A 115,343-nucleotide genomic window follows, 5' to 3' on the forward strand; every position below is an offset into this window, starting at 1 on the left:
GAAGGACATGAGCAACGGCGAGACCGCCGCCGGCGACGGGAAGCCGATCACGATCCGCGGCGCCGTCTTCGCCAAGGGCCTCGGCGTCAACGCCACCAGTGACATCGTCTAGTACCTCGGCGGTGCCTGCTCGTCCCTCACCACCACGGTCGGGATCGACGACGAGGTGGCCGCCTCCGGTGGCAACGTGATCTTCCAGGTCTTCGCCGGGGACACCACGGTGGCGGACAGCGGCGCGGTGACCAACACCTCGCCGACCATGACCCTGACGGCCGACCTCACCGGCGCCGCGTGGCTGCGGCTGCACGTCGACCCCAACGGGCCCACGACCTTCGACCACGCCGACTGGGCGGGGCCGGTGCTGACCTCCGCGGCCCCCTGACGCTCCCGCGGTGACACCGGATTGGCGTCCAGACGCGTCATTGAGAGCGCGGTTTCACCCCAATCCGGGGGTCGGGGTCGGGGATCCAGGTCGGGGCGGCTGGTCAGCGCTGGTCAGTGCTGCTTCAGCCCGTAGGCCCGTTCCACCACGACGCTGAGCACGAGACGTCCGTCGCGGACCATCGCGCGACGGTAGTCGTCCCAGTCGGGGTGCTCCTTGCCGGCGATCGCCCGGTAGAGCTCGACGAGCTGATCCACCGTGGGGTCGTCGGGGGCCTCGGCGACCGGTGAGATCTCGGCGTGACCCTCGAGCACGGCATACGACCAGCCGTCGGCGGAGGTGAGCATGAGCGAGACCCGGGGGTCGCGGCGGAGGTTGGCGATCTTGGCCAGGCTGGTGCGGGTCGAGGTGCGCGCGACGCACTGCTTCGCCGACCACGCGAAGTTGACGACGGACAGCTGCGGGCGGCCGTCCCGGCGGATCGTCGCCAGCGAGCCGATGGTGCGCGACTCGGCGAGCTCGCGGACGTCCGCGGAGAGGTCGATGCGCGCGATGGTGGCCATGCGCCCATCCCACCGGGAAGGAATGGGCTGCGTCAACCGTTGACCAGCCCGGGTCCGATCGCCTCCGCCCACCCCAGCATCCCGAGGAGCAGCGCATGTCCGTCCAGACGCCCGACGCCGGCACGGTGACGATGTACAGCACGAGCTGGTGCGGCTACTGCGCCCGGCTCAAGACCCAGCTCGACCGCGAAGGCATCCCCTTCACGGTCATCGACATCGAGCGGGACCCCTCGAGCGCCACCTTCGTCGAGGAGGTCAACCACGGCAACCAGACCGTGCCGACAATCCTCTTCCCAGACGGGTCCGCCGCGACCAACCCCAGCGTCATCGAGGTCAAGAAGCGCCTCGGGCTCTGAGCCCATTGGTCGTTGACCCGATAGCCGGTATGCCGCCCGTCACCAGTGGACCGCGGCCGCCGATCCCCCGCCCGACTCGATCGCCTCGGTGACCGTCTGCCCCAGCCAGTGCTCGATGATCCGCTGGGCGATGGAGATCCCGCTCGGGGTCTTGAGCTCGCCCGAACGCAGCTGCGCGACGTAGTCCTCGCGGCTCACCCACCGCGCCTCGGCGATCTCAACGGGATCGACGGTGATCTCGGTGCCGAGCGCCCGCGCGCGGAAGCCGATCATGCCCGAGGCGGGGAACGGCCACGGCTGGTTGCCGAGGTAGGTCACGTCGGTGACGGCGATGCCGACCTCCTCGCCGACCTCGCGGGTGACCGCCGCCTCGAACGACTCCCCCGGCTCGACGAAGCCCGCCAGCACCGAGAACCGGCCCTCCGGCCAGGCCGGCGACCGTCCGAGCAGGAGCCGGTCGTCGGCGTCGATGACCGCCATGATGACGGCCGGGTCGGTCCGCGGGTAGTGCTCGCTGCCGTCGCGCTCGCACCGGCGCGTCCACCCGGAGAGCGCCGGCGCCGTCGGAGACCCGCAGCGGGGACAGAACGGGTGGGCCGCGTGCCAGAACATCAGGGCCTGCGCCGTGGTGAAGATCCCGGCGTCGCGGGCGCCGAGGTCGAGACCGGCCGCCCGCAGGTTCTGCCAGCGCCCGGCCGCCGGGTCGTCGTCGTCAGGGGCGTCGCCGACCACCGCGACGTGTGCCGTGGGGTCGCCCCCCGCCGCGCCGTCCTCCGGTGTCTCCTCGCCGAGGAAGAAGGCCATGAGATCGCGGTCGGCCTCCGTCGGGGACCGTTGCACGAGAACGGTGCCCGTGGCCTCCGAGGCGGCGGCCGACTGCTCGCTCTCGTGGCTGAGGACCTCCATCCGCGCGTCCCGCGTCACCGTCACGACGCGCGTCGCGGGATCGGCCAGCAACCGGCTGATCAGCTCGGGGTCCGCGCGGCGGTGAGCAGCGCGGTCGAGGGTCCCCCGGGAGAGGGCGAGGTGGGTTAGCGCGTCGTGGGCCACGTCGTCAGCCTAGGCGCATCCCCGGACTCGCCGAGGTCGCGCATCCCCGGCGAGGTTGCGGGGCCCGCGCGGGCCCACGGCATACCGTGGGGGAGTGACTCGCACGCCCCTGCAGCTCGCCGCCCTCGCCAGCTCGGCGGTGCCCGGTCTGGATCCGGCGGCGGTGCAGGCGGCGACGGCTGCGGCCGACCACTACTACGAGGTCGCGTTCGTGACCGACTCGCAGCAGCGGATGTGGGTCGTCCGCGCACCGGTGACCGCGGCGGCCGGGGCCCAGATGGACACGACGGTGGTGCTGCTCGGCCTCATCGCCCGACGGCTGCCGTTCGCGGTGCCGGCGCCCCGGGGCTTCGTCGGCGTCCCCGAGGGGCGGGTCGTCGTCTATCCCCACATCTCGGGCCGACCGATCAACTTCGCCGCCCTCCCGCCCGGTCCAGGCCTCGCGGCCGAGCTCGGCCGCACCCTCGCCGCGATCCACAACCTCGACCGCGCGCTCTTCGACGAGGCGTCGCTGCCGGTCTACGACTCCGAGACCTACCGCACCCGCCGGCTCGCCGACCTCGACCGGGCCGCGGCGACGGGTCACGTGCCGACGGCCCTGCTGTCGCGGTGGGAGCGGGCGCTCGAGGACGTCTCGATGTGGCGCTTCGCCCCGACGCCCGTCCACGGAGACATCAACGGCGACCAGGTCCTCGTGGGGTTCGAGGACCCGGACGACGTCATGACCGGCCGGGTGCGCGGCATCACCGGATGGGACGACGCGCAGGTGGCCGACCCCGCCGAGGACTTCGCGGCGATCGTCACCCAGTGTGAGGAGGAGACCATCGAGACGGTGCTCGAGGCCTACGCCAACTCGCGCGTCGAGCGCCCCGACGCGCACCTGCGGCGACGCGCCCGGCTCGCCGCCGAGCTGCGGCTGCTGACCTCGCTCCTCACCGCCGTGAGCGCCGGGCGTCGCGACCTCATCCGCGCGTATGCCGTGGACCTGCGCGACCTCGACGAGCGCACCATCGACGAGCCCGACGAGCCCGAACAGCCGGCCGGGCTCGGTCGCCACGGTGCCGGCGTCCTGCCGTTGCGGGAGTCGGCCTTCGACCGGGAGCAGCTCGACGACGAGGGGTTCGACGAGGAGCATCTCGACGAGGAGGGGTTCGACGAGGAGGGTTTCGACGAGGACGAGGAGCAGCTCGACGATCTCGATGTCGGCGAGGACACCCAACCGATCTCCGCCGAGCACCTGGGCGAGCTGACCGCCGTCATCCCCCAGGACGAGCTCGACCGGATCCGCCGGGATACGGCCTCCGACGACGCGTACTCCGACGACGGCCCGGCCGCGCCCACCGAAACCGAGCCCCCCGAAACCGAGCCCCCCGAAACCGAGCCCACCGGGTCCGAGCCCACCGGGCCCGAGCCCACCGGGCCCGAGCCCACCGAGCCCAGTGGCACCACTACCGGACCGGTGACGAAGAAACCGCCATCCGACTCCGGGATCGACTCCGACACCTGGCGCTGAGGGTTCGCGGCGACGTCAGGACTCGGGATCGGCTGCAGGTTCGTCGGCGATCGACCCGAGCAGGGCGAGCAGCTCCTTCTCGCGCGGGAGCCTCGGCCGGACGGTCGTGCCGGTGGCGGCGTAGTAGAAGGCGCCGTCCACGCGGGAGGTCGGCAGTCCGCGCAGCCGGGCGTAGGCGAGCGCGTAGGTCGCGAGCTGCAGGGCCCGCGGGCGGGCGTCCCGGCCCTGCGGCTCGGCGCCGGTCTTCCAGTCGACGATCGTGCAGCCCCCGTCGTCGCGGGGGAACACCGCGTCGATCCGGCCGCGCAGGGCGAAGCCGTCGAGCATCGTCTCGACCGAGATCTCGATCTCCTCCGGCACCCGCTGCGACCACTCGCTGGCGAGGAACAGCTCCTTCATCCGCGGCAGGTCGGCGTCGTCGCCGGCGTTGTCGTCGGCGCTACCCGGCAGGTCGAGGAGGTCGACCATCGCGGCGCGGGCGAAGTGCTCCTCCACCCAGGCGTGGAACGCGGTGCCGCGACGGGCTGCGATCGCTGGCTCGCTGGGCATCGGTCGCCGCAGCTGCAGGGCATAGCGGTCGCGATCAGTGGCCAGCTGGACGACGGCCGAGGCCGACAGATGGCGGGGGACCTCGACGACGACGCCGGCGCGGTGGCGGGAGGCCTCACGCTCGCGCAGCAACAGCTCGAGATCCCGTTCGAGCTCGGGGTCCGACGGCACCTCGAGCGGGTCGAGGCCGGCGGACGACCCGTCGACGTCCGCGTCCTGGACCGCTGACCCGCGGACCCCAGCGGCACCGCCACCCTCCCGAAGCCGCCGCATGGCCACGGTCACGCGGTCGACCGCCTCGGCGAGCTCGGCCCGTCGGAGCGCCAGGGGGTCGGAGGGCCAGGCCGCCCGGGTCGGCTCCACGAGCCGGGGGTTGGGCGGCTTCGGCGGGTCGACGGGCGGCATCGGGGCCCAGTGCGACACCGAGACACCGAGACCCGCGGCCGGGTCAAGGGCCTCGGTGAGGAAGGTCGAGGTGACCCGCGGGGTGGACGCGTCCGACCAGACCGGTGCGGTGAGCAGCAGCGCGGACCGGGCCCGCGTGAAAGCGACGTAGGCCAGCCGACGCTCCTCGGCGAGGGCGTGCCGGCCGCCCTCGAGGACGAACTGCTCGAACGCCCCCTTGATGTCGTCCCAGTCCGTGGTGGTGCGCCACCCGAAGACCGGCAGACCGTCACGGTCGCCGCGCAGGTCGTAGGGGACGCCATCCGCCCCCACGCACCAGCCTTTGTCGTGGTCCACACCGACGCTCCACTCGTCGTCGGCGACCGAGCTGCTGACCCCGTTTGACCGGGCCGGGAAGGACCCCTCGACGAGGCCGGGGATCGCGACACAGTCCCACTCCAGACCCTTGGCCGCGTGCACGGTGAGCACCTGGACGGCGTCCGTCGACGACTCGATGGTCGGGGTGTCGAGACCGCGCTCCTGCTCGATGGCGGCGTCGATCCAGGCGAGGAAGCCGCTGAGCGTCGGGCGGTCGGCGGAGACGGAGAACCCGGCGGCCACGTCGGCGAACGCGTCGAGGTGGGCCCGTGCGGTCGTCGGGGTGTGCTCCGGTCGGGCGAGCACCTCGATGTCGAGACCGAGAGCGCGCTCGGCCTCGCCGACGAGGTCGGCGAGAGGCAGCCCGGTGAGCTTGCGCAGCCCGCGGACGACGGCACTGAGGCCGGCCAGCCGCTCGAGACCCGCGGCCGAGACGTACTGCCCCTCGGGTCCCCGCCAGCCCTCCCGGGGCAGGTCGTCGATCGCCTCGACGATGCTCGCCCGCTCCGAGCTCTCCGGTGCTTGGTCGCGGGCCGTCTCGGGCGGCGGCAGGACGGCCATGCCGGACTCGTCGGAGTCGCGGCCGTCGGTGGACGCGTCGGCGAAGTCGTCGAACTCCGGGGGCCGGTCGTCCTCGAGCCCGGGCAACGTCACGACCGCGGCACCCTTCGGGCGGGCCTGCTGGCTGCGGGCCCACGTCGCGAGACCGTCGAGGTCGGCCGCGCCCAGTCGGCAGAGCGGCCCGGTGAGCAGCCGCATCAGCCGGTCGCCCCGCGAGGGGTCCTGGACGACCCAGAGCAGGCTCACGAGGTCACCGACCTCCGGGGTCTGAAGGAGGCCTCCCAGCCCGACGACCTCGACCGGGAGCTCCTGTGCCCTCAGCGCCTCCACGATCATCGGGAACTGGGCGCGCTTGCGACACAACACCGCTGCCGACAGCCCGGTGCGTCGTCCGCTCGCACGACGCCACCGCTGGGCGATCCAGTGCGCGACGTGTGCGGCCTCCTCCTCGGTGGTCTCGAAACGTCCGGCGTGGACCTCGCCGGGCCCCGCGCCCGGACGGGTCGTGAGCGGCACGACGTGCTCGGTGCGCAACGGCGCCGAGGTGCGGTTGGCGACGTCGAGGATCAGGTCGTCGTTCCGCCAGCTGGTGCTGAGCTGGAGCACCCGCGCCGGACCCCGCACGTCCGCGAACTCCGCCGGAAAGCGCCGCAGCGTCGTGGCGCTCGCGCCCCGCCAGCCGTAGATCGACTGGTTCGGGTCGCCGACCGCGGTCACCGCGGACGGCCTGTCCGTCCCGGCGAACAGCGCCCGCAGCAGCACGAGCTGGGCCTCCGAGGTGTCCTGGAACTCGTCGAGCAGCACCGCCCGGAACCGCTGGCGCTCGATGCCGCCGATGGCCGGGAAGCGGGTGGCGAGCTGGGCGGCCAGCGCCATCTGGTCGGAGAAGTCCATGGCGTCGCGGCTGCGCTTGAGCTCGAGGTAGGACCGCACCATGGGCAGCAGGGCGCGGCGGTTGCGCAGGGCCTCCAGCACGTCACGCACCGGGAACTTCTGGGCGCGGGACCCTCCCTTGGGCAGCACCTCGAGGTAGGCCTCCATGTCGTCGATGTAGTCGACGACCTGCTCGGGCGTGCGCAGGTGCTCGGCGAGCTCGCCGGCGAGCGAGACGACGGCCCCGATGATCGACGACTCCACCGAGGTCACGTCGTCCATCGGCCCGTCGTAGCACGCCACCGCCTCGGCGGCATACTGCCAGGCGGCCGCCTCGGAGAGCAGTCGCGACTCGGGCTCGTAGCCCAGCCGGAGGGCGTGCTCGCGCACCAGCCGCCCGGCATACGAGTGATAGGTCGAGACGACGGGTATGCCGCCGAGCGCCTCGGCGCCGTCGTCGTCGAGCGCGCGCGGGGTCCACAGCTGCGTCTCGGCGAGCCGGTGCAGCCGCCGCCCGATGCGCTCGGCGAGCTCGGTCGCCGCCTTGCGGGTGAAGGTCAGGCCGAGGACCTGGTCGGGCTCGACGTGGCCGTTGGCGACGAGCCAGACGACCCGCGAGGCCATCGTCTCGGTCTTGCCGGACCCGGCGCCGGCGACCACCAGCAGCGGGTGGTCGGGGGCGGACTCGATGATGACCCGCTGCTCGTCGGTCGGCGGGGGGTTGCCGAGGGCCTCGGCGATGTGGCCCGCGGAGAGGGTCGCCCGGGTGGCCGAGCCCGCCGAGCCCGCCGAGCCCGCCATGGCGACAGGGGTGCTCGTGTCATTGATGGTCGTCACGTGAGGACGTCCCCCTCGGGCTGCACCGGGCACGACGACTTCACCGGGCAGTAGAGGCACTGCGTGCCCTGGGTGGCGACGACCACGGCCCCGCTCATCCCCTCGGCGGTGAGCGCGATGAGCTCCTCGGCCCAGTGCGGGTCCTCCTGGTCGGCCAACGGTGGCTGCTCCATCAGGGCGTTGTCCTTCGGCGCCTTCTTGCCGAGGCGCAGGATCGCCGCCCCGGCCGACTCGCGCCCCTCGTCGAAGCCGCCGTGCTCGGTGGCGACCTGGTAGGTCGCCAGCTGGGGATGGACCAGGACGGCGGCCCTCGTGGGCGCCGACGACCCGGTCTTGTAGTCGAGGACCCGCAACCGCCCTGCAGCGTCGCGCTCGAGGCGGTCGACCCTCCCGGAGATCGTCGCCCGCCCGACCTCCACACATAGGCCCACCTCGCTGCCCACCTTCTCCCACCCCTCGCGCGCCGCCCGCGCGTAGTAGTCGACGAGCCGCCCCACCATGTCGTGGGCGTCGTCGCGCAGCCGGTCGTTGACCCACCCCGGGGGGAGTCCGAGCCGACCCCACCGGCGGTCGACCTCGGCGACGAGGGTCTCGCGGTCGACGTCGTCGCCGAGGTCGTGGGCGATGTCGTGGACCAGGGTGCCGAGGTTGGCCTTGCCCTGGCTCGGCGAGTCACCTCCGGCGGAGGTGAGCAGCCAGCGCAACCCGCAGGTGGCGAAGGCCTCGACCTTGGACGGGGAGATCCGGACCTGCTGCTCCGGGCGACGCAGCGGCCGGTCGTCGGTGAGCAGCCGCTGCGCCCACCACTGGTCGGGGTCCGCCCCCGAGACCTCCGCGTCGGCCAACCGGGCCAGCGCCCCGGCTGCCGTCGCGGCCTGGGCGACGTCGCCGACGACCAGGGTGCGGCGCAGCCGCGCGACGAGCGCCGGAAGGGTCAGGGGTGCGGCCACGTCGACGAGTGGCCGCAGGCCGTCGCCGGCTTTGGTGCCGGTCGCGCCGGAACCCTCCTCGTCAGGGCCTGCTGAGACCTCGGGTCCCTGGGTGCCGGTCAAGGGGTCGACGAGGTCGAGGTAGACCGACGGCTGCTCGTCCTCGCTGCGCACCGCCGTCACCAGCAGCCGTTCCTGAGCGCGGGACACCGCCACGTGGAAGAGCCGCGTCTCGTCGTAGCGCACCGCCGCCTGTGCCGCCCGCATCGAGGTCCCCCGGCCGGTGACGACGGCGACGAGGTCCTCGGACCCGAGCAGCGATCCCCGCAGCCGCAGGTCGGGCCAGACCCCTTCCTGGACCCCGGCGACCACAACGAACGGCCACTCCCGACCTGCCGCCGACGCCGGGGTGAGGACCGCGACGGACTGTCCCTCGGGCGCTCGGGGGACGAGGGTGTCACCGGGCACGTCCTGGCTGCGGACGTGCTCGAGGAAACGGTCGGGACCGGCACCGGGCAGCCGGTCGACGAAGGCGGCGACGGCGCCGAAGAGGGCGACCACCGCGTCGAGATCGCGGTCCGCGCGGGCCCCACGAGCCCCTCCGGACAGGGCGATCCGCCGCCAGCGACCAGCGATGTCGAGCCCCTCCCAGATCGCCCACAGCACGCCCTCCGCGGTGACGCCGGGAGCCCAGCTGCGTTCTGTGTCAACGCTGTCGGAGCCGTCGGGCACGTCGACCACCCGGGCGGCGTCCAGCCCGCGGGAGATGGCGGAGGCGAGGCGCCGCACCGGTCGGCCCTCGAAGCCGAGGGCCGTCGCCTCCGGAAGGTCCAGGAGCACGGCCCCCAGCAGCTCGTCACTGGTGCGGTGCCCACCGGCGTCGAGCTCGGCCCGGCGCAGCAACCGGCGCAGGCGGCGCAGGTCGACGGCGTGGCAATCGGCCGCTGGCGAGAGCAGCAGGTCCACCGCCTCCTCCGGCTCGATGACGGCCTGGGGGTCCTTGGCGAGCCGCAGGACGAGGTCGAGGAGGGCGAGCAGCGGGCGGACCGCGACCTCGTCGCGCACGGGGATCTCCCCGCTCGCGGCGGCGACGGGGACCCCCTGCGACACCAGGGTCCGACGCAGGGTCGCGTCGCGCCCCTTGCCCCGGACGATGACCGCCATGTCGCCCCACGGCATCCCGTCCAGGAGATGGGCCCGTCGCAGCCGCGCGGCGATGTGGGCAGCCTCCTGCGAGGCGGCGCGCAGCAGGGCGACCTCGACCGTCTCGGCGTGCGGGAGCCCGACGCGGCCGGCCACGACCTCGCGCTGGGTGCTGCCGCCGAGGGCGCCGATGCGGCGAGCGAGACGGTCGGTGACCGAGCGCAGCGCCTCCGGCTGGCGGTATGCCGTGGGCAGCACGATCGTCGGCGGCTCACCCTCGCGGCCGGGCGCCAGCGCGGTCCAGCCGGTGGCGAGGATGCGGGGGTCGGCTCCGCGGAAGGTCTGCACGGCGCTGTCGGGGTCGCCGAGCAGGACGAGGTCGATGCCGGCGGCTCCGAGCACCCCGAGCAGCCGTGCCGCCGCCGAGGTGAGCTCCTGCGCGTCGTCGACCACGACGAGGCGGACCTGCTCCCGGAGCCGGTCGAGGGCGGCGAGGTCGTCCTCGAGGAGGTCGGCGGCTGCGGTGAGGATCCAGGCCGGGTCGTAGGCGCCCGGACGAGAGAGGGCTGTCACCTCGTCGTACTCCGCGAGCACCTGCGCGGCCGCTTCCCACTCGGGGCGGTGGTGCTCGCGTCCGAGCGCCGCCAGGTCATCGGCCTCGAGACCGTGCTCGACCGTGCGCATGAGCAGGTCACGCAGCTCGGAGCGGAAGCCGCGCTTGTCGAGGGCCACGTCGAGGTGGTCGGGCCACGCGGGTCCTCGGACCTGGCCGGACGCGTGCCCGGCGAGGAGGTCGCGCAGGATCACGTCCTGCTCCGGCCCGCTGAGCAGACGCGGCGCGGGCTCGCCGCGCAGGGCCGCCTCGCGCCGCAGGATGCCGAACCCCAGAGCCTGGTGGGTGCGCGCCAGGGGCTCGGTCGAGGTGCGGTCGAGCCTCGCGGTCACGCGCTCGCGGAGCCGGGCCGCTGCAGTCCGGGTGGAGGTGAGCAGAAGGCACTCGTCAGGCTGCAGGAGCCCGGCGGCCACCCGGTCGACGACGACCTCGACCGCGGTCGTCGTCTTGCCCGTGCCCGGGGCGCCGAGCACCCGCAGGAGGGGACCGCGGTGCGCGAGGACGCGACGCTGCGCCTCGTCGAGCGGGGGCGCCGCCACGACGAGCGCTGGAGCACGGCGCAGGTCGACCACGGGAGCCATCCCATCACGCAGGACCGACAGCGGGCTCGGTGGCGCGGCGGCGATGGCGCGTCAGAGCCGGATCACGTGGCCCGGGTTGACGGAGCCCGGCCTCCGAGTGGTCAGCTCTGGTCGATCCCAGGCTCCCGGAAGGACCTCTCCTGACCTCTCGACGACGCGCCCCGCCCAGGCGTCGCCAGTGGTCACCTTTGGCGAGGCCCCGGCATCGCCATCAGCGAGCGACGAGCTCCACCTCGAAGCCCGCCTCGTCCTCGAGGTATGCCGCGTAGTGACCCGGCCCCCCGGCATACGGGTAGCGGTCGGTGAACATCAACGACCAGCCGTGACGCGGCCCGGCGCTGACGAGTCGGTCGACCTCGGCACGGGCGCCGGCATGGAAGGCGAGGTGGTTGACGCCTGCGCGCGTGCGGTCGTGGCCGCCGCGGACGTCGCGGCCGGCCTCGAGCACGAGGTAGGTGGCGCCCAGCTGCCACGACTCCCCCGTCGGCCAGGTGTCTTCTCGCGCGTAGCCGAGCTCGCTCAGCAGCCACCCCCAGCTCGTCTGTGCCGCAACGAGATCCGTGACCCACACCTCGACGTGGTGAAGCGTGCCCCGTGGAGCAGCAGGGAGCGACGGCGTCGCGTCGGCCCCCGTGCCCCCAGAGAGGTCGGGCTCCCACCGGGCCCGGGCCAGATCGACCCGCAGCCCCTCGAGCGTCCCGCGGACCAGCGGCGTCCCCTCCTCGCGGTAGTGCTCGAGAGCCCGTTCCTCGAGCCCCTGCGGCGGGTGGCCCCCCGCACGCAGCACCCGCCACCACGGCAGGTCGGCTCCGTAGCGGCTCAGCACGTTGCCGACGAAGCGGGGCCCGCGACCGCCGACCATCTCCGCGATGTCGCCATAGGTCGCGACCTTCCCCTCGGGGATGCGCGCGACGACCTCCAGGACGTCCTCGACCTTCTCCGGCAACGTGGCCGGCGAGGGCGGCTCGCGCTCCCCGTCGACGGTGCTTCGCGTCATCGCGCCATCCTGTCAGGACCCCTGCCACATCCCCCGTGGCGCACCGGTCTGTGCAACCCTGCGGGGCATGACGATTCGTGGCCGCGACCGACAGGGCTGGCTCGGCGTCGTCCTCAACGCCCCGGACGCGCGGGCCCTCGCGACGTTCTACCGCGACCTCCTCGGCTGGCCGCTGGCCGACGACGAGCCGGACTGGTGCACGATGCAGATGCCCGACCTCCCGGTCAACCTCGCCTTCCAGACCGAGACCGACTACGTGCCGCCGGTCTGGCCCGCCACGTCCGGCCACCCGCAGATGCAGCTGCACCTCGATCTCGGGGTCACCGACCTCGAGGGCGCCACCGCGGATGCCGTCGCCCTCGAAGCGACGCTGCCGGAGCACCAGCCGCAGCCGGACGTTCGCGTCCTCCTCGACCCGGCCGGGCACCCGTTCTGCCTCTATCTGGACCGCTGACCGCCCCTGCCGGGGAGCGGTAGGACCCCTCAGCCGAGGAACCCCACCACGATGAGCAGGATCGGCAGCCCGAGCAGGGCGATGTCGGTGAGCTCCCAGGTGCGGGTGACCTGACCCTCCGGAGACACCTCGGGACGCCCGTCGGCGACCATCTCCGACCACTCGTCGCGAGCGAGCTCCACGGACTGGGCGGCACTGCGGACGGTAGCCCCGTCGGAGGGCGGGGCCTGGCTCGTGCTGCCGGTCATCGCCTGCCGACCCACGCCGTTGAAGCCGAGTATGCCGGCTCCGCGCGGCCGCTGGATGTGCGAGGAGATCGCCCACGCGGCATACGACGCGCCGGTGTCGGTGTAGACCTCGAGGTTCCACCGGGTCGCGACGTCGTCGACCCGCGCCCACGGCACCACGGTGCGCCGGATGGGGTTGTTGACGTGCACCCCGGCGAGACTGACGGCGAGCGACGGGCGGGTGAACAGCACCCAGCCGCAGGCCGCCCCGAGGAGCATGAAGCCGTCGAACACCAGGGAGAACGACCTCGTCACCACCGAGGTCACGACGATCCCGACACACAGCACGGTGGCGATGATGCCGAGCGCGACAGATCCGCGCTGTCGCAGCGTGCGCAGAGCCGCGGTGGACGGTGACGTCTCGGCCATGCGGGCGGACTCCAGGTTCGGGTGGTCAGGGTCAGGCGGCGGGCGATCCAGCGGCCAGCCGAGTCTCTCACGCAGGTCCCGACGACACCTCCCTCCGGGTGCTCCCCCACCGCCCCGCGCCCTAGACTCCCCCGGTGACCTCCACTGCCGACAAGGGCGACGCCGCCTCGAGGGCTCGCGACCTGCTCGGGGTCGGGCGCCTCACGAACGCGGCTCTGACGACGTGGCTGCACGGGCTCCCGGGGGTCGACCAGGTGGGCTGCGAGGCGCGAGCCGCGGCACTGGGCACCCGCTCGATCAAGACGACGGCGAAGGCCTGGGCGATCGACGCCGCGATCTCGATGATCGACCTCACGACCCTCGAGGGTTCCGACACCCACGACAAGGTCCGGTCGCTCTGCGGCAAGGCCCTCGTGCCCGACCCCACCGACGCCACCACGCCACGGCCGGCCGCGATCTGCGTCTACGGCGACATGGTCGCGACAGCCAAGAAAGCGTTGGGAGACAGCGGGATCCGTGTTGCCTCGGTCGCGACAGCCTTCCCCTCGGGCCGAGCCAGTATGCGGGTGCGCCTCGCCGACACGCGGGACGGCGTGCAGGCCGGCGCCGACGAGATCGACATGGTCATCGACCGGGGGGCGTTCCTCTCGGGCCGCTACCTCGAGGTCTTCGACCAGATCGCCGCGGTCCGGGAGGCGTGCCTGCGTGCCGACGGGAGCAGCGCCCACCTCAAGGTGATCATGGAGACCGGCGAGCTGGCGACCTACGACAACGTCCGGCGCGCTTCCTACCTGTCGATGCTCGCCGGTGGGCATTTCATCAAGACCTCGACGGGCAAGGTGTCCCCCGCGGCGACCCTGCCCGTCACCCTCGTCATGCTCGAGGCGGTCCGCGACTGGCGCGAGCTCACCGGCACCCAGGTCGGGGTCAAGCCGGCCGGCGGCATCCGGACGAGCAAGGACGCACTGAAGTACCTCGTCATGGTCAGCGAGGTCGCCGGCGACGACTGGCTCGACCCCGACTGGTTCCGCTTCGGTGCCTCGAGCCTGCTCAACGACCTGCTGCTGCAACGGCAGAAGCTCCGGACCGGTGCCTACTCCGGCGCCGACTACGTGACGATCGACTGAGGACCTGGCCCATGGCGAAGCTCGAGTACGCACCGGCGCCGGAGTCGCGCGCCGTCGTCGAGATCAGGTCCTCCTACGGCCTGTTCATCGGCGGCGAGTTCGTCGACTCCCAGGGTGGCGGCGCCTTCCCGAGCATCAACCCGGCCACGGAGGAGGTGCTCGCCGATGTCACCGACGCCAGCGCCGCCGACGTCGACCGGGCCGTGCGAGCCGCGCGCGCGGCATACCGCGGGGTGTGGGGACGGATGGCGGGGGCCGACCGCGGCAAGTACCTCTTCCGCATCGCCCGGATCCTGCAGGAGCGGGCCCGCGAGTTCGCCGTCCTGGAGACGCTGGACAACGGCAAGCCGATTAAGGAGTCGCGCGACGTCGACATCCCCCTCGCTGCGGCGCACTTCTTCTACCACGCGGGGTGGGCCGACAAGCTCGCGTATGCCGGGCTGGGTGTGGCCCCGCAGCCCGTGGGTGTCGTCGGCCAGGTCATCCCCTGGAACTTCCCCCTGCTCATGCTGTCGTGGAAGATCGCGCCGGCGCTGGCCTGTGGCAACACGGTCGTCCTCAAGCCGGCCGAGACGACGTCGCTGACCGCGCTGCTCTTCGCCGAGGTGTGCCAGCAGGCCGACCTGCCACCGGGGGTCGTCAACATCGTCACCGGCGCCGGGGCCACCGGACAGGCGCTCGTCGAGCACCCGGGCGTCGACAAGGTCGCCTTCACCGGCTCGACAGAGGTGGGCAAGGCCATCGCGCGCTCGATCGCCGGCACCCGCAAGCGGGCCACCCTCGAGCTCGGCGGCAAGGCGGCCAACATCGTCTTCGACGACGCCGCCATCGACGAGGCCGTGACGGGCATCGTCAACGGCATCTTCTTCAACCAGGGTCACGTCTGCTGCGCCGGATCGCGTCTGCTGGTGCAGGAACCCGTCGCCGACGAGCTCATCCGCAAGCTCAAGCGACGGCTCGCCACCATCCGGGTCGGCGACCCGCTCGACAAGAACACCGACCTCGGCGCCATCAACTCCGCGGTCCAGCTGGCGCGCGTCCGCGAGCTGTCCGACATCGGCGAGGCCGAGGGTGCCCAACGCTGGAGCCTGCCGTGCGACCTTCCCCCCCAAGGGTTCTGGTTCCCCCCGACCATCTTCACCGACGTCGCGCAGAGCAGCCGGATCGCCCAGGAGGAGGTCTTCGGACCAGTCCTGTCGGTGCTCACCTTCCGCACCCCGCAGGAGGCCGTGGCCAAGGCCAACAACACCCCCTACGGTCTCTCGGCCGGGATCTGGACCGAGAAGGGCTCACGCATCCTCTGGATGGCCGACCAGCTCCGGGCCGGCGTGGTCTGGGCCAACACCTTCAACAAGTTCGACCCGACCTCGCCGTTCGGCGGCTACAAGCAGTCGGGCTACGGCCGCGAGGGCGGCCGGCACGGCCTCGAGGCCTATGTCACGGCAGGAGACCTCGGATGAGCCCGACTGCCACGAGAGGCCCGACGCCGGGCACCAGCGCATCACAGGCCAATTCGCGCGTCGACGTGCGCAAGACCTACAAGCTCTATATCGGCGGCGCCTTCCCGCGCAGCGAGTCCGGCCGGTCGTATGCCGTCCACGGCGCCGGTGGCCGTGGGACACCGCGGTTCCTCGCCAACGCTGCGCAGGGGTCGCGCAAGGACGCCCGCGACGCCGTCGTGGCCGCCCGCGGTGCGGTGACCGGCTGGGCCGGCGCCACGGCCTACAACCGGGGGCAGGTGCTCTATCGCGTCGCCGAGGTGATGGAGGGTCGCGCCGACCAGTTCGCCGGCGAGGTCGCCGCCGCGGAGGGGCTCACCACGGCCCGGGCCCGCGTCGTCGTCAGCGCCGCGATCGACCGCTGGGTCTGGTATGCCGGGTGGACCGACAAGGTGGCCCAGGTCCTCGGCGCGGTCAACCCGGTCGCCGGCCCCTTCTTCGACATCAGTGCTCCCGAGCCGACCGGGGTCGTGGCCGTCCTTGCGCCGCAGGCCTCCTCGCTCCTCGGCCTCGTCTCCGTCGTCGCCCCCGCGATCGCGACCGGCAACACCGTCGTCGTCGTCGCGAGCGAGCTGCGGCCTCTTCCCGCCGTGGCGCTCGCCGAGGCGCTCGCGACGAGCGACGTGCCGGGAGGGGTCGTCAACATCCTCACCGGCGTCACCGCCGAGATGGCCCCGTGGCTCGCCTCGCACCGCGACGTCAACGCCATCGACCTCGCCGGGGCCGCCAACGCCACCGGCGTCAGCTGGGGCGACCTCGAAGCCGCCGGCGCCGAGAACCTCAAGCGGGTCCTGCGACCAGCGGGCACGGGCACTGTTGCGGTGGAACCCGATTGGACGCTGACCCCGGACCTGTCGCGGATACGGGCGTTCCTCGAGACCAAGACGGTCTGGCACCCCAAGGGCCGATGAGTCCCCGTCTCGATGTCGTGTTATGAACAGCACCACGCGCGCCCGGGTCGTCGTGCTGGCGGGGCCGTCCGGGTCGGGCAAGTCGCGGCTGGCCGCCCGGCTGCACGGCGCCCACGGGTGGCCCGTCGTGCGCCTCGACGACTTCTACCGTGACGGCACCGACCCCCGCCTCCCGATGAGGGAGCTCGGCGGCACCCGTCTCGTCGACTGGGACGACCCCGGGTCGTGGGACGCGGATGCCGCGGTCGGCGCGCTGCGTCGGCTCGTCGTCGAGGGGACCACCGAGGTGCCGCGCTACGACATCGCCCGGTCGGCGGCCGTCGGCACCGACCGGGTATCGATCGCGGCCGGGGCGCTCGTCCTCGCCGAGGGGATCTTCGCGGCCGAGATCATCGGACGGCTCGGCGACGAGGGGCTGCTCCACTCGGCGTGGTGCGTGCGTCACCATCGCTGGCTGACCTTCGTGCTCCGTCTCGTCCGTGACCTCTCAGAGCGCCGCAAGGCGCCCCACATCCTCCTGCGCCGGGGTCTGGCCCTCTGTCGGGACGAACCGCGGGTCATCGCCCGGATGGGGCGCCTCGGCGCCCGCTGCGCGACGCCGCGCGAGGCCACCAGTGCGCTGGCCGGCGCGAGCGCCGATGCGGGTGGACCGCGATGAGGCCGTTGCTCGTCACCACCCGCAACGCGACCTTCCAGCAGTGGGAAGCGTTGCTCACCAACCGGACTCGTCGCCGCAAGTCGGGGGAGTTCGTGGTCCAGGGCGTCAGGCCGATCAGTCTCGCGGTCGAGCACGGCTGGACGGTGCGGGCCGTCATCCGCGGAGAGGACCGACGCTTGTCGCAGTGGGCGGCCGAGATGGTGGACCGGACCAGCGCGGCCGGGGCACAGGAGGTCGCGATGAGCGAGGAGCTGCTGCGCGAGCTCGGCGAGAAGGACGAGCAGGCTCCGGAGCTCGTGGCGATCGTCGGCCTCCGCGAGGACGGGATCGAGCGCGCGCTGCCCGACCACCTCGACCTCGCTGTCGTCCTCGACCGGCCCACGAGCCCCGGCAACATCGGCACGGTCCTGCGGTCGGCGGACGCCCTGGGCGTCCAGGGGGTCGTCGTGGCGGGTCACGCCGCCGACCCCTACGACCCCCGCTGCGTCCGGGCGAGCACGGGTTCGCTGCTTGCCGTGCCGGTGGTGCGGATCGACTCTCCCGCAACGGTTTTCGACCGCGTGGCCGCCCTGCGAGAGGTGCGGCCCGGGCTGCAGGTCGTCGCCACCGACGAGCGCAACGCCGTCGACGTCTGGGACCACGACCTCACCGGCCCCACCATCGTGCTCACCGGCAACGAGACCACCGGCCTGAGTGCCGCCTGGCGCGAGGCGGCCGACGCCGGCATACGGATCCCGATGGCCGGCTCGGCCAGCTCTCTCAACATGGCCGCCGCGACCACCGCGGTCCTCTACGAGATCGGCCGCCAGCGGGCGACCGGCCGCCACTGACGCGCCCGAGCTCCTCGCGTCCGCGGCACTGGTTGCTCGAGCCACCAGTTCCGCGGGCGCAAGCGCCATGGGTCGCGACGTGGCCAGTCGCATACTGGGCGCATGACCTGGTCGCGACGACGCGTGCTGATGCTCGTCGCCGGCAGCGGGGAGAGCCCCCCGGCGGCGGTCGACGCGGTCAATGACCTCTGCCGAGACGCTGCGCGTGCCTCGTGGTGGTGGGGCACCGTCCTGCTCGCCGCTGGTGTCGTCGTGGCTCTCGGCGGCCTGCCCCGGGGTCGCCGACCGGCCCCGCAACAGCGGCGCTGATAGATTTGTCCGACGGCTGGGCAGGCGACTTTCAGGGGTGGGACATGTCAGTGACGTGGGTTCGAGGGTGGTGGACATGTCCGGCATGACCGGCTTCGGGCCGCCGCCTGGCACCCCTGCGGAGTCGGCCCGTCAGCGGCCACCGTCCTACCTGCCACCCGGAGGCCTCTCCCACCCCTCCGCCGGTATGCCGGGTGCTCCCCTGCCGTCGCCGGTCGCGCCACCCGAGGGTGGTCTGCTCGCCCCCGGCGCATCGCTGGCACCGGGGGGCGGTGCCGGCCCCACGGCATACTCCGCTGCCCGGTCCGGTCGGCCCGGCCGGACCTTCGGGCCACCGCTGATGACGAGCTCCCACAAACCCGGGATCATCCCGCTGCGACCGATGGCGCTGGGTGACCTCCTCGACGGCGCCGTGAAGCACAGCCGGCGCAACCCCGGGCCGGTGCTCGGGCTGACGCTCCTGGTCCTCGGGGTCGGCGTCGTGCCCGCGGTGCTCCTGTCCGGCGTGGCCCTCGCCGGCAACTGGTACGCCGCCCTCGACCTCGGCGCCGTCCTCAGCACCTCGGAGTTCTCCTTGGTGCTCCTCGGGCTCGGCATCCTCTTCGCCACCCTCGTGGTCACCGGGATGCTCGCGCAGCCGGTGGCCGAGGCCACCCTCGGTCATCGCCTCGACCTCGGCCAGATCTGGACCGCGGTGCGGCCCCGGCTGCTGCGACTGGTGGGGCTGCAGGCCGTCGTCATCCTGCTCGTGGCAATTCCCACCGCCCTCGTCGTGCTCGCCCTGGTGCTCCTGCGGAACGGCTCCGGTCTGCTCCTCTTCGTCCTGGCGGCTTTCGGACTGGTCGTCCTCGTCGTCTGGAACTCCCTGGTCATCGCCCGCACCGTGCTCGCCGGACCGGCGCTCGTGCTGGAACGCAAGACGATCCGGGCCTCCTTCCGCCGCGCCTGGGCCCTGTCCCGGGGGTCGTTCTGGCGCGTCGGCGGCACCACCGTCCTCGTGACGACCCTCGCCGGCGTCGTCTTCCTGGCCATCGACCTGCCGCTCACCCTCGTCCTCAGCCTCCTCAGCCTGCCCTTCAACCTGTCCGCGACGACCGAGCAGGCCGCGACGAGCCTGGCGATCAACATCGCCACGCTCGTGTCGTCCGCGGTGGTCGTCCCGGTGATAGGCGGCGCGATCTGTCTCGTCTATCTCGACCAACGGATGCGCAAGGAAGGCTTCGACCTCGTCCTCCTCCGGGCTGCGAGCAGCCGACCGGGCGCCGTTCGGTGATCGCCACCGTCCGGACCCTCACCGCGCGTGCCCTGAGCGGTCTCCCTGCCGACCTCTCACCCTCACCCGACGAGGCCCACCGCTGGGTCACCGAGGAGCTGGCGAAGGACGAGTACCAGGACCGGAGGTCGCTCCTCCAGCGGTTCTTCCAGTGGCTCACGGAGCGCTTCCAGGATCTGCTGGGGCAGCCTGGGGGCGGTGGTGTCTCCCTGCCGTCCTTCGTCATCGCCGGACTCGTGGTCGTCGTGCTGGTGATCCTCGGCTACTTCGCCACGAAGGTCCGACGGGAGCGGCGCATCGTCACCTCTCACGCCACGGTCCTCGGCGACTCGACCCTGACGGCCGATCAGCTGCGCGCGCGGGCGGCGACCGCAATGGCCGAAGAGCGATGGGACGACGCGGTGCTCGACTCCACCCGCGCGATCGCGCGCGACGCCGACAGCCGCACCCTGCTGACCGACGTCCCCTCCCTCACCGCCCACGAGATCGGCCGTCAGCTCGCGACGGTCTTCCCCGACCACGTCGGCCCGCTGAGCCGGGCGATGGACCTCTTCGACGCCGTGGCCTATGGCGACCTGGCCGCGACGCGAGCGGACGCCGACGCCGTCCGGGCCGCGGACGAGCTGCTCCGTCGGGCCCGACCGCGGCTACCGGACCGTCCGCGCCCGACGTCGGGCGACGGACCGGCGTCGGGCGACGGACCGGGGTCGGTCGACCTGGCGCGGGCAGGCCACACGGGCCAGTCTGCGGCAGAGGCAGATTCGTTGTGGACGACGGGCGCGGGCTCGTGACGACCTCGCTGTGGGACCGCGCCCCCGAGGCCGGTGACGCGGTGCCGGGCGCTGCGGGCGATGTCGCGGCTGATGCCGCGCGGCGGCGTCCGTCGCGTCGGCGCCTCGTGCGCTGGGCCGTCATCGTCGCGGTGGTCATCGGCGTCGCCCTCGTCATGACCTGGCGGGGCGCCGATGCCGCGAGCGACGTGCCGCTCGACCCCCGCAACCCCCAGCCCACCGGGAGCCAGGCCCTCGGCCGGGTCCTGGCCGACCACGGGGTCGAGGTCACGGTCGCCCGCGGTCAGGCCGCCCTGTCGGGCGCGCAGATCGACGGCGACACGACGGTCTTCGTCGCCCGCACCAGCGCTCTCGCGCAGGCCACGATCGACGAGCTCGCCGACCTCAGCCGGCAGGCCGGGCGCGTCGTCGTGGTCGACCCCGATCCGTGGGTGCTGCGCTATCTCAGCCCCGAGGTCACCATCGCCCAGACCCGCCGTGACGGCGCTGACCTCGCGGCCTCGTGCGACACGGCCGACATTCGTCAAGGAGAGCGGATCTCGCACTCCCAGAGCGAGTTCCAGCTACGGGACGGATCCCCGACCGACGCCTGCTTCACGACCACGGGGCACTCCGTCTACCTCTCCGTCCCCGCCACGGCGCACCACGCCCCGCTCGTCCTCCTCGGCAGTCGCAGCGCCATCACCAACGGCGAGATCGCCTCGGCCGACAACGCGGCCATCGCCCTGCGCACCCTCGGACACTCGGCCCGGTTGGTCTGGTACGTCCCGTCCACGGACGACATCCCCACGACCGACCAGTCCCGTGCCGCGGACCTGCTCCCGCCGTCGCTGGTCCCGGGCCTCGTCGTGGTGCTCATGGCCGTCCTCGGGCTCATGCTCTGGCGCGGCCGCCGACTCGGCCGCCTGGTCCGCGAACCGCTCCCGGTCGTCATCCGCGCTGTCGAGACCACGGAGAGCCGGGGCCGGATCTATCGCCGGGCCAAGGACACCGGACGCGTCGGCGTCGTGCTGCGTGATGCGACGAGGCGCCGGCTGGCCGGCTACCTCGGGCTGCCGACCGCAGCACCGCTCCCCCAGCTGATCACCGCGGTCAGCGACGCCAGTGGCCGTCCCGCACCCGAGGTCGGCTGGTTGCTCGCCGGACCACCCCCGCAGACCGACGACGAGATGCTCGGCCTGGCCGGGTCGCTCGCCGCCCTGGAGAAAGAGGTACGCCCCTCATGACCGACCCGATGACGCCCAGCGAGGCTCCCTGGCACGGGGAGCACCCGGAGCCGCCAGCGCCTCCCGCACCTCCCGTACCTCCCACACCGGAGTGGCGGCCCGCCCCGGTCCAGGCCGCCCCGGTCGGCCAGGCCGCGCCAGCCGGCCCACCGGCATACGGTGCTGGGCCTCTGGCTTCCGGCGGACCGCCGGCGTATACCGGGCCACCGACCGGGCCTCCCAGTGGGCCGCCGAGCGGCCCCCCGAGCAGTCCTCCGAGCGGCCCCCCGACGCTGCGCAAGGACGCGACCCACCAGCCGCAGCCCCGCCCGACGCCGCAGGACGAGAGCGCTCGCGACGCCCTGCTCAAGGTGCGCGCCGAGGTCGCGAAGGCCGTGGTCGGCCAGGACGCGGCCATCTCGGGCATCATCATCTGCCTGCTCTCGCGGGGGCACGTCCTGCTCGAGGGCGTCCCCGGAGTCGCGAAGACCCTGCTCGTGCGCACCCTGGCCAAGGCCCTGTCCATCGACACCAAGCGGGTCCAGTTCACCCCCGACCTCATGCCCGGTGACATCACCGGCTCGCTGATCTTCGACGTCAAGACCTCCGACTTCGCCTTCCGCGAGGGGCCGGTCTTCACCAACCTCCTGCTCGCCGACGAGATCAACCGCACCCCCCCGAAGACGCAGGCGTCCCTCCTCGAGGCGATGGAGGAGCGGCAGGTCTCGGTCGAGGGGCAGCCCCGGCCGCTCCCCCAGCCGTTCATGGTGGCCGCGACCCAGAACCCCGTCGAGTACGAGGGCACCTATCCTCTGCCCGAGGCGCAGCTCGACCGCTTCCTCCTCAAGGTCGTCCTCCAGGTGCCCGGCCGCGACGACGAGATCGAGGTCGTCCAGCGGCACGCCCGCGGCTTCGACCCCCGCGACCTCGGGGCCGCCGGTATCACGGCCGTCGCCGGACCCGACGACCTCGCGGCCGGGGCTGCGGCGGTGCGGCGGGTGCAGGTGGCTCCGGAGATCGCGAGCTACATCGTCGACATCGCGCGCGCGACCCGGCAGGCGCCGTCGCTCTCCCTGGGGGTCAGCCCCCGCGGCGCGACGGCCCTGCTCGCGACCGCGCGGGCCTGGGCGTGGATGAACGGTCGCGGCTTCGTCACCCCCGACGACGTCAAGGCGCTCGCCCAGGCGACCCTCGCCCACCGGCTCTCGCTGCGCCCGGAGGCCGAGCTCGAGGGCGTCAGCGTGGATTCGGTCCTCGCCAGCGCGATCGGCTCCGTGCCGGTCCCCCGCTGACCGTGTCCCCCTCACCCGCCCTAGCGTCCGCGCGGACGCGACACCGGTGTGCCGTTGGCGCGGACGTCAGCGCACCACCCTCCGTTACGTCCGCGCGAACGCGACACCGGTATGCCGTTCGCGCGGACGCAAGCGCGGTGTGCCCGTGGCGGTGAGCTGGCGCTTCCCCATCCTCGTGCTGGTCGGTCTCGTCGCCGTCGTCATCCAGCCGACCCGCGAGACCGTGCTGCTCTGGCTCGCCCTGAGCATCGTCCTCACGGTGGTCGACCTCCTCTTCGCGGTGAGTCCGCGACGCCTCGGGATCCAGCGCGAAGGGGGATCCCAGGTGCGGCTCGGCGACAGCGGCACGACCGCGCTGCTCGTGACCAACACCGGCCGGCGGACCCTGCGCGGACTCGTCCGCGACGCGTGGCAGCCGTCCGCCGGAGCAACCGTCGACCGGCACCGACTCACCCTCAAGAGTGGTGAGCGCCGAAGGTTGACAACGATAGTGGTGCCGACCCGTCGGGGCGACCGGCTTGCCGACCGCGTCACGGTGCGCAGCTTCGGCCCGCTGGGACTCGGCGCCAGGCAACGCTCCTTCGACGTCGGCGGCGTGATCCGCGCCCTGCCGCCGTTCCACTCGCGCAAGCACCTTCCCTCCCGGTTGGCGGCGCTGCGGCAGCTCGACGGCCGCTCCGCCGTGCGGATCCGGGGGCAGGGCACGGAGTTCGACTCGCTGCGTGACTACGTCGAGGGCGACGACGTCCGCTCGATCGACTGGCGTGCCACCGCCCGGCGCCAGCACGCGGTGGTGCGCACCTGGCAGCCCGAGCGCGACCGCCGGGTGATCCTCGTCCTCGACACCTCGCGCACCTCCGCGGGCCGGGTCGAGGACATGCCGCGCCTCGACAGCGAGATGGACGCCGCGCTGCTCCTCGCCGCCCTCGCCTCCCGGGCAGGCGACCGCGTCGACCTCATCGCCGGCGACCGCTGGGTCCGCGCCCGGGTCGGGTCGGCGAGCCGCACGGCGCTGCTCGCCGAGCTCGTCCAGGCGATGTCCCCCCTGGAGCCGGCGCTGCTCGAGGCGTCCTGGCCCACGCTGGCCGCCGCCATCGCCGACACCAGCCGCCGCCGCGCGCTCGTCGTCCTGCTCACCTCGCTCGAGCCGGCTGCCATCGAGGAGTCGCTGCTACCGACCCTCGCCACCCTCACGACCCACCACCGCGTGGTGGTCGCCTCGGTGAGCGACCCCGCGCTGACGGCCATGGCGGCTCGACGCGGGACGACCGCCGAGGCCTACGACGCCGCGGCCGCCGAGCGCACCCTCACGCTGCGCCAGCGGACCGCCGACGTCCTCGGCCGCCTCGGGGTCACGGTCATCGACGCCGACCCCGAGCACCTCCCACCCCGCCTCGCCGACCACTACCTCCTGCTCAAGAGCCAGGGACTCCTCTGACCCTGGCCTCCTTGACCTCGTTCCGAACACACGTTCTGTCAAATTTCGCGTGCTCCGGAGCCCCCGGATTGAGCAGAACGTGTGTTCGGAACGAGGAAGGGCTGGCTCAGGCGACCGGCGCCAGGTCGCCGCGGTCGCGCGCCGCCACGTCGCCGGTCTCGCCGCGACGGACGGCCCACCGACCGAGGGTGAAGACGTAGGTGAAGAAGGCGGCCTCGGCGACCACGCCGACGCCGATCCGCGCCCAGGTCGGCAGCAGCGACGGCGTGACGAAGGCCTCGATCACCCCGGTGACGAACAGGACGCCGACGAGCCCGAGGGCGACCGACATCGCGGCGCGCCCCTCCTCCCCGATGGCCTGCACGCGGGTGCGGGGCCCGGGCTCCACCCAGCCCCAGAAGATCTTCAGCCCCACCCCGGCGGCGACGAAGACGGCGGTCAGCTCGAGCATCCCGTGCGGCAGGATGAGGCCGAAGAACAGCGACGCCTTGCCGTGCGCCCACATCAGCCCGCCGATCAGCGCGACGTTGAGGATATTGGTGAAGAGCAGGTAGATGACGGGGAGCCCCAGCACGCCGAAAGCTATGCAGAGGGCGGCAACCCACGCATTGTTGGTCCAGATCTTGAAGGCGAAGCTGCCCGCGGCATACTCGCTGTAGTAGCTCGAGAAGTCGTTGTTGATCAGCTGGTCGACCTCCTGCGGCGACATCAGCGCCGACTCGAAGCGCGGGTTCGCGACGAACCAGGCCCCGATGACGAACGCGACCACGACGTTGACCACGAGGGTCGAGATCCACCAGCGGCGGGTGCGATAGAGCGCCGCCGGGAAGGTCGAGACGACGAACCTCACGACGTCGTCCCAGCTCAGGGTGCGGGTGCCGACCGAGCGCAGCCGCGCCTTCGCGAGCAGCGAGGACAGGTGGGCGACGAGGGTCGGCTCGGGCGAGCGCGTCCGGATCTCCGACAGGTGCGTCGCAACCCGCTGATAGAGGTCGAGCAGCTCGTCCCCCTCCGCGCCACTGAGCTTGCCGCGCTTCGACGAGAGGGCGTCGAGGCGGCCCCACTCGTGCTGGTGCGCAAGGACATAGGCGTCGAGATCCACCCCCTGATCGTATGCTGTGTGCCCGCCGCCGGTGGCGACTATCCTTGTCGACAGCGGCGGTTCACCGCCCGAAGGCAGATCGAGGCAGGGGGGGCATGAGCAGCGCGACCATCGGTGTCGGCGAGGACGACCTCGTCACCGGCGAAGCCGTCGCCCTCGACCTGCCGCCCGCCTCGATCGGGCCGCGGATGCTCTCCGGCTTCATCGACTACGTCATCGTGTGGGCGGTTGCCTTCGGCTTCGCCATCGCCGGCGCGGCGCTGGCCGCCCAGCTCGACGGCGCCCTGGCCAGCGCGGTGTCCCTCATCGGCGTCGTCTTCGCGTGGGTCGTCTACCCCGTCACCGTCGAGACCCTGACCCGGGGGCGCAGCGTCGGCAAGCTCGCCGTCGGGCTGCGCACCGTGCGCGACGACGCCGGACCGATCACCTTCCGGCACGCCCTTGCGCGCGGGCTGCTCGGCGTCGTCGAGGTCTATCTCTTCTCGGGCATCCCCGCGGTCGTCTGCAGCATCGTCAACCGGCGAGGCAAGCGGCTCGGTGACATCGTCGCGGGCACCTACGTCGTACGGGACCGCGTCATCGCGCAGCTCCCGCCCCCGGCCCTGATGCCGCCGCAGCTCGCGACGTGGGCGATGACCGCCGACATCAGCCCACTCCCGGACCAGCTCGCGATGGCCGTCCGCACCTTCCTGCCGGCGGCCCGCGCGATGACTCCCGAGGCCCGCGAGTCGATGGGTCGAGCACTCCTCGACGAGATGAGCCTCTACGTCTCCCCGCCTCCGCCGGCCGGCAACCACCCGGAATACGTGCTGGCCGCCGTCATCGCCGACCGTCGCCGACGTGACCTCGAGCGGCTCGGCCGCGACGCCACCCTGCGGCGACGGCTCACCGTCCCCGACGAGATCGGCTGACCCCACAGGCCGCTCGGCAAAGTAAACCCCTCGTTCCGGTATGCCGCGTGCCTCTCTCCGGTCTCACCGCCCGAGGCCCAGGGCGGCATACCCCGGCTTGATCACGGTGTCGATGAGGTCGAGCCGGACGTCGAAGGGGAGGAAGGCCGACTTCATCGCGTTGATGCTCACCCAGCGCAGGTCGGTGAGGTCCCAGCCGGCCTCGGCGGTCAGCAGCGACGCCTCGCGCGTCATGGTCGTCCCGCTCATCAGCCGGTTGTCGGTGTTGAGGGTGACCCGGAACCGCAGCCGCTTGAGCAGCGAGATCGGGTGCAGGCCAACGGAACTGGCCGCCGCGGTCTGGATGTTGCTGCTCGGGCACATCTCCAGCGGGATCCGCGTGTCGCGGACGTAGGCGGCGAGGAGCCCGAGATAGACGTCGCCGAGGTCGACGTCCTCGAGCGAGGTCAGGCCGCGCGCCGTCGCGGCCGCCAGCCACTCCGGGAAGGGCACGCCCTCGACGGTGATGTCGTCGACGATCCGCACCCCGTGGCCGAGGCGGTCGGCGCCGCACCACTGGATCGCCTCCCAGATGCTCTTCAGCCCGAAGGCCTCGCCGGCGTGGATCGTGAAGTGGGCACTCTCGCGGCGGAGGTACTCGAAGGCCGCGAGGTGGCGAGTGGGCGGATAGCCGGCCTCCGCGCCCGCGATGTCGAAGCCCGCGACCCCGCGGTCGCGGTAGCGCACCGCCAGCTCGGCGATCTCGCGGCTGTTGGCGGCGTGCCGCATCGCGGTGAGCAGGGCGCCGACCCGGATCGGGCGACCGGCCTCGGCGGCGAGCCGCTCCCCGTCGCGGAACCCCGCGTTGACCGTCTCGACCACCTCCTCCAGGGTGAGGCCCGCGGTGAGGTGCTGCTCGGGGGCATAGCGGCTCTCGGCGTAGACCACGCCGTCGGCCGCGAGGTCCTGGACGCACTCGCTGGCGATGCGGAAGAGCCCCTCCTGCGTCTGCATCACCACGAGGGTCTGGTCGAAGGTCTCGAGGTAGCGCGGCAGCGACCCGGAGTCCGCGCTGTCGCGGAACCACCGACCCAGGGCGCTCGCCTCGGTGGCCGGCAGCCCGGCATACCCGATCCGCTCGGCGAGCTCGATGATGGTCTGCGGGCGCACCCCGCCGTCGAGGTGGTCGTGCAGCAGGACCTTGGGGGCGCGCCGCAGGACCTCCTCCGTGGGAGGGTCCGTCGTCAGGATGGTGGGCGGGGTCGAGACGCTCATCCGCTCACCCTAGTGACCCCGGTATGCCGCCCTGCCGCTCAGATCGTCTCCGCCCACCCCCCGCCTCAGGGCGCCTCAACCCACCCGGTCGATGACCAGCGGGAGCAGGTCGGGCCGCGACCCCTCGGGAGCGATGAAGAAGGCCCCGTCGAGCGCCTCGAGCGCGCGCTCGAACCGCTCCGGGGTGTCGGTGTGGAGAGTCAGCAGCGGCTGCCCGCCGCGCACGGACGCGCCGGGCTTGGCGTGCATCTCGATGCCGGCGCCGGCCTGCACGGGGTCCTCCTTGCGAGCCCGACCGGCCCCGAGCCGCCACGCCGCGACCCCGACCTTCAACGCGTCGAGCGAGGTCAGGACCCCGTCGGCCGGCGCTATGACGACGTGGGTCTCGCGGGCGGTCGGGAGCGTCGCCCCGGGGTCCCCGCCCTGCGCGCGGATCATCGCGCGCCAGACGTCCATCGCCCGACCGTCCGCGAGCGCGTCGGCCGGGTCGACGTCCCCGCGACCGGCGCCCGCGAGCATCTCGCGCGCGAGGGTGAGGGTCAGCTCGACGACGTCCGGCGGGCCGCCGCCGGCGAGCACCTCCACCGACTCGCGCACCTCGAGCGCGTTGCCGGCCGTCAGCCCGAGCGGGGTCTGCATGTTGGTGAGGAGGGCGACCGTGCGCACGCCGGCGTCGGTGCCGAGCGCCACCATCGTCTCGGCGAGCTCGCGGGCCGAGGCGACGTCCTTCATGAACGCTCCCGACCCGACCTTGACGTCGAGGACGAGCGCGCCGGTGCCCTCGGCGATCTTCTTGCTCATGATCGAGCTCGCGATGAGCGGGATCGACTCCACGGTGCCGGTGACGTCGCGCAGGGCGTAGAGCTTCTTGTCCGCCGGGGCGAGGCCGTCGCCGGCGGCGCAGATGACCGCGCCGACCCCCTCGAGCTGCGCGAGCATCTGCTCGGTGGTGAGGGAGGCGCGCCAGCCGGGGATCGACTCGAGCTTGTCGAGGGTGCCCCCGGTGTGACCCAGGCCGCGCCCGGACAGCTGGGGCACAGCGACCCCGCAGGCCGCGACGAGCGGCGCCAGCGGCAGCGTGATCTTGTCACCGACGCCACCGGTCGAGTGCTTGTCGGAGGTCGGCCGGGAGAGCCTGCTGAAGTCCATCCGCTCGCCCGAGGCGATCATCGCGGCGGTCCAGCGGGCGATCTCCGGGCGGGTCATCCCGTTGAGGAGGATGGCCATCGCGAGCGCCGACATCTGCTCGTCGGCGACCACGCCGCGCGTGTAGGCGTCGATGACCCAGTCGATCTGGGGGTCTGACAGCTCGCCACGCCCCCGCTTGGTGACGATGACGTCGACGGCATCGAAGGCTTCGTTCGCTTCGCTCACGCCCCCATCATGTCGGACGGGTCCGGAGCCCTCCTCGTTCCAAACACGCGTTTTACCAAGTTCTCGGGCCCCGGAGGCCACCGGACTTGATAAAACGTGTGTTCGGAACGAGGAGGGGGTGGCGCGCGGGGGTGGGTCAGGCGGAGGCCGGGGTCCGCGTGCCGAGCAGGTGGGTCACGAGTGCCTCGGTCTCGCCCTCCAACGGCACGTCGTATGCCGCGAGGGTGCGGCTCATCTCGTCGACCGCCTCGCGGACGGCCTCGATGCCGGCGCGCTGCTGCTCGACCTCGAGCACGTCCCGCCACAGCACCTGCGAGGTGCGGGCGAGCCGCAGCCCGCCGCCCGCTGCGGCCGCAGCCCCCTGCGCGTCCCCCGCCTCACGGGCGAGCTCGACGAGCCGATGCGCGACGCCCACGACGCTGCGCACGATCGAGCGCTCGAGCGCGAGCCCGGCCAGCCAGGAGTAGTGCCCGTCGGCGCGGCCCTCGAACGGTTCGCCCCGGACGAGCCGCAGGGCCCGCCGGAGGTTCTCGCCCTCGGCGATGCGGCCGTTGGTGCCCTTGGCGCGGTCGACGAGGGTGCAGAAGGCGTGCCAGTCGCAGGCGACGCCGCCGCCCAGGGAGTAGCGCCCGCCCCCGTCGACGCGCAGCCGGGCGAGCCCGTCGGGGCCGGCGCCCAGCCAGTCGCGGACCCGCACGAGGGTGGCGGTGAAGACCGACTGGCTCACGCCGCGGGGCCAGATCGCGCCGGCGAGCACAGCGGGGTGCACGCCGCCGGGGTGGGCGGCGAGGTAGGCGATGATCTCCTCGGCCAGCGGCCGGGCGCCGGGGTCGATCGGCCCGGGAGCGCGGACGGTGATCGGGCCGAGGAAGCCGACCCGGGCCTCGGTCACGGCGAACGCCCCGTCGTCGGTCGTCAGCGGCGACATCGGGACGGCAGCGAGTCCCACGCGGTCGGGGGTGTGGGGGACGCTCTCGGCCGCGCCGAACAGCTGCGCGACGGCCGACAGGGCCTCGCGACTGACGCGGTAGGCCTCGAGGGTCACCCCGAGGACCGAGGTGGTGAGCATCCCGGCCTCGTCGACCACGAGCTCCCACGACGCGTCGGGGATGTCGCCGACCCCGACGAGGCCGACGGCCCGGCGGGGGCCCGAGGTGATCAGTGCGAGCCGAGCGAGCAGCTCGGGCGCGACGGGAGCGGCGAGCACGGCATACTCCGCCGGACCGTCGGCTCCGCGCGCGAGGCGGCGGGTGAGGGTCTCGTCCCCCGCGACCGCAGGACGGATCTCGAAGCGCTCCGCGAGACCGGCGAGGTCGGGCGTCGTGTCGATGACACCGGCGCTGAGCTGCTCGATCTCCGGCGGAAGCCCCACGGCTGAGACCTTGACGCCGTCGGACCACGGCTGGGTGGCCAGCTGGATCGCGAGGGCGATCGCGACCTGCTCGGCGATGGTCGCGTCACCGACGAGCCGGATCGGCCCGGCCGCGGCCTCGAGGTCGATCAGCAGATCGGCGCCGGAGCCGTCGCGGCCGAGGGCCACGAGACCGGGGTATGCCGCGACCCCGGCCGACGTCGAGGACCGCCCGAGGTCGTGGCGTCGCAGGGTCCACGTCGCCCCGTCGTCCTCGGCGCGCCACGGCTCGGGCGCCGCCGGACGCGGCTGGATGAGCATCAGGGTGACCACGTCGTCCGTCGCCCGCGCAGCGAAGATCTGGGGCGGCACGGTGAGCGAGGCGGCGCAGCGGGCGGCGAGCAGACGGAGCGCCAGGTTGATCCACCGCGCGCGCTCGAGGTCCGCCCCGACGCGCAACCCGACCTCCGCGGAGACGCCCAGGGCCGACGGGCTCGAGCCACCGCCGTTGCGGCGGCGCTGGCGCATCAGGGCCAACAGGATGCAGGCGGCGAAGGTGCCACCGGTGGCCAGGCTGGCGACCAACGGGTTGACCGGCTGGACGGGGGACATCGAGCCCTGGTCGGGTCGGCCGGGCGCTGACGGGGGCGCCAGGTCCGGCGATGGCGCAGTCGCGGGCGCGTTGTCCGGGACCGGTGCGGTAGGCAGGAAGCCGACCCCGGTCACCGAGCTGCCCTGGGGGGCCCACGCCTGCACCGCAGGAGCCGTCGTGCCCGTCGGGGTGGTCGTGCCCGTCGTGCCCGTCGGGGCCGTGGTCGAGGGATGCAGGTCGGGCATGGGCGCGGAGACGGCCTGCCGGGCGGGCGGCGGGGTGACGGGCACGCGGCCGACGCCCACGGCGTCGTCCGGCATGACCAGCTCCCAGCCCGGCTGGATGAGCTTTGCGAGGTGCAGGGTGCCGCCGCCGGGCTGGACGCGACCCTCGTTGAGGGCGTAGATCTCCTTGTAGCGGCGTCCGTCGCCCAGGTGCTTCTCGGCGATCTCCCACAGGCTGTCGTGGTGGTGCCCGCGCGGGGGCTCGACGACGTAGACCTTCTTGCCGGCGACGTCGGAGGACGAGGTAGCGGTCGAGGCCGGGATGGCCGAGGCGGCACCGGTGCTCGCGGGGATATCGGGCGCGCGGGGGCCCATCGTCACGGGGCCGGCTGAGGTCGTGTCCCCCGGCGCCAGGGCGGAGATGGTCGTCGACGGCCGCGCCGGGGTGGCGTCACTGAGGGCTCCGGTGACGGCGGCGACCTGACCCAGGACGACCGAGCTCAGCAGGACGCCGCCGATGAGCATGCGGGCGAGCCGTTGCGACGGCCCGGAGAACGGGACCGGCCTCGGGACGCCGTGGTGGTTGACCGCCGAGAAGAGCTCGACGATGAGGCAGACGACGAACTGCAGCCACGCCAGCCAGACGACGGCGACGAGGACGACGAGCAGCTGCTCGACCCCGAGGTGCTGGGTGAGGTCGTCACGGGTGGGCAGACGGGTCGGGATGGGGGGTCGACCGGAGAGCCACAGCAGGAGCACCGGCACCCCGACGACGATGGCCAGGAGCGCGACGAGCGACAGGAGGCGACGCAGGACGGACGGTCGGTCGTCCTCGGGCGCGGCCTGCCGGAAACGCTGCGGGCCACTGGCGCCGACGGGGCCGGAGGCGTCGGCGGCTGAGGACCCGCGCTTACGGCCGGGGGTGATCTTCCGTCCGGAGGGGCGCGTCGGGTTCGGTGCCTGGGGCCTCTGGGTCATGGGACTGCTCCGTTGATTCCGGTGACCGCGCTGGCCGTCGCTGTGCCCGCGATGTCGATGGTGTCGATGTGGACGAGGGACAGCAGCGTGGTCGGGATCGTCGCCTTGAGCGAGACCGTCACCGTGGTGGCGGTGATCTGGGTGGGTCCGTCGAGCGTGTAGCCGGAGTTCTTCGTGACGTAGTCCGCCGCCGCCGCTTGGGCGTCCGCCTGCTTGAGCACGACCCGGCCGGTGCTGCGCAGCGTGGTTACGTCGATCTGGCGCGCCCCGGCGCGCGCGGCCTGCTCGGCGACGTCGAAGGCACGGTCCTTCGCGTTGATGACGCGTCCCCCGTCGATGGCGAGACCGGCGACGCCGAAGAGGACGACGGACAGCCCGATGACGAACACGCTCATCGAGCCGTCGTCGCGCCGCCCACGGCGCACGCGACGGACGGTGCGCACGACTGCGGGAGCACCAGGACGGGAGGCGGGGCCTCGGTGCCGACCGTGCTGCATCATGGCGTCCCCGTCCTGCGGAACTGGTCGAGGGGCGCGACGCTGGTGCCCCGCACGGTGGTCGAGCCGGGGAGGCCGACGAGCCCGAGGTCGCCATAGGTGATCACGCAGGAGATCTGGACGGTGACGCTACCGCCGGCGACGAAGTCGGAGGTGTCGACGGCGGCCGGGCAGGAGGTCGCGCCCATCGACGCCGAGACGGCACTGGCCGCTGCTCCCTGTGCCTCCCCGGACGAGCGGGCCAGTGACGCGGCACGAGCGGCGTCGCGAGCGGCGGAGTCGACGTCGCCCTGACGCAGGACCAGACGGCCGCCAGCGGCGATGAGCAGCACGAAGGCGAAGAGGAGGGGCACGAGGATGACGACCTCCACGGCCATCGACCCGCCGTCCCGTCGACCCGCGCAGCGGAGGGGTCGACGCGACCCACATCCGGAGAGGGAGGAGCCACGACGAAGGACGTGGGTGCCCGAGCGTCGTCCGACCGACAGCGCCATCGCCACTCCCCCTCCTGCGTGATCTGCGTGATCGGTGATGACCATGGTCTCGGTCATCGTCGTTTCAGTTGTCGGGCCGGAACTGCTCGACCGGCCCCTGCGAAACGGCCGAGATGTTCTCCAGCTGCGGGATCGGCACGAGGGAGAGCGGCTTCGCCGTCACCTCGACACGGACGGTGAGCGCCGGAGCCGCCTGCTGCTGGATGACGACGTCCGTGACGAGCCCGTTGCCGATCTTCTTCGCGTAGTCGATCGCCTGCTGCTGGGCCTGCGCGGGGGTTCCCCCCGTGCGCAGCACCCGGGCAGCCTCTCGGGCGGTCGACGAGACGACCTGGTGACCGAGGTAGAACAGCGCGAACTGCACGGTGATGAAGATGACGAACATCAGCATCGGCGTGTAGAACAACAGCTCGATCGAGCTCGCGCCCGAGTCACTCCGTCGGAGTCTCCCGGATCGTGCCCGCCGTGCTGCCGCTGCCAACCCCCCGGTCATCAGCACCCGATCAGGGGGCGGCGGGTACGGGCGGCGTCACCGTGATGTTGGCGGCGGCGGAGGTGATCTTGTCGTAGAGGACCTTGCTGACGATCCCGACGAGGATGACCAGCACCGAGGTGATGATCACCCACTCGACCGCGGAGGCCCCACGGTCGCCGGCCGCACCGAGGGCACGGGCCCGGTCGACGCGACGGCGGACGAACAGTTCGAGGACCTGAGCCGGCCCGGCGTGAAGAAAAAACATGAGCTCCCCTTGTGGTGTCTTTTCGGGCTGTTCCGGTCATCTGACGGGCCCTGCTCCCCAGCGGTTCCCGAGATTGAGCACTCGTCCTCGGCAGGTCACTCACAGGCCGCTGCTGAGAACTCGTGCAATGGCAGGGTACGTCAGGAAGGTAAGAAACCCTACACACAGCAGCAGCTGGGCGACGAGCATCGACTGGGACCGCGCCTGCGCCCGACCCTCGGCCTCGGCGAGCTCGCGCTGCCGCATCGAGTCGGCCCGGGCATACAGCGAGTCGCGCACCTTGGCCCCATCCTCGGCCACCAGGCCGAGCGCGGCGGAGAGGTCGCGCAGCTCGTCGATCTGCAGCTCGTTACCCAGCTGTCCCAACGCCGCCCACGGCGTGACGCCCTGCAGCCGCGCCGTCCGGAGGGTGTCCCGGATGAGGAGCATGCCCCACCCGCTGGAGATCCCGGCGGCGGTGTCGAGGGCCTCGGGGACACCGCGACCGCCGCTCAGGTTCATCGCCACGAGGTCGAGGAACGAGCTGATGACGTGCCGGAAGTCGCGCCGCCGGTCGGCCGCCGTCCCCCGCAGCTGGAGCGTCGGCAGGACCAGTCCGAGAAGGCCGAGCAGCAGTGCGCCCCACAGCGGCACGAACCCGACCGCGGTGACGCCCATCGCGACGAGGACGATGCCCAGGGCGACCGGGACGGCGATCCCGATGACCCCGCAGACGAGGCTCGTGGCGATGTGGTTCTCGACCGAGCGCAGGGTCATCGCGAGGTCGGCGCGGACGGACGGGGGGAGCCGGACCCCGCGCGCCTCCATGACCTCCCGCACCTGGGCACCGATCCGGCGCAGCCGCAGCGACTCTCCCGTGAAGCGGTCGTCCACCGAGAGGACGGAGTCGCGACGGAAGCGCTGCCGGTCGAGGTCGAGGCGGGCGAGCGCGGAGGCACCGGAGACGGGTCGCTGGTCGAGGAGGGAGACGAGCAGGAAGAAGCCGACACCGGCCACCGCGCCGAAGAGGATGACGAAGGTGATCACCGGCGCCCCCTTCTCGGTGAGGTCGGGGACGACGCCGACGACGTCGCGCCCTCCTGGGTACCGAGGTGGAGGAAGCGGTCGGGGAGCTCGAACGCCGACAGTCGCCGCAGCCAGAGCAGGCCGGCGGCGAAGATGAGGACGATGAACAGGAGGACGGCCTGACCGGTGACGGTGCCGTAGGGCTCGACGAAGCCGGGGTTGAGCAGCCTGAGCCCGAGGACGGCGAAGGCGGTGATGCCGACGACGATCTGCACGCTGCGACGGGTGCTACGACGGCTCGCCATGATGCGGCCGCGCATCTCGAGCTCGCTGCGGACACTGCGGGCCAGCGAGCTCAGCACGTCACGCAGACCCGGTCCGCGCAGCTTGCCGTTGAGCAGCAGTGCGGCGACGACGAGGTCGGCGGTCGGGTCGTCGAGGTCCGCCGCCAGCCGGTTCAGGGCCGTGTTGAGCGAGACCCGGACCCGGAGGCGGTCCGCGAGATCGGTGACCGACTTCTGGATGGCCGGGGAGGCCGCCTCGGCCGATGCCGGGATTGCCTGCTCGAGCCCGACCGCGCCCGCGATGGTGTCCCGGAGCGACTCGGTCCAGGCGGCGAGCCCCTCGAGCCGGGCGTAGGCGTTGCGCTCGCTGGAGGCCCCACCGACCAGGGCGTTCCAGAAGAAGACGAGGAGCGCGGCGGCCACGGCCAGCACCGGCCAACGCGTCATCAGGAGCATGAGCAGGCCGACACCGACGGCGATCGGGATCCGCCGCCCGATGCGGGTCGCCAGCCGCCGCAGGTCCGGCCCGAGCACGGATGCTCCGGCCGCCTTCGGGGGCACGGGCGTGATCCCGAGGACCGCGAGGAGTATCCCCAGGCCGACGAGGGCGCCGAGCCCCACCATCTCGACCACGACGAGGGAGTCCGCGGAGGTGTTCACCGGTAGACCCCCGGTGCCGCACCGGAATACCCGACCCGCATGAGGTCGTCGAGGCACGAGATCGCCGCCGCGGGATGGGCCTCGCCGTCGGGTCCCAGGGCGAACACCTCGCTCGACAGGACGCGCTCGTCGACGCCGTTGACCTCGCGGATGGAGGTGACGACCCGGCGGAGGCCACCGCCCGACTCGAAGGAGTTGATCCGCTCGACGAAGAGGACGAAGTCGATCGCCCCCGCGATGAGCATGCTCGCCGCGTCGGCCGGGAGCCGCTCGGCCGACTGGATGGCGTAGGTGCAGATGCGGTTGAAGACCTCGAGCGAGCTGTTGGCGTGGATCGTCGAGAGCGACCCGTCGTTGCCCTGGCTCATCGCATTGAGCATCGTCACGATCTCGTCGCCGAGCACCTCGCCGACGATGACCCGGCTGGGGTTCATCCGCAGCGAGCGGCGGACCAGCTCGGCCATCCCGATGAACCCCTGGCCCTCGGAGTTGGGCAGCCGCTCCTCGAGGGAGACGACGTTGGGGTGCAGGTCCTCGTATTCCCCGAGCCCGAGCTCGAGGGCACGCTCGACGGTGATCAGCCGCTCCGACGGGGGGATCTCGTTGGCCAGGGCCCGCAGCAGGGTGGTCTTGCCGGCGTTGGTGGCGCCCGCGATCATGATGTTCTTCCGGGCCCGGACCGCGGCCGAGAGGAACTCGGCGATCTCGAGGGTCATCGAGCCGTTGCGGACGAGGTCGTCGAGCGAGACGCGGCTGAGGCGGGCGCGGCGGATGGAGAGGGCCGGCCGCGCGGTCACGCCCATGACCGCCGACAGCCGGCTGCCGTCCGGCAGCCGCAGGTCGAGCTGGGGGTTCGAGGTGTCGAACGGACGGCTCGAGAGCCCGGAGTATGCCGCGAGCACCTGCACCAGCTCGATGAGCTCTTCGTCGTTGTCGGCGATCGGCGCCGGGCGCTCCTCGTGGCCGTCCGCGAAGCCGACGAAGATCTGGTCGCAGCCGTTGATGTCGATGTTCTCGACCATCGGGTCGTCGAGCAGCGGCTGCAGCCGGCCGACCCCGAAGAGCGCGGCGTGGATGCCTTCGGACAGCTCGGCCTCGTCCTCGAGCGTCGGAGGCGTGCGGCCGCCCGCCATCTCGGTGCGCGCGTAGGACTCGAGGGTGCGCGCGATGACGGCGCGGGCGAACTGGCGCTCGTCCTCGGCGTTCATCAGCCCGACACCGGCGGCGGAGTCCTCACGCCGTTGCCGGGTCAGGGTGTCGGCGACCTCTTCACGGAGTCGCCGGACGATCAGCTGGTCCATCGTGCTCTCCTCTCTCGTTTCCTGGTCGGGACTGACTGGCTGTCGTGGACGTGGGGCGGTCGACCTCAGGCGAGCTGCGCGGCGCGGCGCGCAGCGAGGTCCCGCAGGGACTGCCCGACCGCGGCCACGGACCGCACGAACAGCGACTTCGTCGGCAACGCCTCGAGCGAGTAGCGCATCCGGCCGGCCGCCTTGGAGTCGACGGCGATCTGGCCGACCACGCTGACATCGAGGCGCGCCTGGTCGAGGATCCGATGGATCTCACCGGTGCTGGCGCGGTCGCGCTCGTCCGTGACGACCGCCACGCCGATGGGGACACCGAGGGCCTCGCGCGCGGTCAGCTGCTCGATGATCCCCGACAGCCGCTCGCGCAGGTGGTAGAGCTCCTCGACCGTGGGTCGGGTGAGCACGAGGACGGCGCTCGACGCCGCGAGGACCGGCATCACGGCGGTCTGCGGCACGATCCGGCCGCAGTCGGCGATGACGTCGACCTCGGCGATGGCCGCGAGGGCTACGGCGATGTGCTGCCAGCTCGCTCCCAGCGCGGCGACCTGCTCCGGTCGGGTGACCCCGGCGAGCACCGCCGGCCCGCCGGCGATGCGCTGCACGTGCGGCTCGACCGATCCCCCCTCGGTCCCCCGTCGCAACGACGACGCGAGGGACATCAGCCCCCGGTCCGCGAGCAGCGGACGCGACTGCTCGTCGCGGTAGCGGATCGCCATGTCTCCGCCCGAGGTGTCGAGGTCGGCCAGCAGGGTCGGGCGGTCCCAGGTCATCGCCATGGCGGCTGCGACGGTGCTGACCCCCGGTGAGCCCTTCGCCGTGCAGACGGAGAACAACGCCACGTCAGCTGCCGCCACGCGTGATGAGGATGACCGCGATCTGGTTGGCGGCCGACGCCGCTGCGACGGCTGGCGCGACGTCGGGCGTCACGATGAGGGTGGCGATCCCACCGTTGGACGAGCCCGCCGACGACCCACCACCACCGAGGAAGGACCCGCCGCCCGCGCTCGCATCGGCCGAGGGGCCGCGCGACACGACCGCGTTCTCGACGAGGACCGTGGCTTTGCCCTCGACGACCTGCACGACCTCGACCGTGTCGCCCGTGGAGAGACCGCTTGCCGGCATCCGACCGGAACCGATCGCCACACCGACGGCGACCACGCCCTTCCTGAGGAATCCCTGGCTGGTGAACATCTGCTGGTCGAGCAGACGACCCTGGGGGATGTTCTGCGACGCGAAGGAGCCGATCAGGCTGTTCGCCGTGGTGGCCGGGAGGACGGAGAGCCCGTCCCCGGCGACCCGCTGCACCGCGAGGTCGTCGGCGGTGATGGGTTGGCCGACGGCGATGGCGTGCGACGCGACGAGCACCGGCTCACGGCTGTCGATCCGCACCGCGAGCAGCCCGGCCACGGCTGCGCCGCCCACGATGAGCAGCACCGCGAGCCCGATCATCGCCGGACGCCGACGCGTGGCGCTGCCCCCCTTGGGGAAGCGCGTGGACGGTGGGGGCGGCAGCGCAGGCCCTGCCGGCCCCGGAGGCGTGCTCATATCGTGGTTCCTTCCCCCTGGAATGGACGTCCGAGTGCGCCCGGTGCGGACCCACCGGGCACGACGTCCCAGTGTATGACCACCGGTGGGACGACCGAACCGGCTGTTCGGCTCCCTCAGGAGTCGGACAGCTCAGGCCGGACCTGCCCTGTCGGGAAGGGGTCAGGCCGGCGGAGGCCGCCGTCGGCCGGCCGCGTCGAGGTCGTCCGCCCCGAAGGCCTGCGGCAGCACGTCCGCCATCGTCCGCACACCCTCGGGGGTCTGCAGCAGGCAGTCGGGCCCACCGTTCTCCCACAGCAGCTGCCGGCACCTCCCGCAGGGCATCAGCGGCTCGCCATCCCCTCCGACGCACGCGACGGCGACGAGCCGGCCGCCGCCCGTCACGTGCAGCTGCGACACCATGCCGCACTCCGCGCAGAGGGTCACCCCGTATGCCGCGTTCTCGACGTTGCAGCCGACGACGACCCGCCCGTCGTCGACGAGGCCGGCGACGCCGACCGGGAAGTGGGAGTAGGGAGCATAAGCCTGGAGCATCGCCTCGATCGCCTTGTCTCGCAGGGCAGCCCAGTCGATCTGGTCCGACCGCGTCACGTCGGCATCCTCATCGGCCCGAGTAGGGCACGCCGTCGGCGGCGGGCGACTGGCTGCGACCGACGACACCGGCGACGACGAGCAGGGTGACGAGGTAGGGCAGGGACCCGAGGATCTGGGACGGGATGCTCAGCGGTGTCCCGATGAAGGAGAGCGCGGTGTTCAGCGCGGACGTGAAAGCGAAGAGGATCGCCGCACCCATCGCCCCGAGCGGGGTCCAGCGCCCGAAGATGACGGCGGCGAGGGCGATGAAGCCGCGGCCGGCCGTCATGTTGATGCCGAACCCCCCCACGGACCCGATGCTCACGTAGGCACCGGCGAGCCCGGCGATGCCGCCGGCGAGGAGCGAGTTGCGGAACCGCAGCCGGGTGACGTTGATGCCCAGGGTGTCCGCGGCCCGCGGGTGCTCGCCGACCGCCCTCGTCCGCAGGCCCCACCGGCTGCGGAACAGCATCAGGTTGAGGACGACGACCACGACGACGGCGAGGTAGACCAGGAGATTGGCCTCGAACAGCACCGGACCGATGATCGGGATCCTCGACAGCACCGGGATGGTGAGCGGCTGGACGGTGCCCGGCTGGTTGAGGCCGGCGGAGTCCTGCTGGAGCAGCCGGGAGTAGAGGTAGGTCGTGAGGCCGAGGACGAGGAGGTTGATGACGACCCCGAGCACCACCTGGTTGACCTGGTAGCGGATCGCGAACGTGCCGAGCAGGGCGCCGACGAGGACGCCGGCGACGACCCCGGCGATCGTGCCGGCGACGAGGCTGTGCGCGACCGTGCCCACGAGCGCGGCGAGGAAGGCGGCCCCGAGCATCTGGCCCTCGATGGCGACGTTGACGATGCCGCTGCGCTCGGACACGGTGCCGGCCATCGCGCCGAGGACGATGGGCACGGCCAGGAAGATGGTCGCCTGGAGCAGCCCCACGGCGTCGAGCTGGGCGTTGGGGTCGCCGCTCGCCGCCCAGAGCAGGAAGGCGAGGATGACGGCGACGACGGCGAACCACGTGCACAGGGCCCGCACCCGCCCCGCAGGACGACGGGCGACGAGGTATGCCGTGACGGCCGCGACGAGGACGGCGAGCACGATCGCGGTCAGGGTGGTCGGGACGGTGATCAGGGGGATCGAGACGTAGTCGCCGGGTGAGTTCAGGCGCAGGCTGGACCGGCCGGAGTCTCCGGCGCCCAGACCGAGCAGGAGGCAGAGGACCGCGCACGAACCCGTTCCGATCGCGAGGTTGCGGACGGGCCGGGGAGCCTCGACGACGGGGACCCGGGTCTCCTCGGGAGTCAGCTCGAGCGTCATCGTCACCACCCCTTCGCGGCGGTCTGGCCGAGGCTGCTGCCCTCGGCCCGCATCCGGAAGACCGTCCGGATCAGGGCCGGCGCGGCGATGAAGAGCACCGTCAGTGCCTGCACCACCGAGACGAGGTCGACCGGGGTCCCGGTCTGGGAGGCCATCCGTTGCCCACCCGCGCGCAGCGCGCCGAAGAGGAGTCCTGCGGCGAGGACGCCGGCCGGCTTCCCCCGGCCGAGCAGCGCGACGGTGATGCCGTCGAACCCGACGCCGTTGTCGATGCCCCCGACGACCTGGTCGCTCGGTCCCATGATCTGGGCGGCACCTGCTGCCCCGCAGAGGGCTCCGGCGAGGACCATGGCCCAGACCGCGCCTCCACCGACGGACATCCCGGCCGTGCGGGCGGCAGCCGGGTTGATGCCGATCGCGCGGAGGCGGAACCCGAGGGTGGTCCGTTCGAGGATGTACCAGACGACCACGCACAGGGCGACGACGACGAGGATGCCGATGTTGGCGCGCAGCGAGCTGCCGAACAGGCGCGGATACTTGGTTCCGGGGTTGACCGTTCGTGAGATCGCGTCGGTGAACGGGGGCGCCTGGAACCAGCGCACCGACAGCAGCAGCGCGAGGACGTTGACGCCGATGTAGTTGAGCATGATCGTCGTGATGACCTCGTGGGCGCCGGTGCGCGCCTTGAGCCCGCCCGCGATGCCGCCCCAGACCGCGCCGCCGATCATCCCGGCGAGCAGCACGAGGGGCACCTGGATGGGCCACGGCAGGTCGAGGGTGAAACCGACGAAACCCGCCGTTGCCGCCCCGATGACGACCTGGCCCTGGCCGCCGATGTTGAACAGGCCGGAGCGGAAGGCGATCGCGACCGACAGACCGGCGAGGGTGACGGGGCCGGCATACACGAGGGTCTCGGAGATCGAGCCGAGGATCTCCGTCGCGCTCCCCGACGAGAACGTCGCCGGGTCGACGATGGAACCGCGGAAGAGCCAGCCGTAGGCCGGGCCGACGGCGTGCCACGCCGCCGCGAACAGGTCGCCCGGTGAGGCGAAGAAGTATGCCGCGGCCGCGCGGACCGCCGGATCGGCGAGACAGATGATGACCGCGGCGACCACGAGGGCGAGCACGACGGCCAGCAGCCCGGTCAGGATCTCGCGCCACACCGACGACCCCGCCGGGGCGGCCGGAGTCGAGGACTTGACCGGCGGCTCGGCCACCTCGGGGGCGGCGGCCGGTGTGGTCGACGTGCTCATGAAGCCTCGCTCTCGGAGGGGAAGGGAGCGGCGGGCGCCGAGCCGGCCGTCGTGCCGGCCATGGCGAGCCCGACCTCGTCGGCCGACGAGCCGGCCGGGAACTCGGCGATGATCCCCCCGCGGTAGATGACGAGGATGCGGTCCGCGAGGCTGAGGACCTCGTCGAGCTCGGAGGAGACGAGGAGCACCCCGGCCCCCGCGTCACGCGCCTCGATGACCCGACGGTGGACGAACTCGATCGACCCGACGTCGAGTCCTCGGGTGGGTTGGGCCAGGACGAGCAGGTCGAGGTCGCGCGACATCTCGCGCGCGAGGACGACCTTCTGCTGGTTTCCTCCCGACAACGTCGACGCGGTGGCGGTGGGAGACGGGGTGCGCACGTCGAACTCGGCGATCTTGGCCCCGGCGTTGTCCTGGATGGCTTCGAGGTCGAGCCGACCGGAGTGGGAGAAGGGCGCCTTCGAGACGACGTCGAGGACGAGGTTCTCGGCGATGGTGAAATCGGCCACCAGCCCGTCGAGGCTGCGGTCCTCGGGCGCGTAGCCCAGGCCCTGGTCGAGCATCGAGTGGATGTCGGTCGTCGTGGCGACGCCGCCCTTGAACCGCACCGTCCCCGACGTCGGCTTCTCGAGCCCGACGATGATCTCGGTGAGCTCGCTCTGGCCGTTGCCCTGGACACCCGCGAGCGCCACGATCTCGCCCCGGCGGACCGTGAGGTCGACGCCGTCCACGGGCACGTGGCCGTCGGGCTGGACCAGACGCAGGTCGGTGACCTCGAGGACGGCCTCCGCGGGTGCCGCCGGCCGCTTGTCGACGCGCAGGAGCACCGGTCGGCCGACCATCATCGAGGCCAGGGTCTGCTCGGAGTCGGTGGGCAGGGCCTCGCCGACGACGGCGCCACGACGGATCACGGTGACCCGGTCGGCGATGGCCCGGATCTCCTTGAGCTTGTGGGTGATGATGACGATCGAGGTGCCGCGGTCGCGCAGCTCGCGCATGATGCTGAAGAGGCCCTGGATCTCGGGCGGGGTGAGGACGGCGGTCGGCTCGTCGAGCACGAGCAGGTCGCAGCCGCGGATGATCGCCTTGAGGATCTCGACCCGCTGCTGGAGTCCGACGGGGAGCTCCCCGACCCGCGCGTCGGGGTCGACCTCGAGGTGGTATCGGCCGGCCACCTCCACCAGCTCCGCGCGGGCGGCGGCCTCGTCGAGGAGCCCGGCCCGGGAGCGCTCGTGCCCCAGCATGATGTTCTCCAGGACCGTGAACACGGGAATGAGCATGAAGTGCTGGTGCACCATGCCGATGCCCGCAGCCATCGCGTCACCGGGGCCGGCGAAGACCGCCGCCTTCCCGTCGATGACGATCTGGCCCTCGTCCGGTGCATAGAGCCCGTAGAGCACGTTCATCAGCGTGCTCTTGCCGGCGCCGTTCTCCCCGAGCAGACCATGGATCTCGGCCGGCTCGACGACGAGGTCGATGGCGTCGTTCGCGACGAGGGCTCCGAATCGTTTCGTGATGCCCCGGAGCTCCAGCCTCATGGGTGCAACCTCTCACAGAACGGGGGTCGGAGGACACGTTCGCCCCGCCGCCCGGACGGGCGACGAGGCGAACGTGACGGCGAGGCGGCATACCGGCGGAGGAGCCTTCGCCCGAGGTTGGTCCAGGATCAGCCGCGACCGGGGGTGGCCGGCTTGATCTCCCCGGAGATGATCTTCGTCTTGATGGTGGCGATCTCGCTCTTGAGATCGGCGGGGATCTTCGCGTCGAACTGGTTGAAGCCGTCGATGCCCGTGCCGCCGTTCGCCAGCGTCCCGTCGAAGGTGCCGGTGAGGGGCTTGCCGGACTTGACGCCCTCCAGGAACGCGCCGATCCGATCGGGGATGCCCTTCAGCACGCTCGTCGCGATGTTGGGGCAATCCTGCGGGTAGAAGGTGCAGCCCGGGAAGTCGACCCAGAAGATGGTCAGCTTGCCGCCCTGGGCCTCGGCCTCCGTCAGCGCACCCTCCCCCGAGGCGCCCGCGACCGGGAAGATGACGTCGGCGCCGGCGCGGAACATCTGCTGGGTGATGGAGCGACCCGTGCCCTTGTCGTTGAAGCCCTTGCTGGGGTCCGGGCTGACGGCCGTGCCGGTCTTGCCGTTCCAGCCGAGGACCTGGACGGTCTTGCCCTTCTGCTGGTTGTAGTAGTTCACCCCGTCGAGGTAGCCATCCATGTAGTCGGTCACCGCCTGCGGGAGCAGCGTGCCGCCGAACGTGCCGACCTTGCCCGTCTTGGTGAGCCCGGCCGCGAGGTAGCCGGCCTGGAAACCGGACTGTGCCGTCTCGAACTTCATGCCGTAGACGTTGGGTGCGTTGGACCCGGAGTCGACGATGGCGAACGGCACCGTCGGGTTGGCCATCGCCACCTTCTTCGTCGCGTCGGCGAGGTTGAAGCCGACGGAGACGATCGCCTTGCAGCCGTTCTTCACGCTGTTGGTGAGGTTGGGCTCGTAGTCCGAGTTGCCCTGGGACTGGATGTAGGAGACCTCGAGAGCAGGGTCCTTCTTCGCCGCGTCCTGCATGCCCTGCCAGGCGGACTGGTTGAAGGACTTGTCGTCGACGCCCCCGGTGTCGAGGACGATGCAGGCCTTGACCTTCGCGCCGGCGGCCGTCGCCGACGCGCCACTGCCTGCGGTGTCAGTCGGCTTGCTGCCGCACCCGGCCAGGGCGAGCCCGGCCACGGCGACACCCGCCACGATCTTCAACGATGAACGCACGGCGCTCTCCTCTTCTGGGTCCCGGAATATTCGGGGCGTCACTGAGCCGCCACGACGGCACCATAGCGTCCCGGTGTCCACTACGTGGACAGTTGCGGAGGGGTCGGGGGTCAACCGTTACCGATCCGCGACCGAAGGTCTGTCACGCACGCCCGGGCGGCCGACCGGGACGGCTCAGCGGGTCCCGCCAGCGAGCGCGGCGCCCGCCAGGACCTTCGCACCGATCCCGATCGCGCGCTCGTCGATGACGACGTCGCCCTGGTGGAGGTCGTAGGTCCGCCCACCGGGGGTGCGGGTGCCGAGCCGGGCCATGGCCCCGGGGACGGAGCTGAGGTACCACGCGAAGTCCTCGCCTCCGAGGGACTGCGCGGTGGGGGTCTCGAGCGCCCCGGCCGAGAGGACGCCGGCCCGCAACGCCTCGATCGCATGACCCTCGTTGACCACCGGCGGCACGCCGGGCACGTGCTTGACGTGCGCGGTCACGGCATAGGGGGCGACGACGGCGTGGATCAGCTGCTCGAGGATCGGGCCCGACGTCTTCCACACCTCGGCGTCGAGCATCCGCAGGGTGCCGGTCGCCGTGCCGATCGAGGGGATCACGTTGCCCGCGCCGCCGGCGTGGACGCTGCCCCAGACCAGCGCGACCCCGGCCCGCGGGTCGAGTCGGCGGGACAGGGCGGCAGGCACGTCGGTGACGACCTTGGCCAGCGCGTAGGTGAGGTCCTGCGTGAGGTGCGGCCGCGAGGTGTGGCCACCGCGACCGGTGAGCGTGACCTCGACGGAGTCGGCGGCGGCGGTGACGGCGCCGACCTTGAGGCCGACCGACCCCACGGCGATCGTCGGGTCGCAGTGGACGGCGAGGATCCGGTCGACGCCGTCGAGACCACCCGCCTCCATGACGTCGTGCGCCCCACCGGGGATGACCTCCTCGGCGGGCTGGAAGACCAGGCGGACGCCGAGGCCACGGGCGAGCAGCTCGCCCTCGCGGGCCTTGAGGAGGAGGCCGGCGCCGAGGACGGCACTCGTGTGGACGTCGTGGCCGCAGGCGTGGCAGACGCCGCTGACGGTCGAGGTGAAGGGCAGGCCGGTGGCCTCGGGCACGGGCAGCGCGTCGAGGTCGGCCCGAAGCGCCACCCGGTATGCCGGGTGCTCGGCCCCCAGGTCGGCGACCAGACCCGAGACCGGCAGCAGCCGGACGGCGAACCCCGCCGCCTCGAGCCGGTCGGCGACGGCGGCGGTCGTCCGGTGCTCGCGGCGCGACAGCTCGGGGTGGGCGTGCAGGTCGCGGCGAAAGGCGATCAGCTCGCTCTCCAGGGCCTCGAACGTCGTCGGCACGGCGGGGCTCGGGTGCGGGCGGGTCACGCTTTCGATGTTAGTCGGGGGTGGACCGCCCGCTCGGAGCCGGAGGTGGTGGTGTCAGTGGGAGGCGGTGCTGATGGCCTGGGACTCGGCGACGGGGACACGTGACCGGCTTCGACGACTGGCAGCTCCACGGCATACTCGGCGCATGTCCAGCCCTGTCGCCGCTGCCCCCTTCCTCGTCCATGCCGAGGTCGCCCAGGCCCTCGCCGAGGGTCGCGGCGTCGTCGCGCTCGAGAGCACGATCCTCGCTCACGGCCTCCCCCGCGGCGACAACCGCCGGATCGCCGACGAGATCGAGGACGCGGTCCGCGGCGCGGGATCTGTGCCCGCGACGATCGCCGTGCTCGACGGGGCTGTGCACATCGGCCTCGACGACGACGACCTCGACCGGATCTGCCACGAGGACGACGTCCTCAAGCTGAGCATCCGCGACGTCGGGGTGGCCGTCGCGCTCAAGCGCACGGGAGCGACGACGGTCGCCTCGACAGCGGCGCTCGCCCACCGGGCCGGCATCCGGGTCTTCGCCACCGGCGGCCTCGGTGGGGTGCACCGCGGCGCGGCGGAGACCTTCGACGTCTCCGCAGATCTCGGGGCCCTCGCCAGGACACCGGTGCTCGTCGTGTGCGCCGGCGTCAAGTCGATCCTCGACGTCGCCGCCACCCTCGAGATGCTCGAGTCGCTCTCGGTGCCCGTCCTCGGTTACCGCACCGCGCGCTTCCCCGGCTTCTACCTCACCGACTCCGGCCACCGGACTCCGTGGGTGGTCGACTCCGCGGCACAGGCCGCGGCAGTCGCGCACGCCCGTCGGCTGCTCGGAACCGACTCTGCCGGCGTCGTGCTCGCCAATCCCCTACCCGAGGGGCGGCAGGTCGACCCCCTGCTGCACGACCGGCTCGTCGCCGAGGGTCTCGCGCTCCTGGCCCGCGAGGGGGTCACCGGCAAGGACGTCACGCCGCGGCTCCTGGAGTTCTTCCACAGCAGCTCCGGTGGCGAGAGCCTGCGCGCCAACGTCGAGCTGGTGCTGTCCAACGCCGCGCTCGCCGGTGAGGTCGCGGTCGAGCTCGCGGAGCTGGAGGCGGAGGACCGGTGACACCGGTGTCGGCGAGCCGGCCGGTCGTGGTCGTGGGCGACGTCGGCATCGACGTGCTCACCCGCCCGCGTATGCCGCTCGTGCCCGGCGGCGAGTCGCCCTCCGACATAAGACTGGTGCCGGGGGGCGCCGGTGGCAACACCGCTGCCTGGCTCGCGCGGCACGGCGTCGATGTCGCTCTCGTCGCGCGGATCGGTGCCGACCAGACGGGTGCGGCAGCACGAGGAGCGTTGGAGCGCTTGGGTGTTCGTTGTATCTTTGCGGTCGATGAGGTGCTCCCGACCTGCGTGGTCGTCGTCCTGGTCGACGATGCCGGCGAGCGGACGATGCTGTCCGACCGCGGCGCCAACAAGGCGTTCGGCGCGGCCGACGTCGACCTCGACGCGGCGGCGCTCGGACCGGCCCACCTGCACCTGAGCGGCTACGTCCTCTTCGACCCGTCGTCGCGCGAAGCCGGGCTCGCCGCCCTCGCCGGGGCGCGCGAGCGCGGTTGGACGACGTCGGTCGACCCGCAGGCCGCCGAGCTCGTGACCGCGGTCGGCCCCGAGGCCTTTCTCGGTTGGGTCGACGGGGTGGATCTGTTGCTGCCGAACGAGATCGAGATCGAGGCGCTGGGCGGGACCGAGGTGGCGTTGGAGCACGTCGGCACGGTCGTCGTCACCTACGGCGCTGCCGGCGCCCGGTGGTTCACCGCGACCGGCGACGAGCACGTCGACGCCCCGGCCATCACCTGCATCGACTCCACCGGAGCCGGCGACGCCTTCAACGCCGGGCTCCTCGCGAGCTGGCTCGCCGGCGGCTCCCCCGCTGCCGCCCTGACCGCCGGGGTAGCCGCCGGCAGCACCGTCGCCGCGGACGTGGGCGCCCGGCCGGCCTGACGCGGCATACCGACGGGTGGGGACGAGGGACGCAGGACCGGCACGAGTCCGGAATGTGACCCAGTCGCCGGCGCAAACCAGGCACGCGCCGGTCCTGCGTCCCCTGTGGAGAACTTCCGGGCCGTGGGCGCGGCATACGGCAGGCTCGACGGATGGATCCCGTCGACGTGCTGACCCGCCTCGGCGGCGTCGCGACATGGCGGCAGCTGCGACAGGTCGTCCACTGGCGGCGGATCGGCGCGGCCCTGGACGCCGGCACGATCGTGCGGACCGCTACCGGCCGATACGTGCTGCCCACCGCCGACGAGGCGCGGCGTGCGGCATCTCGCCTCACGGCCGTCGTCAGCCACACGAGCGCGGCTGCGCACTGGTGCTGGCCGGTCAAGGCCACGCCCCCGCTGCCCCACCTGACGATCCGATACAAGCGGCGTATCAACAGCGAACTCTCGGCCGTCCTCCACTACCGCGACCTCGAGCCGGCCGAGGTGGTCGACGGCTGGGTGACCTCCCGCGCCCGGACGGTGGTCGACTGCTGTTTGGACCTGCCCTTCGACGAGGCGTTGGCCGTTGTCGACTCGGCGCTGCGAACTGGGTTGCGGCACAGAGAGATCCGAGCAACCACGGCATCCCTTCCCGACCGCGGTCGACGACGCGTGCTTGCCGTGCTGACCGCGGGTGACGCCCGGGCGGCCAACCCCTTCGAGTCGGTGCTGCGTTCGATCGCGACCTCGGTGCCCGGTCTCGCCGCACAGCCGCAGTACCGCATCCGGCTGACGAGCGGCGGACGGATCCGGGTCGATCTCGGCGACGAGGACCTGCGGATCGTCCTCGAGGCCGACAGCTTCGAGTTCCACGCCGCCCGCAAGGGCTTCGACCGCGATTGCCGCCGCTACGACTGGCTCGTCCTCGACGACTGGCTGGTGCTCCGATTCACCTGGGAGATGGTGATGTTCGAACCCGGCCTTGTCACCTCCATGATCCGCGACGCCGTCTCGCTCCAGAAGGCGCAAGCGCAGCGCCGGGGACGCAGGACCGGCACGAGTCTGGTTCGTCCCGCCGTCCTCGTCTGATACCGGACACCTGCCGGTCGACAGTCCCCTGAGCGTCCGACCGCCGTCCCCGGCCGCGCCGAGGTGAATCAGCCGGCGGTGACCTTGGTGGCCGCGAACTGGGCGCCTGCCGCCGCGCTGCCGTTGGAGACGTACTGCAGGTGGGCGGCGAAGTTGTTGCCGTTGCCGCAGACCGGGTCACCGGTGTTGCAGTAGGACTTGGCCCGCGCCCCGTAGGTGGCACTGGCCGTCTCGATGGTCTGTCGCTGCAGGCCCAGCGGGTTGCCGAACACGACGATGGCCGCGACCTTCGGCGCGAGAGCACTGGGAAGGACGGTGCCGGCTCCCCCGGTGGTGGTCTGGAGGCCGAGCGCCTTGTCGACGACCGTCGCGCCCTGGGAGTAGCCGCCCAGCACGAACCGCGTGCCGGGGCAGGACGCCGCGACCGACTGCACGTGGTTGACCAGGTCGGTGGATCCCGCTCCGGCACTGGACTGGTTGGTGGCGGCCGCGTAGACGACCGCGTAGGACGAGACGCTGCGCCCGGACAGGTCCGACGTCACGTCCGAGGTGAAGGGGCCACCGACGCTTCCCAGGCCCTGCCGCTCACCGGTGCCGCGAGCGAAGACGACGTCGATCGACGAACAGGTGACGGCCGATGCGGGCGCGGCCGGGAGCACGCCGACCAGGCCGCCGACGACGGCGACCGCTGCGGCACCCAGGCCGAAGCGACGTCGACGAACGGGGGTCGCACCGGTGCGGTCGACAGGACTGTGGGACGTGGTGGGCAAGACGAACCATCCGTTTCAGCTCGAGGTCGGCCCGGGAATCCGGGCCGTGGCGGATCTCCCGCCGCCTTTCCATCGGATCACAGCCCCGCACCAGGTTGTCCAGAGCTCATCGTGCCTCGTGCTGTGGCAAGTCCCACACATCGTCATGGCCCGGAGCTGACCTACTTTTCGCTGAGGCACAGGGGTCAAGCCCCCGCGCTGGTATGCCGCGCCCGTGCCGGAGAGCAGGATGAGGGCATGACGACGCTCGCCCTCACCGGGGCCACCGGCCGGCTCGGGGGCCGGGTCGCCCGGCTGCTCGGCCCCGACGTCTCCCGCCTCGTGGCCCGCGACCCCTCCCGACTGACGCCTGAGCAGATCGCCGGCAGGCAGGTCGTCGTGGCGAGCTACGACGACCACGACGCCACCGTCGCCGCACTGCGCGGGGTCGACGTCCTCTTCATGGTCTCGGCGGCCGAGTCGCCCGTCCGGCGCGCGCAGCACCGCACCTTCATTGCCGCGGCCGCCGACGCCGGGGTCGGCCACCTCGTCTACACCAGCTTCTTCGGCGCCTCCCCCGACGCGGCCTTCACCCTCGGGCGCGACCACGCCGACGCCGAGGCCGCCATCCGCGAGACCGGTATGCCGTTCACCCTCCTGCGTGACAACTTCTACAGCGACTTCTTCCCGGTGTTCGCCGGCGAGGACGGCGTCATCCGCGGGCCCGCCGGCGACGGACGGGTCGCGGCGGTGGCCCGGGACGACGTCGCCGACGTCGCCGCAGTTGTCCTGCGCGACAACGCTGCTCACGTCGGCGCCACCTACGAGCTATCGGGGCCGGAGGCCGTCAGTCTGACCGAGGCCGCCGCCCGGATGTCCATCGTCCTCGGCCGCAGCTACACCTTCCACAACGAGACCGTCGAGGAGGCCTACGCGTCCCGCCGCGTCTGGTCGCAGGAGCAGTGGCAGCTCGACGCCTGGGTCTCGACCTACACCTCCATCCGCGACAGCGAGGTCGCGCGGGTCACCGACGACGTCCTCCGGCTCACCGGTCACCCGGCCCGGACGCTGGAGCAGGCAATCACGACACCGTGACTCGCGGCACAAGGGCGGCTTCACACTGACGCGGACCGTCGCTCCTCCCACCGGCTCGCGATACCGGCGACCTCCACCGACACGAACTCGAGGAACTCCACCGACAGGGCCAGTCGGGCGCCAGCCCGCGTCGAGTCGCCACCCACGGTCGCCACCCCGTCGGCCAGGGCCCGGATGAAGGGGTCGTAGATGCGCCCGGAGTTGAGCATCATGTCGTGCCAGACGTCGTCGCGCACGACGTAGACATCACGCCGGCTCCCGCGCTCGCGCCCACGGTGGATGAGGTGGACGCTCGCGAGGTAGTTGACGGCCCCGGAGATCGCCGCCGGGCTGACCTCGAGCGCCTCCACGAGATCGGTCGCCGTCATCCGGCCGTCCTCCGTCGCGAGCAGCGAGGAGAAGACCCGGGCCGGCAGGCGCGGGAAGCCGGCGTCGGTGAACGCCGACCCGAGCCGCTCGACGAACGCGGCCACGGCGGTGGGGTCCACGGACGCTGGGGCGGACGTGGTCGCCGGGGGTTTCGCTGGACGTCGGGGCATGTCAGGAGTTTAGAGTATTCAGTTTCTTCTGAACACTGTGTACGTTGATGTCATGAGTGCTGCGATCGAGATCCGCGACCTCCACAAGTCCTTCGGCTCGTCCGTCGCCCTCGACGGCCTCGACCTCGAGGTCGGGACCGGCGAGGTCCACGGCTTCCTCGGCCCCAACGGCGCCGGCAAGTCCACGACCCTGCGCATCCTCCTCGGGCTGCTGCGCGCCGACAGCGGCTCGGTCATCCTCCTCGGCGGCAACCCGTGGACCGACGTCGAGTCCCTCCACCGCCGCCTCGCCTACGTGCCCGGTGACGTCACGCTCTGGCCCACCCTCTCCGGCGGCGAGGTCATCGACCTCCTCGGCCGGCTCCGCGGCGGCCTCAACGCCACCAAGCGCACCGCCCTCGTCGAGCGCTTCGGGCTCGACCCCACCAAGAAGGGCCGCACCTACTCCAAGGGCAACCGGCAGAAAGTCGCCCTCGTCGCCGCCCTCTCCTCCGACGTCGACCTACTCGTCCTCGACGAACCCACCTCTGGCCTCGACCCGCTCATGGAAGCGATCTTCCGCGAGGAGATCCAAGCGGTCCGCGCGGAGGGCCGCACGGTACTCCTCTCGAGCCACATCCTCAGCGAGGTCGAGGCACTCTGCGACCGGCTGAGCATCATCCGCGCCGGGCGCAACGTCGAGACCGGCACGCTCGCCGACCTGCGCCACCTCACCCGCACGGGGATCGATGCCGTGCTCGCCGATCCACCTGTGCTGCAGGAGATCTCAGCGTTTCCGGGAGTCACGGCCGCCCGCCTCGAGGGCGACCGACTGACGTGCTCGGTGGAGACCACACACCTCGGCGACCTGCTGGCCCGGCTCGGGCCACACGGCATACGCAGCCTCACCTCGCAGCCGCCTTCGCTCGAGGAGCTGTTCATGGACCAGTACCGCCGCGGCTCAGCGCTCACCGACCAGGCGGCAGAGGCACGGGCATGAGCGGGTATGCCGCGACCGGCACCCTCGTGCGGCTCGCCTTGCGCCGCGACCGGATCCTCGTCCCCGTCTGGGTTCTCGCGCTCGTCGCGCTGGCCGGCGGGTCGGCGAGCTCCACCATCGCGCTCTACCCCGACCCCGCCAAAGCCGTCGAGGCGGCCAGGGCGGCGGCGCTCAGCCCGGCCATCGTCGGGATGTACGGCCCCATCGCCGACCCGAACAACCCTGACTCGATCGGCGCCCTCAAGACCCTCGTGCTCGGTGGGATCTTCCTCGCCGTGATGGCCTGCATCCTCGTGCGACGCCACACGCGCAGCGAGGAGGAGGCCGGCCTCACCGAGCTCGTCGGCGCGGGCGTCGTCGGCCGGCGGGCGCCGCTCACGGCCGCGGTCCTCGTCGCCAGCGTCACGGTCGTCGTCACCTCGCTCCTCGCCGGGCTGTCGATGGCCGGCGCCGGGCTCGGTCTGACCGGCTCCCTCGCCTTCGCGGCAGCATGGGCGGGCATCGGCCTGGCCTTCGTCGGAGTCACCGCTGCCGCGGCCCAGCTCACCGAAACAGCGCGCGGTTGCACGGGATTCGCGATCGGGACGCTGGGGGTCACCTATCTGGTGCGCGCCGTCGGGGACACCAGCGCCGAGCTGGGCTGGTTGACCTGGGTCTCGCCGATCGGATGGGCCGAGAAGGTCGAGGTCTACGGGGCGAACCGCTTCATCGTCGCGCTCCTCCCCGCGGTCTTCACGATCGCTCTGATCGGGCTGGCGTTCGCCCTGCTCGAGCGCCGTGACCTCGGAGCCGGGCTCGTCCCGACCCGGCCGGGTGCCGCCGTGGGGACGCCATCCCTGCGTTCACCGTTCGCCCTCGCCTGGCGCCTGCAGCGTGGGCTCCTCATCGGGTGGCTCGTCGGCTTCGCCATCTTCGGCCTCGTCCTCGGGGGCATCGCCGGCAACGTCACGTCGTTCGTCGACAGCCCCCAGGTCGCCGACATGCTCACCAGGCTCGGCGGCAGCGCGGGCAGCCTCGGCGACGTCTTTCTCTCGACCGAGCTGCGCTTCATGGCGATCGGAGCCGCGGCATACGGCATCTCCGCCGCCCTGCGACTGAAGTCCGAGGAGACCGACCTGCACACCGAGCAGGTGCTCGCGACCAGCGTCAGCCGACGCGCGCTCCTCGTAGGTCACGCGGTCATCGCGCTGGGTGGCAGCGCCCTGCTGCTCCTCGTGGTCGGTGCCGGCCTCGCCCTCGGTGGAGCGTCCCAATTCAACGGCCTCCGAAAGGCGCTGGGCCATCTGCTCCCAGCTGCCCTCGCGCCGATCCCCGCGGTGTGGGTCTGTGTCGGGCTCGCGCTCGTCGTCTACGGGGCCCTGCCCAAGGTCGTCGTCGTCGCGTGGGCGCTGCTTGCGGCCTTCCTCGTCGTGGGGGAGCTCGGGCCGCTCTTCGGCTTCCCGCGCGGTCTGGTCGACCTCTCGCCGTTCTCGCACGGCACGGTCGTCCCCGGCGGCAGCGTCCCGGGCGCGCCGCTCGTCGCGCTCGCCCTGGTGGCCGCCGCGCTCGTCCTCGCCGCCGGCGTGACGTTCCGACGCCGCGACCTCGTCAGCAGCTGACGCCAACCCACGACCGCGGCCACGGGCTACGGGCCGCACCTTTATCGGGTCACCCGACCCGATAAGGGGAATCAGGTGAGGTGGGTCCGACCGTCGGCGGTGAGCGCCTCGACGACCTTCTTGACGTCCTGCGCGCGGTCCCGCGCGATGACGAGCACCGCGTCGGGAGTGTCGATCACCACGACGTCATCGAGGCCGACGAGGGCGACGACCCGGCCGCTGCCCGGCACCACGATGCCGGTGCCGTCGACCGTCACGACCGACCCGGCATCGCCGATGACCTTGACCCCCGGGCGGCCCTCGACGTCGGGCAGCAGCGTGCCCAGGGAGTCGAAGTCACCGACGTCGTCCCACCGGAAAGCGGCCGGCACGACCGCGACCAGGCCTGCGGCTGCTGCCGGTTCGGCGACGGCGTGGTCGATGGCGATCTTGTCCAAGGTCGGCCAGACCGCACCGAGCGTCGAGAGGTCGGCCGCGATGGCACGCAGCGAGGCCGCCATCGCGGGGTGCTCAAGGGCCAGGGCGTCGAGCAGCACCGAGGCCTTGACGACGAACATCCCGGCGTTCCACCAGAAGCCGCCACCGGAGAGATACTCGGTGGCTGTCGCCGCATCCGGCTTCTCGACGAACTCCTCGACCGCACAGGCCGTCTCGGCGCCGTCGATGCCGAGCAGGTCGCCCTGGCGGATGTAGCCGAACGCGGTGGACGGAGCCGTCGGGGTGATCCCGATGGTGACGATCTTGCCGGTCCGGGCGACGGCTGCGGCAGCGTGCACTGCCGCGTCGAAGAGGTCGACCTGGTCGATGACGTGGTCCGCGGCGAACGAGCCGATCACCGCGTCGGGATCCCGCCGCTCGATGATCGCCGCCGCCAGACCGATCGCGGGCATCGAGTCGCGGGGGCTGGGTTCGGCAATGACGTCGGACGCGTCCGGCAGTTGCGTCCGCACGGCCTCGGCGTGTGCCTCCCCCGTGACGACGACGACGCGCCCTTCGGCGAGGGGCGCGAGCCGGTCCCACGTGCCCTGGAGCATGGTCCGGCCGGTCCCCGTGAGGTCGTGGAGGAACTTCGGGGAGGTGCGGCGCGACACCGGCCACAGCCGCGTCCCGGCGCCGCCGGCCGGGATCACGGCCCAGAACCCGTCGATCGGGCCGGAGGCCCCGTCCGCCCTGTGCCTGCCGTGCTCGCCGATGCCTGCCGTCATGAGACGCGAGGGTAGGCCATACCGGACATCGGCGGCACGACAGGTCAGGTGCCGAACCGCGTACCGCGCTCTAATATCGTCGGTGACCGGCACAGACGCCACTGTTGTCCGCCCTGCTGCGGCGTCACCCCCGACCTGCCGGCACCCCGGACGGAGACCCCTCGATGAGCAAGGACACGACCAACCCCACGCGCACCGCCCACCGGAAGAGGTCGGGTGGTCCGCCGGAGGCGACCGGTCCCCTCGCCTTCCTCGACCGGCGTCGGACGATCGCCCCGGCCGGCTACAGCCGGTGGCTGATCCCGCCGGCCGCGCTCGCCGTGCACCTCTGCATCGGTCAGGTCTACGCGACGAGCGTCTACAAGACGTCGCTCGTCGCTCACTTCGGTGCCTCGCAGACGGCGATCGGGGTCATCTTCTCGATCGCCATCGTCATGCTCGGCCTGTCGGCGGCGGTGATGGGGACGTGGGTCGAGCGCAACGGTCCGCGCAAGGCGATGTTCGTGGCGGCCTGCGCCTGGGCCCTCGGCTTCCTCGTCGGGTCGATCGGCATCGCGACGACCCAGCTCTGGCTGCTCTACCTCGGCTACGGCGTGATCGGCGGCATCGGGCTCGGCATCGGCTACATCTCGCCCGTCTCGACCCTCATCAAGTGGTTCCCCGACCGGCCGGGGCTCGCTACCGGTCTCGCGATCATGGGCTTCGGCGGCGGCGCGCTCGTCGCGAGCCCGTTGTCGCGCCAGCTGCTCTCGGCCTACGACCCGGCATACCGGCCGTCGGTCTCGACCTCGATCGCCAGCGGGCACGCCCTGACCCTGCTCTTCGTCACCCTCGGCATCGGCTACTTCGTCATCATGATGTTCGGGGTCGCCAACATCCGGGTGCCGGCGACCGGCTGGACGCCCGACGGGTTCGACCCGGGCTCGGCGCCGACCAAGGCCCTCGTGACGACCAAGAGCGTGTCGGCGGCCAACGCGATCCGGACCCCCCAGTTCTGGTGCCTGTGGATCGTGCTGTTCTGCAACGTCACCGCCGGCATCGGCATCCTCGAGCAGGCCAGCCCGATGATCCAGGACTTCTTCCGCGGATCGGACGGGAAGTCCTCGGTGGCCGTCGCGGCCGCCGGCGGGTTCGTCGGCCTGCTCTCGCTCTTCAACATGGCCGGCCGGTTCGTCTGGTCCACGGCGTCCGACACCATCGGGCGGAAGCCGATCTACGTCGTCTACCTCGGCGGCGGGATCGTCCTCTATGTCGTGCTGGCCCTCGTCGGCCAGACGGCCACCGCGATCTTCGTGCTCCTGGCCGCGGTCATCCTGTCGTTCTACGGCGGTGGGTTCGCGACGGCGCCGGCCTACCTGCGTGACCTCTTCGGCGTCTTCCAGGTCGGCGCGATCCACGGGCGCCTCCTCACCGCCTGGTCGGCCGCCGGCGTCGCGGGGCCGCTCATCATCAACGGCTTCCTCGACGCGCAGGGCAAGCCGGGCACTCTCACGGCGGCCGCCTACCGCCCGGCGCTGCTGACGATGGTCGGGGTCCTCGCCGTGGGGGTGGTGGCCAACCTGCTCATCCGGCCGGTCGCGGCCCGGTTCCACCAGCCCGACGGCCCGGCGAAGGCCACCAGGACCCAGGTCGATGTCGCCACCACCGGACCGGCGCCCGGGTCAGCGCGGCTGCTGGTCTCCTGGGCCCTGATCGTCGTGCTGCTGGCCTACGGCGTCATCCAGACCGGGGTGACCGCGGCCACGCTGTTCCGGTGAGGCGGAACTGTCCGAACGCCCAGCGTGCGCGCCCGGTGGTTGAGCCGCAATCGAATGACAACGAGACAAATGGCACAGGGACGGAGGCCCGGCTCGGACCCGCCCTCCCGCAGCCCAGGAGGTAAGTTGAGGTGTGTGGCCACCTCGACTCTTCCCCCGAGCATCCAGGCCCGGCGCACCACCATCGCGATGAAGCTCGTCATGGCCGTGTCCGGCTCGCTGTTCGTGCTGTTCGTCATCGCGCACATGTACGGCAACCTGAAGATGTTCGGCGGCCAGGCGGCATACGACGACTATGCCCACCACCTGCGCACCCTCGGCGAACCCATCGCCCCCTACTCGGGGGTGCTCTGGATCATCCGGGTGGTGCTGCTCGGCTCGGTCCTCGCGCACATCTACTCCGCCTTCTATCTGTGGAGCCGGGCGCAGGGTGCGCGGACGACGAAGTACCGGATGAAGAAGGCCGCCGCAGCGACGATCTCGGCGCGATTCATGCGCTGGGGTGGGGTCGCCCTCCTGCTGTTCCTGATCTGGCACATCCTGCAGTTCACCACCCGCACCATCAACGTCAACGGCAGCCACGACAGCCCCTACGACAACTACGTGGCCGCGTTCCAGCCCTCGGTATGGTGGGTGTTCGTCATCTACGCCCTCGCGATGGTCGCCCTCGCGATGCACATCAGGCACGGGGTGTGGTCGGCGACCCAGACCCTCGGCTGGACCGGCAACGTCCGCGCTCGACGACGCGCCAACACGCTCGCCATCACCTTGGCCGCCGTCGTCTCGATCGGCTTCATCCTCCCCGCCGTCTTCGTCCTGTTCGGCGTCATCAAATAGTCAAGTGAGTGAGCATGACTGACACCATCACCGAGATCCCCGTCGCGCCCACGGCCCCCGAGGCTCCTTCTCCTGCGGCTCCCCCCGCTCCCACGGCCCCTGCCGCACCAGTCTTCGACGTGCCGCTGGAGAACGCCGGCATCGCTCACGGGCTCTACCGCGACGGCGAGAACATCTCCGACACCAAGGCCCCTCCGGGAGACATCCAGAGCAAGTGGACGACCCGCCAGTTCGAGGCGGCCCTCGTCAACCCGGCCAACCGCCGCAAGCTCACCGTCATCGTCGTCGGCACCGGCCTCGCCGGTGGGTCGGCGTGCGCGACGCTCGGCGAGGCGGGATACAACGTCAAGGCCTTCTGCTATCAGGACTCCCCGCGCCGGGCCCACTCGATCGCGGCCCAGGGCGGCATCAACGCGGCGAAGAACTACAAGGAGGACGGCGACTCGACCTACCGCCTCTTCTACGACACCGTCAAGGGCGGCGACTTCCGCTCCCGCGAGTCCAACGTCTTCCGGCTCGCCTCGGTGAGCACCAACATCATCGACCAGTGCGTCGCCCAGGGCGTGCCCTTCGCCCGTGAGTACGGCGGTCTCCTCGACAACCGCTCCTTCGGCGGCGTCCAGGTCTCGCGGACCTTCTACGCTCGCGGCCAGACCGGACAGCAGCTGCTCATCGGCGCCTACCAGGCCCTCGAGCGGCAGATCGCTGCCGGCACCGTCGAGATGAACACCCGCCACGAGATGCTCGAGCTCGTCGTCGTCGACGGCCGGGCCCGCGGGGTCATCGTCCGAGACATGGTCAGCGGCAAGGTCGAGACCCACCTCGCGGATGCCGTGGTGCTCGCCAGCGGTGGCTACGGCAACGTCTTCTACCTCTCGACCAACGCGATGGGCTGCAACGTCACGGCGACGTGGCGCGCCCACCGCCAGGGCGCCTATTTCGGCAACCCCTGTTATACGCAGATCCACCCGACCTGCATCCCGGTCTCCGGCGACCACCAGTCCAAGCTCACGCTGATGAGCGAGTCGCTGCGCAACGACGGCCGGATCTGGGTGCCGAAGAACCGCGAGGACTGCGGCAAGGACCCCCGCGACATCGCCGAGGAGGACCGCGACTACTACCTCGAACGGATCTACCCCGCCTTCGGCAACCTCGTGCCGCGCGACATCGCCTCGCGACAGGCCAAGAACGTCTGTGACGACGGGCGCGGCGTCGGCCCGGCCATCGGCGACTTCCGCCGCGGCGTCTACCTCGACTTCACCGACGCCCTCCAGCGGATGAGCGCCGAGGCGGTCGCGGAGAAGTACGGCAACCTCCTCGACATGTACCAGCGGATCACCGGGGAGAACCCCTACGAGGTGCCGATGCGCATCTACCCCGCGGTGCATTACACGATGGGCGGCCTCTGGGTCGACTACGACCTGCAGTCCAACATCCCGGGGCTCTTCGTGACCGGGGAGGCGAACTTCTCGGACCACGGCGCCAACCGGCTCGGCGCGTCCGCGCTCATGCAGGGTCTGGCGGACGGCTACTTCGTGCTGCCCAACACGATCCGCGACTACCTCTCGCACGGGCCCTACCCCAAGGTCGAGGAGACTGACGCGTCCGTCGTCGCCGCTCGCACCTCGGTCCAGGCCCGGATCACCAAGCTCCTCTCCATCAACGGCGAGCGCACGGTCGACTCCTTCCACAAGGAGCTCGGGCACATCATGTGGGAGTACTGCGGCATGGAGCGCAGCGAGACCGGCCTGCTGAAGGCGGTCGACCTCATCCGCGGCCTCAAGGACGAGTTCTGGCGCAACGTCAAGGTGCTCGGCAGCGCCGAGGACCTCAACCAGAGCCTCGAGAAGGCCGGTCGGGTCGCCGACTTCCTCGAGCTCGGCGAGCTGATGTGCATCGACGCCCTGCACCGGCGCGAGTCCTGCGGCGGCCACTTCCGCGTCGAGAGCCAGACCGACGACGGCGAGGCGCTGCGCAACGACGACGAGTTCGCGTATGTCGCCGCGTGGGAGTGGGGCGGCGAAGAGGGTATGCCGGTCCTCCACAAGGAAGACCTCGTCTATGAGTACGTCCACCTGAAGCAACGGAGTTACAAGTGAAGATCACGCTCAAGGTCTGGCGCCAGTCCGGGCCGAAGGACTCGGGCGGTCTCGCGACCTACGAGCTCGACGACATCACCGAGGACATGTCCTTCCTCGAGGTCCTCGACGTCCTCAACGAGGGGCTCATCACCTCGGGCGAGGAGCCGGTGGCCTTCGACAGCGACTGCCGCGAGGGCATCTGCGGCATGTGCGGGCTGATGATCAACGGCAGCGCCCACGGTCCCGAGGTCACAACGACCTGCCAGCTGCACATGCGCTCGTTCTCCGACGGCGAGACGATCACCGTGGAGCCGTGGCGCGCCGACGCGTTCCCCGTCCTCAAGGACCTGGTCGTCGACCGCTCGGCCTTCGACCGGATCATCCAGGCCGGCGGGTTCATCAGCGTCAACACCGGTGCGGCGCCCGATGCGCACGCGGTGCCCGTCCCGAAGGAGAACGCCGACAAGGCCTTCGCCTCCGCGGCCTGCATCGGCTGCGGGGCCTGCGTGGCGGCCTGTCCCAACGCCTCCGGCATGCTCTTCATGGGCGCCAAGGTCACCCACCTGGGGCTGCTGCCCCAGGGCCAGCCCGAGCGCGACGCCCGAGTCGTCAAGATGGTCAACCAGCACGACCACGAGGGCTTCGGCGGGTGCACCAACATCGGCGAGTGCGCGGCGGCCTGCCCCAAGGAGATCCCGATGGACGTCATCTCCCAGCTCAACAAGGACCTCCGCACGGCGATGCAGCACGGGCGGTAGGGACTCCACCTGCGCCACCGGATTGGGGTGAAAGCGCGTCATCGATGACGCGTTCACACCCCAATCCGGTATGCCGCGGGGTCAGCCCGCGCGGCGGGCGGAGAGCTGGTGGTGGGCGCGGCATACCTGCTCCATGAACGTCTCGGCGATCAGTCGCATCCCGACGAGGTCGATGCGCAGCATCTTCTCGTCCCCGATCACGACCTCGTTCTGCCGCAGGTTGTCGTCCGTGACCGCCAGCCCCTGGCGGTGCTGGGCGCCGTCGATCTCGACGACGAGCCCGATGTCCTCCCACGCGACATCCAGATAGATCCGGCCCGTCGAGGTGGTGCGCACGACCTGACGACTCGGCTCTGGGAGACCGTGGGCGCGGCACAGGGCAGCGAAGTCCAACTCCCCGAGCGCTTGGGCGCCGTCCAGGAGGTCGGCGATGACCCTGACGATGAACGGCCGGCGACGGAGCAGCGCGACCTCCGCGACCACGTCATCGAGCTGTCGCGGAGTGGCGAGGCGCTGCTGGACCACCATGCAGAGCACCAGCGCCGCCTGCCGGTCGCTGACCGCCCACGATGCGGCCCGCAGCGCAGCGATCGCCGGCCGGACGCGGGGCACGCCGACCGAGATCACCTCAGCCGACTGGCGGGCGATGACCGTCCGCTGCCGCACGTCCGCGACGGGAGGTGGTCGGCTGCCATGCGGCACGGAGACCTCCAAGGCGCCGGTCGTGAACCCCTTGAGACCCGCCGCGGTCAGTGCCGTCGCGCCGTCGAGAGCAGCGATGCGGTGGCCGACCTCCCACACGGCACGCCACCAGAGGGCCTGCCCCGACAACTCCCCCGTGTGCACGGCGATCGTCTGGCGCCCGTGCGCCTTCCATCGCTTCGCACGAAGCTCGGACCGCACCCCGTGCCGGTCGATACCCAGCCCGCGCAGGACGTCCCGACTGAGGACGCCCTCGTAGATCTTCGCGGCTCGTTCGGCCGTGGCTCGTCGTCCTTCGCCGTTCGTGCGTCTGTCCATCATTCGACGCTCGCGCACGACGCCCGTTTGCGCTACCGCGGCTGACCGGGCTGTGGAAACTGGGACGATCGGCCGTGGGGGTGTGGACGACGCCTCCCGGATTGGGGTCTGAACGCGTCATCGACGACCCGGTATCACCTCAATCCGGGGCGGGGCGGGCGCCGACCCGGACCTCACGCGGCACGGACCTCACCGTGAGGCGGGGTCGGGGTGAGAACAGGTTTACGGAGGGGTTACGGCGCGCCGTTCACCGGCAACATCCGGCTCCTAGGTTCGGAGCCGACACCAGCCCCCCCAGCCAGGAGGACCCCCGTGACCGCGGTGGAGAACGAGACGAACACCGAGGCAACCGTCCCCCCCGGGACGCCCCACCCGACCACGACACCGGAGCGGCCCCGTTCGACGTCCCGCGCCCGCTCGCGGCTGATCACCGACTGGGACCCCGAGGACACCGTCGCCTGGGAGGCGGGCAACAAGGACATCGCCCGCCGCAACCTCGTGTGGTCGGTCGCGACCGAGCACATCGGCTTCTCGATCTGGTCGATCTGGTCGGTGATGGTCCTCTTCATGCCGCAGGCGGTCTACGGCTTCACCCCCGCCGACAAGTTCTTCCTCGTCGCCGTCCCCACCCTCGTCGGCGCCGTGCTGCGCGTGCCCTACACGATGGCCACCGCGACCTTCGGCGGTCGCAACTGGGCCGTCTTCAGCGGCATCGCCCTCCTCGTGCCGACCACCGCCACGTGGTACCTCATGGTCCACCCCGGCCACTCCTACACGACCTTCCTCCTCGTCGCCGGGCTCGCTGGCCTGGGCGGTGGCAACTTCGCCTCGTCGATGACGAACATCAACGCCTTCTACCCCCAGCGGATGAAGGGCTGGGCCCTCGGGCTCAACGCCGGCGGGGGCAACATCGGCGTCCCCGTCGTCCAGGTCGTCGGCCTGCTCGTCATCGCGAGCCTCGGCAACCGTCGACCCGAGATCGTCTGTGCCGTCTACCTCGTGCTGCTCGCCGTCGTCAGCATCGGCGCCGCGATGTTCATGGACAACCTCGACCACCAGACCGCCAACGCCGGAGCCATGAAGGACGTCCTCGGGCACGCGGACTCGTGGCTCATCTCGCTGCTCTACATCGGCACCTTCGGCTCGTTCATCGGCTTCAGCTTCGCCTTCGGGCAGGTCCTCCAGATCACCTTCCTCGCCGGTCTCACGAGCGGGGCCCCGACCGCGGCGCAGTCGGCCGCCGCCAGCCTCCACGCCGCGCAGATCGCCTTCATCGGTCCGCTCCTCGGCTCGGTCAGCCGGGTCCTCGGCGGCCGGCTCGCCGACAGGCGCGGCGGCGGCCTGATCACCCTCGTCACCTTCGTCTCGATGGTCGTCGCCGGCGGGATCCTCGTCGCCTCGGGCACGGCCGACGACGCCACCAAGGGCGCCGCCACCGGTCTGCAGCTCACCGGTCTGATCGCGGGGTTCATCCTGCTCTTCATCCTCTCCGGCATCGGCAACGGCTCGGTCTACAAGATGATCCCGGCGATCTTCGAGCGGAAGTCCCTCGCCCTCAGGGGCGTCGGCGCCGAGCAGCGTCAGCAGTGGTCGCGCGCGATGTCCGGCGCACTCATCGGTATCGCCGGAGCCATCGGCGCGCTCGGCGGCGTCGGCATCAACCTCCTCCTGCGCACCTCGTATGCCGGGTCGGCCAAGTCCGCGACTGCCGCCTTCTGGGTCTTCACGGCGTTCTACGTCGTTGCCGCCCTGGTCACCTGGGTCCGCTTCGTTCGCCGCCCGAAGGTGGAATCGGTCTCTGCCGCAACGGTTCCCGACCTCCAGACCCAGACGACCACCTGAGCGTGACGGACCTTCTCGAGACGGCCCCTCGCGTGACCGACACCCACTGTCCCTACTGCGGGCTCCAGTGCGCGATGACCCTCACCGGCGACAGCGCCGCCGACCTCACCGTCACCCCCCGCCGCTTCCCGACCAACCGAGGAGGCCTGTGCCAGAAGGGCTGGACGAGCGCCGAGCTGCTCCGCCACCCCGGGCGACTCACCACACCCCTGGTGCGCAAGGCCGGCGAGCTCATCGAGACCTCGTGGGACGAAGCGCTCGACCTCGTCGCCGACACGATGCGTCAGGTCCAGGACGACCACGGCCGCGACGCCGTCGCTCTCTTCGGCGGCGGCGGCCTGACCAACGAGAAGGCTTACCAGCTGGGCAAGTTCGCACGGGTAGCGCTACGCACCTCGCAGATCGACTACAACGGCCGGTGGTGCATGTCCTCGGCCGCCGCCGCCGGGATCCGTTGCTTCGGCCTCGACCGCGGTATGCCGTTCCCCGTCACCGACCTCGGCTCGGCGCACGCCGTGCTGCTGCTCGGCGCCAACCCTGCGGAGACGATGCCACCCTTCCTCGGCCATCTGGTGACCTCGGCCGAGGCCGGCGGGCTGATGGTGGCCGACCCCCGGCTCACCCCGACGGCCGCCCGGGCCCTCGAGGGAGGCGGTCTCCACCTGCAGCTGCGCCCGGGAACGGACGCCGCCCTGGCCCTGGGGATGCTCCACCTCGCCGTCGTGGAACGCCACGTCGACCGCGACTACATCGCGGCCCGCACCTCCGGCTGGGACGAGCTGTGGCCGACGGTGGCGCAGTGGACACCAGACCGCGCCGAGCGGGTCACCGGCGTCGCCGCCGCCACGATGCGCCGGGCCGTCGAGCTGCTCGCCCGGGCCCGCGACACCGAGCGCGGTGCCTACGTCCTCAGCGCCAGCGGCGGGGAGCAGCACGCGACCGGCACCGACACCGTGAGCGCCTACATCGCCCTGGCGCTCGGCCTCGGTCTTCCGGGTCAGCGGGGCAGTGGGTTCGGCACGATCACCGGCCAGGGCAACGGGCAGGGCGGTCGCGAGCACGGCCAGAAGGCCGACCAGCTGCCCGGCTACCGCAAGATCGCGGACCCCGTGGCGCGAGCCCACGTCGCGGGCGTCTGGGGCATCGACCCCGACGACCTTCCCGGCCCCGGACGCAGTGCCTTCGAGCTGCTCGACGCCCTGGGGACCGATGCCGGCCCGCGCCTCCTCATGGTCCACGGCTCCAACCCCGTCGTCTCCGCGCCCCACGCCGGCAGGGTCCGCGAGCGGCTGGCTGCCCTGGACCTGCTCGTCGTCTGCGACTTCGTGCTGTCCGAGACCGCCGCGATGGCCGACGTCGTCCTGCCCGTCCTCCAGTGGGCCGAGGAGGAGGGCACGATGACCAACCTCGACGGCCGCGTCCTGCGTCGCCGCGCGGCTCTGGCGCCCGCCGGTCTCGCGCGCAGCGAGCTCGAGGTCTGGCACGACCTCGCGGTCCGGCTGGGCCAGCCGGCCGAGCGGTTCCCCACCGACCCCCGGGTGGTCTTCGACGAGCTCCGACGGGCGTCCGCGGGCGGCCCCGCCGACTACTCCGCCATCACCTGGGAGCGGATCGACGCCGGTGAGCACCTGCACTGGCCCTGCCCGCTCGACCGCCCCCAGGGCACGCCTCGGCTCTTCCTCGACGGCTTCGCGTTCCCTGACGGCCGCGCCCGGTTCTCAGCAGTCGACCAGACCGGTCCGGCCGAACCGGTCGACGGCCACTACCCCCTCATCGGGACGACCGGCCGGGTCCTCGCCCACTACCAGTCCGGCGCCCAGACCCGTCTCGTCCCCGAGCTCGCCGCCTCCTCCGGAGGGATGTTCGTGCAGGTCCACCCCGAAACCGCCGACAGGGCAGGCCTCGGCGACGGCGCCCTCGCCGACGTCGTGAGCCGTCGCGGACGCACCAGGGCGACGGTCCGGTGCGACGCCGACATGCGCCTCGACACGGTCTTCCTCCCCTTCCACTGGTCCGGGGACGGCACCGCCAACCACCTCACGAACCCCGTCCTCGACCCCACCAGCCGGATGCCCGAGTTCAAGGCCTGTGCCGTGCGGCTCGAGGTGGCGTCATGACGACCCGCGTCCTCGTCGTGGGCAACGGCATGGCCGGCGCCCGCGTCGCCGAGGAGCTGCGTCGGCGTGACCCGTCGGGCCACCAGATCGCCGTGACGGTGGTGGGCGAGGAGGCGCACGCGGCATACAACCGCATCCTCCTGTCGACCGTCGTGGGCGGCGCGATCACGCCGCGCGAGACGCGGCTGAAGCCCGACGGCTGGTGGGAGGCGCACCTGATCGAGGTCCGCACCGGCTCCCGCGTCACGGCCGTCGACACCCTCACCCGCACCGCGACCGTATGCCGCGTGCCCGCCGCCGGCGGTCAGCCCACCGACGCCTCGCTCACCGATGCGTCGACCCAGATCGCCTGGGACGAGCTGGTGCTCGCCACCGGCAGCACGTCGTTCATGCCGCGCATCGAGGGCACGCAGGTCGGGGACCGGCGGTTCGATGACGCGCAGGCCGGGGACATGCAGCTCGAGGAGACCGACGTCGTCGCGTTCCGCTCGATCGACGACTGCGCCCGGCTGGTGCGCGCGGCCCGATCCGCCTCTCACGCCATCGTCCTCGGCGGCGGACTGCTCGGCATCGAAGCCGCACGCGGACTGCTCATGAGGGGGGTCGACGTCACGATTGTGCACCCACGCAGCATCCCCATGGAGCGTCAGCTCGACGACGACGGCGGCGCGGTCCTCACCCGTGTGCTGAGGGCCACCGGCGCCCGGCTCATCCTCGGTCGCCGGGTCACGGCGTGGAGGGACGCTGCCGGAGGTCACGGTCACGAGGCAGTCCTCGATGACGGCACGACCATCGCGGGCGACCTCCTCGTCGTCGCCGCGGGCATCCTGCCCCGCGTCGACCTGGCCCGCGATCTCGGGGCAGAAGTGAGGAGGGGCATCGTCGTCGACGACCGGCTCTCCACGACGGTCCCGCACGTCCACGCCGTCGGTGAGTGCGTCGAGCACCGCGGCACCGTCTACGGGCTCGTCCAACCCGGGTGGGAGCAGGCCCGCGTCCTCGCCGACGTGCTGACGGGAGCCGACCCCACGTCGCGCTACGAGGGCACTGAACCCCTGACCCGCCTCAAGGTGCACGACATCGACCTCGCGAGCATGGGGGTGGTGACGACGGGACTGCACGACGACGACCACGAGGTCGTCACCGTGGCCGACCCCCGGCGGGGTCGGTACGCCAAGCTCGTGCTGCGGGGTGACCGTGTCGTCGGCGCAGTCCTCCTCGGTGCCGGTGACGTCGCCGGAGCCGTGAGCCAGCTCTTCGACTCGGGGGCTCCTGCCCCGACCGACCGGATCGCGTTGCTCCTCGGGCGTGCTCCCGGCTCCGGTGCGACACCGCTCGACGCGGTCAGCCTCGCGCAGATGCCGGGGAGCGCGGTGATCTGCCGCTGCAACTCCGTGACCAAGCACGGCATCGTCGAGGCCTGGCGCAGCGGGTGCACCACCCGCGACGCCGTCGCCACCGCCACCCGGGCCACGACCGGTTGCGGCAGCTGCGTGGCCGCGGTCGACGGCCTCTGTCAGTGGCTGACCAGCGTCGAGCCACCGGACATGGCCGCCCGTGCAGGCCCCGAGTCCCCCACCGTGTCCGACCAGCCCCAGCAGCACCATCCCACAGCGGCTTTCGCCGAAGGAGCAGCATGACAACCCCACGCACCGTCGTCGTCATCGGTCACGGCATGGTCGGCCACCGCTTCGTCGAGGCGATCCGCTCGCGGGACGACGCCGACTCCTGGCGCGTCATCGTCCTGGCCGAGGAGCAGGACGCGGCCTACGACCGGGTCGGGCTCTCGTCCTACATCGGGGCCTGGGACCGGAGCCTGCTCGCCTTGCCGGGCAACGACTACGACGGGGACCCCCACGTCGAGGTCCGTCTCGGGCTGCGGGCCGACAAGATCGACCGTGCGGGCCAGGAGGTCGTCGTCACGACGGCCGACGGTGCGGAGTCACGGGTCGGCTACGACGCCCTCGTGCTCGCCACCGGGTCCTACCCCTTCGTCCCACCCGTGCCCGGCCACGACCTCGACCGGTGCTTCGTCTACCGGACCCTCGACGACCTCGACGGGATCCGCACGGCGGCCGAGGCCGCTGTGGCCCGCGCCGCAGCCGGCGGCAGGCCTGCGACCGGCGTGGTCGTCGGCGGCGGCCTGCTCGGGCTCGAGGCGGCAAACGCGTTGCGGCTGTTGGGACTTCGGCCCCACGTCGTGGAGTTCGCCCCACGTCTCATGCCGCTGCAGGTCGACGTCGGCGGCGGCGCCGTCCTCTCCCGGCTCATCGGCGACCTCGGGGTCGACATCCACGCCGGGGTCGGCACCGCCTCGATCACCGCGGTGCCGACCGACTCCGGCGAGGTGCTCCACGTCGGGTTGTCGGACGAGAGCGTCATCGAGACCGACCTGCTCGTCTTCTCCGCCGGCGTGCGCCCCCAGGACGCCCTCGCCCGCACGGCCGGGATCGCCGTCGGCGAGCGCGGCGGCGTCCTGACCGATCTCGGGTGCGCCACCGACGACCCCGCGATCTGGGCGATCGGCGAGTGCGCGGCGATCGAGGGGCGCTGCTACGGGCTCGTCGCCCCGGGCTACTCCAGCGCCGAGGTCGTCGCCGACCGGCTGCTCGGCGGCGATGCGACGTTCCCCGGGGCCGACCTCTCCACCAAGCTGAAGCTCCTCGGGGTGGACGTCGCCTCCTTCGGTGACGCCATGGGCACCACCCCCGGCGCCCTCGAGATCATCCACAGCGACGGCCGCGGCACCTACGCCAAGGTCGTCCTCTCCGATGATGCCCGGACCCTCCTCGGCGGGATCCTCGTCGGTGACGCCACGGCATACACCACGCTGCGCTCCTTCGTCGGGCGCGAGGTGCCCGGCGATCCCGCCTCCCTCATCTCCCCCGCGGGCGACGGCGTCGACCTCACCGGCGTGCTGCCCGACGACGCGATCGTCTGCTCCTGCAACCACGTCACGAAGGGCACGATCTGCGCCGCGATCGCCGACGGCGCCTGCGACGTCGCCGAGCTCAAGGGCTGCACCAGCGCCGGAACCACCTGTGGCGGTTGCCTGCCCACGGTGAAGAAGCTTCTCGTCGACTCCGGCGTCGAGGTCTCGACCGCGGTCTGCGAGCACTTCGCGCAGTCGCGGGCCGAGCTCTTCGAGGTCGTCTCGGCGACCGGCATCCGCACCTTCTCGGAGCTCGTCGCCCGATACGGCACCGGCACGGGCTGCGAGATCTGCAAGCCCACCGTCGCCTCCATCCTCGCCTCGACGAGCAGCGACCACATCCTCGACGGCGAGCAGGCCGCGTTGCAGGACAGCAACGACCACTTCCTGGCCAACATCCAGAAGAACGGCACCTACTCCGTGGTCCCGCGGATGCCGGGTGGCGAGGTCACGGCCGAGCAGCTCATCACCATCGGGGAGATCGCCCGCGACTTCGACCTCTACGTCAAGGTGACCGGAGGTCAGCGGCTCGACCTCTTCGGCGCCAGGGTCGAGCAGCTGCCGGCGATCTGGCGGCGGCTCGTCGACGTCGGCATGGAGTCGGGGCAGGCCTACGGCAAGTCGCTGCGCACCGTGAAGTCCTGCGTGGGCTCGTCGTGGTGCCGCTACGGCGTGCAGGACGCCGTGGGGATGGCCGTCTCGCTCGAGCTGCGCTACCGGGGTCTGCGTTCACCGCACAAGATCAAGTTCGGGGTCTCGGGGTGTGCCCGTGAGTGCGCCGAGGCGCGGGGCAAGGACGTCGGCATCATCGCGACCGAGCACGGCTGGAACCTCTACGTCGCCGGCAACGGCGGGCAGACCCCCAAGCACGCCCTGCTGCTCGCCTCGGACGTCGACGACGAGATGCTGGTCCGCTACATCGACCGCTACCTGATGTTCTACGTCCGCACGGCTGACCGGCTCCAGCGCACCGCGCCCTGGCTCGAGAGCCTCGAGGGCGGTCTCGACCACCTGCGGGACGTCGTCTGCGAGGATTCGCTCGGCATCGCCGCCGACCTCGAGGCCGCGATGGCCGCCCACGTCGGGGGATACCGGGACGAGTGGGCCGCCGTCCTCGACGACCCCGACAAGCTCTCGCGGTTCGTCTCGTTCGTCAACGCCCCGGAGGAGCCCGACCCGACGATCGCCTTCGACGGCAGCAGCGGGCGCAAGGTGCCGGTGCTGCTCGGTATGCCGTCCACGCAGCGACCCTGACGGACGGGTGCTCCACCCACAAACCTCTGCGCCACAACCGTGTTCGACCGACAGCCCTGGGAGACCCCCGTGCACCTCACGACCCACGAGACCACCGACCGACCGGAGGGGACGCCCTCCGGTGACCCCACGGCATACCCCTCGATGGCGCCGCCGCGGCGCGTTGTCCGGCCGGGGGTCCTCCCACCGGCCCGCCTCCACGACTGGGTCGCCGCCTGTCCTGTCGACCGGCTCGTCGCCGGTCGCGGGGTCGCCGTCCTCCTCTCCGGTGGCGCGCAGGCCGCGGTCTTCCTGCTGGCGTCCGGGATGCTCTACGCCGTCGGCAACATCGACCCCTACAGCGGCGCCGCGGTGATGTCGCGGGGGCTGACCGGCGACCGCGGCGGCGAGCCGACGATCGCGTCCCCCCTGCTCAAGCAGGTGTTCTCGCTGCGTGACGGCCGGGCCCTCGATGACGAGTCCGTCGCCTTGCCGGTCTATGCCGTGCGCGTCGTCGACGGTGAGCTGCGGGTCGGGGTAGCGCGTGCGGCGGAGGGCGTCTCGGCGGCCTGAGTCGGACCGTGGCTGTCCAGAACTCGTCAGCTGCCCGGTTCTGCGCGGCGCCCAGGCTGAGGGCGTGGGCAGAACTCGTCAGCTGCCCAGTTCTGCACGGCGCCCGGTTCTGAACGTCGGCGGCTCCACCCCGAACCACCGCTCAGACGTTCAGCCGGTATCCGCGCTTGACGACGGTGGCCACGAGCCGCGAGTCCGGCAGCGACGACCGCAGCCGGCTCATCGCCATGTCGAGCGCGTGCTCGCCGCCGGAGACCGAACCGGACGAGCCTGACGCGCCGAGCGGGCCGGGTAGCCCGGGCATGGCCCGGAGGAGCTGGTCGCGGGAGAGCACCGACCCCCGGGCCGCGGCCAGCGCCTTGAAGATCGCGAGCGGTCCCGGCGCGAGGGTCACCGTCTCCGCGCCGAGGACGACCGATCGACCGCGGACCTCGACCGTGCCGAGGGCGCTGTCGACGCGCGAGACCTGGTGGGTGGTCAGGTGCTCGCAGACGGTGCGGATGAGGGCGCCGAGCCGGTAGCGGTCGGGGACGATGGGCGTGATGCCGACCTCGATGAGGGGCTGCGCCGTGACCGGCCCCACCGCGGCGGCGACCACCCCGGTGCGCAGCGCGGCGACGAGCTCGTCGGCGCACCCCATCTCGCCGGCGGTGCTGAAGAGCGCGTCGACGGCAGGCGCGCTGGTGAAGGTGACGAGGTCGACGTTGCGGGTGCAGACCGCCTCGATCAGGCGATGGAGCCGCTCCCGGTCGGGTGGCTCCACCCACTGGTAGGGCGCGACGGTGAGCACCCGCGCACCCCCCGACTCGAGGCGACGCAGCTGCTCCACATCGGCGTACCCGTGCAGCTGGACGGCGATCGTCTGCCCGTCGACCCCGCTCTCCAGCAGGGTGTCGACGAGGGTCGAGGTGCGCTCGTCGGCGGCGATCCCGTCGTCGTTCAGACCCGCCGCGCGCACCGCCCCGCGCGCCTTCGGGCCGCGCACGAGGATGCGCGAGCCGGCGAGCGTCGCCGTGAGCTCCTCACCGATCCCGGCTGCGTCGGCGGCCTCCGACCACCGCCGCATCCCGTATGCCGTGGTGACCACCGTCGTGTCGGGCGCCGCGTCGATGACGGTGCGGGTGTCCGCGATGAGGGTCTCGTCCTCGGCGATCGGCGCGATCCGCAGCGCGGGCGCGTGGATGACCTGGGCACCCCGTCGTTCGAGCGCGGCGATGAGGTCGGCGCTGCGCCGGTCGGACGTCACGGCGATCCGGAAGCCGGACAGCTGCTGCGGGCTGACCTCGGGCGCCGGTTCGGCGCTGGCGCCGGGAGGCGTCACGGCGGGGTCGACGGAGGACCCCGTGGGGTCGGGCGGCGTGCTCGTCATGGGCTACCTCCAAGGCAGTCCGAAAGGCGGTGCCCCCACAGTAAGGACGCCACATTTCACGGACGTTTCGGACAGTGACCTGCGCCAGGACGAAGCCGAGGTGGAGACCGTCTCAGCGGCGCGTGAAGATCGCGCGCGTGACGCGGCCGACCGAGCCGAGGGCGAGCGCGACGGTCGCTCCGAGGATGGCGCCCGCCGCGATCGAGGTGCGGTCGGCCGTGCGGTCCCCGAAGGCGGGGACGCCGGCGACGGCGCGGCTCCGGATCGACCCGAGGTCGGCGCCGGCAGCACGCGCGGAGGCGCGGGCCGCAGGGCCGCCGCGAGCCCCTGAGGGATCCACCGTCGCGGCGACGGAGCCAGGGCCGGCGGCGCGGTCGACGTCGTTCGCCGCCCACGACGCGGCATACAGCACCAGCTTGGCGATCAGGTTGAGCCAGAAGAGCAGTCCGATGACCAGCACGATGGACCCGAAGAGCGGGTTCTTCGTCGCGTTGGCGATGAGCTGGACCCCGAACGCCTTGACGACGGTGAGGCCGAGACCCCCGACGACGGCGCCATTGCGAATGTCCTGCCACGGCAACGGGATTCCCGACAGCACGCGCAGCAGCACGATCATGATCGCCGTGTCGACGACGAAGCCCAGCACGAGTCCGACGACCATGACCACCACCCTGCTGGTCGCCTCGCCCAGCGCCGCCGTGAAGAGCCCGGAAGCCGCGCCGGTCACGCTCGTCAGGACCGCCGACACGAGGACGGCGAGGCCCAGCGTGGCGAGGACACCGAGGTCGCGCAGCTTGACGGTGACGACGTTGCCCGGCGACCCGGCGACCCCGAAGACCCCGCGGATGCCGTCGCGCAGCGACCCGACCCACCCCAGCCCGGAGAGCACCAGACCGACGACGGCGACGACACCGCCGATGGTGAGGACGGAGACCTTCGGCGCCGACAGCTGCACCAGACCGTCGGGGTGGGCGGCGGTCCTGATGAACCCCGGGAGGGTCGAGCTCAGCGAGTCGCCGACGCTGACCAGGAGGTCGGGTCGGCTCCGCAGGACGAACCCGAAGACGACGGCCGCGATGGCCGCGGCCGGGAAGATCGAGAAGAAGCCGTAGAACGCGATGCCGGCGGCGAGGAGGTTGCCGCGGGTGTCGCCGAACCGGGTCCACGCGCGCCAGCCGCGGGTCTGCTGGAAGCGCGTCCAGAGCTGCCTCATCGCCCGGCCACCGAGGTCGCCGTCCCGAGGGAGAACTCGCGGGCGGGGATCCAGGTGCCCTCCTGGTCCTGTTCGTAGAGGTGGAAGCTGGCCACCTCGAAGCGGGCGGAGTAGTCGGCGAGGTCGTCGAAGGCCAGGTCGAGCGCGACCTCGTCCACGTCGTGCGCGACCGTGACGTGCGGGTGGTAGGGGAAGGCGAGGTCGGCTGCCCACCGGTCGGAACGGATCGCCTCCTGCAGCTGCTCGCACGCGGCGATCCCGTGGGCCACCTGGACGAAGACGACGTCGGAGAGCGGCCGGAAGGTGCCGGTGCCGCGCAGGACCATCGTGAAGGGCTCGACCGTCGCTGCCGCCCGCTCGAGGTGGTCGATGAGGAAGGGCACGTCGTCGACCCGGACCGGCGTCGGCCCCAGCAGCGTCACGTGCGAGGGGATGGCCAGTGCCAGCGGATCACCGAAGGACGCCCGTTTGAGCTGGAGCTCCTCGGCGAACGGCATCGGGATCGGGATCGACACCCCCATCACCGTGACGTCGGCGTCGGCGACGACAGCGCGCAGCGTTGACATGCGCGCCATTCTGTCAGGTGGGTCGAAGGCTCCCTGTCGGGCACGGGACGGCCGCGATTTGAACCCTATCCACGACTATGTCTGGTCCGTCCCCGCCTCTCCGCCGAGATGTTGCGGAGAACCTCCGAGTGGCGACGACCCGACGCTGCATCGCCAGATACCGTGGGGCCGTGCCCGACGCCGTAACCACTGCTGCCCGCTTCCGCGAGACCGTCGGCGGCGACCCGACCGGCGTCTGGTCGGCTCCCGGGCGCGTCAACCTCATCGGCGAGCACACCGACTACAACGGCGGATTGGCGTTGCCCATCGCCCTCCCCCAGCGCACGTATGCCGCGGTCCGCCCCCGCGTCGACGGTCGCCTCCGCCTGCACAGTGACGCCGCGCGGGACCCCGTCGACGTCGCGCTCGCCGACGTGAAGCCCGGCACCCCGGGCGGGTGGGCGTCCTACGTCGCCGGTGTCGCGTGGGCCGTCGGTGAGGCCGGTCATCCGGTGGGCGGGCTCGACGTGCACGTCAGCAGCGACGTCCCGGTGGGTGCCGGTCTCTCCAGCTCGGCCGCCCTCGAGTGCTCGGTGGCCGCGGCCCTGAGCGACCTGCTGGGACTCGGGCTGCTCGCCGACGACGACGGACGCGCGACCCTCGCGGGCTGGTGCCAGCAGGCCGAGAACGTCATCGCCGAGGCCCCGACCGGCGGCATGGACCAGGCCATCTCGATGCGCGCCGAGCCGGCGCACGCCACCCTGCTCGACTGCCGCTCCGGAGCCGTCGAGCAGGTGCCGTTCGACCTCGCGGCGAGCGGGCTCGCGCTCCTCGTCGTCGACACCCGGGCGGAGCACGCCCTCGTCGACGGGCAGTATGCCGCGCGCCGCCGCTCCTGCGAGCGGGCCGCCCAGATCCTCGGGGTCGCGACGCTGCGCGAGATCCCGGTGGCCGACCTCGACGACGCGCTGCGCCGCCTTCGCGACGGTGAGCTCGAGGCCCGCGTCCGCCACGTCGTCACCGAGATCGACCGCGTCGAGCAGTGTGTCGCGGCACTACGAGACGGCGACTTCGATGCGGTGGGAAGGCTGTTCGTCGCCTCGCACGCCTCACTGCGCGACGACTACGAGGTGTCGTGCGACGAGCTCGACGTCTCCGTCGACACGGCGATGGCCCACGGCGCCCTCGGGGCCCGGATGACCGGCGGCGGCTTCGGTGGCTCGGCCATCGCGCTCGTCCGGGCCGAGTCCGTCGCGCCGACGGGGGCGGCGGTGACCGACGCCTTCGTCAGGCGTCGATGGACCGAGCCCGGGTGCTTCGCCGTCACCGCCAGCGCCGCGGCCGGCCGTGACTCCTGAGCCGACGACCCGCCACGCAGGACGCTCCCGTCAGACGGGCGTCCGCGCGACGCGGGTCGGTGGCTCCGCCACGGTCATCACCCCACCGCCGGGCCCGATGGCGGGGTATGCCGTGCGGCTGGGTGACTCGACGGGCACCACCGCCGACCTGATGGCCCGGGTCACGGTCTTCGACGACGGCGACACTCCCGTGGTCCTCGTCGTCCTCGACCTCCTCTACGCGACCCAGGCGCTGACCAGGGCCGTGCGCGAGGCGGTCGCCGGCTCGACCCCGGTGATGCCGGAGCACGTCATCGTCACCGCCACCCACACGCACAACGGCCCGGCCGACCTCGCGACGACGCAGGGATCGGTCGTCCGCCTCTTCGTGGCCGACGCCTGCGCCCGCGCCGCCGAACGCGCCTGGTCCGAACGTCGCGAGGCGCGACTGGTCACCGGTGAGATCCAGGTCCGCGGCATCAGCGCGCACCGTAGGACGCGGGTCGGGGTGCCCGACGAGACCCTCACGCTCGTCGCCGCGCTCGACGAGAAGACCGGCGACCCCATCGTCTCCATCGTCAACTTCGCCTGTCACGCCACGGTGCACGGGCCGGAGATGACGTCGTGGTCACCGGACTTCCCCGGAGCGGTGTGCGCGAGCCTCGAGTCCTGGGCCGGCGGCACCGTCACATTCCTCCAGGGCTGCGCCGGCGACGTCAATCCGGTTGTCTCCACACGGGACTGGGCCGACGCGTCGCGCATCGGAGAGATCGTGGCAGCTGCCTCGCTGCAGCTCCTGCGTGATGCCCAAGGCCTCCTGCGCGGGCTGACGACCGAGTCGCCGTCACTCGAGTCGACCTTCCCCGCACAGAACCGCAGCCGTTGCCGCCTCGTGGCGCCGAGCTGTCTCGAGCTCGCCAGCGTCCTCGTCGACGTTGACCCGGGGCCTCGCCCGACGCGGCATACGCCCAGCGTCCACGACGACCCGTTCACCCGCTCCCGCCTGTGGATCGAGGACCTCCACGCCCGAGACGGCAACCTCTTCGGCAGCTTCGACGCTATCGACCGGCTCACCGTCCAGGTGGTGCGCCTCGGCGTCGACCTCCACCTCGTCGCACTGCCCGGTGAGCCGATGTCGGTCGCGGGACGACTGCTGCGCGGAAGCGGGCCGGGCACCGTCCTCGTGGCCGGCTACGCCGACGCCTCGGTAGGCTATCTCCCGGCCCGTGAGGACCACCTCGTCGGTGGCTACGAGGTCGGCGCGTGCGCCTACGAGCCGGGCGCTCTCGAGCGTCTGGTCGACGCCGCCGTGACGACGCTGCGCGAGCTGCGCTGACCTGCGGCCCCGGCCGGGCTAGGGTCGCCGGGTGGCTGACGAGACCGTGAAGACCCCCGCCCCGACCGACCCGCCCACCCCGCCGGGCGTGCCGCCAGCGACGAAGTCGCCGAGCTCTCCGACGACCAGCACACCGGTGGAGCCGACGGACGACCTCGTCGTCACGCGGCATACCCTCAAGGTGGGCCGACGTACGCTGCGCTACACCGCCGAGACCGGGCGCGTGGTGTTGCGGGAGGAGGTGCTCGAGGACGGCGTCTTCTCCGGCACGACGGCCAGGGCGGAGATCTCCCTGACGTCCTACGTCCTCAACGGCGCCGACCCCCTCACGAGGCCGATCACGTTCGCCTTCAACGGTGGTCCTGGTTCGTCGAGCATCTGGCTGCACCTCGGCCTGCTCGGCCCACGCCGCGTCCTCATGGGTGATGCGGGCGCCCTCCTGCCACCGCCCTACGCCCTCGCGGACAACCCCGAGTCGCTGCTCGGGGTCAGCGACCTCGTCTTCATCGATCCCGTCTCGACCGGCTACTCGCGCGCCGTCGACGGCGGAAAGCCGGCTCCCTTCCACGGCTACCAGGGCGACATCGACTCGGTCGGCGAGCTGATCCGGCTCTGGACCAGCCGCCACGGTCGGTGGATGTCGCCGAAGCTCCTCGCCGGGGAGTCCTACGGCACGCTGCGCGCCGCAGCCCTCGCCGAGCACCTGCAGACCCGTTACGGCATGTATCTCAACGGGGTCATCCTCATCTCCAGCGTGCTCGACCTCGGCTCGATCGACTTCGAGAACCAGCGCAACGACCGTGCGCACGCGCTCTACCTGCCCACCTACGCAGCCATCGCGCACTACCACGGGAAGCACGGGCGGCGTTCTCTGCGTTCGGTGCTCGACGAGGCCGAGGCGTATGCCGCGCGCGACTACCCCTGGGCGCTGTCCCGGGGCAGCCGGCTCACCGCCGCCGAGCGCCGGGAGGCTGTGGCGACGCTCGCCCGGATCAGCGGGCTCAGCGAGGACTACGTCGACCGCGCCGACCTGCGCATCGAGCACTGGCGCTTCTTCGGAGAGCTGCTGCGCGACGAGCGCCGGGTGACCGGCCGGCTCGACGGGCGCTTCAGCGGCCCGGCCGCGAGCGGCATCGCGGAGTCGATGGACGCCGACGTCTCGATGGACGCGATCACCGGGCCCTACGCCGCTGCGTTCAACCACTACGTGCGGCAGGAGCTCGGCTACGCCAACGACCTGCACTACGAGCACATCACCAACAAGGTGCAGCCGTGGTCCTTCAAGGACTTCGAGGGCCGTCCGATCGACGTCTCCCCCAAGCTCGAGCGGGCGATGCGGCAGAACCCCCACCTCAAGGTCTACCTCGGCTACGGCTACTACGACGGGGCCACCCCGCACTTCGCCGCCGAGGACGTCGTCGCGCACCTCCAGCTCCCGCCCGAGCTCGTCGCCAACATCGAGCACGCCTACTACGAGGGCGGCCACATGATGTACGTCCACGAGCCGTCGAGGGTGCAGCAGAGCGCCGACCTCGCCGAGTTCGTTCGAAGCGCGTCCCGGTCGAGCTGAGACCGCCTGCCGCCCCTCAGCGCGCGGTGTCACACCCTCCGGTGCGGGACGAGACCACCACGGGTGGCGCAATGAGCGGGGAGGCCGAGGTGCTCACCCGCACGTAGTCGACGAGCATCGTCGCGGGGAACGTCGTCGTCGCCGGTGGCGTCCCGGGCCAGCTCCCGCCGACCGCGAGGTTGAGGACGAGGAACATCCTCTGGTCGAAGGTCCACGCACTCCCGAAGGACGCCCGGGTGCGCGTCGCGGTCGGGTGCCCGTCGACGGAGAAGGTGACTCCCGAGGCGGTCCAGTCGGCCGAGAAGACGTGGAAGGCGTCGCTGAACGACGCGCCACCCGGCAGGGTGTAGCCGACGCACGAGCTCATCTTGGCCGCCGGGAGGATGGTGTGGAGGCTGGCATAGACGGCACCGGGCTCGTTGCCGACGTGCTCCATGATGTCGGCCTCCGCGTAGGCCGGGTCCGGGCTGGCGTTCACGTTGTTGTCGAGCGCCCAGAAGGCCGGCCAGAGCCCCGCGCCGGAGGGCACCTTGATGCGGGCCTCGAGGTGGCCGTACTGCTGGCTGAAGGTGCCGAGGGTGTTCAGCCGTGCGGACTGGTAGGTGCAGGTGCCGTACCAGCAGGAGCCGGATGCCGCGTTGGTCGCGACGATCGCGAGGTCTCCGTTGCCGTCGAGATGCGCGTTCGCCGTCGCGTTCGTGTAGTTCTCCAGCTCGCCGTTGCCCCACCCGCGCCCGCCTGTGTCGTAGACCCACTTGTGGGGGTCCGGTCGGGTCCCGGCCGTGCCGGTGAACTCGTCGGACCAGCTGACCTGGCCCACTCCGACACCGCCACCTCCGCGACCACCGACACCCTCGACACCCCCGCCGCCGCCAGCCGAGCCGCGGACGGCGTTCGAGCCGACCACGGCGATCGTGGACGACGCACCGAGGGCAGCACGGGGCGAGCGGTCGGCCCGGGCCGGGTCGGTCAGGGCGAGGACGGAGCCCGAGGCGCAGGCCACGACGGCGAGGATGGTGAGAACGCGTCGGAACGGTGAGGGGGCCATGTGCCCGATCATTCCGCCCAAAAGGTATAAATAGGGTATAGCAAACAGACATAACTCTCATCTGTTCGGCCGATGGTCGTGCCGCCCCACGGCGCTGGGCCCCTACTGCGCTCGGTCGCAGCCACCCGAGCGGCTCGCGACGACGGGCGGAGCCACGGCCGACGACGGCGTCGCCGACACCCGCACGTAGTCGACCAGCAGCTGGGCCGGGAAGGGTGTGCCGGGCGGCGGGGTCCCGGGCCACACGCCGCCGACGGCGAGGTCGAGGATGAGGAACATCGGCTGGTCGAACGTCCAGGCTCGGCCGTAGGTCGCCTTGAGGCGGGTCGCGGTCAGGTGTCCGTCGACCGAGAAGGTCACCTGGGTGGCGTCCCAGTCGACCGCGAAGACGTGGAAGCCGGTGGCGTATGCCGCGCCACCGGGCAGCGTGTACCCCACGCAGTCGTCCATCGAGGCGGGTCCGCGCCGGCCGTGCTGGCTGGCGTAGCTGGCGAACGGCTCGTTGCCGACCTGCTCCATGATGTCGCCCTCGGCGTAGGCGGGGTCGGGATGGGCGTTGACGTTGTCGTCGAGCATCCAGAAGGCGGGCCACAGCCCGGAGCCGGAGGGGACCTGGATGCGCGCCTCGACGTGACCGTACTGCTGGCTGAAGGTGCCGAGCGTCAGGAGGCGGGCGGAGGTGTAGCGACAGGTGCCGTACCAGCAGGAGCCCGTGCTGGTCGGGCGGGCGACGATGGCCAGGTGACCCAGCCCGTCGAGGTGGGCGTTCGCCGTGGCGCTCGTGTAGGTCTGCAGCTCCTGGTTGCCCCACCCGCCCCCACCGATGTCGTAGGACCACTCCTGCGGGTCGGGCCGGCTGTTCGCTGCACCGGAGAACTCGTCGGACCACGTCGTCGAGGTGGCGGGGGCGGCGGCTCGGGGCGCGGACGGCATACCGGACCGGGTCTGTGCTGCGGCCGGAGGGCCGCTGGCGAGCAGGCCGGCGATCGCGGCTCCGACCGTGAGGGCCAGAGCGAGAGAGCGAGCCCGATGATGGCGGCGGGGGGAAGCGCGGCAGCGGCCGATCGCGGAGGGGCGGGCGGGAGGGCGACCTTCGGGGAGTCTGTCCATGCCCGGATCTTCTGGTATGCCGGGTTCGGCCGCGACGGACCTGTCACGTCTTCGGGGGTGACATTTGTCAAACCTCAGCCCCGGCGCCCGGTGACGGCCATCACCGCCACGCGGTCGCTGGCGCCGAACGTCACGGACTGGAGGGCCCGACCCGGATCGGTCGGGACACGCACCCCCCAGAGGTGGACGGCGAGCCCATCCGTCCCGGAGGGGCCGCCCACCCGGCCGGACGTCCGGACCAGGTCCGCCTCCCCGAACCGGGGCGACCCCGCCGCCCAGTCGCTCACCGAGATCGTCGTGGCGACGTCACCGTCGGCGTAGTGCAGGGTGACGGGGACGGCGGCGGCATCGCCGTTCCGCGCGCTGGCCAACAGGGTCAGGGCCGAGAAGGTGCCGACGGCCGGCACGGTCGTGGGCGCGAGCGGCGCGAGGAAGTTGGGCGCCGTCCCGGTGGTGTCCGGGATCCGGAAGGCCCCGTCCCCCACGACCTGGATGCCGGGTGCCGGCACCTGGTCGGCCGGGAAGCTCCACCCCCCGCCGTCGAAGCCGCCCTGGGTCGCCGGCGTCGATCCGGCGACCCCGTCGAGACCGAGCGACGCGGTGAGGTCCAGCGGGCACAGGCTGCCGGTGGCCGAGCAGGACACGTCGACGACGGTCACCTGCAGGGTCTTGGTCACGTCACCGATGCGTGAGGCGGCCGTGACCTTCGGGGGATAGCTGCCGGGCGGGGTCCCCGCGGGCACGGTGATGTCGAGCGGCACCGACCCCGTCGCCGGCTTGCCCCGTGACGTCAGCGGCACGACCACCTGCTGGGGGGTGACGGTCAGGGGAGCCTGCACCGTGGCGATGACGGCCGTCCGGGTGGATCCGGGTGTCTGGGTGACGAGATCGGCTGTGACAGCGACGTGCTGCGCCGCTGTCCCGGTCGGCGCCGTCGGCAACGACGTCGCGGACGTCGGGACGAGCCCCATCGAGAGGTTGGTCAGCGTCCCCGGCCCCGACGAGCGGCACGGCGACGGCGGAGCCGCGCTCGGCGCGGTCGCCCAGGACGAGGGACGCGGACCGAGGTCGACCCGCAGGGTCGCCCCCTGGCGGAGGTCGTCGACCGTGAACCAGGACCGCGTGAGCGCCTTGCCCCCGAGGGAGGCCTGCTGGACATAGCGGTTCGCGTCCGAGGATGCCGGTGCGGAGATCGTGACGTCGCCGGAGAAGTAGGGCCTGGTCAGGTGGAGCGTGACCGTGGTGAACTTCGGCGAGCCGAGCACCAGCGTCTGGGTGCCGGCCAACCGGATAGATCCCGATCGACGACAGCACGTGCCACGCCGACATCGTGCCGAGGTCGTCGTTGCCGGTCATGCCGGTGGGTCCGTCGGTGAACAGCGTGGTCGCGGCCCGCACCACGTCGGCCGTCTTCCACGGCTGACCGGTCCAGAGATAGACGTAGGGCGCGTGCAGATCGGGCTCGTTCTGCGGGTTGTAGCGGCTCTGCCCGTAGTAGTCGTAGGCGCTGTTGACCCAGACCTCGCGGGTCACGCGTGCCGGGTCGATCAGCAGCTCGCTGTAGTCGAAGAAGTGGTCGAGCCGCGAGTTCGCCTGTGCCGCACCACCCATCGAGGAGATGGCTCCGGGCATGTCCTGCGGGACGAGCCACTGGTACTGCCAGGCGGTGCCCTCGTGGAACCCCTCGCTGTAGGCCGGGTCCGCGTTCCCCACGAAGACCCCGTCAGCGTTGCGCGCCCGGGGGAACCCCGTCGACGGGTCGATCAGCGACTGCCAGCCGCGGCACCGCAGCGCGTAGCGCTCGGCGTCGTCGTCCCGGCCCAGGGCCGCGGCGAGGGTCGAGAGGGAGCAGTCCGACACGGCATACTCCATCGTCGCGGAAGCACCGTGGGCGAGGTCGTAGTCCCCGGGTTTGCCGGTCGCCTCGGCGACGTAGGGCACGAAGCCGTTGGCGATGTAGGAGGGGTTGCCGGCGCGCCCGTTGGCCGGGCTGCTCGCGGGCGGCACCTGGTCGGCGTTCACCTTGAGCAGCTGGTAGACCTCACTCAGGTGGCCGTTCAGCAGGCCGTACTGCCACGCGGTCACGAGGAAGGGCGTGACCGGGTCGCCGGTCATGATGTTGGTCTCGACGTTGCCGTAGACCCACCGCGGTGCCCAGCCGCCCTGCTGGCCCGCGCGCAGCAGCGAGACCGCCTGGTCGCGCGCCTCCTCGGGGGCGAGGAGGCCGAGCAGCTGCGCCTGGGTGCGATAGGTGTCCCAGAGCGAGAAGTTCTGGTAACAGGCGCCGCCGTCGGCCGTGTGCACGGCGTCGTCGAAGCCGCGGTAGCGCCGGTCGACGTCGCTGCCGGTGCTCGGGGTGATCAGGCTGCGGTAGAGCGAGGAGTAGAAGGGGCCGCGGTCGGCCGCTGCTCCCCCGGTCGTCTCGACGGTGCCGAGCCGGGTCGCCCAGGCGGCCCGGGTGGCGGCGTGGGTGGCGGCGTGGGTGGCGGCGAAGGTGCCCGCGCCCTCGGCCGCGAGGTTGGCCCGCGCGCCGGCCGCATCGACGTAGGAGATCGCCGTCACCGCGACGACGTCGTGGTCGGTGGTGGCGTCGAACCCGGCCCAGGCCCCGCGGCGACCGGCACCGGAGGTCTGGGTCGAGCCCGGCGTGAAGGTCGAGTCGGCCCACGTGCCGGTGGTCCTGAACGGCCGGTCGAAACGGGTGACGAAGTGCAGCGTGTAGGGCCGCGTCGTCTGGCAGAACCCCTGACCCGTCACCGTGGTCTCGATGGTGCGGTCGTCGACGACGGTCGCCTGCGAACTCGTCACCTCGTGCAGGGCCTAGCCGGTGTTGATCAGCACGGTCGCGTCGGCGGTGGCGGGGAAGGTGTAACGCTGCCACCCGGTGCGGGTGGTCGCGGTCATCTCGGCGCGCACGGGACCCCCGGGCGCCGTGAGGGTCACCCCGTAGTAGCCGGGGCTCGCCTCCTCCCCCACGTGCGAGAACGGCAGCGCGTATGCCGCGTCGTCGCCCGACGTCGGCACACCCGTGGTGGGGAGCATCGGCAGGTCGCCGCCGAGACCGCAGCCGACCCCGGAGATGTGCACCATCGAGAAGCCGCGGATCGCGGTGTCGGTGTAGGAGTAGCCCGTGTTGTGACCGGTGTCGGGCGACGGCTGCGCCATCCCGAACGGTGCCACGGCACCCGGGAAGGTGTTGCCGTCGCCCTGCGAGCCGATGAACGGGTTGACGAGCGCGACGGCCCGGCTGCCGGTCGTCGGTGGGCCGTCGACCAGGGCCGCCGAGAGCGGGGCCGACGCCACCGCGCCGATTCCGCTGACCGCCAACGCTGCTGCCGCCACGGCAGCAGTCAGGACCCGTCGTGTGCGCTGCATCAGCTGCTCGCCGGGTGGGAGAGAGCCACGTCGTCGACGAAGCCGCGGAACTGGCCGTTGGCCGTGCCGGACCCGAAGGTGAGGACGACCGAGTCGACCTGCTTGCCGGCGGCCACCGCCCCGACGTCGAGGCTGACCTGCTGCCACGTGTTGGTCGTCAGCCGGTCGGTCTGGGTCGTCGGGTCCGACCTGCCGCCGTTGCTCGCCGGTGCGGCGAGGTCGTGGAGGTAGGTGCCGTCGGTGACGCGCAGGTCCATCACCACCGACGTGCTCACCCGACCCGTGCCGGCCTCGGGATAGACCCAGTAGGACAACGTCTGCCCGGGCTTGACCCACACGTCGCTCGATGTGAGGACCGAGCTCGAGGCGGCACTCGCCTCAGGGTCGACCGCCTCGCCGGAGAAGAGGATGACGCCGATGCCGTCGTGCTGCGGGATCGAGTCGGCGGTGCCCTTGACGCTCTCCATTCCGGGGATCGAGCAGCAGAAGCCGCCAACGTGCTGGGAGATGAGGCGGTCGTTGCCGAGCGGCTGCAGCTGACCGTTCTCGAAGGAGGTCGCGATGTCGTCACCGGCGGGATAGGTCCCGTCGGCGACGGTGAACGGCGCGATGGTGACCGGGAAGCCCCGCGTCGCCGTCGCGGCGCCCCGGGTCACCGTCACGGTCAGCGGCACGGTGACCGGCGCCTCCCCGAGAGCGGGACGCCGCAGCAGCTGTCCCGAGGCGTTGACCCAGGTCGGGTCCCCGCTGGCCCATGTCACGCCGAGCTGGCCGTCGCCCGCGACCGGGAGGGCGAGGTTGCTCGTGACCGACGAGGTGTCACCGAGGTCGAGGCCCGCCGTCCACGAGTCGACGTAGTCCTGGTCGGACAACAGCGGACCGGGCCTGCCGAGCAGCTCGAGCTCGCTGATATTCGCCGTGCCGCCCGTCGTGCCCGTGACCGTGAACCGGTAGTACTGGAACCGGCCACCGGCCTTCACCGTGAACGGCCGGGTCTGCTGCTTCCAGGTGAACTTCACGGCAGTGCGGTGGTCGACCTCGACCCACTTCGTGCCGTCCCGCGAGCCCTCGAGGGTCCACGACGTCGGGTCGGCGCCGTCCGTGCCGGAGGTCACGGTGTATTGCTCCACCGCGTTCTTGGGCGCGACGAAGCGATAGGTGACGGGCTGCCCGGTCGGCACCGCAGCCTGGGTCATGGAGGTGTTGTCGACGAGCGCCGCGGCGCCCACCGGACCGCCCACGGTGCCGGCGGAGGCCCCGGTGAGGTCGCCGACCGGAGTCGGCGGCTTGCTGCCCGTCGTGATCGAGGGGAGCTGCTGCTTCGTGCCCCACGACGTCGGCGTCGGGCTCATCGCGACGTCGATCGTCCCGCCGTTCGCGATCGCGCTGTGGTCGATCGACGCGACGTCGACCGACTGGCCGTTGACCTTGAGCCCGGCGACGTAGATGTTCTTGGCCGAGTTCTTCGGGGCGTTGATCGTCAGTGTCTTGCCGTTGTCCATGTGGACGGTCATCTTCGTGAAGAGGGGTGACCCGACGGCATAGTGCCCGTCGCCCATCTGCAGCGGGTAGAAGCCCATCGAGCTGAACAGCCACCATGCCGAGGTCTCCCCGTTGTCCTCGTCACCGGCATACCCCTGGCCGATCTCGCTGCCGGAGTAGAGCCGCGAGAGGATCTCGCGCACCTTCTCGGCCGTCTTCGACGGCTGCCCCGCGTAGTCGTACATGTAGGGGATGTGGTGCGAGACCTGGTTGCTCATGCCGAGCTGGCCCATCCGGACGTCCCGCGCCTCGACCATCTCGTGGATCACGCCGCCGTAGCCGCCCGGGTGGGTGGCGTCCTCGGGGGTGGCGAAGAAGCTGTCGAGCTTGGTCGCGAGGCCGGCCTTGCCGCCGTAGAGGTTGGCGAGGCCCTGACCGTCCTGCGGGGCGTGGAAGGCGAAGTTCCAGCCGTCCGTCTCGGTGTAGTCCCCGCCCCAGTCGAGCGGGCTGTATTCCGCGGGCGTCTTCGTCGGGACGTGGTTGGCGTCGAAGCCCTGGAAGAAGTTGATCCTGGGGTCGAACATCTTGACGTAGTTCTGCGACCGGTTGAGGAAGTATGCCGCCTCGGCCTTGTAGCGACCCTTGGTCGCTGCGTCGACCTTCGACGCCGGACCGGCGAGCGCCTCTGCCATCTTGGCCAGGCCGTAGTCGTTGATGTAGCCCTCCATCGCCCAGGAGACGCCCTCGCCGACCGTGGTCGGGGTGAAGCCGAGGAACTGGGACTGCTGGATGCCCTTGCGACCGACGTTGGAGTTGTTGGGATCCCCCGGCGGCACGGTGGTCGCGTTGCGCAGCGCGGCCTCGTAGACCGACTGGGCGTCCGGCAGGGCGACGCCCTTGGTGAACGCGTCGGCGAAGGCGATGTCGGAGCTCGTGCCCGTCATCAGGTTGGCGTAGCCCGGTGAGGACCAGCGGGCGATCCAGCCGCCGTCGCGGTACTGCTGGGCGAAGCCGTCGATCATCTCGGCGGCCTTGTTCGGCGTGAGCAGGGAGTAGGCCGGCCACGTCGTGCGGTAGGTGTCCCAGAAACCGTTGTTGACGAAGATCTTGCCGTCGACGACCTTAGCGCCGGTCTGCGTCGGGGTCGACGGGCCGGGGGTCTGGACCGGGCTGGCGTACTGGTAGCGGGGCTTGGCCGCTGTGCCGGTGTTCTCGAAGGCGGAGTTCGGATAGAGGTAGAGACGGTAGAGGTTGGAGTAGAGCGTCGTCAGCTGGTCTGCGCTCGCGCCCTCGACCTCGACCCGGCCGAGGACAGCGTCCCAGGCGTCCTGGGCCGCGCCCTTGACCTGGTCGAACGACGTCTTGGCGGGGATCTCCACGACGAGGTTCTTCTTCGCCTGGTCGAGGCTGATCAGCGACGTGGCCATCCGGACGGTCACCGAGCGCGACGCTCCCGCCGCGACCTTGACGTAGCCGGTGACCTGGGGGCCGCCGCCGCCGGGGAGCATGCCACCGGTGATGACCGGCTTGTCGAGGGTGCCGTAGACGAACATCCTCGTGGCGCCGTCGGATCCGGCGCGCACGTCGGAGTAGCCGCTGAAGCTGTTGCTCGCCTGGTCGATCGTCAGGCCGCCGTCGTTGCTGACGTTGTCGAAGATGATGTTGGCGTTGTCGTCGGGGAAGGTGAACCGCAGGGCTGCGGCGTGGTCGGCCGGGGCGATCTCGGCATTGAGCCCCGAGTCGAAGGTCACCCCGTAGTAGTGCGCCTTCGCGACCTCGTTGTCGTGGCTGAAGGGCAGCGAGCGCGCGACCCGGTCGGCGTCCGGCACGGCGGCGGCGCTGGACGGCATCAGCTGGAAGGTGTCGCGGTCGGACATCCAGGGGCTCGGCTCGTGGCTGACGGAGAAGGCCTGGAGCCGGGTCTTGTTCTGGTCGTCGTTCTGGCGGTGGTAGTTGTACAGCCACGACGTCGAGCCCGCGTCCGTGACGGGGGTCCAGAAGTTGAAGCCCTCAGGGACGGCGGTGGCCGGGAAGTTGTTGCCCCGCGAGAAGCTCGAGTTCGACTGCGTGCCACGGGTGGTGACGACATGATCGCTCGGACGCCCCACCGTCACGGGGGCCACGTCCTGGACCACGAGGTCGTCGACCCAGCCCCCGAAGTCGGCCGGTCCCCGCGGGTTGTCGTAGCCGACGATGACGCGGTCGATGGTCTTGCCCGCCGCGACCTGGCCGAGCAGGGTCGAGCGGGGGTTCCACTGGTTGGCGTAGAGGGCCTTGGAGTCGCCCTGGGCGCGGGGGCTGATGCCGAAGCCGAGCTGGTCGGTCGCACCGGGGAGCTCGGAGAGGTAGGTGCCGTCGGTGAAGGCGAGGTCGACCGCGGCATACGTGCTGGGGTAGGTGAGGTCGCCGCCGGTGAGCTCGGGGAAGATCCGGTAGGACAGCTGGCTGCGTTGGCCGACCTTGACGTTGACGTCGTAGACCTTGTCGAAGGAGTGGCCACCGCCGGCGCCGGTGACGCGGCCGGCGTAGTGGAGCGACTTCAGGCCGGTGAAGCCCACGCCGGTCTTCGCGGCATACGCGCTCGTCGGGCCCGAGCCGACCTCGGCGATCATCGTCTCGGGTGGCGGCGGGAAGGCGCTGCCGTCGGAGACGAGGAAGTCGGCGAGCTGGAGGAGTCCGGATCCGGCGCCGACCTTGGTCACGTCGAGCCGGTAGTGGGCGTAGGCCGTGGTGTTGGGGACCTCGTAGGTCTTGGTGGCGAAGCGGGTCGGGAAGGCCTGTGCCGTCTGGCTGTCGAGCGTCGTCCACGTCGCGCCGTCGTCGGAGCCCTGGACCAGCCAGTCGACCGGGTCACGCTCCGGGGAGTCGTTCGCCGAGGTCAGGCTGTAGCGCTTGACCGTCTGTGGTGCGGCGAAGGCGTAGGCGACCCACCCGGAGCTGGCGAAGGCGAGCCACTTGCTGTTGGGGTCACCGTCGGCAGCGTTCGCCGCCACCTCGCCCGGAGGGTTGTCGAGACTCGCGGTGACGCCCGTGACGAGGATGGTGATGTTGCCGGGCAGGCCGGTCGGCGTCGGCCCGGTGACTCCCCCGGCCCGCGGCTGCCCGTCGGCACCGACCTCGACCGTGCTGCTCCAGGTGACAGGTGCCTGCCCCGCCTCGAAGGAGCTGGCGAAGGTCCCACCCCGGGTGTCGGGGGTCGCGACGGCGCCGGGCACCTGGCTCAGCGCCGGCGTGGCGATCGCGAGGGCCACCACCACCGCCCCCATCCGTCGGGCCACGCGGGCACGAGGCCGATGGGCAGGCGTGAGGGCGCGGGGCAGCGTCATTGCGGGCTCCTGGTTACTTTTCGTGCTTCTTCGGTGAACGGGCCCGCCATGTCATCGTTGTCATCGATCGGGAGGACCTCCCCCCAGCCCATGGGCTGTCCGCCGGACATGTCAAGGGACAAATTGCCGCGATGGGTAAAGAGATGGTCAGGAAATGACGTCGTGCGCCAGCACGGCGGCGGGCCGTCTCCCGGGTCAGAGCCCCATCAGACGTGCGCCGTTGTGCCACAGCACTTTCCGCAGCCAGTCCTCACCGAGGTCGAAGCGGTGCAGCGCGGCCAGCTGGGTGAAGTAGGCGTAGGGGATGTTGGGGAAGTCCGCGCCCAGGACGACCTTGTCGGCCAGCGCGCCCAGCCGAGGGAGGTAGTCGGCCGGCAGGGGGGCGAACTGCTCGACGTAGTCGGTGCCGGCCATCGTCGTGTCGAGGTGCACCCCGGCATACTCCTCGGCGAGATCGGCGAAGGCGTGGTACTCGCTCATTCCCAGGTGGGCGATGACGAGGACGAGCTCCGGGTGCCGCTCGAGCAGCCGGCGAACCGGTGCCGGTCCGGTGAACTCCCCTGACTTCGGGGCGGATCCGGCATGCAGCACGATGGGGACCCGCGCCTCCTCGAGCAGGTCCCAGGCCACGTCGAGCCGGCCGTCGTCGGGGGCGAAGACCCCCACCTGGACGTGCATCTTGAACAGTCGGGCACCGGCGGCGAGGGCATCGGCGACGTAGTCGGCGACGTCGTCCTCGGGGTAGAGCGTGGCGGAGTGGACCGCGTCGGGCACCCGGGCGGCGAACTGCGTGCACCAGTCGTTGAGCCAGCGGGCCATCCCCGGCTTGTGGGGATAGGTCAGCGACGGGATGCCGCGCAGGCCGAGCCGGCGCACCGTGTCGAGCCGCGCGGGTTCGTCGAGGCGGTAGTGGATCGGCCAGGCGGTGCCGTAGTTGCGCTCGGCGTCGTCGAAGTAGGACCACACCTTGGCCAGCATCGACTCCGGCAGGAAGTGCACGTGGATGTCGGCGAGACCCGGCAGGCCGAGCGCCCGCCAGTATGCCGGGACCTCCTCGTCCGAGGTCGGTGCCACCAGACCGTCGGTCATCGTCTCCTCCGTCCGTCGCTCCGGGTTGCCGCCGGGTAGAGAGCCTAGCGACCGCCGCCGCCGCTGGGTGGGGGGTCAGGCGATCCTGGCTGCCCGGGCGAGCAGGCCTGCGACGGCGGCGTTGAAGGTGGCCGACGGACGCATGACCGCCTCGGCCTTGGCCGGGTCGGGACGGTAGTAGCCGCCGAGGTCGACGGCGTGGCCCTGGACGGCGAGCAGCTCGCCGACGATGGCCTCCTCGCCGTCGGAGAGCGCCTGCGCGAACTCCGCGAAGGCCGCCGCGAGCGGGGCGTCCTCGGTCTGCTTCGCCAGCTCCTGCGCCCAGTAGAGAGCGAGGTAGAAGTGGCTGCCACGGTTGTCGGTGGTGCCGAGCTTCCTTCCGGGAGAACGGTCCTCGTCGAGGAAGGTCCCCGTTGCCCGGTCGAGGGTATCGGCCAGGATCTGCGCGCGCGCGTTCCCCGTCGAGGTGGCGAGGTGCTCGAGGCTGACGGCCAGGGCGAGGAACTCGCCGAGGCTGTCCCAGCGGAGGTAGTCCTCCGCGACGAGCTGCTGGACGTGCTTGGGCGCCGAGCCACCGGCGCCGGTCTCGAAGAGGCCGCCGCCGTCGATGAGCGGCACGACCGACAGCATCTTGGCGCTCGTGCCGAGCTCCATGATGGGGAACAGGTCCGTGAGGTAGTCGCGCAGCACGTTGCCGGTCACCGAGATGGTGTCCTCGCCCCTGCGGATCCGCTCCAGCGAGAACGCGATCGCCTCGACCGGGGGGAGGATCCGGATGTCCAGCCCCTCGGTGTCGTGGTCGGGGAGGTAGGCCTCGACCTTGGCCGCGACGTTGACGTCGTAGGCGCGCGTCGGGTCGAGCCAGAAGACGGCCGGGGACCCGGTGGCGCGAGCGCGGGTCACCGCGAGCTTCACCCAGTCGCGGACCGGGACGTCCTTGGTCTGGCAGGCGCGCCAGATGTCGCCGGGCTCGACGGCGTGCTCCAGGAGGACCGCTCCCGAGGTGTCGACCACCTGCACCGTGCCGGCCGCCGTCATCTCGAACGTCTTGTCGTGGCTGCCGTACTCCTCCGCCGCCTGAGCCATCAGCCCGACGTTGGAGACGGAGCCCATCGTCGCGGGGTCGTAGGCGCCGTGGGCGCGGCAGTCGTCGAGGACGACCTGGTAGATCCCGGCATACGAGCTGTCGGGGATGACCGCCAGCGTGTCGCGCTCGGCGCCGTCGGGTCCCCACATGTGGCCGGAGGTGCGGATCATCGCCGGCATCGAGGCGTCGACGATGACGTCGCTCGGCACGTGGAGGTTGGTGATCCCCTTGTCCGAGTTGACCATCGCGAGCGCCGGCCCCTCGGCGAGGCCGGCGTCGATCGCTGCCCTGACGTCGGCACCGACCCCGTCCGGGAGCGCGTCGAGACCGGCGAGGATCGCGCCGAGCCCGTTGCTGCCGTCGAGGCCCGCCGCGTCGAGCACCGTGCCGTAGTGCTGGAAGACCTGGGGCAGGAAGGCTCGCACGACGTGGCCGAAGATGATCGGGTCGGAGATCTTCATCATCGTCGCCTTGAGGTGGACGGAGAAGAGGATCCCCTCGGCCTTGGCGCGGGCGATCTGCTCGGTGAGGAACGCGTCGAGCGCGGCAGCGTGGAGCACCGTGGCGTCGATGATCTCGCCGGCGAGCACCGGGAGCGCCGCCTTGAGGACGGTCGTCTGTCCGTCCGCGCCGACGAGCTGGATCCGCAGGGTGTCGTCGGCGGCGATGACGACCGACTTCTCGCTCGCGCGGAAGTCGCCGGAGTCCATCGTCGCGACGTTGGTCTTCGACTGGGGGCTCCAGGCGCCCATCGAGTGGGGGTGCTTGCGGGCGTAGCTCTTCACCGACACCGGGGCGCGACGGTCCGAGTTCCCCTCGCGCAGAACGGGATTGACGGCGCTGCCCTTGATCTTGTCGTATCGGGCGCGGATCCCCTTCTCCTCGTCGGTCCGCGGCTCGTCGGGATAGGCCGGGAGCGCGACACCCTGCGCCTGCAGCTCGGTGATGGCGGCCTTGAGCTGCGGCAGCGAGGCCGAGACGTTGGGGAGCTTGATGATGTTGGCCTGGGGCGTCTTGACCAGGGTGCCGAGCTCGGCGAGCGCGTCGTTCACCGCCTGGTCCTCCGGCAGGAGGTCGGAGAACGCGGCGACGATCCGCCCGGCGAGCGAGATGTCTCTCGTCTCGACCGCGACGCCGGCAGTCGCGGCATACGCCTCGATGACCGGAAGGAAGGAGTAGGTCGCCAGCAGGGGCGCCTCGTCGGTGAGCGTGTAGATGATGGTGCTCATGGTCAGCGTGCTCCGTCTGGTCGACATCGTCCGGGACGACTCCCACGATACCTTGACGTCAAGATAGTTGGGGTCGCGGCCGGAGGGTGGACCCGACGACGGGCGAAGCCCCCGGCCGCGAGCCGCTAACCTTCGCCCATGCCCGCCACCCCTCGCTCGCGGCCGCTCGGCAAACGGCTCGGCGCCGAGCTCCTGGGCACCTTCGTCCTCGTCCTGGGCGGTTGCGGCACAGCGATATTCGGTGCCCGGTTCACCTCCCCCGGTGCGCTCGGAGCCTCCTCGGGCGCCGGCGCCGAGCTCGGCGTCGGTCACCTCGGGGTCGCCCTCGCCTTCGGACTGGCGCTCATCGCGATGTCGTATGCCGTGGGGCACGTCTCGGGGGCCCACTTCAACCCCGCAGTCACGTTGGGGCTGTGGGCGGCTCGCCGTTTCGACGACCTGCGGGAGGTCGGTCTCTACGTCGTCGCCCAGCTGATCGGCGGGCTGCTGGCCGGCGCCGTCCTCTGGGGGATGACGCGCAGCGTCCTCGGCAGCGCCAGGGCGACCGGCAACCTCGACGCCAACGGCTACGACGCCCACTCGCCCATCGGGGCCGGGCTCGGGGTCGTGCTGCTGGCCGAGATGCTCCTCACCGCGTTCCTCGTCTTCGTCGTGCTCGGCGTGACGACCTCGTGGTCCCCGAGCGGGTTCGAGCCGCTCGCCGTCGGCTTCACGTATGTCGTCATCCACCTCATCTCCCTGCCGCTCTCCAACACCGGTGTCAACCCTGCCCGCTCGACCGCCGTCGCGTTCTTCAACGGCGACGGCGCACCCGGCCAGCTGTGGCTCTTCTGGGTCGCACCCCTCGTCGGCGCGATCATCGCCGGCTGGTCGTTCGAGGCCATCACCGGCATCGACCGGAGCAACCTCGACGTCGGTGGGGAGCCGGGCGTGGCCGCCGCGCCCGGTGGCGATGAAGGCGCGGGCGGCGACCTCGCACCCGACCGTCAGACGCCGACAGCCTCCCGCTGACTCCTCCCCTACCTTCCTCGCCGCAGGACTCGTCAGTGGAGCTCGGCGGCCAGGGGGTTGAAGCCGGCGCCGTTACGGGCCAGCCCCATCAACAGGATGCCGGCAGACTCGAGGACGTAGGTCATGTCGAGCCCTCCGGTATCGCAGGGCCGCATGCCGATGCTCTCGACGAACGCCGCGAAACCCGCCTTCGCTTCGACACCGTCGCCGGCGAACAACGCGTCGACGGACTTGTCCTCGGCGATGATGCCGGCGAAGAGCGTGTTGAAGGCCTTGACGACGTGGGCGCCCTCGGGGGCGGCGGCGGCGATCTGGTCGGCCACCGAGTTGCCCGGGGTCGTCACGAGACCGCTGGCGTCGGCGTTGAACGGGTTGGTGATGTCGACGAGGATCTTGCCGGCCAACGCATCGCCGTAATGCGCGACCACGTCGACCGCGGCGGCATACAGGACCGCGACGATGACGATGTCACCCGCCGGCCGTGCGCCATACGTGCCGACGGTGGTTCCGTGGCCGATCTGGTCGGCGAGCGCCTGAGCGGTGGCGGTGTTGCGGCTCAGGAGCTCGACGGTGTGGCCATGCTTCGCCGCCCTGGTGCCGATCGCGGTCGCCATGTTACCCGAGCCGATGATGCTGATGGTCGTCATGAGGTGTTCCTCCGTGTGTGGGCGGGGTCAAGGTGAGGCACCCCTCCGGTTTCTGATGAACGAGTAACCGGAGGAGTGCCTCATGTTATTCCGGACGGTCGCTGTAGCCTTGCTGACGTGAGCCGGAGCGACGTCGAGCAGGTGCGGAAGCCCCGGCGCCGCGACGCCCAGGAGCGCCGCCTCAAGCTCGTCGACGCGGCGCAGCACGAGTTCGCGGCACACGGTGTGGACGCCTCCTTGGAGAGCATCGCGCGTGAGGCCGGCGTCGCGATCGGCACTCTCTATCGCCACTTCCCGACCCGCCTGGACCTGCTCCTGGCCGCCTTCCAGCCTCGGCTCCAGGAGTTCCTCGTGGGGGCCGACAGGGCCCTGGAGCTGGACGATCCGTGGGAAGGATTCGTCGCCTATCTGGAGCACCTGTTCGGCATGCAGGCCGGAGACCGGGGTTTCAACGACTTCCTGTCCCGCCGCTTCCCCGGCAACGCCGACACCGAGCGCATCCACGACCAGATGTGCCAACAGATCGAGGACGTGCTCAGCCGAGCGCAGGAGGCCGGCGAGGCCCGCAGTGACATCACCAACGCGGACATCGTCAACCTCATCTGGTCCAACGGCCGCATCGTCGATGCCACCAGCGCCACGGCGCCCATGGCATGGCGGCGTTACCTCCACCTCATGCTCGACGCCTACCGGGCCGAGCGGGCACATCCGATCCCCGAGCCGCCGATGACCTCCGAGCAGCTGTATGACGCCATGGTCCATCTCAGCGAGGTGAGGTAGCGGGGGTCTGCTGCACGGCCGAGCACGCCTCCCTGATCCCGATGGCCGCCGGACCGAATGTGGTGATCCCGGTGGATCGGTGCAGCCGTGGACGAGGGACGACCAAGGGCCACAGCCGTCCGAGGACGATGACCACCTCCGGCCGAGGTGAGAACGCGGGCCACTAACCGCGCGATCACCTCCGAGCCGGCGCCCGCACCGTGCAGGTTGACCCAGTCCTCGACATCAGCCGGGTCACCGTGATCGACGTCTCAGATGGCGGGTCAGCCGGATTCCGACCGGCTGATAGCGTCGTGATGTTTCGATTCCGCACCGGCGCGAGCCGGCCGATGAAGGGTCCTATCGTGACCAGCACTCCCGTCAAGGTCGCCGTCACCGGCGCCGCCGGCCAGATCGGCTACAGCCTGCTCTACCGCCTCGCCTGCGGTGACCTGCTCGGCCCCGACACCCCGATCGAGCTCCGGCTCCTCGAGATCACCCCGGCACTCAAGGCGCTCGAGGGGGTCGTCATGGAGCTCGACGACTGCGCGTTCCCGACCCTGGCGAAGGTGGAGATCGGCGACGACGCCACCAAGGTCTTCGACGGCGTCAATCTCGCCATGCTCGTCGGGGCGCGCCCCCGGGGCCCGGGGATGGAGCGCAGCGACCTCCTCGAGGCCAACGGCGGCATCTTCGCCCCGCAGGGCAAGGCCCTGAGTGAGGTCGCCGCCGACGACATCCGCGTCACCGTCACCGGCAACCCCGCCAACACCAACGCGCTCATCACGCTGAGCAACGCCGGCGACATCCCGAAGGAGCGCTTCTCGGCGCTCACCCGACTCGACCACAACCGCGCCATCGGCCAGCTCGCCAAGAAGCTCGGCGTCCCCGTCACCGAGATCCGCAAGATGACCATCTGGGGCAACCACTCGGCGACGCAGTATCCCGACATCTTCCACGCCGAGGTCTCCGGTCGAAATGCGGCCGAGGCGGTGGCAGACCAGGACTGGCTCGAGAACGACTTCATCCCCACCGTCGCCAAGCGCGGCGCCGCGATCATCGCGGCGCGCGGCGCCTCCTCCGCCGCGTCGGCCGCCTCCGCCACCATCGACCACGTCCGCACCTGGGTCGAGGGCACGCCCGAGGGCGACTGGGTCTCGATGGCCGTCCCGTCCGACGGGTCCTATGGCGTCCCCGAGGGGCTCGTCTCCTCCTTCCCCGTGACGGTCAGGGACGGCGCGATCAGCATCGTCCAGGGTCTCGAGATCGACGCCTTCTCGCGGGCGCGGATCGACGCGACCGTCGCCGAGCTCACCGAGGAGCGCGAGGCCGTGACCAAGCTGGGCCTGCTCGGCTGACCCGGCCCGCGCCTCACCCCGTGCAGGCGGCAGGTCGACAGCCCTGGCTACCGACCTGCCGAACTCAAGCGCTCCTGGCAGCTAGTCTCCGGACGCGAACTCCGGCAGCCTCTCGCCCACCTCGAGCAGCTGCGCGATCGCCGCAACGCCACGCGGGGCCGCGTGCCCGTCGCCGTAGGGGTTGGTCGCATTGGCCATCGCGGCGTATGCCGCGTCGTCCTCGAACAGGCGCAGCGTCTCGGTCCGCACGAGCTCGCGGTCGGTCCCGACGAGCTTGACCGTGCCGGCGTGCACCGCCTCCGGGCGCTCGGTGGTGTCGCGCATGACGAGAACGGGCTTGCCGAGGCTCGGCGCCTCCTCCTGCACCCCGCCGGAGTCGGTGAGCACGACCGTGGCGGCTCCGAGGACGTGCGAGAACTCGTGGTAGCTGAGGGGCTCGGTGAGCAGGACGTTGTCGAGACCGCCGAGCGCGGGCTCGATGACGTCACGGACGAGGGCGTTGCGGTGCATCGGGAGCAGCACGCGGACCTCGGGATGGCGCTCGGCGACGTCGCGGACCGCCCCCATGGCGTCGGCCATCCGCGCCCCCCAGGACTCACGACGGTGGCTCGTCACGAGCAGCACGGGCGCACCCGAAGCGACCAGCTCGGCGACGCGCGGGTCGACAAAGGTGGCCGGGACGCCGACGGAGGTCTGCAGCGCGTCGATGACGGTGTTGCCGGTGACGGTGATGACGGTCGGGTCGATGCCCTCCCGCTCGAGGTTGGCCCGGGAGGTCGAGGTCGGGGCGAGGTGGAGGGCGGCGATCGGTGCGGTGAGACGGCGGTTGACCTCTTCGGGAAACGGCGAGTAGATGTCTCCTGTGCGCAGGCCGGCCTCGAGGTGGACCACCGGGATCTGGTGGTAGAACGCCGCGAGGGCCGCGATGAACGCGCTCGAGGTGTCGCCCTGGACGACGACGAGGTCCGGACGGGTCTCGGCCAGGAGGTCGCTCACCGCGGTCATCGTCCGGCTCGTGATCTGCGCCAGCGTCGCGCCGGGCGTCATGAGATCGAGGTCGTGGTCGGGGACGATCCCGAAGAGGGTGTTGACCTGGTCGAGCATCTCCCGGTGCTGGCCCGTCACGGCGACGACCGGCTCCAGCGCTGCGTGCCCGCGCAGCGCGGCGATCAGTGGGGCCATCTTGATCGCCTCGGGCCGAGTGCCGTAGATGGTCATGACGCGCAGCACCACGGTCCCCCTTCTCGCTGTCTCGATCTCTTGGTCCCGCACTCACGGCGACGTCTCACGGTGATGTTCGAGAGGTTAGCGACGATCGGTCAGCTCGGGGTGAGGTTCACGAGGTTGAACGCCACGAGCACCGCCACGGCCGCCAGCCCGAGCATGAACACGTCGAGGCGTTTCGAGCGCATCTCGATGCCTCCTCCGTGCGGCGCGGTCAGCACGAGGCGCAGCACGGACGCGAGCAGGAACGCGCCCGCGAGGACGTCACCGCCGGCGCGGATCTCGCCGCGCACACTGAGGCCGAGTCCGAGGGCAGCGACCGCGGCGACGGCCCACCACGGCCCCAGGCCCGCGAGCCTCCGCCAGCTCACCGAGGGTCGGCCCGCTGCTCCGCGGCACGGACCACGTTGCGCAGCAACAGCGCCCGGGTCATCGGCCCGACCCCGCCGGGGTTGGGGCTGACCCACCCGGCGACCTCGGCCACGTCCGGTGCGACGTCACCGGCCACCTTGCCGTCGACGCGCGAGACGCCCACATCGAGCACCGCGGCCCCCGGCTTGATCATGTCGGCGGAGATGATCCCCGGAACGCCTGCTGCAGCGATGACGATGTCGGCGCGTCGCACCTCGCTGGCGAGGTCGCGGGTCCCCGTGTGGCACAAGGTGACCGTGGCGTTCTCGGAGCGGCGGGTGAGGATCAGCCCGAGCGGCCGGCCGACGGTGAGCCCGCGCCCGACGATGACCACCTCGGCGCCGGCGATCGGCACGTCATAGCGCCGGAGCAGCTCGAGGCACCCCATCGGCGTGCACGGCAACGGCGCCTCCTTGCCCAGCACCAGCCACCCGAGGTTGGTCGGGTGCAGTCCGTCGACGTCTTTCGTCGGGTCGACCCGCGACAGGAGGGCCATCTCGTCGAGACCGGTCGGCTGCTGGACGAGGAAGCCGGTGCAGGCGGGGTCGGCGTTGAGCTCGTCGATGACGGCCTCGACCTCGGCCTGCGTGGCGGTCGCGGGCAGGTCGCGCCGGATGCTCGTGACGCCGATCTCCGCGCAGTCCTTGTGCTTGGCCGCGACGTACCACCGGCTCCCGGGGTCGTCACCGACGAGGACGGTGCCGAGGCCCGGCACGATCCCCCGCTGCGCCAGCGCAGCGACCCGCGCGGTCAGCTCCGCCTTGATGGTCGCCAGGGTGGCCTTGCCGTCGAGGATCGCTGCGCTCACGGCGGTCATCCTTCCACGCGCAGGCACTTCCCTCGACTTCCCATCGCCCATTCGTCGACCACACCTCCGACGCGGGGCCGTCGGGTTCGTCGTGGAAGGCGCACCCGCTCGGCCGGTATGCCGCCAGCGCCCCCGCCAGTCAGCTCGACCTCCCGGTCTCCGTCGTCGTCGCGGCCGGGACTGCGCCGCCGCCCCTGGCCGCGAGCACCGCGGCGAAAAGGGTGATGCCCAGCCCGATGACGACGACGGGCGTCAGGTGACCGCGGGTCGCCGGGACGAGGGCGTCGAGCCCCACGGCGGCCGCCAGCTGACCGAGGAGCATGAGGATCATGACCGGCAGCACCCCGAGGTGCCGCACGGCGACGGCGGAGACCGCGACGACGACGATGCCGACCAGGCCGCCCAGCCACGACCACCACGGCGAGTGCGTCGACGCCGGTGGCCCGACTCCGCCGGTCAGGGCGGCAGGCACGCCGAGCACGAGCAGCAGGACCGCGCCCGTGGCGAAGTTGATCCAGGTCGTCGTCATCGGGTGTCCCGAGGCGCTGACCACCCGCCCGTTGGTCGCCTGCTGGACCGTCATCAGGGCCCCGACGACGGCGGCCAGGACGACCGGCACCACGACGGCCGACGAGGTGCCGCTCACCCGCCCGCCGACGGCGACGACGACACCGGCGACGGCGAGTCCGGCGCTCAGGAGCCGGGTGCGGCTGGCTGCGACCGGTCCGGCCGGGCCGAGCCCGAGCCGGTCGACGAGGATCGCGTTGACCGTCTGGCCCCCGACCACCGCGATCGTGAACAGGGCCACCCCGGCGATCGGCACGGCATACCCCTGGCAGAAGACGTAGAGCGCACCCACCATGCCGCCGAGGCACTGCCAGAACCGGATCTCCCTGTGGCGCAGAGCTTCTCGCAGCTGCGTGAAACCCGAGCGCATGCGGGGCGACACGAGCGCGAGGGCGGTGAGCACGACCAACCCGGACCCGAAGCTCCAGAGTGCGGCATCCAGCCCGTGACCGAGGTGGACGGCGAGCTCACCGTTCATCCGCGACTGGCCGGCGAGGATCGCGCCGGCGAGGAAGGTCGCCAGGGCCCAGCCCACCCGGGACGGCTCACCGCGAGTCGTCCCGGGGGGCGGGGTCACCTCGGCCCGCTGGGCCACGGCTGCCTCCGTCCGCCGCAAATCAGGGGATCAGTGGAAGAAGTGGCGCGTGCCGGTGAAGTACATGGTCACGCCGGCGACCGCGGCCGCCTCGATGACGAGGTCGTCCCGGATCGAGCCGCCGGGGGCGACGACCGCGCGGACGCCGGCCGCCAGCTGGATCTCCAGCCCGTCCGGGAACGGGAAGAAGGCGTCGGAGGCCGCCACCGAGCCGGCGGCCCGCTCGGCACCCGCGCGGGCGACGGCGAGCCGGCACGAGTCGACGCGGTTGACCTGGCCCATGCCCACGCCCACCGAGGCGCCGTCCTTGGCGAGGAGGATGGCGTTGGACTTCACCGCGCGGATCGCGCGCCAGCCGAAGGCGAGGTCCGCCAGCGTCGCCTCGTGGGCGGCGGCGCCGGTGACGAGCCGCCACCGCGACGGGTCGTCGCCGCCCTCCGGCTCCACCACGGCGTCGACGCGGTCGACGGTCTGCACGAGGACGCCACCGCTGATCGGACGCATCTCGAGGGGGTCGCGGAACCGCTGCATGTCGGCCGGCAGCTTGAGCAGGCGTCGGTTCTTCTTCTGCCGCAACAGCTCCAGCGCCTCGGGCTCGAAGTCCGGGGCGACGATGACCTCGGTGAAGACGTCCTGGGCCGCCTGCGCCATGGCGAGCGTGACGGGCCGGTTGGTGGCGATGATGCCACCGTAGGCCGACTGCGGGTCGCACGCGTGGGCCTTCTCGTAGGCCACGGTGAGGTCGGCCCCGACGGCGATGCCGCACGGGTTGGCGTGCTTGATGATCGCGACCGTCGGCTGGTCGCCGTGGTCGTGCGCCGCCCGCACCGCCGCATCCGCGTCGACGTAGTTGTTGTAGGACATCTCCTTGCCGTGCAGCTGCTCCGCGCTGGCGATGCCGGGACGCCAGCCCTGGTAGAGCGCGGCCTGCTGGTGGGGGTTCTCGCCGTAGCGCAGGACCGCCGTGCGGTCCCAGGTCGCCCCCGTCCAGGCCGGAAAACCGGTGCCGTCGCTCGTGTCCGCGAGGACGGTGCCCATCCAGCTCGCCACCGCGGTGTCGTAGGTCGCGGTGTGGACGAAGGCCTCCGCCGCGAGGCGCTGCCGCTCGCCGAGCGTGAAGCCGCCGGCGGCAACTGCCGCGAGCACCTGGCCGTATGCCGCGGGGCTGGTGACGATCGCGACGCTCGCATGGTTCTTCGCCGAGGCGCGCACCATCGACGGCCCACCGATGTCGATCTGCTCGATGCACTCCTCCGGGGTCGCGCCCGAGTCGACGGTCTGCCGGAACGGATAGAGGTTGCTGACCACGAGGTCGAAGGGCTCGATGCCGAGCTGCGCGAGCTGCGCGACGTGGTCGGGGTTGCGGGTGTCGGCGAGCAGGCCGGCGTGGATCGTCGGGTGGAGGGTCTTGACCCGCCCGTCGAGGCACTCGGGGAAGCCCGTGAGGTCCTCCACCTTCGTGACGGGCACCCCGGTGCCTGCGATGACGCCCGCCGTGGACCCGGTCGACACGATCGCGACCCCCGACTCGTAGAGGCCGCGAGCGAGGTCCTCGAGGCCGGTCTTGTCGTAGACGGAGACCAGGGCCCGGCGGATCGGGCGACGTTGCGCCACGGGCGGGCTGGCCGGCACGAGATCCGGGGTGGCGGGGGTGCTCACGGAATGGTGACCTTTCGATTCATGACGGTGAAACCCTCGCGGCCCATCCGGCCCACGTGGTCGACGAGCTGGGGGCGCTCCACGAGCTTGATCCGCTCGGTGAGGGACGCGACGGTGTCGTCGTCCTCCACCGGGACGACGCACTGCGCGACGATCGCGCCGGTGTCGATGCCGGCGTCCACGACGAAGAGGGTGGCGCCGGAGACCTTGACGCCGTAGTCGAGCGCGTCCCGGGGGCCGTGGATGCCGGGGAAAGCGGGCAGCAGGGCGTTGTGGCTGTTGACGTAACGGCCGCCGAACCGGGCCAGGAACGCCGGGCCGGCGAGCTTGAGGAAACCCGCGGACACGACGAGCGCCGGTGCATGGGCGGCGACCTGCTCGGCGAGCGCGAGGTCCCAGTCCGCGCGGCTCGGGAAGTCGGCGACACGGCATACGAACGTCGGGATGCCCGCCCGCTCGGCGCGGGCCAGACCCTCGATCCCGTCGCGATCGGCGCCGACCGCCACCACCCGCACGCCGTATGCCGGGTCGGCACCCGCGTCGAGCAGCGCCTGCAGGAGGGTGCCGGAGCCGGAGACGAGGACGACGATGTCGGCGGATCCGCCGCCGCCGGTGCCTCGAGACATCACGGTCAGCCACCTTACCGAGAGGTGGCGAGGGCTCTCGGCCCGGTCCGCACGTCGGCCGCGGCGCAGGTGGGGCACCGGGGACGGGTGTGGCACGTTTGGGGAGTACGAGCGCCGCTGGCTGCTCGCGGAGTGCTCGCGCACGTGTGCGGGACGACCCGACGGACGGAGAGGCAAGCGCGATGGCGACCAGACCTGGGGCCACCATGCAGCCTCCGCTGCAGTGGTCCATGACGAGCCTCGCCCTGTTTGCCCTCGTCTATCTGGGCGCCTCGCTCCCCCTGCCCACCCGGGCCATCGCTCTGGTGCCGACCGTCGTCGTCGCCGTCATCACCGTCCGCGAGCTGCTGCGGCAACGACGTGAGGACGCGCCGGTGCGGATGCGGCTGATGCCGACCATCACCCTGGTGCTGGTGGGGTTCGTCTTCCTGACGGCGGTCGCCCAGGTGGTCCTCTATGACGGCATCAAGCAGTACCAGGACTGCCTGTCGGGCGCGAGCACCTCGCAGGCCCGGGCCCAGTGCGAGGTGCAGCGGCAGCAGAGCGGCTTCGGGACGGTGATCGGCGGCTGACCGCGCCCGGGTCGCCGCGAAGCGGCCCACCCTGCCGCCCGACAGGGGGATCGGTGATTGGCCAGCGCGGTCCAAGTGCGTCCTAGTGCAGGTGCTGGCGCACCCGGTCGACCCCGACCCAGAGGACGGCGCCGAGGAGCAGCTCGCCCAGCAGGGCGGCCCCCAGCAGGACGGGTGACGGGCCGACGTGGCGCAGCCGCTCGAGGCCGACGGACCCGGTGCCGAGGACGGCGAGGATGGTGATGGTGAGCGCGGAGACCGTCACGGCGGCCGCGGACGTCGTGAGCTTGGACCGCCAGCTGGCCAGCCGGGCCATCGGTCGGGTCACGAGGTAGGAGGTGACCGCCCCCACGAGGACGGGCAGGCCGAGGACGGCGACCACCCAGCCCGGGAAGGCTCCCCCGCTCGGCAGTGCGCCGAGGACGGGCACCAGTGGCAGCAGCCCGGGCTGGGCGCCCGAGACCGTGATGCTCGACCCGGCGACGACGCCGAAGCCCGGTCCGGCGATCCAGGAGAGAGCCCAGAGAGCGAGATTCGGCGTGAACAGCAGCTGCCCGACCACGAGGACGACGCCACCGACGAGTCCCGGCGCGAGCGCCGAGTGCAGGCCGGTGACCGTCCCGAACCTGACGAGGACCGCAGCGAGGACCAGGACGACACCGAGGCCGCCGAGCACCGCCGCACCCTGGAGGCCAGGGAGGACGGCGCGAACGGCCCAGCGCGGGAGGCGGTCGAGTGCCCGACCGACCAGCGGCGCAGCCTCGTCCCGGGCGTAGCGACCGCCGAGGCAGGTCAGCAGCGCGAGCGCGGGGACCCAGAGCACCCCGATGACGCCCAGGGGACTCGGTCGGGCCGGGCCCGCGAGGGTGAGCAGCCACGCGGCTGTGGCGGCCGCGGCATACCCCCCGGCGTAGCCCGGCAGGATGCGGGTCACCAGCTGCCGCTGCCACGTCTTGGCCGGGGCGTCCGCCTCGGACCGGTCGAGGAGGCGGCGGATCGAGCGGGTGGTCACCATCAGGATGAGAGCCCACAGGCCGAGCGGAGTGAGGGAGATCGAGGCTCCCCCCAGCGCCACCGGTATGCCGTGCCCCAGGAACCATCCGGCGCTCGCCACACCGACGGCCTGGCCCCACGGCACGGTCGTGAGCGGTGCGACGACCCAGACCAGCAGCGCCGGCAGCGCGAGCAGCAGCCACGTGCCGACCGCCGCCCGGGCGCCCGGCAGGAGCTCCTGCCACCACGCCGGGTCGAGGCCGCGCGACCGGCTGCGCGGGGGTCGGGTGAGGCGGACGCGTTCCAGGAGACTCATGAGGCCTCCATGGTCGCGGGTCGGGCCGCGCAGTTCTCGGGGGCGCGCCGACGGCGGCCCAGACGGTTACCTCGAACCGTCAGACCTGCTCCGGACTCCCGGTGGGTTCCACACCGAGGTGGGGCAGCAGCTCGCGCGCCAGGGCCGCATACACCTCAGTCAGGACGAGCTCGCCGGTGTCGGCGTCGTAGTCGTAGAGCTCGCCGTAGCGTCCCCAGTCGATGGCGATGTCGAGCTGGCGTTCGGTGTCCTCGCGAGAGAAGCCGCGGCGCAGCAGGTCGCGGAAGAAGTCGTCGCGCAGGGCGCCGTCGTCGCTGTTGTTCAGCGCCGTGCAGATGGTCCTCACCAGGGGGGCGTGCCGGACGGCGAGCTGGGCGAAGAGCTCCTTGCTGGTCTGGATGTCGGCGGTGTACCAGCCGCGGCCGGTGGCGGTGAGGAAGGCCTGGGCGCCTTCGACCTCGAGCAGCCCGAGCATCACGGCGGCGTCGACCAGGGGCAGCAGGTCGTCGACCTCGAAGGACAGCTCGGCGGCGAGGTCCGGGAGGTCCGCCTGCCCGTTGTGCGCGTAGACGATCTCGACGAGGCCGGCGAGGCCACCGAGGCTCGCCGCGGGCAGCGGGTGGGTGAGTGGCCCGGGTGGGGCGACCGAGACGGGCCGGGCCGTGCCGCGACCGGTGAGGGCGGCATACAGCTGGTCGACGAGGGCCTCGAACGTCGGGGAGCGGCGATCCCGCGGGCGGGGGAGGTGGACCTCCACCTCGGCCTTGAGGTGGCCGGGGTTGGCGCCGAGGACGACGACGCGGTCGGCGAGCAGGACCGCTTCCTCGATGTTGTGGGTCACGATGCAGATCGCCTTGGTGGGGAAGTCGGGCTCCTCCCAGAGGCGCATCAGCTCGGTCCGCAGGTTCTCCGCCGTCAGGACGTCGAGGGCGGAGAACGGCTCGTCCATGAGCAGGGCATCAGGTTGCAGGACCAGGGCGCGGGCGAACCCCACGCGCTGACGCATCCCGCCGGACAGCTCCTTGGGGTAAGCGCTCTCGAACCCGTCGAGCCCGATGACGTCGATCGCCTCGAGCGCGCGGCGGCGGCGCTCGGCGGCCGGCACGCCGAGGGCCTGCAGACCGAGCTCCACGTTGTCCTGGACCGTCAGCCACGGCATCAGGGCGAAGGACTGGAAGACCATGGCGACACCGGGATTGGCGCCGTTGAGGGGTATGCCGCGATAGCGGACCTCTCCGCGGGTCGGGGCCAGCAGCCCGGCGATGGCGCGCAGCAGGGTCGACTTGCCGGAACCGGACTTGCCGAGCAGGGCGAGCACCTCGCCCTCGTGCAGGCTCAACGTGATGTCGTCCAGGACGGCGAGGGTGGCGCCACCGGCAGCGGGGAAGGACGTGAAGAGGTGGTCGACCTCGACGATCGGGGTCCGGACGGCAGCAGGTGCGGTGAGTCGGGTGGCCATGGCGGCACCTCCTAGGAGGACTGGATCGAGTATCGGGTGGCGGCGACGCGATAGAGGCGTCTCCAGAACAGGCGGTTGAGACCGACGACGTAGACGGTCATGACGGCGACGCCGACGAGGGTCCGGGGGAAGTCGCCGGCCGCGGTGGAGTGGGAGATGTAGGCGCCCAGACCGGTCGCCGTCAAGGTGTGGCCTCCGTAGCTGACGACCTCGGCGACGATGGAGGCGTTCCAGGCCCCACCGGCAGCGGTGATGCCGCCGGTGACCCAGGCGCTGAAGACCGCCGGCAGGATCAGACGGCGCCAGCGCAGCAGCCGGGGCAGGCGGAGGCTGGTCGCGGCCTCGCGCAGGTCGATCGGGATGGCGGACGCGCCGGCGATGACGTTGAACAGGATGTACCACTGGGCGCCGAGGCTCATCAACAGGATTCCGCCGAGGTTGATGCTGACGCCGGTGTCGATGAGGGCGAGGGTGAACAGCGGGAAGAGGAAGTTCGCCGGGAAGCTGGCCAGCACCTGCACGACGGGCTGGGCGAACCGGCAGACCCGCGGGTTCATCCCGATCCACACCCCGATGGGCACCCAGACCAGGGTCCCGACGACGACGAGGACGATCACCCGGGCGAAGGTGACCAGGCCCAGCACGAACGCGTGTCCGAACTCGGCCAGCCCGGCGGTGCCGGCGACGTAGGACAGCAGGCCCCACAGCCCCCAGGCGACGGCCGCGGCATACAGGACCACGAAGACGACGTCGCCGACGCGCCGTCGGGCGGGGTTGGCCAGCAGCGGGTACTCGGCCAGGCCGAACCGCCGGGTGACCCGGTCCAGGCCTCGTCCGGCCGGGTGGGCGGCGCGGGCGATCAGCGCCGGGACGGCGGATCGGCGCAGCAGATCGAGGACGAGGCTGCGGGGGGCTTCGGCGCTGGTCGAGTCACCGAGCCGGAACCGTTCGGCCCACGCGGTCAGCGGGCGCCAGAACAGCAGGTTGACCCCGACGACCATGACGATCATGACGCCGATGGCGAGGAACATCCGGCCGAGTTGCTGGCGGGTGCTGGCGGCGGCGACATAGCTGCCGATCCCCGGCAGGGCGTAGGTGTGGTTGTTGACGCTGAGGACCTCGGAGGCGATCAGGAAGAACCAGCCGCCGCCGAAGCTCATCATCCCGTTCCAGACCAGCGGGATCATCCCGTGGGGCACGTCGAGACGCCAGAAGCGCTGCCACTTGGTCAGGCGCAGGATCCGGGCGGCCTCGTCCAGCTCGCGCGGCTGGCTGACCAGCGACTGGTAGAACGCGAAGGTCATGTTCCAGGCCTGCGAGGTGAAGATCGCGAAGACCGAGGCGCACTCGACGCCGAGCACAGTGTGCGGGAAGAGCGCCAGCCACAGGCTGAGGGTGATCGACAGGAAGGCCAGCACCGGGACCGACTGGAGGACGTCGAGCACGGGCAGCAGGACCTTCTCGGCCCGACGCAGACGGGCGGCCGCCGTCGCGTAGACGAACGTGAACACCAGCGACACCGCCAGAGCGGCGAACATCCGCAGCAGCGACCGCAGCGCGTAGTAGGGCAGGTTGGCCGGGTCGGTCGAGACCGAGGCCGGCGCGGTGACCGGGGAGAATGGCGCCGTGACACCCTGGCCCAGTCGGACGAGCAGCCAGAACAGCACCGCCATCCCGGCCAGCACCAGGGCGTCGGCCCCGTATCTGCTCACCGGGCGGGACAGCGCGCCGTCGGTCGAGTAGGGACGCAGCAGGGACATGGGCACCTCCACGGGCGCGGAATGGGTGGGCCGCGCGCGAGGAGGACGCCGATGAACCGGCTAGCTCGCGGACGACGGGACGAGTCGAGGGGACGAACTATGGGCATCGCCAGTCATCGCGCCCACCTCCGTCGCCTCGTCGTCCCGACCATCCATGCAGCGAAAGATTACCCGCCATTCAACCAGTTGCGCAAATGAAAGAAGCCTGGGAGAGTCGGCGACCTGATGGCCTACCCCACGCAGATCACCACCGACCAGCTCGACGCCGCTGCACTCACGTTCGACCTGCTCTCCGTGCCCGGCCGGCTGCACCTGGTCTGGCTGCTCGGCACCGGCGAGCTGGACGTCACGACCCTCGCCCAGAGCACCGGCGCATCGATCCCCGCGACCAGCCAGCAGCTGGCCAAGCTCCGTGCGGCGGGGGTCGTCGCCGCGCGGCGCGACGGCCGCCGACAGCTCTACCGGGTCGAGGACCCCCACATCCTGGTCGTCATCGAGCAGATGTTCGGCCACATCGGCGGGGACGGCACCATCACTCCCGACCCGGGTCAGGCCCGACCGCCGCGACGGCCGCGGTTCGCCGATGTCGCCGATGTGGCCGAGGTCGTCGAGCGCGAGGACCAGCAGGGCCGCCCCGAGCTCAGCCGGCCAGGCCCTTCATGATCTCGCGCATCAGGTCGGCCGTCTCGGAGGGCGTCTTGCCGACCTTGACGCCGGCGGCCTCGAGGGCCTTCTTCTTGCCCTGGGCGGTCCCGGACGAGCCGGACACGATCGCGCCCGCGTGGCCCATCGTCTTGCCCTCGGGGGCGGTGAAGCCGGCGACGTAGCCGACGACCGGCTTGGTGACGTGCTCCTTGATGTAGGCCGCCGCGCGCTCCTCGGCGTCCCCGCCGATCTCACCGATCATCACGATCGCGTCGGTGTCGGGGTCGTTCTGGAACGCCTCGAGGCAGTCGATGTGCGTCGTCCCGATGATCGGGTCACCGCCGATGCCGACGCCGGAGGAGAAGCCGATGTCGCGCAGCTCGTACATCATCTGGTAGGTCAGCGTGCCCGACTTCGAGACCAGGCCGATCCGACCGGGGCCGGCGATGTCGTTGGGGATGATGCCGACGTTGGACATTCCGGGGCTGATGAGACCAGGACAGTTGGGGCCGATGAGCCGCGTCGTGCCCTTGTCCTGCGCGTAGGCGAAGAACTCCGCCGTGTCCCTGACTGCGATGCCTTCGGTGATGATCACGCAGAGCGGGATCGCCGCGTCGATGGCCTCGATGACGGCGGCCTTGGCGAACGCCGGGGGGACGAAGACGACGGAGACGTCGGCGCCGGTCGCCTCGACCGCCTCGGCGACCGTGCCGAACACCGGGATGGTCACCCCGCCCGGGAAGTCGACCTTGTCGCCGGCCTTGCGCGGGTTGACGCCACCGACCACCTTGCTGCCGAAGGCGAGCATCAGGGTCGTGTGCTTCATGCCCACCGAGCCCGTCATGCCCTGGACGATGATCTTGCTGTCCTCGTTGAGGAAGATTGCCATTGTCTTCTCCGTCCCTTACTTCGCGGCCGCGGCGAGCTCGGCGGCCTTGCGGGCCGCTCCGTCCATGGTCTCTTCGATGCTGACGAGGGGGTGGTTCCGCTCGGCGAGGATCCGTCGGCCCTCCTCGACGTTGTTGCCGTCGAGCCGGACGACGAGCGGCTTCGTCGCGTCGGCGCCCAGCCGGTCGAGCGCACCCACGATGCCGTTGGCCACCTCGTCGCACGAGGTGATGCCGCCGAAGACGTTGACGAAGACCGACTTCACCTGCTCGTCACTGAGGATGATGTGCATCCCGTTGGCCATCACCTCGGCCGAGGCGCCGCCACCGATGTCGAGGAAGTTCGCCGGCCTGGGCGGGGTCGCGAGGCCCTGCTCGGCCGCGACCGTCTCACCGGCATACGCGACGACGTCGAGGGTCGACATCACGAGACCGGCGCCGTTGCCGATGATCCCGACGTCGCCGTCGAGCTTGACGTAGTTGAGGTGCTTCTCCTTGGCCGCCGCCTCCAGCGGGTCCGCGGCCGCGGTGTCCTCGAGCGAGGCGTGGTCCGGGTGGCGGAAACCGGCGTTCTCGTCGAGGGTGACCTTGCCGTCGAGGGCGACGATCGAGCCGTCCTCGGTCTTGACCAGCGGGTTGACCTCGACCAGCGTCGCGTCCTCCTCGCGGTAGACGTCCCACAGGCGCTCGAGCACGGGCGCGATCGCGGCACCGGTCTCCGCATCGAAGCCCGCCGCCGCGACGATCTCGGCCGCCTTGGCGGCGTCGATACCGACGTTGGGGTCGACGGGGACGCGCGCGAGGGCGTCCGGACGCTCGACCGCGAGCTGCTCGATCTCCATCCCGCCCTCCTTGCTGCACATCGCCAGGTAGGAGCGGTTGGCCCGGTCGAGCAGCACCGAGAAGTAGTACTCCTCCGCGATCTTCGCGCCGGCGGCGACCATCACGCGGTGCACCGTGTGGCCCTTGATGTCCATACCGAGGATCGCCTCCGCCGCCTCGGCGGCCGCCTCGGGCGAGGTCGCGACCTTGACGCCGCCGGCCTTGCCGCGCCCACCGGCCTTGACCTGCGCCTTGACGACGACGACGCCGCCGCTGCCGGCCCCGACGGTCTCGGCGGCGGCACGGACGCCGTCCGCGGTGTCCGCGACGACACCGGCAAGCACGGGAACGCCGTGTGCCTCGAACATGTCGCGCGCCTGGTACTCAAAGAGATCCACGGGTCATCGTCCCATCGTCGGAAACAGGCGGAAAGGCTCGAGCGCTTCGGCATCGATCCTCGCGGACTCTATCGGCCCCGTCCCAGGGGATTCACCCACCGCATGCTCCCGATGGGACCAATCTCACCTGTCCCCGGCGGTCGGCTCCCGCAGCCCGGTCAGCCGACCTGGACCGGCTGCCCCTGCGGCACCAGCAGGATCCAGACCTGCCCGCTCGCGAGAGGGATCATCGCGCCACCGCTCGTGTATGCGGTGGGGGCGCCCGAGGTCGGCCGCGACCAGGTGCCGACCCAAGACCGCCCGTCGCGCAGCACGGTCACCGCGCCGGACCCGACGACCTCCGCGATCGGGGACTGCACGCCGTTGACGTCGCGGTTGGCCGAGAGGTAGGTGTGGACCTGCTGGACGATGACGGTCGCGGCCGCGTGCTGCGTGCCGTCGGCATCGATGTCGGCACGCCCGTCGGTCGTGACCAGGTAGCGCTTCCGGGGGGCGTCCCAGCTCAGCGAGATCCGCGAGGCGGCCCAGGCCGTCGCGACCGACGTGCCGGGGGCCCCACCCGGGAGTGCGGGGCCGAAGTGGAGGCCGGTGTCGCCCGGCGCCACGCTCCCCCCCGCTCGGGCGAGCAGGGCCGTGGGGTCGCCGATGACGTTGTAGGGCGCCGGCCGGTTGCCGGCCCGTCGGAAACCCACCTGCGAGGCGTCGAAGGACAGGTTCACCTGGACGCCGTGGGAGAGGGTGGCCAGGGTGCCGGCCGACGCACCCGAGAAGGCGAAAGCGACCCGCCCGTAGTCCGCCAGGATGTTGTTGTCCGACTCACGTCCGCTGCGGACCGGTCCGATCTCCGTCGGCATGGTCGAGGACCAGATCGCCAGCAGCCTGGTCAGGCCGGCCTCGACCGGCTCGACGTAGACGACATCGGCCTTCGACACGCCCACGCGGGGACGGGAGGCGTTGGTGTTGTCGATCTTGGCAGCGAGGACCGGCCCGCCCGTGAGCCCGGGCAGGGCAGCCGGCGGGGGCGGGGTCGTCGGCGTCGGCGTCGGCGTCGGCGAGGACGTCGTGCTGGTCGAGGTGCTGGCCGGCGCGGTCGCGTGGGTCGTCGCGGGGGCGGACGAGCAGGCGGCGACCGCGGCGACCGCCAGGGCGACGACGACGGCGGGTCGGGACGAGCGGGCGAAGAGGCGACGGGACATGGGCGCTGAGGCTAGGTCATGGCGCTGCAAAGCCCGCTCAGGATCCCGCACCGACCGGCAGCGGCTGCGGATGGCGGTTGTGGGGCGGGGCCGCTGAGGGGAACCCGCCCCACAACCGTCGGTTGTCGGGCGACGCGGGGCGGGCCTGTGGCCCGCCGCTGATGTCGGAGGTCCAACACCATCCCGTGGTCTCGCTGGGGGGGCGAGTCCAGGGTCCGGTCCGTCGTCCGGTGGACGCCTCGGAACATTGGGGGGCTGGCCCGAGGCGTCGTCCCCCATCGTCAGGCACGAAACGGGCCGAGGTCTGCGGCTTTACCAAGACTTTAACGTCGAGCGCGAACTATTCATGTGATGACTATCGCTTGCCTGCGGTGACCGCCCGGCGGCGATCCCTCCAAGGCGCCTACGCCGGTCGCCGTGCAGGCAGGTCAGCGGTCCGGGTCCACGTGGACCCGGATCCACTCGACGATCTCAGTGCTCGTCGCACCCGGGGTGAAGACCTTCGCGACACCCATCCGCTCGAGCTCCGGCAGGTCCTCGGCGGGGACGATGCCGCCGCCGAAGACGACGATGTCCGAGGCATCGCGCTCCTTCAGCAGGGCGACGACCTTCGCGAAGAGGGTCATGTGCGCCCCGGAGAGGACGGACAGGCCCACGGCGTCAGCGTCCTCCTGGATCGCCGCTTCGACGATCTGCTCCGGGGTCTGGTGCAGGCCGGTGTAGACGACCTCCATCCCCGCATCGCGCAGTGCCCGGGCGACGAACTTCGCGCCCCGGTCGTGGCCGTCGAGACCCGGCTTCGCGACGACGACGCGGATGACGGACGCGGTGGTCGACTCGGTCATGACCGCAGCGTAGCGAGAACCAGCCCCTGCCTCTCGGGGATGGTCGATTGCTCCCATACCAGTCATGTCTCTCTGAACGAAGGCGGTCGGCGGTCATGCCGGGTTACTGTCAAGTCACCATGTCCACCCTGCATCGGTCTCCCGTCCGATCGGCTGCGCAGGGCCCACCCGGCGGTGGCGTCACGCGGCCTCTTCACGGCGCCCTGACGGCCATCGCGGAGCTCGGTTCGAGCCTCACGACGACGGCGCACAAGGCCGTGGACGAGGTATGCCGCGTGGGTCGGGTGGGCCGCGAGTCGGCCGAGGTCATCGGCGAGGGGGCCAAGGCGCTGTGCACGCCCACCGGACTGGCCGGCGCGGTCGTCGAGGCCATGTGGCTCAGCACCCACGTCGTCATCTATCCCCTGGGCCTGTTCGGGGGCCGCACCCCCGAGGGCGGGCCGGGCTACCGCATCGAGCACCTCGCCCCGGTCCAGCGGGGACTGGTCACCTCCAACGTCGAGGCCGCCGGCACCCCGATCCTCCTGGTGCACGGCATCATCGACAACCGGTCGGTGTTCACCCTGCTGCGTCGTGGCCTGACCCGGCGGGGTTTCGGCAACGTCTCGACGATGAACTACTCGATCCTCACCGGCGACATCCGGGTGGCAGCCGCGCGGTTGGCCGAGGAGGTGGAGGCGCTCGTCGAGGAGACCGGCTACGAGCGGATCCACATCGTCGGACACAGCATGGGCGGGCTCGTCGCCCGCTACTACGTCACCCGGCTCGGCGGCGACGCCCGAGTCCACACGCTGGTGACCCTCGGCAGCCCGCACGCCGGGACCTATACGGCATACGGATGGAACAGCGCGCTCACCCGGCAGCTGCGTCCCGGCAGCCCGTTGCTGCGGGAGCTCGAGCAGCCCGTCGTGGCCTGTCGCACCCGCTTCATCGCCTACTGGTCCGACCTCGACCAGGTCATGGTGCCGCAGCACACCGCCGCGCTCGACCACCCGGACCTCGACGTCACCAACGTCCCGCTGCACGGCGTCGGACACACGAGCCTGCCGATCATGCGGTCCGTCGTCCGGGGGATCTCGGAGGTGCTGGCCTACCTCGACACCGACGGGACGACGGTCGCTCCCGGGGTGACCACCCTGCGTCCCCACCAGGAACCCGGTCGCGGCGGGCGCGCTCGGACGCCCCACCGGTCGGCCACCACGAGCCCCATCTAATACTGCCCCGGTTCGTCCCGATTAGCCCCAATCGGGTTTGGCATCACGAATTCATCACGCTACGGTCGTGTTCCCCGAACCCGTCCCGCCGTCCCCGAGGACCCCGCCTCCGTGCCGAAGCAGAAGTATGCCGGTCGTCACCGCCCTGCGCCTTCCTCGGCAGCAGTCCCGACCCCGGCCCTGCAGACCATCTCTCCACCTACCCCCGCTGCGGCGACGCTCACGCCCGGCAGCGGTCGGCACCGCGCCGCGGCGACCGCCTCGGTCCCGCGACTGGCCGGCACCGGACTGCTGCTGCCGACCGCGGCAGCGGCCACGCTCGTGCTCACCGCGACCGGCGCCCACCTCGGCTCGTCGGCGGTCGACCTCGCGCCGAGCACCGTCGCCGCGCAGGCCCAGAGCACCGCCACCCAGGCGGACCAGCGGGAGACGCAGGAGATCAAGATCAACGCGCTCGCCGCACAGGCGCGCGGCACCCAGTTGCGGGCGGATCGCGACACCGCCCGCGCGAGGGTCACCGCCGCAGCTGCCACCGCTGCCACGGCCGGGGCGGCCGCCAAGGCGCCGACGGTCACGGACCCTCCGGGCGCCGCAGCCAGCACGAGCACCGTCAGCAACCACACCTGGGTGCCCTTCCTCGACGCCCCTTACACGCTGACCTCCGGTTTCGGGATGCGGTGGGGAACCATGCACCCAGGGCAGGACTTCGCCGTCCCCGTCGGCACCCCCGTGCTCTCGATGTCGGGCGGCACCGTCATCTTCGCCGGGTGGTCGGGTGGCTACGGCAACAAGGTCGAGATCCAGTACTGGGACGGCACGATCAGCTGGATGGCCCACAACGGCGTCCTCAAGGTGACCAGGGGCGAGGCCGTCTCGCCCGGCGAGGTGGTCGCCCTCTCGGGCAACACCGGCCACTCCACCGGCCCCCACTCGCACCTCGAGATCCACCCCACCGGCAACGAGGCAACGGCCGGCGCCGTGCCCCCGATCCCCTGGCTCACCGCCAAGGGGATCATGCCGGCCACGGCCGGCATCGCCGCGCCGGCGGGCACGGGCGCGACCGACTGACCGACCCCGTCAGAGCTTGACGAGCGGGGCGTAGCGCAGCAGCAGCCGCTTGACGCCGGTCTCCTCGCCGAAGTCGACGTGGGCCATCGCCTTGTCGGCATCCCCCTCGACCCGCACGACGGTGCCGAGACCGAACGTGTCGTGGCTGACCCGGTCGCCGGCGGAGACCTTGATGACCGGCTTCGAGCCGACCCGGGTCATCTCCCGCCGCGTCGCCAACGACTCCATCGCGGACCCGGGCAGCCGCCGCCCCGAGCGGGACGCGTCGATCGCGGTGTCGGTGCGCTGCCAGTCGACGAGGCCCTCGGGGATCTCGTCGAGGAAGCGGGAGGCCGGGTGGTACTGGGGTGACCCCCAGGCCGAGCGGACCGCCGCGCGGGAGAGGTGCAGCCGCTCGCGCGCCCGGGTGATGCCGACGTAGGCCAGCCGCCGCTCCTCCTCGAGCTCCTTCGGGTCACCCAGCGAGCGCATGTGGGGGAAGGTGCCGTCCTCCATGCCGGTGAGGAACACGACGGGGAACTCGAGTCCCTTCGCGGTGTGCAGCGTCATCAGGGTGACCACGCCACCGTCGGAGCCCGGCCCCCGGTCGTCGCCGTTGGGGATGCTGTCGGCGTCGGCGACGAGGGACACCCGCTCGAGGAAGTCCTCGAGCGAGATCTCCTCCCCCGTCTCGACCCGCTCCTCGTCGAACTCGCGGGCCACCTCGACGAGCTCGGCGAGGTTCTCGACCCGGTTCTCGTCCTGGGGGTCGGCACTGGCGCGCAGCTCCGCGAGGTAGCCGCTCTTCTCGATGACCGCCTCGAGCAGGCCGGCGACGCCCGAGCCGCTGTCCCAGGTCTCGCGCAGCTGCTCGAGCAGCGTGGTGAACACGGCGACGGCGGCGACCGAGCGGGTCGCGATGCCCGGCGCATCCGCTGCGCGACCGAGCGCTGCCACGAACGGGATTCGCTCGCGCTCGGCGAGCTGCGCGACACAGGCCTCGGCCCGCTCGCCGATGCCTCGCTTGGGCACGTTGATGATGCGGCGCAGGTTGACGGTGTCGAGGGGGTTGGACACGACGCGCAGATAGCCGAGGGCGTCCTTGATCTCCTTGCGCTCGTAGAACCGGGTGCCGCCGACGACCTTGTAGGGCATCCCGACCCGCACGAGCACCTCCTCGAAGGCGCGGGACTGCGCGTTGGTGCGGTAGAAGATCGCGACGTCGCGCGGCCGCACGCCCTCGGCGTCGCCGAGCGCGTCGATCTGCCGGGCGACGAACGCCGCCTCGTCGTGCTCGCTGTCCGCGACGTAGCCCACGATCGGGACGCCGTCGCCGGAGGCGGTCCAGAGGTTCTTGGCGCGCCGCCCCTCGTTGCGGGCGATGACGGCGTTGGCCGCGGCGAGGATGGTCTGCGTCGAACGGTAGTTCTGCTCGAGGAGGATCGTCCGGGCGTTGGGGTAGTCCAGCTCGAACTCGACGATGTTGCGGATCGTCGCGCCGCGGAACGCGTAGATGGACTGGTCGGCGTCGCCGACGACGCACAGCTCGCCGGGGGGCACGGCGTGAGCGGGCGCACCCTCGGGCAGCGCGGGCCCGACCAGCTCCTTGACCAGCTGGTACTGCGCGACGTTGGTGTCCTGGTACTCGTCGACGAGGATGTGCCGGAACCGGCGCCGGTAGTGCTCGGCCGCGTCGGGGAACGCCTGCAGGAGGTGCACCGTCGTCATGATGAGGTCGTCGAAGTCCATCGCGTTGGCCTGCCGCAAGCGGCGCTGGTATGCCGCGTAGGCCTCCGCGATGCGCTGGTCGTGGTGGCTGCCGGCCGCGGCCGTCGCGGCATACGTCTCCTCGTCGATGAGGTCGTTCTTGAGGTTGCTCACGGCGTGGGAGAAGGCCCGTGGCTGGTAGCGCTTCGGATCGAGGTCGAGGTCGCGCAGCACGAGGGTCATCAGCCGCTGGCTGTCGGCGGCGTCGTAGATGGAGAAGGTCGACTTGAGGCCGAGCCGGGTCGCCTCGCGCCGGAGGATCCGCACGCAGGCGGAGTGGAAGGTCAGCACCCACATCGCCTTGGCGCGCGGGCCGACGAGCTCGGAGACGCGCTCCTTCATCTCGCCGGCGGCCTTGTTGGTGAAGGTGATCGCGAGGATCTGGCCGGGCTGGACCCCCCGGGCAGCGAGGAGATAGGCGATGCGGTGGGTGAGGACGCGCGTCTTGCCGGATCCGGCGCCGGCGACGATCAGCAAGGGCGGCCCCTCGTGGACGACAGCCTCGCGCTGCTGGGGGTTGAGCCCCTCGAGCAGCTCCTCCGGGTCCTGCCCGC

Annotated in this window: 93 protein-coding genes and 3 pseudogenes (1 of these 96 running past the window's edge); 41 read left to right on the forward strand and 55 right to left on the reverse strand. The window is 71.8% G+C overall.

Annotated features, from left to right (window positions below):
* The first annotated feature begins 7 nt into the window (after nucleotides 1-7).
* Nucleotides 8-382: pseudogene (locus Q0R63_RS08180) on the forward strand (NPCBM/NEW2 domain-containing protein).
* 113 nt (nucleotides 383-495) lie between these two features.
* Here Q0R63_RS08180 and Q0R63_RS08185 read toward each other — a convergent pair.
* Entirely contained in the window at nucleotides 496-945 is a 450-nt protein-coding gene (locus Q0R63_RS08185) for a PPOX class F420-dependent oxidoreductase (RefSeq protein ID WP_295696171.1), read from the reverse strand.
* A gap of 95 nt (nucleotides 946-1,040) precedes the next feature.
* Between Q0R63_RS08185 and Q0R63_RS08190 the strand changes: the two genes are divergently transcribed.
* Nucleotides 1,041-1,301 carry a mycoredoxin gene (locus tag Q0R63_RS08190; protein WP_295696173.1) on the forward strand — a complete coding sequence of 87 codons (261 nt, stop codon included), beginning with the start codon at nucleotides 1,041-1,043 and terminating at the stop codon, nucleotides 1,299-1,301.
* Between the two features lie 39 nt (nucleotides 1,302-1,340).
* On the opposite strand, the gene nudC is transcribed toward Q0R63_RS08190, so the two are convergent.
* The gene (gene nudC, locus Q0R63_RS08195) at nucleotides 1,341-2,351 is read right to left on the reverse strand and encodes an NAD(+) diphosphatase (protein ID WP_295696176.1); all 1,011 of its coding nucleotides are present in this window, start codon (nucleotides 2,349-2,351) and stop codon (nucleotides 1,341-1,343) included.
* A 94-nt stretch (nucleotides 2,352-2,445) separates the two neighbouring features.
* On the opposite strand from nudC, the gene Q0R63_RS08200 reads away from it, so the two are divergent.
* Complete coding sequence (locus Q0R63_RS08200; RefSeq protein ID WP_295696177.1) at nucleotides 2,446-3,864, forward strand: macrolide 2'-phosphotransferase; 1,419 nt, start codon at nucleotides 2,446-2,448, stop codon at nucleotides 3,862-3,864.
* A 15-nt stretch (nucleotides 3,865-3,879) separates the two neighbouring features.
* On the opposite strand, the gene Q0R63_RS08205 is transcribed toward Q0R63_RS08200, so the two are convergent.
* The 3 genes from Q0R63_RS08205 to Q0R63_RS08215 form a co-directional block, all read right to left on the reverse strand.
* A complete protein-coding gene (locus Q0R63_RS08205) occupies nucleotides 3,880-7,446 on the reverse strand; it encodes an ATP-dependent DNA helicase (protein WP_295696179.1) in 3,567 nt (1,188 codons plus the stop codon).
* Nucleotides 7,443-10,703 (reverse strand): ATP-dependent DNA helicase, encoded by a 3,261-nt coding sequence (locus Q0R63_RS08210; RefSeq protein WP_295696182.1) that lies wholly within the window; start codon nucleotides 10,701-10,703, stop codon nucleotides 7,443-7,445. Before Q0R63_RS08210 ends, Q0R63_RS08205 begins: the two co-directional genes overlap by 4 nt.
* Nucleotides 10,704-10,923: 220 nt before the next feature.
* Entirely contained in the window at nucleotides 10,924-11,709 is a 786-nt protein-coding gene (locus Q0R63_RS08215; protein ID WP_295696184.1) for an MGMT family protein, read from the reverse strand.
* Nucleotides 11,710-11,776: 67 nt separating this feature from the next.
* On the opposite strand from Q0R63_RS08215, the gene Q0R63_RS08220 reads away from it, so the two are divergent.
* Nucleotides 11,777-12,163, forward strand: a complete 387-nt coding sequence (locus Q0R63_RS08220; protein ID WP_295696186.1) for a VOC family protein — start codon at nucleotides 11,777-11,779, stop codon at nucleotides 12,161-12,163.
* 29 nt (nucleotides 12,164-12,192) lie between these two features.
* Here Q0R63_RS08220 and Q0R63_RS08225 read toward each other — a convergent pair whose 3' ends face one another.
* Nucleotides 12,193-12,819: a PH domain-containing protein gene (locus Q0R63_RS08225; RefSeq protein WP_295696188.1), complete on the reverse strand. Its 627-nt coding sequence runs from the start codon at nucleotides 12,817-12,819 to the stop codon at nucleotides 12,193-12,195.
* A gap of 182 nt (nucleotides 12,820-13,001) precedes the next feature.
* Here Q0R63_RS08225 and deoC point away from each other — a divergent pair, with 182 nt between their 5' ends.
* The 11 genes from deoC to Q0R63_RS08280 all read left to right on the forward strand — a co-directional run bounded on the left by deoC (nucleotide 13,002) and on the right by Q0R63_RS08280 (nucleotide 24,152).
* Nucleotides 13,002-13,946 (forward strand): deoxyribose-phosphate aldolase, encoded by a 945-nt coding sequence (deoC, locus tag Q0R63_RS08230; protein ID WP_366521093.1) that lies wholly within the window; start codon nucleotides 13,002-13,004, stop codon nucleotides 13,944-13,946.
* Between the two features lie 11 nt (nucleotides 13,947-13,957).
* On the forward strand, nucleotides 13,958-15,406 hold the full coding sequence (locus Q0R63_RS08235) for an aldehyde dehydrogenase family protein (RefSeq protein WP_295696192.1): 1,449 nt from the start codon (nucleotides 13,958-13,960) through the stop codon (nucleotides 15,404-15,406).
* Nucleotides 15,403-16,356, forward strand: a complete 954-nt coding sequence (locus Q0R63_RS08240; RefSeq protein WP_295696194.1) for an aldehyde dehydrogenase family protein — start codon at nucleotides 15,403-15,405, stop codon at nucleotides 16,354-16,356. Before Q0R63_RS08235 ends, Q0R63_RS08240 begins: the two co-directional genes overlap by 4 nt.
* Nucleotides 16,357-16,378: 22 nt before the next feature.
* On the forward strand, nucleotides 16,379-17,014 hold the full coding sequence (locus tag Q0R63_RS08245) for an AAA family ATPase (RefSeq protein WP_295696196.1): 636 nt from the start codon (nucleotides 16,379-16,381) through the stop codon (nucleotides 17,012-17,014).
* Nucleotides 17,011-17,844, forward strand: a complete 834-nt coding sequence (locus tag Q0R63_RS08250; RefSeq protein WP_295696198.1) for a TrmH family RNA methyltransferase — start codon at nucleotides 17,011-17,013, stop codon at nucleotides 17,842-17,844. The genes Q0R63_RS08245 and Q0R63_RS08250 overlap by 4 nt, the downstream gene beginning before the upstream one ends.
* 102 nt (nucleotides 17,845-17,946) lie before the next feature.
* Nucleotides 17,947-18,153 (forward strand): hypothetical protein, encoded by a 207-nt coding sequence (locus tag Q0R63_RS08255; protein WP_295696200.1) that lies wholly within the window; start codon nucleotides 17,947-17,949, stop codon nucleotides 18,151-18,153.
* A gap of 76 nt (nucleotides 18,154-18,229) precedes the next feature.
* The gene (locus tag Q0R63_RS08260; protein ID WP_295696202.1) at nucleotides 18,230-19,426 is read left to right on the forward strand and encodes a hypothetical protein; all 1,197 of its coding nucleotides are present in this window, start codon (nucleotides 18,230-18,232) and stop codon (nucleotides 19,424-19,426) included.
* A complete protein-coding gene (locus Q0R63_RS08265; protein ID WP_295696204.1) occupies nucleotides 19,423-20,217 on the forward strand; it encodes a DUF4129 domain-containing protein in 795 nt (264 codons plus the stop codon). Before Q0R63_RS08260 ends, Q0R63_RS08265 begins: the two co-directional genes overlap by 4 nt.
* Nucleotides 20,193-21,443 (forward strand): DUF4350 domain-containing protein, encoded by a 1,251-nt coding sequence (locus tag Q0R63_RS08270; RefSeq protein ID WP_295696206.1) that lies wholly within the window; start codon nucleotides 20,193-20,195, stop codon nucleotides 21,441-21,443. The genes Q0R63_RS08265 and Q0R63_RS08270 overlap by 25 nt, the downstream gene beginning before the upstream one ends.
* A 272-nt stretch (nucleotides 21,444-21,715) precedes the next feature.
* On the forward strand, nucleotides 21,716-22,714 hold the full coding sequence (locus Q0R63_RS08275) for a MoxR family ATPase (RefSeq protein WP_366521094.1): 999 nt from the start codon (nucleotides 21,716-21,718) through the stop codon (nucleotides 22,712-22,714).
* 145 nt (nucleotides 22,715-22,859) lie between these two features.
* Nucleotides 22,860-24,152, forward strand: a complete 1,293-nt coding sequence (locus Q0R63_RS08280; protein WP_295696209.1) for a DUF58 domain-containing protein — start codon at nucleotides 22,860-22,862, stop codon at nucleotides 24,150-24,152.
* A 106-nt stretch (nucleotides 24,153-24,258) separates the two neighbouring features.
* Here the strand turns inward: Q0R63_RS08280 and Q0R63_RS08285 are convergent, their stop codons facing one another.
* The gene (locus Q0R63_RS08285; protein ID WP_295696211.1) at nucleotides 24,259-25,254 is read right to left on the reverse strand and encodes a stage II sporulation protein M; all 996 of its coding nucleotides are present in this window, start codon (nucleotides 25,252-25,254) and stop codon (nucleotides 24,259-24,261) included.
* 95 nt (nucleotides 25,255-25,349) lie between these two features.
* Here Q0R63_RS08285 and Q0R63_RS08290 point away from each other — a divergent pair, with 95 nt between their 5' ends.
* Nucleotides 25,350-26,165, forward strand: a complete 816-nt coding sequence (locus Q0R63_RS08290; RefSeq protein ID WP_295696213.1) for an RDD family protein — start codon at nucleotides 25,350-25,352, stop codon at nucleotides 26,163-26,165.
* A 63-nt stretch (nucleotides 26,166-26,228) separates the two neighbouring features.
* On the opposite strand, the gene Q0R63_RS08295 is transcribed toward Q0R63_RS08290, so the two are convergent.
* The 18 genes from Q0R63_RS08295 to Q0R63_RS08380 all read right to left on the reverse strand — a co-directional run bounded on the left by Q0R63_RS08295 (nucleotide 26,229) and on the right by Q0R63_RS08380 (nucleotide 45,734).
* Nucleotides 26,229-27,419, reverse strand: coding sequence for an adenosine deaminase (locus Q0R63_RS08295; RefSeq protein WP_295696215.1), 1,191 nt, complete (start codon nucleotides 27,417-27,419; stop codon nucleotides 26,229-26,231).
* 75 nt (nucleotides 27,420-27,494) lie between these two features.
* Nucleotides 27,495-28,793, reverse strand: coding sequence for a thymidine phosphorylase (locus tag Q0R63_RS08300; protein WP_295696217.1), 1,299 nt, complete (start codon nucleotides 28,791-28,793; stop codon nucleotides 27,495-27,497).
* Between the two features lie 136 nt (nucleotides 28,794-28,929).
* On the reverse strand, nucleotides 28,930-31,938 hold the full coding sequence (locus Q0R63_RS08305) for a hypothetical protein (protein ID WP_295696219.1): 3,009 nt from the start codon (nucleotides 31,936-31,938) through the stop codon (nucleotides 28,930-28,932).
* Nucleotides 31,935-32,363 carry a Tad domain-containing protein gene (locus Q0R63_RS08310; RefSeq protein WP_295696221.1) on the reverse strand — a complete coding sequence of 143 codons (429 nt, stop codon included), beginning with the start codon at nucleotides 32,361-32,363 and terminating at the stop codon, nucleotides 31,935-31,937. The genes Q0R63_RS08305 and Q0R63_RS08310 overlap by 4 nt, the downstream gene beginning before the upstream one ends.
* 71 nt (nucleotides 32,364-32,434) lie before the next feature.
* A complete protein-coding gene (locus Q0R63_RS08315; RefSeq protein WP_295696224.1) occupies nucleotides 32,435-32,986 on the reverse strand; it encodes a TadE/TadG family type IV pilus assembly protein in 552 nt (183 codons plus the stop codon).
* 7 nt (nucleotides 32,987-32,993) lie between these two features.
* Entirely contained in the window at nucleotides 32,994-33,422 is a 429-nt protein-coding gene (locus tag Q0R63_RS08320) for a TadE/TadG family type IV pilus assembly protein (RefSeq protein WP_295696409.1), read from the reverse strand.
* A 10-nt stretch (nucleotides 33,423-33,432) separates the two neighbouring features.
* Nucleotides 33,433-33,669: a hypothetical protein gene (locus Q0R63_RS08325; RefSeq protein ID WP_295696226.1), complete on the reverse strand. Its 237-nt coding sequence runs from the start codon at nucleotides 33,667-33,669 to the stop codon at nucleotides 33,433-33,435.
* A gap of 99 nt (nucleotides 33,670-33,768) precedes the next feature.
* Nucleotides 33,769-34,695: a type II secretion system F family protein gene (locus Q0R63_RS08330; RefSeq protein WP_295696228.1), complete on the reverse strand. Its 927-nt coding sequence runs from the start codon at nucleotides 34,693-34,695 to the stop codon at nucleotides 33,769-33,771.
* Nucleotides 34,692-35,618, reverse strand: coding sequence for a type II secretion system F family protein (locus Q0R63_RS08335; protein WP_295696230.1), 927 nt, complete (start codon nucleotides 35,616-35,618; stop codon nucleotides 34,692-34,694). The genes Q0R63_RS08330 and Q0R63_RS08335 overlap by 4 nt, the downstream gene beginning before the upstream one ends.
* Nucleotides 35,615-36,919, reverse strand: coding sequence for an ATPase, T2SS/T4P/T4SS family (locus Q0R63_RS08340; protein WP_295696232.1), 1,305 nt, complete (start codon nucleotides 36,917-36,919; stop codon nucleotides 35,615-35,617). The genes Q0R63_RS08335 and Q0R63_RS08340 overlap by 4 nt, the downstream gene beginning before the upstream one ends.
* A 65-nt stretch (nucleotides 36,920-36,984) precedes the next feature.
* Nucleotides 36,985-37,779, reverse strand: a complete 795-nt coding sequence (locus Q0R63_RS08345; protein ID WP_295696234.1) for a hypothetical protein — start codon at nucleotides 37,777-37,779, stop codon at nucleotides 36,985-36,987.
* On the reverse strand, nucleotides 37,766-38,470 hold the full coding sequence (locus Q0R63_RS08350; protein WP_295696236.1) for an SAF domain-containing protein: 705 nt from the start codon (nucleotides 38,468-38,470) through the stop codon (nucleotides 37,766-37,768). The genes Q0R63_RS08345 and Q0R63_RS08350 overlap by 14 nt, the downstream gene beginning before the upstream one ends.
* Nucleotides 38,471-38,632: 162 nt before the next feature.
* Entirely contained in the window at nucleotides 38,633-39,061 is a 429-nt protein-coding gene (locus tag Q0R63_RS08355) for a cytidine deaminase (protein ID WP_295696238.1), read from the reverse strand.
* Between the two features lie 10 nt (nucleotides 39,062-39,071).
* Complete coding sequence (locus Q0R63_RS08360; protein ID WP_295696240.1) at nucleotides 39,072-40,364, reverse strand: ABC transporter permease; 1,293 nt, start codon at nucleotides 40,362-40,364, stop codon at nucleotides 39,072-39,074.
* A gap of 2 nt (nucleotides 40,365-40,366) precedes the next feature.
* Nucleotides 40,367-41,617 carry an ABC transporter permease gene (locus Q0R63_RS08365; protein WP_295696243.1) on the reverse strand — a complete coding sequence of 417 codons (1,251 nt, stop codon included), beginning with the start codon at nucleotides 41,615-41,617 and terminating at the stop codon, nucleotides 40,367-40,369.
* Complete coding sequence (locus Q0R63_RS08370) at nucleotides 41,614-43,155, reverse strand: ABC transporter ATP-binding protein (RefSeq protein ID WP_295696245.1); 1,542 nt, start codon at nucleotides 43,153-43,155, stop codon at nucleotides 41,614-41,616. Before Q0R63_RS08370 ends, Q0R63_RS08365 begins: the two co-directional genes overlap by 4 nt.
* A gap of 128 nt (nucleotides 43,156-43,283) precedes the next feature.
* The gene (locus tag Q0R63_RS08375) at nucleotides 43,284-44,372 is read right to left on the reverse strand and encodes a BMP family ABC transporter substrate-binding protein (RefSeq protein ID WP_295696247.1); all 1,089 of its coding nucleotides are present in this window, start codon (nucleotides 44,370-44,372) and stop codon (nucleotides 43,284-43,286) included.
* A 174-nt stretch (nucleotides 44,373-44,546) separates the two neighbouring features.
* Nucleotides 44,547-45,734: an amidohydrolase gene (locus tag Q0R63_RS08380; protein ID WP_295696250.1), complete on the reverse strand. Its 1,188-nt coding sequence runs from the start codon at nucleotides 45,732-45,734 to the stop codon at nucleotides 44,547-44,549.
* Nucleotides 45,735-45,879: 145 nt separating this feature from the next.
* Between Q0R63_RS08380 and Q0R63_RS08385 the strand changes: the two genes are divergently transcribed.
* From Q0R63_RS08385 to Q0R63_RS08395, 3 genes are all read left to right on the forward strand, one after another.
* Nucleotides 45,880-46,824, forward strand: coding sequence for a pseudouridine-5'-phosphate glycosidase (locus Q0R63_RS08385; RefSeq protein WP_295696252.1), 945 nt, complete (start codon nucleotides 45,880-45,882; stop codon nucleotides 46,822-46,824).
* The gene (locus Q0R63_RS08390; protein WP_295696254.1) at nucleotides 46,821-47,702 is read left to right on the forward strand and encodes a PfkB family carbohydrate kinase; all 882 of its coding nucleotides are present in this window, start codon (nucleotides 46,821-46,823) and stop codon (nucleotides 47,700-47,702) included. Before Q0R63_RS08385 ends, Q0R63_RS08390 begins: the two co-directional genes overlap by 4 nt.
* Nucleotides 47,703-47,854: 152 nt before the next feature.
* Nucleotides 47,855-48,772: a hypothetical protein gene (locus tag Q0R63_RS08395; protein ID WP_295696256.1), complete on the forward strand. Its 918-nt coding sequence runs from the start codon at nucleotides 47,855-47,857 to the stop codon at nucleotides 48,770-48,772.
* 68 nt (nucleotides 48,773-48,840) lie between these two features.
* Here Q0R63_RS08395 and Q0R63_RS08400 read toward each other — a convergent pair whose 3' ends face one another.
* Nucleotides 48,841-49,542: a cutinase family protein gene (locus Q0R63_RS08400; RefSeq protein ID WP_295696258.1), complete on the reverse strand. Its 702-nt coding sequence runs from the start codon at nucleotides 49,540-49,542 to the stop codon at nucleotides 48,841-48,843.
* A gap of 237 nt (nucleotides 49,543-49,779) precedes the next feature.
* Between Q0R63_RS08400 and Q0R63_RS08405 the strand changes: the two genes are divergently transcribed.
* Nucleotides 49,780-50,616 carry an SDR family oxidoreductase gene (locus Q0R63_RS08405; protein WP_295696260.1) on the forward strand — a complete coding sequence of 279 codons (837 nt, stop codon included), beginning with the start codon at nucleotides 49,780-49,782 and terminating at the stop codon, nucleotides 50,614-50,616.
* A 20-nt stretch (nucleotides 50,617-50,636) separates the two neighbouring features.
* Here Q0R63_RS08405 and Q0R63_RS08410 read toward each other — a convergent pair whose 3' ends face one another.
* Nucleotides 50,637-51,155 carry a transcriptional regulator TrmB gene (locus Q0R63_RS08410; protein ID WP_295696262.1) on the reverse strand — a complete coding sequence of 173 codons (519 nt, stop codon included), beginning with the start codon at nucleotides 51,153-51,155 and terminating at the stop codon, nucleotides 50,637-50,639.
* A gap of 52 nt (nucleotides 51,156-51,207) precedes the next feature.
* On the opposite strand from Q0R63_RS08410, the gene Q0R63_RS08415 reads away from it, so the two are divergent.
* On the forward strand, nucleotides 51,208-52,134 hold the full coding sequence (locus Q0R63_RS08415) for an ABC transporter ATP-binding protein (RefSeq protein WP_295696265.1): 927 nt from the start codon (nucleotides 51,208-51,210) through the stop codon (nucleotides 52,132-52,134).
* A complete protein-coding gene (locus Q0R63_RS08420; RefSeq protein WP_295696267.1) occupies nucleotides 52,131-53,732 on the forward strand; it encodes a polyketide antibiotic transporter in 1,602 nt (533 codons plus the stop codon). Before Q0R63_RS08415 ends, Q0R63_RS08420 begins: the two co-directional genes overlap by 4 nt.
* A gap of 71 nt (nucleotides 53,733-53,803) precedes the next feature.
* Here the strand turns inward: Q0R63_RS08420 and Q0R63_RS08425 are convergent, their stop codons facing one another.
* Nucleotides 53,804-54,937: a mannose-1-phosphate guanylyltransferase gene (locus tag Q0R63_RS08425; RefSeq protein WP_295696270.1), complete on the reverse strand. Its 1,134-nt coding sequence runs from the start codon at nucleotides 54,935-54,937 to the stop codon at nucleotides 53,804-53,806.
* A gap of 164 nt (nucleotides 54,938-55,101) precedes the next feature.
* On the opposite strand from Q0R63_RS08425, the gene Q0R63_RS08430 reads away from it, so the two are divergent.
* The 4 genes from Q0R63_RS08430 (at nucleotide 55,102) to Q0R63_RS08445 (ending at nucleotide 60,370) form a co-directional block, all read left to right on the forward strand.
* Nucleotides 55,102-56,694, forward strand: a complete 1,593-nt coding sequence (locus Q0R63_RS08430; RefSeq protein ID WP_295696272.1) for an OFA family MFS transporter — start codon at nucleotides 55,102-55,104, stop codon at nucleotides 56,692-56,694.
* A 135-nt stretch (nucleotides 56,695-56,829) separates the two neighbouring features.
* Complete coding sequence (locus Q0R63_RS08435) at nucleotides 56,830-57,531, forward strand: succinate dehydrogenase cytochrome b subunit (protein ID WP_295696274.1); 702 nt, start codon at nucleotides 56,830-56,832, stop codon at nucleotides 57,529-57,531.
* Nucleotides 57,532-57,545: 14 nt separating this feature from the next.
* The gene (locus tag Q0R63_RS08440; RefSeq protein ID WP_295696276.1) at nucleotides 57,546-59,630 is read left to right on the forward strand and encodes a fumarate reductase/succinate dehydrogenase flavoprotein subunit; all 2,085 of its coding nucleotides are present in this window, start codon (nucleotides 57,546-57,548) and stop codon (nucleotides 59,628-59,630) included.
* Complete coding sequence (locus tag Q0R63_RS08445) at nucleotides 59,627-60,370, forward strand: succinate dehydrogenase/fumarate reductase iron-sulfur subunit (RefSeq protein ID WP_295696278.1); 744 nt, start codon at nucleotides 59,627-59,629, stop codon at nucleotides 60,368-60,370. Before Q0R63_RS08440 ends, Q0R63_RS08445 begins: the two co-directional genes overlap by 4 nt.
* Before the next feature lie 81 nt (nucleotides 60,371-60,451).
* On the opposite strand, the gene Q0R63_RS08450 is transcribed toward Q0R63_RS08445, so the two are convergent.
* Nucleotides 60,452-61,390: a hypothetical protein gene (locus tag Q0R63_RS08450; protein ID WP_295696279.1), complete on the reverse strand. Its 939-nt coding sequence runs from the start codon at nucleotides 61,388-61,390 to the stop codon at nucleotides 60,452-60,454.
* Between the two features lie 312 nt (nucleotides 61,391-61,702).
* Here Q0R63_RS08450 and Q0R63_RS08455 point away from each other — a divergent pair, with 312 nt between their 5' ends.
* The 5 genes from Q0R63_RS08455 to nirD all read left to right on the forward strand — a co-directional run bounded on the left by Q0R63_RS08455 (nucleotide 61,703) and on the right by nirD (nucleotide 70,087).
* Entirely contained in the window at nucleotides 61,703-63,232 is a 1,530-nt protein-coding gene (locus tag Q0R63_RS08455; protein WP_295696281.1) for a nitrate/nitrite transporter, read from the forward strand.
* Nucleotides 63,233-63,264: 32 nt separating this feature from the next.
* Nucleotides 63,265-65,349, forward strand: a complete 2,085-nt coding sequence (locus Q0R63_RS08460) for a molybdopterin oxidoreductase family protein (protein WP_295696283.1) — start codon at nucleotides 63,265-63,267, stop codon at nucleotides 65,347-65,349.
* On the forward strand, nucleotides 65,346-66,989 hold the full coding sequence (locus Q0R63_RS08465; protein ID WP_295696285.1) for an FAD-dependent oxidoreductase: 1,644 nt from the start codon (nucleotides 65,346-65,348) through the stop codon (nucleotides 66,987-66,989). Before Q0R63_RS08460 ends, Q0R63_RS08465 begins: the two co-directional genes overlap by 4 nt.
* Nucleotides 66,986-69,535, forward strand: a complete 2,550-nt coding sequence (gene nirB / locus Q0R63_RS08470; protein WP_295696287.1) for a nitrite reductase large subunit NirB — start codon at nucleotides 66,986-66,988, stop codon at nucleotides 69,533-69,535. The genes Q0R63_RS08465 and nirB overlap by 4 nt, the downstream gene beginning before the upstream one ends.
* A 69-nt stretch (nucleotides 69,536-69,604) precedes the next feature.
* Nucleotides 69,605-70,087: a nitrite reductase small subunit NirD gene (gene nirD / locus Q0R63_RS08475; RefSeq protein WP_295696289.1), complete on the forward strand. Its 483-nt coding sequence runs from the start codon at nucleotides 69,605-69,607 to the stop codon at nucleotides 70,085-70,087.
* Nucleotides 70,088-70,229: 142 nt separating this feature from the next.
* Here nirD and Q0R63_RS08480 read toward each other — a convergent pair whose 3' ends face one another.
* The 3 genes from Q0R63_RS08480 to Q0R63_RS08490 all read right to left on the reverse strand — a co-directional run bounded on the left by Q0R63_RS08480 (nucleotide 70,230) and on the right by Q0R63_RS08490 (nucleotide 73,235).
* Nucleotides 70,230-71,456: a uroporphyrinogen-III synthase gene (locus tag Q0R63_RS08480; protein ID WP_295696291.1), complete on the reverse strand. Its 1,227-nt coding sequence runs from the start codon at nucleotides 71,454-71,456 to the stop codon at nucleotides 70,230-70,232.
* Nucleotides 71,457-71,568: 112 nt separating this feature from the next.
* Nucleotides 71,569-72,669 (reverse strand): YihY/virulence factor BrkB family protein, encoded by a 1,101-nt coding sequence (locus Q0R63_RS08485; RefSeq protein ID WP_295696293.1) that lies wholly within the window; start codon nucleotides 72,667-72,669, stop codon nucleotides 71,569-71,571.
* A complete protein-coding gene (locus Q0R63_RS08490; RefSeq protein WP_295696295.1) occupies nucleotides 72,666-73,235 on the reverse strand; it encodes a 2'-5' RNA ligase family protein in 570 nt (189 codons plus the stop codon). Before Q0R63_RS08490 ends, Q0R63_RS08485 begins: the two co-directional genes overlap by 4 nt.
* A 170-nt stretch (nucleotides 73,236-73,405) precedes the next feature.
* On the opposite strand from Q0R63_RS08490, the gene galK reads away from it, so the two are divergent.
* The 3 genes from galK to Q0R63_RS08505 are packed head-to-tail and all read left to right on the forward strand — an operon-like array spanning nucleotide 73,406 to nucleotide 77,457.
* Complete coding sequence (gene galK / locus Q0R63_RS08495; RefSeq protein ID WP_295696297.1) at nucleotides 73,406-74,572, forward strand: galactokinase; 1,167 nt, start codon at nucleotides 73,406-73,408, stop codon at nucleotides 74,570-74,572.
* On the forward strand, nucleotides 74,562-75,887 hold the full coding sequence (locus Q0R63_RS08500; RefSeq protein ID WP_295696299.1) for a hypothetical protein: 1,326 nt from the start codon (nucleotides 74,562-74,564) through the stop codon (nucleotides 75,885-75,887). The genes galK and Q0R63_RS08500 overlap by 11 nt, the downstream gene beginning before the upstream one ends.
* A gap of 31 nt (nucleotides 75,888-75,918) precedes the next feature.
* Complete coding sequence (locus tag Q0R63_RS08505; protein WP_295696314.1) at nucleotides 75,919-77,457, forward strand: peptidase S10; 1,539 nt, start codon at nucleotides 75,919-75,921, stop codon at nucleotides 77,455-77,457.
* A 16-nt stretch (nucleotides 77,458-77,473) separates the two neighbouring features.
* On the opposite strand, the gene Q0R63_RS08510 is transcribed toward Q0R63_RS08505, so the two are convergent.
* The 8 genes and pseudogenes from Q0R63_RS08510 to Q0R63_RS08540 all read right to left on the reverse strand — a co-directional run bounded on the left by Q0R63_RS08510 (nucleotide 77,474) and on the right by Q0R63_RS08540 (nucleotide 91,203).
* Nucleotides 77,474-78,505, reverse strand: a complete 1,032-nt coding sequence (locus tag Q0R63_RS08510) for a glycoside hydrolase family 16 protein (RefSeq protein WP_295696316.1) — start codon at nucleotides 78,503-78,505, stop codon at nucleotides 77,474-77,476.
* 102 nt (nucleotides 78,506-78,607) lie between these two features.
* Complete coding sequence (locus tag Q0R63_RS08515; RefSeq protein WP_295696318.1) at nucleotides 78,608-79,615, reverse strand: glycoside hydrolase family 16 protein; 1,008 nt, start codon at nucleotides 79,613-79,615, stop codon at nucleotides 78,608-78,610.
* 74 nt (nucleotides 79,616-79,689) lie between these two features.
* Nucleotides 79,690-80,292, reverse strand: coding sequence for a hypothetical protein (locus Q0R63_RS08520; RefSeq protein ID WP_366521095.1), 603 nt, complete (start codon nucleotides 80,290-80,292; stop codon nucleotides 79,690-79,692).
* A gap of 444 nt (nucleotides 80,293-80,736) precedes the next feature.
* A pseudogene (locus Q0R63_RS24560) lies at nucleotides 80,737-80,880 on the reverse strand (glycoside hydrolase domain-containing protein); the annotation flags it as partial.
* 31 nt (nucleotides 80,881-80,911) lie between these two features.
* A pseudogene (locus Q0R63_RS08525) lies at nucleotides 80,912-82,990 on the reverse strand (GH92 family glycosyl hydrolase); the annotation flags it as partial.
* Complete coding sequence (locus tag Q0R63_RS08530) at nucleotides 82,990-87,798, reverse strand: GH92 family glycosyl hydrolase (RefSeq protein WP_295696322.1); 4,809 nt, start codon at nucleotides 87,796-87,798, stop codon at nucleotides 82,990-82,992. The pseudogene Q0R63_RS08525 and the gene Q0R63_RS08530, both read right to left, overlap by 1 nt.
* 195 nt (nucleotides 87,799-87,993) lie before the next feature.
* Complete coding sequence (locus Q0R63_RS08535) at nucleotides 87,994-88,887, reverse strand: amidohydrolase family protein (protein ID WP_295696324.1); 894 nt, start codon at nucleotides 88,885-88,887, stop codon at nucleotides 87,994-87,996.
* Between the two features lie 75 nt (nucleotides 88,888-88,962).
* Entirely contained in the window at nucleotides 88,963-91,203 is a 2,241-nt protein-coding gene (locus Q0R63_RS08540; protein WP_295696326.1) for an NADP-dependent isocitrate dehydrogenase, read from the reverse strand.
* Nucleotides 91,204-91,341: 138 nt separating this feature from the next.
* On the opposite strand from Q0R63_RS08540, the gene aqpZ reads away from it, so the two are divergent.
* Nucleotides 91,342-92,214: an aquaporin Z gene (gene aqpZ, locus Q0R63_RS08545; protein ID WP_295696328.1), complete on the forward strand. Its 873-nt coding sequence runs from the start codon at nucleotides 91,342-91,344 to the stop codon at nucleotides 92,212-92,214.
* 32 nt (nucleotides 92,215-92,246) lie between these two features.
* Here the strand turns inward: aqpZ and Q0R63_RS08550 are convergent, their stop codons facing one another.
* On the reverse strand, nucleotides 92,247-92,861 hold the full coding sequence (locus Q0R63_RS08550; RefSeq protein WP_295696330.1) for an NAD(P)-binding domain-containing protein: 615 nt from the start codon (nucleotides 92,859-92,861) through the stop codon (nucleotides 92,247-92,249).
* A gap of 117 nt (nucleotides 92,862-92,978) precedes the next feature.
* On the opposite strand from Q0R63_RS08550, the gene Q0R63_RS08555 reads away from it, so the two are divergent.
* Together Q0R63_RS08555 and Q0R63_RS08560 are read left to right on the forward strand one after the other, a co-directional pair.
* Nucleotides 92,979-93,641, forward strand: a complete 663-nt coding sequence (locus Q0R63_RS08555; protein ID WP_295696332.1) for a TetR/AcrR family transcriptional regulator — start codon at nucleotides 92,979-92,981, stop codon at nucleotides 93,639-93,641.
* A 344-nt stretch (nucleotides 93,642-93,985) separates the two neighbouring features.
* Entirely contained in the window at nucleotides 93,986-94,978 is a 993-nt protein-coding gene (locus Q0R63_RS08560; RefSeq protein WP_295696334.1) for a malate dehydrogenase, read from the forward strand.
* Nucleotides 94,979-95,059: 81 nt separating this feature from the next.
* Here Q0R63_RS08560 and wecB read toward each other — a convergent pair whose 3' ends face one another.
* The 6 genes from wecB to purN all read right to left on the reverse strand — a co-directional run bounded on the left by wecB (nucleotide 95,060) and on the right by purN (nucleotide 100,868).
* The gene (gene wecB / locus Q0R63_RS08565) at nucleotides 95,060-96,208 is read right to left on the reverse strand and encodes a UDP-N-acetylglucosamine 2-epimerase (non-hydrolyzing) (protein ID WP_295696411.1); all 1,149 of its coding nucleotides are present in this window, start codon (nucleotides 96,206-96,208) and stop codon (nucleotides 95,060-95,062) included.
* 89 nt (nucleotides 96,209-96,297) lie between these two features.
* Entirely contained in the window at nucleotides 96,298-96,573 is a 276-nt protein-coding gene (locus Q0R63_RS08570) for a DUF3017 domain-containing protein (protein WP_295696336.1), read from the reverse strand.
* Nucleotides 96,570-97,421, reverse strand: a complete 852-nt coding sequence (locus Q0R63_RS08575) for a bifunctional methylenetetrahydrofolate dehydrogenase/methenyltetrahydrofolate cyclohydrolase (protein ID WP_295696338.1) — start codon at nucleotides 97,419-97,421, stop codon at nucleotides 96,570-96,572. Before Q0R63_RS08575 ends, Q0R63_RS08570 begins: the two co-directional genes overlap by 4 nt.
* A 139-nt stretch (nucleotides 97,422-97,560) precedes the next feature.
* On the reverse strand, nucleotides 97,561-98,583 hold the full coding sequence (locus tag Q0R63_RS08580; RefSeq protein WP_295696340.1) for a DMT family transporter: 1,023 nt from the start codon (nucleotides 98,581-98,583) through the stop codon (nucleotides 97,561-97,563).
* 30 nt (nucleotides 98,584-98,613) lie between these two features.
* Nucleotides 98,614-100,242, reverse strand: coding sequence for a bifunctional phosphoribosylaminoimidazolecarboxamide formyltransferase/IMP cyclohydrolase (gene purH, locus Q0R63_RS08585; protein ID WP_295696342.1), 1,629 nt, complete (start codon nucleotides 100,240-100,242; stop codon nucleotides 98,614-98,616).
* Nucleotides 100,239-100,868 (reverse strand): phosphoribosylglycinamide formyltransferase, encoded by a 630-nt coding sequence (gene purN / locus Q0R63_RS08590; RefSeq protein ID WP_295696344.1) that lies wholly within the window; start codon nucleotides 100,866-100,868, stop codon nucleotides 100,239-100,241. Before purN ends, purH begins: the two co-directional genes overlap by 4 nt.
* Before the next feature lie 230 nt (nucleotides 100,869-101,098).
* On the opposite strand from purN, the gene Q0R63_RS08595 reads away from it, so the two are divergent.
* Entirely contained in the window at nucleotides 101,099-101,440 is a 342-nt protein-coding gene (locus tag Q0R63_RS08595; RefSeq protein ID WP_295696346.1) for a hypothetical protein, read from the forward strand.
* An 82-nt stretch (nucleotides 101,441-101,522) separates the two neighbouring features.
* On the opposite strand, the gene Q0R63_RS08600 is transcribed toward Q0R63_RS08595, so the two are convergent.
* The 3 genes from Q0R63_RS08600 to Q0R63_RS08610 all read right to left on the reverse strand — a co-directional run bounded on the left by Q0R63_RS08600 (nucleotide 101,523) and on the right by Q0R63_RS08610 (nucleotide 105,968).
* Entirely contained in the window at nucleotides 101,523-102,749 is a 1,227-nt protein-coding gene (locus Q0R63_RS08600) for a DUF6350 family protein (protein ID WP_295696348.1), read from the reverse strand.
* Between the two features lie 79 nt (nucleotides 102,750-102,828).
* Nucleotides 102,829-104,208, reverse strand: a complete 1,380-nt coding sequence (locus Q0R63_RS08605) for a nitrate/sulfonate/bicarbonate ABC transporter ATP-binding protein (RefSeq protein ID WP_295696350.1) — start codon at nucleotides 104,206-104,208, stop codon at nucleotides 102,829-102,831.
* Nucleotides 104,209-104,219: 11 nt separating this feature from the next.
* Nucleotides 104,220-105,968: an ABC transporter permease subunit gene (locus Q0R63_RS08610; protein WP_295696352.1), complete on the reverse strand. Its 1,749-nt coding sequence runs from the start codon at nucleotides 105,966-105,968 to the stop codon at nucleotides 104,220-104,222.
* 225 nt (nucleotides 105,969-106,193) lie between these two features.
* Here Q0R63_RS08610 and Q0R63_RS08615 point away from each other — a divergent pair, with 225 nt between their 5' ends.
* Nucleotides 106,194-106,631 carry a metalloregulator ArsR/SmtB family transcription factor gene (locus Q0R63_RS08615; RefSeq protein ID WP_366521091.1) on the forward strand — a complete coding sequence of 146 codons (438 nt, stop codon included), beginning with the start codon at nucleotides 106,194-106,196 and terminating at the stop codon, nucleotides 106,629-106,631.
* Here Q0R63_RS08615 and sucD read toward each other — a convergent pair.
* The 4 genes from sucD to Q0R63_RS08635 all read right to left on the reverse strand — a co-directional run bounded on the left by sucD (nucleotide 106,609) and on the right by Q0R63_RS08635 (nucleotide 110,761).
* Complete coding sequence (sucD, locus tag Q0R63_RS08620; RefSeq protein WP_295696354.1) at nucleotides 106,609-107,502, reverse strand: succinate--CoA ligase subunit alpha; 894 nt, start codon at nucleotides 107,500-107,502, stop codon at nucleotides 106,609-106,611. The two genes, Q0R63_RS08615 and sucD, sit on opposite strands and share 23 nt — an antisense overlap.
* Before the next feature lie 15 nt (nucleotides 107,503-107,517).
* Complete coding sequence (sucC, locus tag Q0R63_RS08625; RefSeq protein WP_295696356.1) at nucleotides 107,518-108,720, reverse strand: ADP-forming succinate--CoA ligase subunit beta; 1,203 nt, start codon at nucleotides 108,718-108,720, stop codon at nucleotides 107,518-107,520.
* Between the two features lie 158 nt (nucleotides 108,721-108,878).
* Complete coding sequence (locus tag Q0R63_RS08630; protein WP_295696358.1) at nucleotides 108,879-109,916, reverse strand: DUF3048 domain-containing protein; 1,038 nt, start codon at nucleotides 109,914-109,916, stop codon at nucleotides 108,879-108,881.
* A gap of 428 nt (nucleotides 109,917-110,344) precedes the next feature.
* Nucleotides 110,345-110,761 carry a cobalamin B12-binding domain-containing protein gene (locus Q0R63_RS08635; protein ID WP_295696359.1) on the reverse strand — a complete coding sequence of 139 codons (417 nt, stop codon included), beginning with the start codon at nucleotides 110,759-110,761 and terminating at the stop codon, nucleotides 110,345-110,347.
* Between the two features lie 119 nt (nucleotides 110,762-110,880).
* On the opposite strand from Q0R63_RS08635, the gene Q0R63_RS08640 reads away from it, so the two are divergent.
* Both Q0R63_RS08640 and Q0R63_RS08645 read left to right on the forward strand, forming a co-directional pair.
* The gene (locus Q0R63_RS08640) at nucleotides 110,881-111,975 is read left to right on the forward strand and encodes an alpha/beta fold hydrolase (protein ID WP_295696360.1); all 1,095 of its coding nucleotides are present in this window, start codon (nucleotides 110,881-110,883) and stop codon (nucleotides 111,973-111,975) included.
* A 111-nt stretch (nucleotides 111,976-112,086) separates the two neighbouring features.
* A complete protein-coding gene (locus tag Q0R63_RS08645; protein WP_295696362.1) occupies nucleotides 112,087-113,043 on the forward strand; it encodes a M23 family metallopeptidase in 957 nt (318 codons plus the stop codon).
* 9 nt (nucleotides 113,044-113,052) lie between these two features.
* Here Q0R63_RS08645 and pcrA read toward each other — a convergent pair whose 3' ends face one another.
* Nucleotides 113,053-115,343, reverse strand: partial view of a DNA helicase PcrA gene (gene pcrA, locus Q0R63_RS08650; RefSeq protein ID WP_295696364.1) — the 3' portion only. 181 nt of this gene lie beyond the right edge of the window; only the last 2,291 of its 2,472 coding nucleotides appear in the window; its start codon lies beyond the right edge, outside the window; it ends in the stop codon at nucleotides 113,053-113,055.

This window comes from Lapillicoccus sp. (assembly GCF_025353065.1).
Taxonomy (GTDB): Bacteria; Actinomycetota; Actinomycetes; order Actinomycetales; family Dermatophilaceae; genus Lapillicoccus.

Excerpts from the sequence above, each read along its gene's own strand:
- Q0R63_RS08185 (WP_295696171.1), bottom strand. The coding sequence starts at position 945 with ATGGCCACCATCGCGCGCATCGACCTCTCCGCGGACGTCCGCGAGCTC.
- Q0R63_RS08190 (WP_295696173.1), top strand. The coding sequence starts at position 1,041 with ATGTCCGTCCAGACGCCCGACGCCGGCACGGTGACGATGTACAGCACG.
- Q0R63_RS08215 (WP_295696184.1), bottom strand. The coding sequence starts at position 11,709 with ATGACGCGAAGCACCGTCGACGGGGAGCGCGAGCCGCCCTCGCCGGCC.
- Q0R63_RS08220 (WP_295696186.1), top strand. The coding sequence starts at position 11,777 with ATGACGATTCGTGGCCGCGACCGACAGGGCTGGCTCGGCGTCGTCCTC.
- Q0R63_RS08225 (WP_295696188.1), bottom strand. The coding sequence starts at position 12,819 with ATGGCCGAGACGTCACCGTCCACCGCGGCTCTGCGCACGCTGCGACAG.
- Q0R63_RS08235 (WP_295696192.1), top strand. The coding sequence starts at position 13,958 with ATGGCGAAGCTCGAGTACGCACCGGCGCCGGAGTCGCGCGCCGTCGTC.
- Q0R63_RS08240 (WP_295696194.1), top strand. The coding sequence starts at position 15,403 with ATGAGCCCGACTGCCACGAGAGGCCCGACGCCGGGCACCAGCGCATCA.
- Q0R63_RS08245 (WP_295696196.1), top strand. The coding sequence starts at position 16,379 with ATGAACAGCACCACGCGCGCCCGGGTCGTCGTGCTGGCGGGGCCGTCC.
- Q0R63_RS08250 (WP_295696198.1), top strand. The coding sequence starts at position 17,011 with ATGAGGCCGTTGCTCGTCACCACCCGCAACGCGACCTTCCAGCAGTGG.
- Q0R63_RS08255 (WP_295696200.1), top strand. The coding sequence starts at position 17,947 with ATGACCTGGTCGCGACGACGCGTGCTGATGCTCGTCGCCGGCAGCGGG.
- Q0R63_RS08260 (WP_295696202.1), top strand. The coding sequence starts at position 18,230 with ATGTCCGGCATGACCGGCTTCGGGCCGCCGCCTGGCACCCCTGCGGAG.
- Q0R63_RS08290 (WP_295696213.1), top strand. The coding sequence starts at position 25,350 with ATGAGCAGCGCGACCATCGGTGTCGGCGAGGACGACCTCGTCACCGGC.
- Q0R63_RS08295 (WP_295696215.1), bottom strand. The coding sequence starts at position 27,419 with ATGAGCGTCTCGACCCCGCCCACCATCCTGACGACGGACCCTCCCACG.
- Q0R63_RS08305 (WP_295696219.1), bottom strand. The coding sequence starts at position 31,938 with ATGACCCAGAGGCCCCAGGCACCGAACCCGACGCGCCCCTCCGGACGG.
- Q0R63_RS08315 (WP_295696224.1), bottom strand. The coding sequence starts at position 32,986 with ATGACCGAGACCATGGTCATCACCGATCACGCAGATCACGCAGGAGGG.
- Q0R63_RS08320 (WP_295696409.1), bottom strand. The coding sequence starts at position 33,422 with ATGACCGGGGGGTTGGCAGCGGCAGCACGGCGGGCACGATCCGGGAGA.
- Q0R63_RS08325 (WP_295696226.1), bottom strand. The coding sequence starts at position 33,669 with ATGTTTTTTCTTCACGCCGGGCCGGCTCAGGTCCTCGAACTGTTCGTC.
- Q0R63_RS08340 (WP_295696232.1), bottom strand. The coding sequence starts at position 36,919 with ATGGACCAGCTGATCGTCCGGCGACTCCGTGAAGAGGTCGCCGACACC.
- Q0R63_RS08350 (WP_295696236.1), bottom strand. The coding sequence starts at position 38,470 with ATGAGCACGCCTCCGGGGCCGGCAGGGCCTGCGCTGCCGCCCCCACCG.
- Q0R63_RS08360 (WP_295696240.1), bottom strand. The coding sequence starts at position 40,364 with ATGACGCTCGAGCTGACTCCCGAGGAGACCCGGGTCCCCGTCGTCGAG.
- Q0R63_RS08365 (WP_295696243.1), bottom strand. The coding sequence starts at position 41,617 with ATGAGCACGTCGACCACACCGGCCGCCGCCCCCGAGGTGGCCGAGCCG.
- Q0R63_RS08370 (WP_295696245.1), bottom strand. The coding sequence starts at position 43,155 with ATGAGGCTGGAGCTCCGGGGCATCACGAAACGATTCGGAGCCCTCGTC.
- Q0R63_RS08385 (WP_295696252.1), top strand. The coding sequence starts at position 45,880 with ATGTCCAGCCCTGTCGCCGCTGCCCCCTTCCTCGTCCATGCCGAGGTC.
- Q0R63_RS08395 (WP_295696256.1), top strand. The coding sequence starts at position 47,855 with ATGGATCCCGTCGACGTGCTGACCCGCCTCGGCGGCGTCGCGACATGG.
- Q0R63_RS08405 (WP_295696260.1), top strand. The coding sequence starts at position 49,780 with ATGACGACGCTCGCCCTCACCGGGGCCACCGGCCGGCTCGGGGGCCGG.
- Q0R63_RS08410 (WP_295696262.1), bottom strand. The coding sequence starts at position 51,155 with ATGCCCCGACGTCCAGCGAAACCCCCGGCGACCACGTCCGCCCCAGCG.
- Q0R63_RS08415 (WP_295696265.1), top strand. The coding sequence starts at position 51,208 with ATGAGTGCTGCGATCGAGATCCGCGACCTCCACAAGTCCTTCGGCTCG.
- Q0R63_RS08420 (WP_295696267.1), top strand. The coding sequence starts at position 52,131 with ATGAGCGGGTATGCCGCGACCGGCACCCTCGTGCGGCTCGCCTTGCGC.
- Q0R63_RS08425 (WP_295696270.1), bottom strand. The coding sequence starts at position 54,937 with ATGACGGCAGGCATCGGCGAGCACGGCAGGCACAGGGCGGACGGGGCC.
- Q0R63_RS08430 (WP_295696272.1), top strand. The coding sequence starts at position 55,102 with ATGAGCAAGGACACGACCAACCCCACGCGCACCGCCCACCGGAAGAGG.
- Q0R63_RS08440 (WP_295696276.1), top strand. The coding sequence starts at position 57,546 with ATGACTGACACCATCACCGAGATCCCCGTCGCGCCCACGGCCCCCGAG.
- Q0R63_RS08450 (WP_295696279.1), bottom strand. The coding sequence starts at position 61,390 with ATGGACAGACGCACGAACGGCGAAGGACGACGAGCCACGGCCGAACGA.
- Q0R63_RS08465 (WP_295696285.1), top strand. The coding sequence starts at position 65,346 with ATGACGACCCGCGTCCTCGTCGTGGGCAACGGCATGGCCGGCGCCCGC.
- nirB (WP_295696287.1), top strand. The coding sequence starts at position 66,986 with ATGACAACCCCACGCACCGTCGTCGTCATCGGTCACGGCATGGTCGGC.
- Q0R63_RS08480 (WP_295696291.1), bottom strand. The coding sequence starts at position 71,456 with ATGACGAGCACGCCGCCCGACCCCACGGGGTCCTCCGTCGACCCCGCC.
- Q0R63_RS08485 (WP_295696293.1), bottom strand. The coding sequence starts at position 72,669 with ATGAGGCAGCTCTGGACGCGCTTCCAGCAGACCCGCGGCTGGCGCGCG.
- Q0R63_RS08490 (WP_295696295.1), bottom strand. The coding sequence starts at position 73,235 with ATGTCAACGCTGCGCGCTGTCGTCGCCGACGCCGACGTCACGGTGATG.
- Q0R63_RS08510 (WP_295696316.1), bottom strand. The coding sequence starts at position 78,505 with ATGGCCCCCTCACCGTTCCGACGCGTTCTCACCATCCTCGCCGTCGTG.
- Q0R63_RS08515 (WP_295696318.1), bottom strand. The coding sequence starts at position 79,615 with ATGGACAGACTCCCCGAAGGTCGCCCTCCCGCCCGCCCCTCCGCGATC.
- Q0R63_RS08530 (WP_295696322.1), bottom strand. The coding sequence starts at position 87,798 with ATGACGCTGCCCCGCGCCCTCACGCCTGCCCATCGGCCTCGTGCCCGC.
- Q0R63_RS08535 (WP_295696324.1), bottom strand. The coding sequence starts at position 88,887 with ATGACCGACGGTCTGGTGGCACCGACCTCGGACGAGGAGGTCCCGGCA.
- Q0R63_RS08540 (WP_295696326.1), bottom strand. The coding sequence starts at position 91,203 with ATGAGCACCATCATCTACACGCTCACCGACGAGGCGCCCCTGCTGGCG.
- aqpZ (WP_295696328.1), top strand. The coding sequence starts at position 91,342 with ATGCCCGCCACCCCTCGCTCGCGGCCGCTCGGCAAACGGCTCGGCGCC.
- Q0R63_RS08550 (WP_295696330.1), bottom strand. The coding sequence starts at position 92,861 with ATGACGACCATCAGCATCATCGGCTCGGGTAACATGGCGACCGCGATC.
- purN (WP_295696344.1), bottom strand. The coding sequence starts at position 100,868 with ATGTCTCGAGGCACCGGCGGCGGCGGATCCGCCGACATCGTCGTCCTC.
- Q0R63_RS08595 (WP_295696346.1), top strand. The coding sequence starts at position 101,099 with ATGACGAGCCTCGCCCTGTTTGCCCTCGTCTATCTGGGCGCCTCGCTC.
- Q0R63_RS08600 (WP_295696348.1), bottom strand. The coding sequence starts at position 102,749 with ATGAGTCTCCTGGAACGCGTCCGCCTCACCCGACCCCCGCGCAGCCGG.
- Q0R63_RS08605 (WP_295696350.1), bottom strand. The coding sequence starts at position 104,208 with ATGGCCACCCGACTCACCGCACCTGCTGCCGTCCGGACCCCGATCGTC.
- Q0R63_RS08610 (WP_295696352.1), bottom strand. The coding sequence starts at position 105,968 with ATGTCCCTGCTGCGTCCCTACTCGACCGACGGCGCGCTGTCCCGCCCG.
- Q0R63_RS08615 (WP_366521091.1), top strand. The coding sequence starts at position 106,194 with ATGGCCTACCCCACGCAGATCACCACCGACCAGCTCGACGCCGCTGCA.
- sucD (WP_295696354.1), bottom strand. The coding sequence starts at position 107,502 with ATGGCAATCTTCCTCAACGAGGACAGCAAGATCATCGTCCAGGGCATG.
- Q0R63_RS08630 (WP_295696358.1), bottom strand. The coding sequence starts at position 109,916 with ATGTCCCGTCGCCTCTTCGCCCGCTCGTCCCGACCCGCCGTCGTCGTC.
- Q0R63_RS08635 (WP_295696359.1), bottom strand. The coding sequence starts at position 110,761 with ATGACCGAGTCGACCACCGCGTCCGTCATCCGCGTCGTCGTCGCGAAG.
- Q0R63_RS08640 (WP_295696360.1), top strand. The coding sequence starts at position 110,881 with ATGTCCACCCTGCATCGGTCTCCCGTCCGATCGGCTGCGCAGGGCCCA.